The sequence below is a fragment of the Sphingomonas sp. CFBP 13728 genome (genome assembly GCF_014841895.1).
Classification (GTDB): domain Bacteria; phylum Pseudomonadota; class Alphaproteobacteria; order Sphingomonadales; family Sphingomonadaceae; genus Sphingomonas.
This window is the reverse complement of record NZ_JACYUS010000001.1, coordinates 1656037-1771379: the sequence shown is the minus strand read 5'-3', so window position 1 is coordinate 1771379 and position 115343 is coordinate 1656037. Positions and strand designations below refer to the sequence as shown.

The window sequence follows — 115343 nt, the reverse complement described above, 5'->3', positions numbered from 1 at the left end:
CATCGCGACTCGCGATGCGAACTTTCGAATCAACTGTTCAGTCACGGTGGAATTATCCACGTGCACGCTCCGCATCAAAGGCAGGAGCACTGGTTTCTCGCTCTCCCCTTCATAAGGATAGCGCGTTGCGGACGTGCTCACCTTATCCCAGGATTGAGCCGAATGGTAAAACCCATGTTAAACTATATGACGGCGTCTCGCATCGATGCGCGGGCCGAAAGGCCTCGTGCCGCGAGTCAGGCGCGTGGCATCATTCGCCTGGTTCGCGGGGGTCTTCGACCGTGACGACGACGGTCAACAGGGTCGAATCTCGTGCATCGCGGACCGACACGCTGAAGCGGTTGCCTGCGCTGACGATCCCGGGATGATCACGCAGGTAATCGCCGGCGAAAATAATCGCCTGGACGCGCGCTTCGTCGTCGTTCGCGAGGTCCGTGCCCTCGTTGTCGCCATCGTGCGTATGGTTGTCGGTATCGAAGAAGTATCTGGGCATGCTCGACTTCCTCTACCGTTACGCAAGCCCGATCCTAACAGGCTGGAAATTGCACCGCTTTCACCAAAATCAGGTTTGGCACCAGCGGCATACTCGACTTGAACTGCCTCAGGGGCGTAGGACGTTGCAAACAAATAGAGGATCCGCTGCATGAAACTGGCCAGCCTGAAGCATCCCGATGCCACCCGCGGGCGAGACGGCAAGCTCGTCGTCGTTTCCAACGACCTCGCCTGGTATGCCGATGCGAGCCATATCGCGCCGACGCTGCAGGCGGCGCTCGACGACTGGGACCGATTGTCGCTGGACCTCAAGAACCTGGCGACCGATCTCGAGCATGAGATGATCCCGATGCGGCGCTTCCACGAGCATGACGCCGAGTCGCCCTTGCCGCGTGCGTATCAATGGGCGGATGGCTCGGCATACGTGAACCACGTCGCCCTCGTGCGACAGGCGCGGGCGGCGGACATGCCGGACAGTTTCTGGCACGACCCGCTGATGTACCAGGGCGGCTCAGACGGATTTCTGGGCCCACGCGATCCGATCCCGCTCGCCGACGAGTCCTGGGGTTGCGATATGGAGGGCGAGGTCGTCGTCGTTACCGGCGACGTCCCGCTCGGCGCGAGTCGCGACGAGGCGCTGGCGGCGATCCTGCTGGTTGGGCTCACCAACGACGTGTCCTTGCGCAACCTGATCCCCGGCGAACTCGGCAAGGGCTTCGGCTTTTTCCAGTCGAAGCCGGCCAGCGCATTCTCGCCGGTCTTCGTCACCCCTGACTCGCTCGGCGACTGGTGGAAGGACGGCAAGCTGCACCGCAAGCTGATGGTCGACCTCAACGGCCAGCCGCTCGGACGCGCCGAGGCCGGCGAGGACATGACGTTCGATTTCGGCACGCTCGTCGCCCACGCCGCCAAGACCCGGAAGCTCGGCGCGGGGACGATCGTCGGCTCGGGCACCGTCTCGAACCGCGGTGCCGATGGCGGCCCCGGCAAGTCGGTTGCGGAGGGTGGCGTCGGCTATTCCTGCCTCGCCGAAGTGCGGACGATCGAGACGATCCAGGGCGGCAAGCCCGTCACGCCTTTCCTCAAGCAGGGCGACGTCGTCCGGATATGGGCGGAGGACGACAAGCGCCATCCGATCTTCGGCGTGATCGAACAGACCGTCGGCGGCTGAATTCCTGCCGGGGGGGAGAAAAATCCGCGCGGCACATCGTGAATGCGCAACTCCCCCTCGCAATCTGCGTTGAAATTTAATAACAAGCCTCGGTAAGAGTGTTCCGCGGTCACAGCGGCCTCATGGAGATGGAATGACGATGGCAAGCGAGCATCCGCGCGCCAATTTGCAGCCACTTACGCTGCATATCCCCGAGCCGAAGTTCCGCCCCGGCGACGCGGTGGACTTCGCCGAAGTCGACGTGCCGCCCGCCGGCGAGGCGCGCCGCCCCGACACCGCGGACAAGGCGTCCGACTTCATCGATCTCGCCTATACGCTGGTCCGCGTCCTCGACGACGACGGCAACGCGGTCGGTCCTTGGGATCCCAAGCTTTCGCCCGACGTGATGCGCCGCATGCTGCGCAGCATGGCACTGCTCCGCGCGTTCGACGAGCGCATGTTCCGCGCCCAGCGGCAGGGAAAGACCAGCTTCTACATGAAGGCGCTCGGCGAGGAGGCGGTCGCGGTCGCGGCGGCCTATGCGCTCGATTACGAGGACATGTGCTTCCCCTCGTATCGTCAGCAGGGCCTGCTGATCGCACGGGGCTGGAGCCTCGTCGACATGATGAACCAGATCTATTCGAACACGGCGGACCGGCTTGGCGGCAAGCAGCTCCCGATCATGTATTCGGTCAAGGAAGCCGGCTTCTTCTCGATCTCCGGCAACCTCACCACGCAATATCCGCAAGCGGTCGGCTGGGCGATGGCGTCGGCGGCCAAGGGTGACACGCGGATCGCCGCGACGTGGTGCGGCGAGGGCTCTACCGCCGAGGGCGATTTCCACTCGGCGTGCACGTTTGCTGCGGTCTACCGTGCGCCGGTGATCTTCAACGTCGTCAACAACCAGTGGGCGATCTCCAGCTTCTCCGGGTTCGCCGGCGCCGAGGCGACGACGTTCGCGGCGCGCGCGGTCGGCTACGGCATCGCCGGGCTCCGGGTCGACGGCAACGATGCGCTGGCAGTCTACGCCGCGACCGAATGGGCCGCTGAACGCGCCCGGACCAACCAGGGCCCGACGCTGATCGAGCACTTCACCTACCGCGCGGAAGGTCACTCGACCTCCGACGATCCCGGCCAGTATCGCAGCGAGGGCGAACCCAACGCCTGGCCGCTCGGCGACCCGATCAAGCGCCTCAAGGACCATCTCATCGCGATCGGCGAATGGGACGAGGAGCGCCACGCCGCGCAGGACAAGGAACTCGCCGAGCAGGTCAAGGCCGCGCAGAAGGAAGCCGAGAAGAACGGCATCCTCGGCCACGGCCTGCACCAGCCGCTCGAGTCGCTGTTCGACGGCGTGTTCGAGGAACTGCCGTGGCATCTGAAGGAGCAGCGTCAGCAGATGCTCGACGAGGAAACGGCGTCAGGCCGCCCGTGGGATCGCAAGGCATGAGCGACATGATCGAAGCACCCGGGTCCGAGGCCACGGACGCCGAACCCACCACGCGCATGAACATGATCCAGGCGATCAACTCCGCCATGGACATCATGATGGAGCGCGACCCCGACGTGATCGTCATGGGCGAGGACGTCGGCTATTTCGGCGGCGTCTTCCGCGCGACCGCCGGACTCCAGGCCAAGCACGGCAAGACCCGCGTGTTCGACACCCCCATCACCGAATGCGGCATCATCGGCGTCGCTGTCGGGATGGGCGCGTACGGCCTGCGCCCCGTCCCCGAGATCCAGTTCGCGGATTACATCTACCCCGCGCTCGACCAGCTCGTCTCCGAAGCCGCGCGTCTGCGCTACCGCTCGGCGGGCGAGTTCACCTCGCCGATCACGGTCCGCTCGCCGTTCGGCGGCGGCATCTTCGGCGGCCAGACGCACAGCCAGTCGCCGGAGGGGCTGTTCACCCACATGTCTGGCATCAAGACGGTGATCCCGTCGACGCCCTACGATGCCAAGGGCCTGCTGATCGCCGCGATCGAGGACAATGATCCTACGCTCTTCTTCGAGCCCAAGCGCATCTACAACGGCCCGTTCGACGGCTATTGGGATCGCCCGTCGCAGAACTGGTCGAAGCATCCGGCCGGCGAAGTCCCCACCGGCTATTACAAGATCGAGCTCGGCAAGGCGAAGATCGTCCGCGCGGGCGAGGCGCTCACGATCCTCGCCTACGGCACGATGGTCCATGTCTGCGCGGCGGTCGTCGGCGAGGCCGGGATCGACGCCGAGATCGTCGACCTGCGGACGCTCGTGCCGCTCGACATCGAGACGATCGAGGCGTCGGTGAAGAAGACCGGTCGCTGCATGATCGTCCACGAGGCGACTCGCACGAGCGGGTTCGGCGCGGAGCTGTCGGCGATCGTCCAGGAACGCTGTTTCTACCATCTCGAGGCACCGATCGAGCGCGTGACCGGGTTCGACACGCCGTACCCGCACAGCCTCGAATGGGCGTATTTCCCGGGGCCGGTCCGCATCGGCGAAGCCCTGAAAAAGATCATGAAGGACGCATAATGGCCCGCTTCACCTTCAAACTGCCGGACATCGGCGAAGGCATCTCCGAGGCCGAGATCGTCGCATGGCACGTCGCCATCGGCGACCGCGTCGAGGAGGATTCCCCGATCGCCGACATGATGACCGACAAGGCCACAGTCGAGATGGAATCGCCGGTGACCGGCGTCGTCGTCGAACTCGCGGGCGAAGTCGGAGACCAGGTGTCGATCGGCGCTGCGCTGGTGGTTATCGAGACGGATGCGGTCGATGCCGCAGACGAAGTCGTCGCCGCGCCGCTGACGTCGGCCCAGGCCGAGACCGCCGAACAATACGAAGCCGAAAACCCCGGCGTCGAAGAGGTGGTCGAGACACCTCCCTCTCCCCTCCGGGGAGATGATCGGGGTGAGGGGCAGCCCCAGGCGCAAACGCCGGCAACTGCCCCGACCCCTCACCCTAGCCCTCTCCCCGCCGGGGAGAGGGAGCAGAAGGCGCACGCCGTCCCTGCGGCTGAGGCGGAGCAGAAAGCCCACGCCCTCGCATCCCCCGCAGTCCGCGCCCGCGCACGCGATCTCGGCATCGACCTCGCCTCGGTAAAGACCGACTCCGACCGAGTCCGCCACGCCGACCTCGACGCCTATCTCCGCTACGGCTCGGGCGAAGGCTATCATCCCCCGCACGCATCGCGCGCCCGCGAAGACCAACCCATCAAGGTCATCGGCATGCGTCGCCGCATCGCCGAGAACATGGCCGCGTCGAAGCGCGCGATCCCGCACTTCACCTATGTCGACGAGATCGACGTCACCGCTTTGGAAGCGATGCGCGCCGACCTAAACGCCAACCGCGGCGGTCGCCCCAAGCTGACGATGCTGCCGCTGATGATCGTCGCGATCTGCAAGACGATCCCCGACTTCCCGATGATGAACGCGCGCTACGACGACGAAGCGGGCGTGGTCACGCGCCACGGCGCCATCCATCTCGGCATGGCCGCGCAGACCGACGCGGGGCTCACCGTCCCCGTGATCCGCGACGCGCAGGACCGCAACGTCTGGCAGCTCGCCACCGAGATCACCCGCCTCGCCGAAGCCGCCCGCGCCGGCAAGCTCGCGCCCAGTGAAATGGGCGGCGGCACGATCACGGTGACCTCGCTCGGCCCGCTCGGCGGCATCGCCACGACCCCGGTAATCAACCGCCCCGAAGTCGCGATCATCGGCCCCAACAAGATCGTCGAACGCCCAATTTTCAAGGGCGACGATGTAGTACGCGCAAAACTGATGAACCTCTCGATCAGCTGCGACCACCGCGTCGTCGACGGCTGGGACGCAGCGAGCTTCGTGCAAGGCCTCAAGAAGTACCTCGAAACCCCCGTCCTGCTTTTCGCCGACTGAGCGAGCATGAAGGGCATGCACCGCGGCGACCTGACGATCGAGGGTAAGTTCGACGGCATGCTCGACGGCACCGCGATCGTCCCGGCCGGCGCCACCGCCGAGATCGCCGGGATGATCGACGGTACGCTGATCGTCGAACCCGGCGCGACGGTGCTCGTCAGCGGCATGATCGACGGCGACATCGTCGATCGCGGCGGTCAGATCACCATAACCGGCATGGTCAGCCGCCAACCGTCGCGCGCCTACGCCTTACCATGTGAAGTGCCAAAACAATCCTCCCCCGCCAGGGGGAGGTGGCAGGCAACGCCTGACGTAGGGGGCGGCAAGCGGGGCCCCTGCTTAGGATCCCCTCTACCCAGTCACCCCCGAGCCTTCTGCAAAGACCCCGCGATCCGCCGCGCAAGACTCCGCGGCGTAAACCGTATCCCCTCGGCCATCGCGAAGTTCAGCGCACCGGACACCTTCACCGCCCGGTTTGCCGCCAGCGCCGCCAACCCGTCGCGCACCACTGCCGCCGGATCACTCGCCAGTCGTTCGAACAGCGCGGTATCGCCAAGCCCCGCCACATCGGCGAACTCGGTCCGCGTCGGCCCGGGGCACAGCGCCGCCACACGCACGCCCTTGCCCTTCACCTCCTCGTGCAACGCTTCGGAAAAGCTCAGCACGAACGCCTTGCTCGCGTAATAGACCGCCATCCACGGCCCCGGCTGGAACGACGCGACCGAGGCGAGGTTGAGGATCCCGCCTGATCCACGCGCGATCATCTGCGGCAGCACGGCATGCGTCAGCGCCACCAAGGCACGACAATTGAGGTCGATCATGCCCAGTTGCAGCGCGCTACCCAGTTCCGCGAAATCGCCCCGCGCACCGAACCCGGCATTGTTGACGAGTATGTCGATCGGCAATGCGGCGGCTGCGATGGCAGCAATGAGCGTGTCCGGACCAGCCTGATCCGCAAGATCGGCGGCAAACACATGCACTGTGACGCCGTGCGCCGTACGCAGTTCGGCCGCCAGCGCCTCCAACCGATCGACCCGACGCGCGGTCAGGATCAGCGCCTTGCCCTCAGCCGCAAGCGCCCGCGCAAAGCCTTCGCCCAACCCCGCCGATGCGCCGGTGATCAATGCCGTCGTCATAGCCCGCATCCCTATCCGAGAAGTCCCGAACCTGCGCCGCCGCCGATGTCTTGGCAACTACACCCTCTCCCATCGGGGAGAGGGAAGGGGCCCGCGGCGTCTTCGCCGTGGGAAGGGTGAGGGCACGCCACGTTGGCGCCCGCGTCAGACGATCTCGAACAACCCCGCCGCGCCCATGCCCCCCGCGGTGCACATCGACACCACGACATAGCGCACCCCGCGCTTGCGCCCCTCGATCAGCGCATGCCCGACCAGCCGCGACCCCGTCATCCCGAACGGGTGCCCGACCGCGATCGCGCCGCCGTTGACGTTGTACTTCTCCGGATCGATCCCGAGGAAATCCCGACAATACAGGCACTGCGACGCGAACGCCTCGTTCAGCTCCCACAACCCGATGTCACCAACCGACAACTCCGCGCGCTCGAGCAGTTTCGGGATCGCGAAGATCGGCCCGATCCCCATTTCCGCCGGGCTGCACCCCGCCGCCTGGAACCCGCGATAGATGCCGAGGATGTCCTTGCCCTCGGCCTCCGCGGTCTTGCGGTCCATGAGCAACTGCGCAGAAGCCCCGTCCGACAACTGGCTCGCATTGCCCGCAGTCACGCTCGACCCCGGCCCCGAGAACTCGCCACCCGGCCAAACCGTCTTCAGCCCGCGCAGCCCCTCCAGCGTCGTCCCCGCCCGAATGCCCTCGTCCTGCGACAAGGTAACGCTCTCGATCCCGGCATGCGCGCCCTGCTTGTCGTACAGCGCCTTCTCGACCGTGATCGGCACGATCTCCTCGGCGAACGCTCCGCTCGCCAGCCCCGCGGCGGCACGCTGCTGGCTCATCGCGGCGTATTCGTCCTGCGCCTCGCGGCTGATGCCGTATTTCTCCGCGACGATCTCCGCGGTCTCGATCATCGGAATATACGCCGCCGGCTCCTTCGCCACGACGCTCGCATTGACGAAGCGCGGCGCGTCCTTCGTCACGGTATAGCTGATCGACTCCATCCCGCCCGCCAGCGCGACATCCGCCTCGTCGCACATGATCGTCCGCGCCGCGAGCGCTACCGCCGTCAGCCCTGACCCGCACTTCCGATCGAGCGTGAACGCCGGCACCGACTCCGGCAGCCCACCCGCAAAGATCGCCATCCGCCCGGCGTTCCCGCCCTGCGTACCCCATTGATTGCCGACGCCCCAGAATACCTCGTCGATCCGCGCCGGATCTACCCCTGCGCGCTCGACGACCGCGTTCATGACGTGCCCCGCCAGCACCGGCGCCTCGGTCGCATTGAACGCCCCCCGATACGCCTTGCCGATAGCGGTACGGGCGGTCGAGACGATGACGGCTTCACGCATGCTGGAACCTTTCGAGGATCGGGTATGCAGATGATCTAGGTGGTGGCACGATCGTTTGAAAGTGTTTTGACGCTATCCGGCACGCACGCGGGCGGATATCGAGACGGCTTCGAGGAGAATGCAATGACCGATCAGGCTCGCACAAACGGCGTCGACGTCACCCGCGACGGGCATGTCGCGATCGTCACGTTCGCGCGGCCGCCGTACAACTTCGCCGATCTCGCGCTGATCGAGGCAATCGGCGCTGCGTTCGCCGCCGCGGATGCCGACCGCGACGTCCGCGCGATCGTCCTGCAATCCGAGGGCAAGGTGTTCTGTGCGGGCGCGGACCTCGTCAACGCCAATCCGGTCGCCGCGGAGCGGACCGAGGGCGAGCGCAACCCGTTCTACGTCGCCGCCGCCAAGCTGTTCGCGGTCGAGACGCCGGTCGTCGCCGCGATCCAGGGTGCTGCGGTCGGGGCGGGGCTTGGCCTCGCGCTCGTCGCCGATTTCCGCGTGGCCTCGCCCGAGGCGAAGTTCGTCGCCAACTTCGTTCAGATCGGCTTCCACCCCGGCTTCGGTATCTCCGCGGTGCTGGAGCGCGTGATCGGTCGCCAGCGTGCACTGCTGATGAACCTGACAGGGCGCCGCATCCGGGCGGAGCAGGCTGAGGCCTGGGGTTTGGTGGACGCAGTCGTTCCGGCGGACCGGTTGCGCGCCGAAGCGCTGTCGCTCGCAAAGGAGATAGCAGCCGGCGCGCCGCTCGCGGTCGGCTCGACGCGAAAGACGATGCGCGGAGACCTGTTCGCTTTGGTCCAGTCGCAGACCGATCACGAACTCGCCGAACAAGCCTGGTTGCAGAAGACCAACGACTTCGCAGAGGGTGTACGCGCCGTCAGCGAACGCCGTCCCGGCAATTTCACCGCCACCTGACGTGTTCCCCCGCGAAGGCGGGGGCCCAGGCTGGGCTACCGCCTTCGCGGTAGAACACGCTTGAAGCGGGGCCGCCCCTCACTTCATCAAGACAAGCTCTTCCGCCATCGTCGGATGCAGCGCGACCGTCGCGTCGAAATCAGCTTTGGTCAGGCCGGCCTTCACCGCCACCGCAGCCGATTGCAAGATCTCCGGACAGTCCGGCCCGATCATGTGGATGCCGACCACCCGGTCGGTCTCGCCATCGCAGATCATCTTGTACAGCGACCGCTCGTTACGGCCCGCCAGCACGTTCTTCATCGGCCGGAAGTCGCTCGAATACACCCTGACCGACCCGAGTGCTTCCCGCGCCTGCGACTCGGTCATGCCGACGCCCGCCATCGGCGGATGGCTGAACACCGCGGCGGGCACGTTGGCATAATCCACGCGCGTCGGCTTGCCGCCGAAGAACGTGTCGGCGAACGCCTGCCCCTCGCGGATCGCGACCGGGGTCAGCTGGATGCGGTTGGTGACATCGCCGACCGCGAAGATCGAGTCGCAGCTCGACCGATTATCCTCGTCGACGATCACCGCGCCGGCCGCGTCCATCTCGACGCCCGCGGTATCGAGCCCCAAGCCCTTCGTATTAGGCAAACGGCCGGTAGCGAACATCACGAGATCGACGACGATCGGCTCATGCCCGCTCATCTTGACCGTCAGGCAGCCATCCGAGTCCTTCTCGATGCTCTCGAACGCCGCGTTGAACCGAAAATCGATTCCCTTGCTCATCGAGATCTGGAGCAGGCGGTCGCGGATCGACTCGTCATAGCCGCGCAGGATCACGTCGGTCCGATTGACCAGCGTCACGTGCGATCCGAACTGATGGAAAATCCCAGCGAACTCGTTGGCGATATAGCCCGCGCCGGCGATCAGCACGCGCTTCGGCACGTCGTCGAGATGGAAGACTTCGTTCGAGGTGATGCCGTGCTCGGCACCGGGGAACTCGGGCACCAGCGGATGCGCACCGACCGCGATCAGGATCTTGGCGGCGGTCTTCGTGGTGCCATCGGCAAGCGTGACTTCGTTCGGCCCGGAGACGACCGCACGCTGGTGGATGATGTCGACGTGGTTGTTCTGGAGCGTCGTCGTGTAGGCGCCGTTGATCCGGTCGACCTCCTCCATGACGTTGTCGCGCAGCGTCGGCCAGCTGAACGCGCAGTTGTCCGGCACTTGCCAGCCGAACCGCTTGGCGTCCTTCAAATCCTCGGCAAAATGCGCGCCGTAGATCAGCAGCTTCTTCGGTACGCAGCCGCGGATGACGCAGGTCCCACCGACCCGGTACTCCTCCGCGACCGCAACGCGCGCGCCATGCGCGGCGGCGACGCGCGACGCACGCGTCCCGCCCGAGCCTGCGCCGATGACGAACAGGTCATAGTCGAATTGGGTGTCGGTCGCGGATGTGGTCTCGGTCACGGGCAGTCCTCGTAGGTCGCGTGCCGCGGGGCGGCTTTGCATGCCATCTGGGGCAGGGGGCGCGACGCCACAACCCCGGCGCGGCGATCACGCTGATCGGCTCAGCCTATCGCTGCCCCGCCTTGCGCATCGGCATCGCGTCGATCGTCGCCTCCAGCGCGGCGGTGGGGAAGGGCTTGGCACTACGGAGTTTCTCGCCGCCGTCCTTTCCGATCAGGATCGCGGTGAAGCTGGTGGGGAGGTGGTATCTGCGGCGAAGCGCTGCGGCTGGGTCACTCGCGCCGCGGACTGTATCGCCGACAACTTCGACAATCGTGAGGTCGCGAGCGGCGGCGTGGGTCTTCCAAGCGGCCAGGATACGAAGTTGCTCGGCGAGCGCGGAGTCTTCAGCGGTCGAGGCGGAGACGATCAACACGCGCCGCTCCCACTTCATTTGCGTGACGGTAGGGGAGGCGGCAAGCGCGACGGCAAGGAATAAAGGCATGAGGATGTAACGCCTCAGCCTCTCCAGTTCTCCCGCGCCCTCTAGTTCTCCCGCGAAGGCGGGAGCCCAGGATCGCAAGCGCTGTGGATGGTATCCTGGGCCCCCGCCTCCGCGGGGGAACACGAAAGAGGTTTCCTCTCGGAATTACCCGAACGCGCGCTTGATCAGATCGTCGGTCGAGGGATCGAACGTCTGCCCGCCCTTCTCAGCAGCCTTCGCCATTTCCTTGCCCAGCTCGACCCCGAACTGGTCGAACGAGTTGATCCCCAGCAGCACCCCGTTCACGAACACCCGGTGCTCATAAAACGCGATCAACGCGCCCAGCGTCGGCGCATCCAGATCGTCGAGCAGCAACGTCGAAGACGGCCGATCGCCCGAATAGCTCCGCGCCGGATCCTCGACCTGCTTGCCCGCCATCAACGCCGCACCCTGTGCGAACGCGTTCAGCAACAGCGCCCGGTGATGCTCCTCGGGCAACGTATCGCCCGGCTCGATCACCGCGATGAACTCGACCGGCACCAGATGCGTACCCTGGTGGAGCAACTGGAACACCGCATGCTGCGCCTCGGTGCCGACGCCACCCCAGGTGATCGCCGCCGACGGCCGCCCGAGCGGCTGCCCGTCGACCGTCACCGACTTGCCGTTCGACTCCATCTCCAGCTGCTGGAGATAGCTCGGCAGCAACCGCAACCGCTCGTCATACGCGAACGGCGCGCGCGTCTCGGCATGGCGGATCTGCGTGTAATACAGGTCCGCGAACGCCGCGAGCGCCGGCGCGTTCTCGTGAAGTGCCGAAAGCCGGAAATGGCGATCCATCTCGGCCGCACCCTCGAGCAACTCCTCGAACCGGTCCCACCCCAGCGCGATCGCCGCTGGGAAACCGATCGTCGACCACAGCGAATACCGCCCGCCGACGCTCTCCGCGAACGGCAGGATGCGCGTCTCGTCGACGCCCCACTCCATCGCCTTCTCAGGCGACGCGGTCAGCGCGATCACGCGGCCATACGGATCCTCGACATTATGTTCAGTCATCCACTGCAGCACGCTTTCGGCGTTCATCAGCGTCTCGGTCGTGGTGAACGTCTTCGACGCGACCACCAGCAGCGTCGCCGCCGGATCGAACTTCGCGAACACGTCCTCCAGCGCGACGCCATCGACATTCGCCACGATCGCCACGTCGTACCTTTTGTCGTCACGCCCCAGCGCATCGACCAGCAACTGCGGCCCCAGCGCCGACCCGCCAATCCCGACATGCAGGATATGTCGGACCGGACCCAGCGCCTCCGCCTCGATCGCGTCGATCAGCGTCCGCATCCGCTGGTGGCTCGCCTGCGCGATCGCGACGCTCTCGGGCTTGCCCTCGCCGCGCTCGGCGGTGTGCTCGACCGCGCGGCCCTCGGTGACGTTGACGACCTCGCCCGAGAACAGCGCCTGGCGCTTGCCCGACAGGTCCTGCGCCTTCGCCATTTCCTCGAACGCGGTGACCATGTCCGTCGTCAGATGCGTCTTCGACCAGTCGAAGTGGATCCCCGCGACATCGAGGCTCAGCTTCGAGAGGCGCTCCGAGTCCGCCGCGAACAGGTCGGTCAGCTTGGTGGCGGGCAGGGCTTCGATCTTGGACCAGTCGGCGGTCATGCTACTTCTCCGGATAGACGTGCGCGCCGGTCATGCTGCAAGCGCGAGACCGCGACAACGCTCTTTCGGTGACACGTATCCCGCACACGCTTGACGATAGGCGCGGTCTGCGCAAACCCGCACACATGGCAAATGACGTGAAGACCAAACCCGTACGTTCCGAAACGAGCGAAACGTTCCGCTTCCTACTGAAGCTCGCGCTGGTCGTGCTGATCCTGCGCAGCTTCATCTTCGCGCCGTTCAGCATCCCGTCCGAATCGATGCTGCCCCGGCTGCTGATCGGCGACTATCTCTTCGTCTCGAAGTGGAACTACGGCTATTCGCGCTGGTCGCTCCCCGCCGGTATCCCGCTGATCCCCGGCCGCATCTTCGGCAGCACGCCCACGCGCGGCGACGTCGTCGTCTTCCGCGCACCCGAAGTGCTCGACCACGACGTCATCAAGCGCGTCATCGGCCTCCCCGGCGAGACCGTCCAGATGCGTCAGGGCACCGTTTACCTCAACGGCAAGGCAATCCCGAAGCAGCGCATCGCCGACTTCACGATCCCACTGACCGAGAACTTCAACGCCGAGAAATGCGGCGCGCCGTTCGTCGACGTTGTCGCAAACGTCCAGATCTGCCGCTACCCCCGCTTCCGGGAAACGCTTCCCGGCGGCCGCAGCTACGAAGTCCTCGACCAGGTCGAACTCCCCGACCGCGACGACACCGGGCTCTACACGATCCCGGCAGGCCACATCTTCGTGATGGGCGACAACCGCGACGACAGCGGCGACAGCCGGTTCCCCGCACCGCAGGGCATGGGCTACGTCCCGCTCGAGAACGTCGAGGGCAAGGCCGTCGTCAACTTCTTCTCGACCGACGGCAATGCCGAATGGCTGAAGCCGTGGACCTGGGTCAGTGCCGCACGCTGGAGCCGTATCGGGGAAGGCTTTTGAGCGACCTAGCCGGCTGGCTGAAGACGCTCTTTGGCCGCGCACCGACCAACCTCGCCCCCTATGAGCGCGCGCTGACGCACGGCAGCCAGGCCGCCGCGAACTACGAGCGACTCGAGTTCCTCGGCGACCGCGTCCTCGGCCTGATCATCGCCGAATGGCTCTACGAACTGTTCGCGACCGACCCCGAAGGCTCGTTGTCGAAACGCCTCAACGCGCTCGTCACCGGCCCGGTCTGCGCCGACGTCGCGCGCGAACTCGGCGTCCGCGCGCATCTCAAACTCGGCAAGCAGGCCCGCGACGACGGCGCCAGCGACAGCGACAACGTGCTCGGCGACGTGATGGAAGCGCTGATCGGCGCCTGGTACCAGGAAGCCGGCCTCGACGCCGCCCGCGCCTTCGTCCGCGGCGCCTGGGGCGACAGGGTGCAAGCCGGCGCAAAGGCCCCGCAACATCCCAAATCCGCGCTCCAGGAATGGGCCGCTGCCCACAACCGCAAGCCCCCCGAATACACCATCGTAGAACGCACCGGCCCCGGCCACGCCCCCAAATTCACGATGCTGGTGTCAGTCGGCAAACTCGCCGAAGCGACTGCGACGGGCTCCAGCAAACAGGAAGCCGAAACCGCGGCGGCCAAGGCATTGCTCGAGAAGCTCGGCTAAGAAGGTTTTGTTCGCGCAGAGGCGCAGAGGACGCGGAGATGGTGCGATCGGGGCAAGGTCGTGCCCGGCAAGACACCGATTATTCGGCGGCGTTTGGTTCAGCGAGTGCGCCCCTCATTCACTTCATCTCTGCGTCCTCTGCGTCCTCTGCGCCTCTGCGCGAACAAACTGTTTCTTCTCGGCCTGCGCCCGACGCGCCGGCGAGTGAGGCCGCAGTTTGGCGGGAATGACGCGAGGGCGTTTTGTCTGTATGACCGCCCCCGAATATCCCGATGCCGAAAAGAACCTAAGTGACCGAACCTACCACGCCTGAAATCTCCACCCCCAAGCATTGCGGCCTAGTCGCCATCGTCGGCGCGCCGAACGCGGGCAAGTCGACGCTCGTCAACGCGCTCGTCGGCCAGAAGGTCGCCATCGTCAGCCCCAAGGCGCAGACGACGCGCGCAAAACTGATGGGCGTCGCGATCGAGGGAGACACGCAGATCCTGCTCGTCGACACCCCCGGCATCTTCGAGCCCAAGCGCCGCTTCGACCGCGCGATGGTCGCCGCCGCCTGGGGTGGCGCGGAGGGCTCCGACATCATCGCACTGGTGGTCGACGCCAAGGGCGGGATCGGCGGCAAGGTCACCACAATCGTTGAGTCGCTGGTCGGCCGCACCGAGCCGATCTGGCTGATCCTCAACAAGGTCGATCTCGCCGACAAGACCAAGCTGCTGATCCACGCCGAGAAACTGAACGCGCTGCTCCCGTTCGCCGAGACGTTCTTCATCAGCGCCGGCAGCGGCGACGGCCTCGCCCACTTCAAGACGCAGCTCGCCAAGGCGATGCCAGAAGGCCCATGGCACTACCCCGAGGACCAGGTCTCCGACTCGACCGAACGCGCGCTGGCGTCCGAAGTGACCCGCGAGCAGCTCTATCTCCAGCTCCACGCCGAGCTGCCCTATGCGAGCACGATCGAGACCGAGCAGTATATCGAACGCCAGGACGGCAGCCTCGAAATCCACCAGCAGATCCTGGTCGAACGCCCGACGCAGCGCGCGATCGTGCTCGGCAAGGGCGGCGTCCGGATCAAGGAGATCGGCGCCCGCTCCCGCATCGAACTGTCCTCGATCACCGGCAAGCCCGTTCACCTGTACCTGCACGTAAAGGTCAAACCCGGCTGGGACGAAGACCGCGAAGTTTACCGCGACATGGGCCTCGACTGGGTCGACTGACCCCAACCGGGAGGATGTCCCCCGCGAAGGCGGGGGCCCAGACTGGACTCCCGCATTCGCGGGAGAACAAATCTTCTACCGTGAACGAAGCACGCTGAAAATCGCCAACCCACCACTACCCCGGCGAAAGGCCGAGCCGAATTGGTGGACGTTTGTGGTGCCAGGCAACGTCGGCCGTCGCAGGGGAACAAGCTAACTCTGCCAGATTGGCGATTTGAACTTCAATACCGAGAGCCGACGATCGCGATCGCCCGGTCAAAACTGCACCGACCTCGCACCCGCGCATATTATCGTCCCCATGCCCGCGCATCCGGACAAGGATCACACGATGCCGACCATGATCGATGTGACCTCAACGATCCGCTACGGTCGTCGCGTCGTCGGCTAGAGCGGCGGCGAGCCATGTCGGGATCACCGCGTCGCCGAGAGCTTCGACGCGACGATGCTCGACCATCAGGCCAAGCTCCGGGTAGGTCGTACGCGTACGGTTGCTCGGTTCGGTGAAGGGCGCCACGACCAGGCGGCGGTTGACCTTAGACCGGTGATGCATCCGCGCGGTGTTTTCCTGGCCGACGTAACACCCCTTGGTGAAACTGACGCCGTTCAGCTCGCGAGCGTTGCATTCGAGCCAGAGCGTTTCGCCGTTGCCGAGATCCGCGATGCCTTCAGGCACCCCGAGTGACAGGCGGTGCGCGTGCCACCCGGTCGCGGGCGCTGCTTCCGGGGCGAGCCAGCGATGGCCGAGGTCGGCAAGGCGAGGGTCTGGCACACCTTGGGAGCCGCCGAGCGACCAGTGGACCCTGAGTGCATCGGACTGGAACGTGATCGCGCGGCGCAGGCGGTAGAGCGACAGGCGCTTGGTCAGCGCTTCGGCTTGCGTAGCCTCGACGTCGATCAGCACGTCGCCGCCGTCCGCCCACAGGATGAAGTCGAACAGCGCCTTGCCCTGCGGCGACAGCAATGCCGCCCACGCCGGAGTGGCGGGGGTCAGCAACGTGGTGTCGGCGGTGACCAGCCCTTGCAGGAAGCCCCGCACGTCTTCGCCCGCGATGCGGATCACGCTGCGATCGGCGAGCATCGTTCCAGGAGTGTCCATGATCACCACCTAGTGCGCCTGGCGCGATTTCCAAGCAGGCGACGTCTGGCATCCGGCGGCCCGCGCCGATAGTAAGGCCGCATGACCGAGCGCCTCACGATCCGCCGCCCCGATGACTGGCACGTCCACCTGCGCGATGGCGCGATGCTGGAGACTGTGGCGCGCCATACCGCGCGGCAGTTCGCACGCGCGATCATCATGCCGAACCTGACCCCGCCCGTGACCTCGATCGAGGCCGCGAAGGCCTATCGCGAGCGGATCATGGCGGCCCTGGGGGAGGGCGCGAACTTCACGCCGTTGATGACGTGTTACCTCACCGACGGCACCGATCCGGCGGAGATCGAGCGCGGCCATGCAGAGGGCGTCTTCACAGCGTGCAAGCTGTACCCCGCGCATGCGACGACCAATTCGGCGCACGGCGTCACCGATATCCGCGCGCTGACCGGCGTGCTGGAAACGTTGCAGCGGATCGGCATGCCGCTGCTGATCCACGGCGAGGTAACCGACAAGTCGGTCGACATCTTCGACCGCGAGGCCGTCTTCGTCGAGCGCGTGCTGACGCCGCTGGTGCGCGACTATCCCGGCCTGAAGATCGTGCTGGAGCATATCACGACCGCCGAAGCCGCGGCGTTCGTGACCGAGGCGGATCATCCGATCGCCGCGACGATCACGCCGCAGCACCTGCTGATCAACCGCAACGCGCTGTTCGACGGGGGGCTTCGTCCGCACGCCTATTGTCTGCCGGTGCTGAAGCGCGAGACGCACCGACTGGCCGTGCGCCGCGCCGCGGTGTTGGGATCGCCGCGGTTCTTTCTCGGGACCGACAGCGCGCCGCATGTGGTGGGCGCCAAGGAATCCGGCTGCGGATGCGCGGGCATCTTCAACGCACCGTTCGCGCTGGAAGCGTATCTGCGCGTATTCGACGAGGAAGGTGCGCTCGACAAGTTCGAGGGGTTTGCCTCCGAGCACGGCGCGCGCTTCTACGGGCTGCCGCTGAACGAAGGCACCGTGACGCTGGTGCGCGGCGATGCCGAGGTCCCCGCGTCGGTCGGCGCGGGGGATACGGCGGTGGTGCCGTTTCTCGCGGGGACCAATGTCGGGTGGCGGTTCGAGGGGTAGGGGCATTCCCGAATATTCGTCAGGCTGACGAAACCTTTAGCCGGTCGAGCCACAACCGCGCTTCCTTCTGCTCGCCGACCGCGCTGGCGCTGACCGGACCGCGCGCGGCGAAGAAGTCGCGGTGGAGTGCGAAGGGTTCCAGCATCAGGCGGTCGCGCATCGAATCGATGTCGCTGCCCATCTCGGTGAGCGCGTCGATCGTCGGGGCGATCGCGGCGCGGACGCGGCGGTCCGCGGTGCGGTCGAACAGGCCCAGCGAACCGGACGCGGTCTTTTCGAGCGCCGCGATCAGCGTTTCGCGATATTCGGTTTCCAGGTCCTCGCGCTGGGCGTCGAGGCGGGCGAGACGGTCGGGTTTTGCCATTTTTCAGGCGTAGCGTGTGGGGTGGAGGCGTCAACTTGTGGGCGTGGCTTTAGCGTTGCGCCCTGAGCGGGTTCGTTGTCTGGGCGCGCGCCGTGGGCGAAGCCCACGTCGTCGGCCGGGCTGAAGCCCGCCGGCCGGGCTTGCTCGAATCAGCGGGGCGTGGCCCGCTGCCGCGCTTCGCCTAAAACGGCAGCCACCTCGATTTGTGCGTGATGTTCATATATCCGACGTTCACCCCTGCGCGCCAGCCGACGCCAAGACGGATCGGGATCAGGACGACGTTGCCGCGGCGGAGATAGGTCGCGGCGAAACCGCCGACGAGGTACAGCCGGCCTTCTACGGCCGGGAAGCGCTTGTAGAGTTCTTCGGTGTCGTAGAGGTTGTAGACCAGCACGAAAACCTTGTTCGCGTCGCCGCCGACGTCGAAGCCGACCGATGGCCCGGTCCAATAGACCGGCTGCTGGCCCTCGACCTTGTGGCTCATGATTCCCGAGCCGTAGCGGACGCCGAGGATGAATGCCCCGGACGCCTCGCGGCCGGCGATATAGGCGTTGGGCTGGCCCTGGTCCTTCAGGATGTTCTCGAGGATGCCGCCGAGCCCTGCTGCACCCTTGCCGAACACGCCTTCGCCCGCGGCGAGCAGGTCGTCGCGTTCATAGGTGTCGGCGGCCTGCATCGTCGCCTCGGCACGCGTTTCGGGACGCTGGGCGTTCGTCGCGGGTGGTGGCGCCGGTGTCGGTTCGGCAGGAACGTCCTGATCGGCGGGCCGCGACGGCTGTGTCGTCGCCTGCGGAACCGACTGGCCGGCGCGATATTGCGAAGGCTGCGCGGAAAGGTCGCCGTCGATCGCCTGGTTGGGATCGATCGTGCGGACCTGTGCCGCCGCGATACCCGGCGCACCGCCGCACAAGGTGGCTGCAAGGACGCCAAGGCCAAGCCAGAAGCTACGCATGATCAACTATTCCCCAGAACGCGAATGCGCCCGCTGCGGCTAGGTAACCAAGATGCGCCTTGCCGCGCAATGAACGAACCACCGGCCCGTGTCGATTTCGCGTCGGAATAGCGCATTACAGCCGTTGCCCCGCCGCCCGACCCTCGCTATAGCCCCGCATCTGCTGCAGCCGGAGACGTGGGTGAGTGGCTGAAACCAGCGGTTTGCTAAACCGCCGTACCGGGTTTACTGGTACCGAGGGTTCGAATCCCTCCGTCTCCGCCAATTTTCGTTAGAGTGATATTCCTTTAACCGCACGCGGTAATCCTCCGTGGGCTTGCAGCGCAGTCTCATTTTGTAACGGGAGCCGCCTGCGCGAGCGCTTCCAAACGCCGCTGTTGCCGAGCGCGTTGATATTTGACGTGGGCAACCGCGAAGCCGGGTTTCGTCGACCATACCTCCACTCACTTCGGATGGACGACGGGGGGCATCGTCTCGTACTGTGATGTCGACCGTGGCTACGGTGTGGCTGGCCGGCCGTCGTGACCGGCTGGCGAGTCAGGGGTTGAAGGATGCCGAGGACGATGGACGTTTCCGCCAAGTTTGCCGCGCCGAGCGAGGATCGCGCGCCGTACGTCGTCGCCGATCCCGCCTGAGCATCTCGGCATGAACCCGTTGACCGTCGATCGCCCGGACGAACACGCCCGCGCTCGTCCCGATTGCCATCAGGCGATCAGCATCCTCGACCTGTTCACGATCGGGATCGGACCGTCGAGTTCGCATACCGTCGGGCCAATGCGCGCGGCGTGGTTGTTCGCGGATCTGGTCGCGGACGAGAAGCCGGTGGCGGTGCGCGTCGACTTGTATGGTTCGCTGGCGCTGACCGGGCGCGGGCATGCGACCGACAGCGCAGTGATGCTGGGCTTGAGTGGCGCGCAGCCCGAGACGATCGATCCCGACCTGATCCCCGTGCGATTGGCGGCGATCAGGTCGAGCGGGCGACTGATGCTGGCGGAGCGGGTCGAGATCGGGTTCGAGGAGAGCCAGCATCTGCTGTTCCACGCGCAGACTTTCCTGCCGGGGCATCCCAATGCGGTGACGTTCACCGCGTCGTTCGGTGACGGGCGCAGCGTCGAGCGGACCTATTTCTCGATCGGCGGCGGCGCGATCGTCGAGGCGGGCTCGGGGCCGGTCAAGGCGAACATCCTGTTGCCGCGGCCTTTTTCGTCGGGGGCGGAACTGCTCGCGACCGGTGATGCGACGGGGATGACGATCGCCGACATCGTCCGTGAGAACGAGATTGCCTGGCGGCCGGAGAGCGAGACAGATGCGTTCCTAGAGGCTGTCCGTGGCGCGATGTTCGCCTCGATCGATCGTGGGTGTCGGCAGGGCGGTATCCTGCCGGGCGGGCTGAAGGTGCCGCGTCGGGCGAAGGCGCTGTTCGAGGGGTTGCAGGCACGCGATACCGCGGCGGATCCGTCCGCGGTGTTCGAGTGGGTGAGCCTGTATGCGCTTGCGGTGAACGAGGAGAATGCTGCGGGGGGCCGCGTCGTGACCGCGCCGACCAACGGCGCGGCGGGCGTGCTGCCGGCGGTGCTGCGCTTCTACGAGAATTTCACCAAGGACCCGACGGCGAAGGGCGCACACGACTTCCTGCTGACCGCGGCGGCGATCGGCTTTCTCTACAAGAAGCGCGCGTCGATCTCGGCGGCGGAGATGGGGTGCCAGGGCGAGGTTGGCGTCGCGTGCTCGATGGCGGCGGGCGCGCTGGTCGCGGCGCTCGGCGGGACCAACGAACAGATCGAGAATGCGGCCGAGATCGGCATGGAGCACAACCTCGGCCTCACCTGCGATCCGATCGGCGGGCTGGTCCAGATCCCGTGCATCGAGCGCAACACGATGGGTGCGATCAAGGCGATCAACGCCGCGTATCTGGCGCTGCGGGGGGACGGTCGCCATATCGTCAGCCTCGATGCGGTGATCGAGACGATGCGCCAGACCGGTGAGGACATGCGCTCGCAATATAAGGAGACGTCGCTTGGTGGCCTGGCCGTCAACGTCGTCGAATGCTGAAGGATTTCCCATGACTGCCCCGACGAACCCGCTTCTCGATACGCTGTCGCTGCCCCGTTTCGCCGAACTGTCACCCGACCAGATCGCGCCCGCGCTCGACGAGGCCATCGCGCGGCATGAGGCTATGGTCGAGGCGCTGACGGCCGCGCGGCCGACCGATTTCGCGGGCGCGTGGCTGCCATACGAGCGTGCGAATACCGAGATCGGCGCGATCTGGTCGGCGGTTTCGCACCTGCACGGTGTCGCGGACACGCCCGAGCTGCGTGCGGCGTATTCGGAGGGGCAGAAGCGGCTCGTCGAGAACGACATGAAGGTCGGCCAGAACCGCGATTTGTACGAGGTCTTCGTGGCGCTGAGCGTGTCGCCCGAATTTGCCGACTTGGCCGTCGAGGACCGGGTCGCGGTCGAGCAGGCGATCCGTGATTTCACGCTGTCGGGCGTGGCGCTGGAGCCCCAGGCGCGTGACCGGTTCAGCGAGATTTCGGTCGAGCTGTCGGGGTTGTCGAACGAGTTCGGCAGCGCGGTGCTGGATGCGACCGACGCGTGGTCGGAGCTGGTGACGGACGACGCCGATCTCGCGGGGATTTCGGACGCGGAAAAGGCGATGTTCGCAGATGCCGCCAAGGCGAAGGGGCAGGCGGGCTGGCTGGTCACGCTGCAACAGCCGAGCGTCAACGCGGTGCTGACCTTCGCCGAGAACCGTGAGTTGCGCGCGCGCATGTATCGCGCGTTCGCGACACGCGCGTCGGACCAGGGGCCGAACGCGGGCGAGTTCGACAACAGTGCGCGGATCGCGCGTATCCTCGAGCTGCGGCACGAAGGCGCCAAGCTGCTCGGCTTCACCGATCCGGTCGCGTGGTCGCTCGAGACCAAGATGGCGCCGAATGGTGCCGAGGTGATCGCGTTCCTGCGCGATCTGGCGCGGCGTGCGAAGCCGGCGGCTGAACGCGACTTGGCCGAGCTAAAGACGTTTGCTGCCGAGCAGCTCGGAATCGCCGATTTCGAGCCGTGGGATGCGGGCTTCGTGTCGAACCGGTTGCGGCAGGATCGCTATGCGGTCGATGCGCAGGTGGTGAAGGCGTATTTTCCCGTCGAGCGCGTGATGGAGGGGTGGCAGACGCTGATGCAGCGGCTGTTCGGCATCAAGCTGGTCGAGCGCGACGACGTGTCGCTGTATCACGAGGATGCGCGGTTCTTCGACGTGGTGGATGAGAGCGGGACGGTGTTCGCCGGGCTGTATCTCGACCTCCACGCGCGCACCGGGAAGCGTGGCGGCGCATGGATGGCGCAGGCGCGGCCGCGGTTGCACGACGGCAACACCGTGACGGTGCCGGTCGCGTATCTCGTCTGCAACTTCGCGCCGGATGGTGGCGAAACGCCGTCACTGCTGAGCCACAATGACGTGACGACGCTGCTGCACGAGACCGGCCACTGCATCCACCTGCTCTTTACCAAGGTGAACCGGCCGAGCATCGCTGGCACCAACGGGTTCGAGTGGGACGCGATCGAGCTGCCGAGCCAGCTGATGGAGGATTTTGCCTGGGACAAGGACGTGCTGACCGGCATGTCGGGGCACTACAAGACCGGTGAGAAGCTCCCCGCCGACCTGTTCGAGCGGATGGTGAAGGCGCGACATTTCCAGGCGGGAATGTTCATCCTGCGGCAGGTGGAGTTCGCGCTGTTCGATCTTCTGCTGCATCTCGGCACGATGGGCAGCGATCCGATCGAGGTGATCGAGGCGGTGCGCGACGAGGTGGCGGTGATCCGCCCGCCCGCATGGCACCGCTTCCCGCACGCGTTCAGCCACATTTTCGCGGGCGGTTATGCGTCGGGCTATTACAGTTATCTCTATGCCGAGTTGCTTGCCGCCGATGGATTCGAGGCGTTCGCCGAAGCTGGCTTGGTCGATCGCAAGACCGGCGACCGATTCCGCGAGGAAGTGCTCGCGCGCGGTGCGACACGGCCCGCGGCGGACAGCTTCCGCGCGTTCCGCGGGCGTGACCCCGAGCCGACCGCGATGCTGGTCCGTCACGGTCTGCAAGGGTGACGAAGCGCGTCGACCGGCGCTGGTTGTCGGAGGCGGTGCGGCGGATCGAGGCGGACTATAACCGGTCCGCCGACACGCATCTGATACGCGTCGACCTGCCGCGGTATCCCGGCATCGTGCTGTACCTGAAGGACGAGAGTTCGCACCCGACCGGCAGCCTAAAGCACCGGCTCGCGCGGTCGCTGTTCCTGTACGCGCTGTGCAACGAATGGATCGGGCCGGAGACGACGGTGATCGAATCCTCGTCCGGGTCGACCGCGGTGTCGGAGGCGTATTTCGCCAGGATGCTGGGGCTACGTTTCATCGCGGTGGTGCCTGCGACGACCGCCAAGCCCAAGCTCGACGCGATCCGCTTTCACGGCGGCGAGATCCACATGGTGGACGATCCGCGCACCGTCTACGCGGTCTCGCACCGGCTTGCGGCCGAAACCGGCGGGCATTATCTCGACCAGTTCACCTATGCCGAGCGCGCAACCGACTGGCGCGGCAACAACAACATCGCCGAGAGTATCTTCGCGCAGATGGCCGAGGAGGAGCATCCGTGCCCGTCCTGGATCGTCTGCGGTGCGGGGACGGGGGGCACGTCGGCGACGATCGGGCGCTTCATCCGCTATTGCCGCCACGACACGAAACTGTGCGTCGCGGACCCGGTCCACTCGGTGTTCCACCGCCATTTCGAGGACCGCTCGGTGGTCGCGTTGCCCGAAGGGTGCGCGTCGCGGATCGAGGGGATCGGACGGCCGCGGGTCGAGCCCAGCTTCGTGCCGAGCGTGATCGACCGGATGATCGCGGTCGAGGATGCCGACAGTATCGGCGCGATGCGTGCGCTGTCCGACCGGCTCGGCCGGCGCGTCGGCGGATCGACCGGGACCAACCTCTGGGCGTGCGCGCAGATCGTCGAGGAGATGGCGGCGGCGGGCGAGACGGGGAGCATCGTCACGCTGTTGTGCGATGGCGGCGACCGCTATGGCTGCACCTATTACGACGACGCATGGCTCGACGATCGCGGCGTCGCGTGGACCGGGGCAGCGGCGCGGATGACGCAATTTCTGGGCTGAGTAACCGATGACCACATGGCAGTTCTGGATCGATCGCGGCGGCACGTTCACCGACGTCGTCGCGCGGCAACCGGACGGACGGATCGTCACCGCCAAGCTGCTGTCGGAAGATCCCGAGCGCTATGATGATGCGGCGGTCGAGGCGATCCGGCGGCTGACGGATGGCGCGGACGTGCCGCTCGAACTGCGGATCGGGACGACGGTCGCGACCAACGCGCTGCTCGAGCGCAAGGGCGAGCCGACGTGTCTCGCGATCACCCGCGGGTTCGGCGATGCGCTGCTGATCGGCCACCAGGAACGGCCCGACATCTTCGCGCGCGACGTGAACCGCCCGCCGCCGCTGTTCGCGCATGTCGTGGAGATCGATGAGCGGGTCGGGGCGGACGGCGATGTGCTCCGTCCGCTCGACGTCGACGCGGCCCGCACGGGCTTGCAGGCAGCATTCGAGAGCGGGCTGCGCGCGGTCGCGGTTGTTCTGGTGCACGGCTATCGCTTCACCGCGCACGAGGAAGCGCTGGCGGCAATCGCAACCGAGATCGGCTTCACCCAAATCTCGGTCAGTCACCGCGTCGCGCCGCTCATAAAGCTGATCGGGCGCGGCGATACGACGGTCGTCGATGCGTATCTGTCGCCGGTCGTCGATCGTTATGTCGCGGGCCTGAGCGACGCGCTGGGGCAGGGCGCGCTGTTCATGCAGTCGTCGGGAGGACTGGTCGACGGCGCAGGCTTTCGCGGCAAGGACGCGATCCTGTCGGGGCCGGCGGGCGGGATCGTCGGCATGGCCGCGACCGCGCGCGAGGCCGGGTTCGAACAGATCATCGGTTTCGACATGGGCGGCACCTCGACCGATGTCTCGCACTACGCCGGCACGTACGAACGCGACACCGAAACGCTGATCGCCGGCGCCCGCATCCGCGCGCCGATGCTGCGGATCCACACGGTGGCGGCAGGCGGCGGCTCGATCTGTCGGTTCGATGGCGAGCGGTTGATCGTCGGCCCCGAGAGCGCAGGCGCGGTGCCGGGGCCGGCGTGTTACCGCCGCGGTGGGCCGCTGACGGTGACAGACTGCAACGTGATGCTCGGCAAGGTTCGCCCCGAATTCTTCCCGGCGCTGTTCGGATCGGCAGGCGACCAGCCGCTCGATGCCGAGGCGGTTACCGCCCGGTTCGCGGAATTGCCGCTCGATCCGCAGGTCGCCGCCGAAGGGTTCGTCGCGGTCGCGGTGGCGAACATGGCGAATGCGATCCGCACGATTTCCGTCGCGCGCGGGCATGACGTCACGCGCTACACGCTCGCCTGCTTCGGTGGAGCCGGAGGGCAGCATGCGTGCCTCGTCGCGGATGCGCTGGCGATGGACCGGGTGATGATCCACCCGCTGGCCGGCGTGCTGTCGGCATACGGAATGGGGCTGGCCGATCGCCGGGTTCTCCGCGAGGCGACCTCGGGTGCTGCGTTCGCTGACTATGTCCCGATCACGCAGGCGCTGGACGGTCTGGCGGAAGCAGCGCGCGACGCCCTGATGGCGCAGGGCGTCACGGCGGACGACGTCCGGATCGAGCGGCGCGTGCATCTGCGCCGAGGCCAGACCGACCACACCATCGAACTCGATCTCGACGAACCGGCCGCAATGATCGCCGCGTTCGACGCCGCGCATATCGTGCAGTTCGGCTTTGCCAGCGAAGCACCGCTGATCGCCGACCGTATCGTTGCCGAAGCCATCGCCGAGAGTCCGCCGATTGCCGCCGCGCTCGTCGCGTTCCCCGAAGAGCCAGCCGCGCCCCTGTCCGTCGCCCCCGTCTATATGGCCGGCGCATGGCACGACACGCCCGTCCTGGCGCGCGAAGGCCTACCCGCCGGCCACGCCATCGACGGACCCGCTCTGATCCTCGACAGCGTCTCGACCACCATCGTCGAGCCCGGCTGGCGCGCGCGCGTCGATCCGATCGGCAATCTGATCCTCGACCGGATCGCACCTCGCGTCGGCGCCAGCATCGGCACCGAATCCGACCCGGTTCGCCTCGCCATCTTCGCCGGTCTGTTCATGAGCATCGCCGAGGAGATGGGCGCCGCGCTCCAGCGCTCCGCCGCATCGGTCAACATCCGCGAACGGCTCGACTTCAGTTGTGCTCTGTTCGACGCGCACGGCAATCTCGTCGCCAACGCGCCGCACATCCCCGTCCATCTGGGCTCGATGGGCGAAAGCATCCGCACGATCATCGACGCGCGCGGCGGCGGCGCAGACGGCCGCGGTATCCGCCGAGGCGACGCCTATGCGCTCAACGCGCCGTATCGCGGCGGCACGCACCTCCCCGACATCACCGTCATCATACCGGTGTTCGCGGATGACGGCGATGCGCCCGTGTTCTTCGTAGCCGCTCGCGGCCATCACGCGGACGTCGGCGGGATCACCCCCGGATCGATGCCGCCCGAAAGCCGCTCGGTCGAGGAAGAAGGCGTGCTGCTCGACGACGTGCTGGTGGTCGACGAAGGGCGTTTCCTCGAAGCCGAACTCCGCGCTGTGTTCGCCAGCGGCCCCTATCCCGCCCGCAACATCGACCAGAACATCGCCGATCTCGCCGCGCAGTTAGCAGCCTGCACGCGCGGCGCGATTGGTCTCACACGACTCGCGAACGAGTACGGCACCGACGTCGTCGCGGCCTACATGGAGCACGTTCAGGCCAACGCCGACGCCGCCGTCCGCCGCCTGATCGCGACGCTCGACGACGGCACGTTCGCCTACGAGATGGACGATGGCGCCGTCGTCCGCGTAGCGGTCCGCGTCGATCGCGATGCCGCGACGATGGAGGTCGACTTCGCCGGCACCAGCGAGCAGCGCCCGACCAACTTCAACGCCCCCGTCTCGATCGTCCGCGCGGCGGTGCTCTACGTCGTCCGTGCGCTGATCGACGAGGCCGTCCCGCTTAACGACGGCTGCCTGCGCGGTGTCACGATCCGCGTCCCCGAAGGCTCGATGCTCAACCCGCGCTATCCGGCTGCGGTCGTCGCGGGCAACGTCGAAACGAGCCAGGTGGTCACCGACGCGCTGTTCGGCGCACTCGGCGCGATGGCCGCGAGCCAGGGGACGATGAACAACTTCACTTTCGGCAACGACACGCACCAATATTACGAGACGATTGCTGGCGGCGCAGGCGCGGGCCCCGGCTTCGACGGCGCCTCGGTGATCCAGACGCACATGACCAACAGCCGGCTGACCGACCCGGAAATCTTCGAAACGCGCTTTCCGGTATTGCTGGAAGAATTCGCGATCCGCCGCGGCTCTGGCGGCGCGGGCGCACACCACGGCGGCGACGGGGCAACGCGGCGCGTACGCTTCCTCGAAGACATGACCGCCTGCATCCTCGCCAACCGCCGCCGCGTACCACCGTTCGGGATGGCTGGCGGCGCAAGCGGAGGGCGGGGCTCGGCGACCGTCGAGCGCGCCGACGGCGGCGTCGAGCACCTTGGCTCCACCGCCAAGGTCGACATGCACGCCGACGACGTGTTCGTGATCGAGACGCCCGGCGGCGGCGGTTTCGGCGCGTAGAGCGTCAGCGAAGCCGTCATCGCTCCTGGGACGATCCCGCCTTCGACATCCGGATATTCATTTACCGGATTCGGATCGACCACCGGTTGTGCTCGGACCGGAGACACGGCACACCGCGATCCAATTCGTCGTATAATTCAGGTGAGGCCCATGACCGTTTCCCACTCCCGCCGCGTGCTCGTCCGATTGCTGGCGGGATCGGTCCTGGCGCTATCTGCTCCGATCGCGGCGCAGACGACCAACAACGCGCCCGGCGCGGCGGCGGCGCGGACCGAGGCCCCCAAGGCGCGGCCGTGGATGAACACCGCGCTGAGCGCCGATGCGCGTGTCGACCTGCTCCTCAAGGAGATGACGCTCGACGAGAAGCTGCAACTCACCTTCGGCTATTTCGCGACCACCGCCGACTGGCAGAAGACGCCGATCAAGAATTTCGTCTATCCCAAGGACGGCCTGCCCGCGTCCGCTGGGATCGTGCCGGGCATCCCGCGGCTTGGCATTCCGAACCAGTGGCAGACCGATGCCGGCGTCGGCGTTGCCAGCCAGCGCGGGCCGACGCCGCGGCTGCGCACCTCCCTGCCGTCGGGGATCGCGACCGCATCGACCTGGAACCCGGACCTCGCACAGGCGGGCGGTGCGATGATCGGCAACGAGGCGTTCCTGTCGGGCTTTAACGTCCAGCTCGCGGGTGGGATGAATCTCACGAGGGAGCCGCGGAACGGGCGCAATTTCGAATATGGCGGCGAGGATCCGTTCCTGGCCGGAATCATCACCGGGCACGAGATCAAGGGAATCCAGTCGCAGCACGTCGTCTCGACGATGAAGCACTACGCCTTCAACGGGCAGGAGACGAACCGCTTCACGATGGACCACAGGATCGGCGAACAGGCCGCGCGCCAGTCCGACCTGCTCGCGTTCGAGATCGCCAACGAGGTCGGCCAGCCGGGCTCCGTCATGTGCTCGTACAACCGCGTGAACGGCCATTATGCGTGCGAGAACGACTGGCTGCTCAACACCGTGCTGAAGCGCGACTGGGGTTTCAAGGGCTATGTCATGTCCGACTGGGGCGCAGTGCATTCGACCAGCGAGGCGGCCAATGCCGGGCTCGACCAGCAATCCGGGTGGGCGTTCGATCGCGCACCGTATTTCGCGGACGCGCTGCGCGAGGCGGTCAACAACGGTCATGTGACCGAAGCGCGCGCGACCGACATGGCACGCCGTATATTGTGGGGCATGGTGTCGGTCGGCGCGTTCGATACGGTAGTGAACGGCGATCAGGTGACCAAGATCGACTACGCCGCGCACGCCGCGGTGACGCGCGCGGATGCGGAGGAGGGCATCGTCCTCCTCAAGAACACCGCCGGGCTGCTGCCGATCGCCAAGTCGGCCAAGTCGATCCTGCTGATCGGCGCACATGCGGATGTCGGCGTGCTGTCGGGCGGCGGCTCGTCCCAGGTCTATTCGCACAATGCCCCGACCAATGGCCTGATCGTGGCGGACGAGTTCCCGAGCGGTTTCCCCGGCCCCAAGACGTATCACGCGTCGTCGCCGATGAAGGCACTGCAGGCGGCGACCGGCGCGACCGTGACCTATCTCGATGGCAAGGACGTCAAGGCGGCCGCTGCGGCGGCGCGGAAAGCGGATGTCGTCGTCGTGTTCGGCGAGCAGTGGACCGGCGAGTCGATCGACGCGCCCGACCTGAATCTGCCGGACGGCCAGAACGCGCTGATCGATGCGGTCGCGCGCGCGAACGCGAAGACGGTGGTCGTGCTCGAAACCGGCGGGCCGGTGGTGATGCCGTGGCTCGGCAAGGTCGGCGCAGTGCTGGAGGCGTGGTATCCCGGCACGGCGGGCGGCGAGGCGATCGCGCGCGTGCTGACCGGCGAGGTCAATCCGTCGGGGCATCTACCCGCGACCTTCCCCGCGTCGCTCGCGCAGACCCCGCGGCCCGTGCTGGAGGGCGATCCGAAGCTCGACCGCGATGCGCATCCGATGGGCAATTACGATATCGAGGGCGCGGCGGTCGGCTATAAATGGTTCGACAAGACCGGCGCCAAGCCGTTGTTTCCGTTCGGCTACGGACTTTCCTATACCAATTTCGCAATGAGCGGTCTGACGGCCGCGCCCGAGGGCAAGGGTATTAAGGCCGGCTTCTCGGTGAAGAACACCGGTACGGTGCAGGGCAAGGCGGTCGCGCAGGTCTATGTGTCGGGCGCAGGCTGGGAAGCGCCGAAGCGTCTGGGGGCGTTCAGCAAGGTCGATCTCGCGCCCGGCAGCGATCGATCGGTGTCGGTGACGATCGATCCGCGCCTGCTTGCGACGTTCGACACGACGACCGGCGGCTGGAAGATCGCGGGCGGCGACTACAAGGTGATGCTCGCCACCTCGGCCACCGACATCGTCCAGACGGTGACGGTGCGCGTGGCCGCGCAGACGCTCGATCGCAGCGGCAAGTGAGCCGCCGTTTCGCGCGACTGCTGCTCGCGCTGTGTGCGGCGATGTCGAGCACGCTCGCGGCGGCGCAGGACCAGCTCGTCGATCCCAACACCGTGCGCCCATCGCGCGAGGCCGGGCGGACCGCCAACGGCCTCGCGATGACGCCGCCGATGGGGTGGAACAGCTGGAACAAACACGGCTGCAAGGTCACCGAACAGGTGATCCGCGACACCGCCGACGCGATCGTCGCAAACGGCATGAAGGCGGCGGGATACGGCTATGTCGTGATCGACGATTGCTGGCACGGCGACCGTGACAAGGACGGCTTCATCACCGCCGACGCAACCAAGTTCCCGTCGGGGATCAAGGCGTTGGCGGACTACGTCCATGCGAAGGGCCTGAAGTTCGGGATCTACTCCGATGCCGGGCGAAAGACCTGCGGCGGGCGCCCCGGCAGCCAGGGACACGAGTACCAGGACGCGCTGACCTATGCGCGCTGGGGCGTCGATTACCTCAAATACGACTGGTGCTCGACCGGCGTGCGCAATGCGGAGGAGGCGTATGCGCTGATGTCCGACGCGATCCGCGCAACCGGTAGGCCGATGCTGCTCTCGATCTGCGAATGGGGCAACAACCGCCCGTGGGAATGGGGCGCGAAGATCGGCAACATGTGGCGTACCACCGGCGACATCCGCGATGCGTGGGCGGGGCCGGTGACCTATTCGCTCGGCATGATGGACATCGTCGACAAGAACGAGCCGCTTTATCCGTTCGCGGGGCCGGGCCACTGGAACGATCCGGACATGCTCGAGGTCGGCAATGGCGGGATGACCGACACCGAATATCGCGCGCATTTCAGCCTGTGGGCGATGATGGCGGCACCGCTGATCGCGGGCAACGACGTCGCGAAGATGGACGGCCCGACGCGCGCGATCCTGCTGAATGCGGACGTGATCGCGGTCGATCAGGATGCGCTCGGGATGCAGGGGCGGCGGGTCCGCGACGATGGCGATCACGAGGTCTGGGCGCGACCGTTGGCGGATGGAAGCCGGGCGGTGCTGTTGCTGAATCGGGGAACGACGCCGGCCGAGATCGCGGTAGCATGGCCGGAGATCGGCTACACGACGGCGATGGCATCGGACGTGCGCGATCTTTGGTCGGGGAGGACGCGGCGCCTGCGGGAGGGACGGTTCTCGGCGATGGTCCCGCCGCACGGCGTTGTGATGGTGAAGGTGACGCCGTCGGGTTCGAGAAACTAGGGAGGCGATTGCCTGACCCATCGACTTCCGTTCTTTCCCTTCGTTTTGAGTAGCCATCGAGTCGCTCCACCGGAGCGCCTGAAGACGGCGTATCGAAGGATGGTCGCTTGGAACCTTATACCTCGATACGATGCTGGCGCAGCGTCTCGGCATCTACTTGGCACGAACTGTAACAGGACAATGAATGGGAGGTGGAGATGTCCTCCCCCGACAGGGGGAGGTGGCTGGCTTTAGCCAGACGGAGGGGGAGGTAAGGAACAACCCCGGTTCCGTGTCCTCCCCCTCCGTCACCTTCGGCGCCACCTCCCCCTCGCGGGGGAGGATAGCCAAGTCTCAGCCCTTGGCCTTTATCACCGCGATCCGCTCGTCGACCCGGCGTTCCAGGATGGTCAGCGGCATCGCGCCTTCCTTCAGGATGTCGTGGAACTGCTTCAGGTCGAACGTGTCGCCCAATGCGGCCTTCGCCTTCACCCGCGCCCGCGTCCATGCCATGTGGCCGACCTTGTAGCTGCAAGCCTGACCTGCCTGCGTGCAATAGCGCTCGACCTCGCGCTGCGTCCGCGGTCGCGCAAAGCCGGTCGTCGCGACCATATAGTCGGTCGCCTTCTCGCGGCTCCAGCGTTTCGCGTGAATGCCGGTATCGACCACCAGACGCGTCGCGCGGAACAGGAACGACTGGAGATAGCCTGCGCGCTCCAGCGGCGATGCATACGCACCGAGCTCGTCGGCCAGCTGCTCCGCATACAGCGCCCAGCCCTCCGAATAGGCGGAGAAGAAGCCGATCTTCCGCAGCGTCGGAATGTCCTTCGATTCCTGCGCAAGGCTGATCTGGAGGTGATGCCCGGGCACGCCCTCATGATAGGTCAGCGACGGCAGCGTGTATTTCGGCCAGTCGCCGACGTCCTTCAGGTTGACGAAGTAGATTGCCGGGCGGCTGCCATCGAGCGAGGCACGGTTGTAATAGCCGTTCGACGCGCCGTCCTGGATCTCGACCGGCACCGCGCGGATTTCGAGCGGCTGTGTCGGCACTTCCGAGAACGCCTGGGGAAGCTTAGCGTACATCGCCTTGATGCCGTCGTTCAGCCCGGCGATCAGCTCGGTGCGCCCCTCCGCGGTGTTCGCGTAAAGCTGGTCCGGCGTCACGTTGAGCTTCGCCAGCCGCTCGCCGACCGTGCCGGTCGTGAAGCCCTGCGATTTCAGGATCGTGTCGAGCTGCGCGGTGATCTCGGCGACCTGAGCGAGGCCGATGCGGTGGACCTCGTCGGGGCTCATCGTCGTCGTGGTCGCCTGGTTGAGCGCCATCGCATAGATCGCGTCGCCGTTCGGCACGCGCCATATCCCGTCGCCGGGCTTGGTGGTCGGCTTCAACCGCTCGATCAGCGCGATCTGGCGGTCGAGCGCGGGATAGACCTTGCCGTCGACGATCTTCGAAGCGCGCGCCTGCCAGTCGCCGGCAAGACCCTTGGCCGCGGCGCGCTTGACCAATGACTGGACGATGCTCGACGTCGCGGCCGGCTGGCTCCGCAGTTTCCGCATCTGTCCCAGCGTCAGGTCGAGCGACCAGCCGGGTGCGAGCAGGCCGCGTGCCGCCTCGGCCTGCTGCATCGCGCTTTCCTGATCGAGCACCGTGCCGAACTGATCGAGCCGGGACAGATACGCCTCCGCATCCGGGGTAGCGTTGATCGTGTGTGCGGTGTTGAGGAAGTCGGGCACCTGGAAATAGGCGCCGCCCTGCTGGAAGATCCGGTAGGGGCGGATCGGGCTGTCCATGCCGAACTTCTCGGGCGCGGCGATCTGCGTGTTGAGCGAATAGCGGACGACTTCGAGGTTGAGCTTGGCCGCGGGCGACAGGCCTGCGCCGTCGTAGCGGGCCAGGCTGGCGAGCGCTGCCTTGGTCTCGCTCACGTCGCGTGCGCGCTTTTCCGGCGTGCGCGGCGAAAGCTGGCTCTTCAGGCCCGCGAGAGGCCCCTTGTCGAGACCCAGCGATGTCGCGAGTTCGGGCGACCGGGCGACGCTCGCCTGGAATATCCGCTCGAAATCGGCGTTGAGCGCGGTGTCGCCGCTCGACTGTGCGAAGGCCGACGACGGCAACAACGTGGTGGCAAGTGCGGCGACGCCGCCCGATGCGAGGAACTGGCGACGATCCATGACGAACTCTCCCGTGAACTTTCGCGCATCTAAGCCGATCGCCGCGCGGACCGCCAGCGCTTCGGGATCGGAATTTCGGCGCGTCTGCGACCGGAACCGGCGTGGAAGATGAGTCCGTTGCGAAACCGCCGGAACAAGCGCGGATATCGTCGGTTTGACCCGAGAGCCCGGCGGTGTCCTTACCCCCGAAGGATGCCGTCGGGTGTATGCGTAGGTGAGGTAGACGTGCGAAACGAGACATCCAGGCGTGAAGCCGGCGCACGATTGCACGATGTCGGCGAAACGCTGCGTTCAACTTGGCAGACGCCGACGGACACGATGATCACCGAAGACATCCCGACGCTGCTGACGCGCCTGTCTCAGGTGCCGAAGACGCGCAGGAAACCGTAATTCGACCGGCCCGGCGTGCAGCCGGACCGATCTTGCATCCCGACCTCAGCTGGTCGGTGATGCCTTCTTCGCAGAGTCCTTCATGGCCTCGATCAGCTTCTTCACTTCCTGGCTGCGGCCGCGTGGCATGATCAGGACGTCGTTGCCGCTCGCGACCACGATCAGGTCCTCGACCCCGACCATCGAGACGCGAACGCCGTCGCTGCGGACGAAGCAGTTCTTCGTGTCTATCGCGAGCACGTCGCCATCGCCGTGGCTGCGGTGCGCGTTGCCGTCGCTGTCCGTGTCGCTGATCGCGTGGAGTGCGTCCCAGCTGCCGACATCGTTCCAGCCCATCGCGACCGGCACGACCGCGACACGGTCGGCCTTTTCCATCACCGCGTAATCGATCGAGTCGTCGGGCGAGGCTGCGAAGGCGACCGCGTCGGGGTAGATGCGGGTTCCTTCGGTACGTGCCTTGTCCATCGCCTCCTGCGTGGCGGTCAGGATGCCAGGATCGAACTGCGCGAGGGCTTCGAGATAGGCGTCGGCGAGGAACAGGAATATGCCGCCGTTCCAGGCATGATCGCCACTGGCGAGCATCGACTGCGCCTTGTCGAGCGGGGGCTTCTCGACGAACCGCGCGACGCGGTTGACGCCGGGCTGGAGCTCGTCGCCGATCTGGATCCAGCCATAGCCGGTCTCGGGCGCGTCGGGTGCGATGCCGAACGTGACCAGCCACCCTTGCGTGACGAGCGGCATCGCTGCCTCGATCGCCGCGTGGAATGCCGCGACATCGCCGATAACGTGGTCCGACGGCATAACCAGTAACGCGTCGCCGCCCCCCCCCGCCGCAATAGCCGCAAGTGCGATGGCGGGCGCGGTGTTGCGACCGGTGGGCTCGAGGATCAGCGCCTGCGGTGTTGCGCCAGCTTCTGCAAGCTGCTGCTCGACCAGATCGGCGTGGCGCGCGTTGGCAACCACGATAGGCGCGGCAAATCGCTCGCCGAACGCCCGCCCTGCCGTTAGTTGCAGCATCGTCTCATCCGCCGTCAGCGCGAGCATCTGCTTGGGCATTTCAGGGCGGGACATCGGCCAAAGGCGCGTGCCCGATCCGCCTGACAAGATAACGGGAACGATTTTGCGTGCGGTCATGAATCCTCCGAGTGGCGCTGAGCTATAGCGGAGCGGCCACCGGTGCCAATCGCCGAATGTATCGATTGGATGCGCGGTCTTCAGGCTTTTTTCGTGTTTTCCTGCGAAACCAAGCGTTCAGGTGTCGGTAGCATTTACAAATAACCTGTCGGGAAGCGTTGCATGATACGGCTCTTCAAGCATTACGTGCCGCATACCGTGCTTCTGCTCGGGCTGGTCGACATGATCCTGCTGATCGTTTCGGCAGAGCTGGGCTGGGTCGTTCGCGCGCATCAGATCGGGATGCTGGTCGAGCCGATCGCCACCCGGATCGCGCAGTTGCTGACGTTTGCGATCGCGTTGCAGGTCTCGCTGGTCGCGGTCGGGGCGTACGGCGTCGCTTCGTTCCTGTCGCTCCGGTTCGCCGCCGCGCGTCTGGCCGTGGCGCTCGCGCTCGGCGTCATCTTCTTGTCGTTCATCTTTTTTCTGGTTCCCGCACTTACCTTCTGGCGATCGAACCTGCTGTACTCCACCATCATCGCGACCGTGCTGCTCGTCACCGTGCGGGCGTTGCTCGGGAAGACGCTTGGCGGCGAGACGTTCAAGCGTCGCATCATCGTGCTGGGCGCCGGCAAGCGGGCGGCGCAGATACTAGGATTGTCGGAACAGCCCGGCATCAATTTCGTCGTCGCGGCCTTCGTCTCCATGGGGGAGGCGGATGCCGTCGTTGCGACCGTCACGCCGCGCGCCGACATTCCGAACCTGGCGGCGTACATCGTCGATCAGAATGCCAGCGAAGTGGTCCTCGCGCTCGACGAGCGACGCAACGCCTTGCCGATGAAGGATCTGTTGCGGGTCCGCACGACCGGCGTCCAGGTCAGCGAAATTTCCAGCTTTCTCGAACGTGAAACGGGGCGCATCGACCTGAAGAGCGTCAATCCGTCCTGGCTGATCTTCTCCGACGGCTTCGCATCGAGTCGCATGCTGTCGAGCGTCTTCAAGCGTGCGTTCGACATCATCGCGAGCGGGCTGTTGCTGATCGTGACGCTGCCGATCATCTTGCTCACCGCAATCGCCATCAAACTCGAATCGAGGGGCCCGGCCTTCTACCGTCAGCGCCGGGTCGGGCTCTACAACGAGGGCTTCGACATCCTGAAGCTGCGTTCGATGCGGCAGGATGCCGAGGTCGCGGGGACGGCGGTCTGGGCGGCGGAGGACGATCCCCGCATCACCCGGGTCGGTCGTTTCATCCGTAAGGTCCGGATCGACGAACTGCCGCAGACCTGGACCGTGTTGAAGGGCGAGATGAGCTTCGTCGGGCCACGCCCCGAACGCCCGCAGTTCGTCGAGCAACTCGAGGATCAGCTCCCCTTCTATGCCGAGCGGCACATGGTGAAGCCCGGCATCACCGGTTGGGCGCAGATCAACTATCCGTATGGCGCGTCGATCGAGGATGCCCGGCACAAGCTGGAATACGACCTGTATTACGCGAAGAACTACTCGCCGTTCCTCGACATGCTGATCCTGTTGCAGACGTTGCGCGTGGTGCTGTGGCCGGTCGGCGCACGCTGAATACGGCATGATGGCGACGCTCATCCTTTGGAGCCATGCGCTTGCTGCCCTCGTGTTCGGGGGGCTGGGCGTGGCGCAACTTCGCGGCGGCGCAGGGCAATGGCCGCACGGCGCGTTCGTCACGGCCTTGTTCGCGACGAGCCTCTGGGCGTTGGCGGTGGCGGGGATCGATGCCGGCCATGTCGCGCCGCGCATCGCGGAAAGCGTCCGCAATATTGCGTGGCTCGGTTTCATGCTGGCGCTGGTCCGGCGGGATCGGGCCGGGAATTTCGCGCTGGGCACGGTCTATCTGCTGGTCGTCGCGATCGCGGTGATGAGTGCCTTGCTTGCAATAGCGGAAATGGCGCCGATTGACCGCGAGGCCGTGGTGGCGGTCGGCACCGCGCGGCTGGTCTTCCGCATGATGACCGCGGTCAGCGCACTCGTGCTGGTCCACCATCTCTACCAGGCGGCTCCGGCTTCGCGCGGTGGGATCAGGCTGGTCATGCTGGCGCTGGGGGCGATGTGGGGCGCTGATCTTGTGCTGCTCACGCTGTATTATTTTCAGGCCGACTGGGTGTCATGGCTGTCTGCGGTGCGCGGCATGGCGATGGTGGGCGTGGCAGCGGTGTTGATGATCGCGGTGCATCGCAGTGGAGACTGGACGCTCGCGCTGTCGCGGCCGGTGACGATACGGGCGCTCACCGCGATCGGAATCGTGCTGTACGTGGGCATCGTCGCGCTCGCGACCAGCCTCGCCGGTAGCTATGCCGGGCCTTATTCCCGCATTGCACAGACCGCGATCGTGTTCGGCGCGACCACGACCCTCATGACGATGCTGTCGACGCCGTGGTTGCGCGCGTGGACCAAGGTGAAGATCGCCAAGCACCTGTTCCGTCATCGCTATGATTACCGTGCCGAATGGCAGCGTTTCACCGATACGCTGGGCATGTCGGGCACGCAGTTCGATGGTCATCCCGAACCACTCGGAACACGGGTCGTGAAGGCAGTGGCAGATCTGACCGATTCGCCCGGCGGGCTGTTGCTGGTGCCCGATGGCGCATCGCTTGAGGTAAGCACGACGTGGAACTGGCGCGACACGACCGAGAGCGGCGGCGAAGCGTTGGCGCGCTATCTCGGCGATGGCGCGCGTATCATCGAACTCGATCCGGTTCGCACGGGAGATGCACTCCACGAAGAACAGGCTAGCGTTCCGACGTGGCTGTCCGACTGTCGCGACGCCTGGGCGATCGTGCCGCTGCTGCACGGCGGGAACCTGGTCGGTGCGATCGTTCTTGCTCGCCCGCCGGTCGACCGTGCGCTCGACTGGGAGGATTTCGATCTGCTCCGCGTCGCCGGGCGGCAGGCGGCGAGTTATCTGGCGGAGGATCGCGCGCATACCGCGCTGGCGGACGCGGCGCGCTTTGACGAGTTCAATCGCCGCTTCGCGTTCATCCTGCACGACATCAAGAACCTCGTCAGCCAGCTGACACTGGTCGCACGCAATGCCGAACGCCACGCCGACAATCCCGATTTCCGCGTCGACATGATCGCCACTCTCAAGGACTCCTCCGATCGCATGAATGCGCTGCTCGCCCGCCTGTCGCAGCATAATGCCGCGCCCAGCGAACCGCTCCAGCCGGTCGATGTCGGTGCGCTGGTCGAACGCATCGTAGCCGCGCGGAAGAGCCAGCATCCGATCGCGGCACGGGTCGTACCGGCGCTCGCGCTTGGCCATGCGACGCGGCTCGAACAGGTGCTGGGCCACCTCGTCCAGAACGGCATCGAGGCAAGCGGCGTCGACGATCCGATCATGCTGTCGATCGACGCGCAAGGCGACCGCGTGAGGATCGATGTGGTCGACCAGGGCTGCGGCATGACGCCGGGGTTCGTGCGCGACCAGCTCTTCCGTCCGTTCGTTTCGTCCAAGCCGACCGGGTTCGGCATCGGTGCGTTCGAGGCGCGACAACTCGTCCAGGCGATGGGCGGTACGCTGGAGGTCACGAGTCGTGAGGGGCAGGGAACGCGGTTCCGTATCCTGCTGCCCGCCGCGACCGCGATGGAGGCGGCGGCATGAGCGGGGCCACAACCGACAGGGGCCGGCCCGTCCTGTTGATCGTCGAGGACGATGCCGGGCTACAGCGGCAGCTTCGCTGGGCTTATGAAGGGTATCAGATCGTCGTCGCGAGCGATCGCACGCAGGCGCTGGACGCGGTGCGCGCGCATGAGCCGGCGGTCGTGACGCTCGATCTCGGCCTGCCGCCCGACCCCGACGGCGTGAGCGAGGGCTTTGCGACGCTGCGCGACATCCTGGCGATGAAGCCCGACACCAAGGTGATCGTCGCATCCGGGCACGGTGCCCGCGAAAGCGCGTTGCAGGCGATCGCCGATGGTGCCTGGGATTTCTACGCCAAGCCGATCGACATCGACGCGCTGGGCATGATCGTCGGCCGCGCCTTCCACGTCCATGCGCTCGAAGCTGAAAACCGCCGGCTTGCAGCACGCGTCGAGGCAGGCGGGTTCGGTGGTCTCATCAGCGCCTCGCCCGAAATGGCGGTGGTTACGCGGACGCTGGAGCGGGTCGCCCCCGCGAACGTGTCGGTGATGCTGCTCGGTGCCAGCGGCACCGGCAAGGAATTGCTCGCACGGGGACTGCACGACGCATCGCCGCGATCGCGGGGAAGTTTCGTCGCGATCAACTGCGCGGCGATCCCGGAAACCCTGCTCGAAAGCGAATTGTTCGGACACGAGAAGGGCGCGTTCACCGGCGCGATCAAGACCGTCCAGGGCAAGATCGAACAGGCGGCCGGCGGCACGCTGTTCCTCGACGAGATCGGCGACGTGCCTTTCGCGCTGCAGGTCAAGCTGTTGCGGTTCCTCCAGGAGCGGGTGATCGAGCGCGTCGGCGGACGCAAGGCGATCCCCGTCGACACGCGGATCGTGTGTGCGACTCATCAGAATGTCGACGCGATGGTCGCCGACGGCCGCCTCCGCGAAGACCTGTATTACCGGCTTGCGGAGATCGTCGTGCGAATTCCCCGGCTGGCCGACCGGACCGGCGACGCGGTATTGCTCGCACGCCACTTCGTGACGCGCTACGCCGTGGCCATGAACCCCGTCGTCACCGGCCTTGCTCCCGACGCGCGCGCTGCGATCGATGGCTGGGGCTGGCCGGGCAACGTCCGCGAACTGGAGAACCGGATCAAGCGCGCGGTGATCATGGCGGACGGCAAGCTGGTCACCGCGACCGATCTTGACCTCGACGGCAAGGCGGAGGAGGCTGCCGCGCTGAACCTGCGCGCCGCCCGCGAACTTGCCGATCGCAAGGCCATTCGCCAAGCGCTGGTCCGCGCCGACGGCAACATTTCCGGCGCGTCCCGTCTGCTCGGAATCAGCCGGCCGACGCTGTACGATCTGCTCAAGAGCTATGATCTTCATGTCTGAGGCCGTGTCTGGATCGGGCGCTCGGGCAAGCCGCTATCCGCTGCTGCGTCGCAAGCGGCGGCGGCGCGTGAAGTTGCCCGCCATCCTGACGGGCAATCGCGCAAGGATCCTCGCGATCGCCCTGCTGAGCCTGGCGCTCGTCGCCGTCGCGATCGGTCTGGCTCTGCGTCCGCCACCGCCCAATGCGCGCCGGTTGCTCATCGACAGCCTGAACACGCTGAATGCCGGGAATTACAGCGCTGCCCGGACCAACGCGCAGCACGCGATTGCCGCCGAACCCAGGCTTGCTCTCGCGCATGCCGTGCTTGCCCGCGCCTATCTCGAGCTCGGTGACGGGCTGGCCGCGGAAGCAGAACTGGCGCGGGCGACGGATGCCGGGCTGTCCGTCGATCGCCTTCATCAGCTGTTGGGGCATGCACGGCTGCTGCAAGGCGATGCCGACGGCGCACTCGACGAAGCCGCCGAGGCGCTGCCGCGCTATGCCGGTTATGCCGCAAGGATTCAGGCGCGTGCGCTCGCGTCGCAAGGCGATGGCGTCCAGGCGCAGGCGGTGCTTCGCGCGCTGCTCGATCGCGCGCCGAACGATGCGGCGGCATGGACCGATCTCGGGCGCATCCGGCTGACCGCCGGCGATGTCGGCGGCGCGTCGGTTGCAGCGTCGCGTGCTGCGACGCTCGCCCCGCGCGAGCCTGCCGCGCTGACCTTGCAAGGCGAGGTCGTCCGTAGCCGTTACGGTCTGGTCGCCGCGCTGCCATGGTTCACGGCGGCGTTGCGGAGCGATGCTTATTATCACCCCGCCCTGATCGAATACGCCGCGACGCTGGGCGAACTGGGTCGCAACGCCGAGATGCTGGGCGCCACCCGCGATGCGCTGCTGGCGCGACCGGGCAGTCCACAGGCGCTGTATCTTCAGGCGGTGCTCGCCGCGCGTGCCGGCCGGACCACATTGGCGCGCACATTGCTGCAACGGACCGGGGGCGCGATTGCGGGCCTGCCGGGTTCGCTCCTGCTGTCGGGCAGTCTGGACTATGCGGAGGGCAAGCCGGAGCAAGCTGTCGCCGCATGGCGGCGGCTGGTCGCGGTGCAGCCCTTGAACGTCACCGCACGGCAATTGCTCGGCGCCGCATTGCTCCGTTCGGGCAACCCCCGCGAGGCGCTCGATGCGTTGCGACCGATCGGACTGCGTGCCGACGCGGACAGTTATTCGCTGACCCTGATCGCGCGCGGGTTCGAAGCGGTCGGCGATCAGGCGTCCGCTGCGCAGTACCTCGATCGGGCAGCGACGGGGCCGATCGCGCCGGCTGCGACATTTGTCACCGACGATGCGGTCGGTGCGCTGATGGCGGACGCCGACGGCGCGGTCGGCGACCCGACCTATGTGTTGGGCGTGATTCGCGGTCTGGTCACGCGTGGCGACTTTGGCGAGGCCGTAGCGCGCGCGCGGGCGCTGGCCGTATCGACGCCTGGCGCGCCCGCGGCGCAACTGGCGCTAGGGGATTCACTGGCCGCCGGGGGACGCTACGGCGAAGCGGCCGGCGCGTACGCCCGCGCGGCCGACCTGTCGTTCGACGAACCAACCATGCTGCGTCTGGTCGACGCGCTCGGCCGTGCCGGGCGGGCGGAAGATGCAAGCGCGGCACTCGCGCTGTATCTGTCACAGAATCCGCAAAGCCTGGCGGGACTGCGGCTGCTCGGACATTGGCAGGTCGCGTCCGGCGACTGGGACGCTGCGATCGAAACGCTGGAAGGGGTACGGCGCCGCGTCGGCAATCGTGACGGCGGCGTGCTGGTCGACCTCGCGCTGGCTTATGCCGGCAGCGACGACGGCGCGATCGCGGTGCGATACGGGCGAGCCGCCTACGGACTGTCGCCGATGAACGCGGCGGCGGCGGATGCTTATGGGGTCGCCCTGGCCTCAGACGGCAATCTCGACGGCGCACGGCAATTGCTGGTCAAGGCGACTCGACTGGCACCCGGCAATGCCGCGATCACGGATCATCTTCGCCAGCTCCGCTGAACGCTTGCCTGACGGGCATCGCGACGCCAGAAGCCGCGTATGACCGATCCTCTAGACCGCATCGCCGCCGCACTGGAGCGCCTGTCTCCACCGCCACCGCCCGCCGCCGATCCGCTGGCGCATCCCGCGTATGTCTGGCGCGGTAATGCGCTCCAGCCGGCGCGTGCGTTCGCGCCGTTGCCGCTTGCCATGCTGATCGGGGTCGAACGGCAGAAGACATCGCTGGTCGCCAACCTGCGCCATCTTGCCGACCGGCACGCGGCGCAGGATGTCTTGCTCTGGGGTGCACGCGGCACCGGCAAGTCCGCGCTCGTCAAGAGCGCCGTGGCATCCTTGCAGGCCGAAGGCGGCGATATCGCGCTGGTCGAAGTCTCCGAGCTTGCAGGACTCCCGGCGCTGTTCGCCTCATTGGGGCCGGTCGATCGCGCCTTCGTGCTGTTTGTCGACGATCTGGGATTCGACGTCCCGGCCGAGGCGCGGACGTTGCGATCGATGCTGGAGGGTGGGGCGGAACCGCGGCCAGCCAACGTCCGGCTGGTGGTAACGGCCAATCGTCGCCACCTGGCACCACGCGACATCGCCGAGCAGGAGAGCGCAATCAATCCCCGGGATTCGGTCGACGACCATCTTGCGCTGGCAGACCGATTCGGTCTCAGCCTTGGTTTTCATGCGCTGGATCAAGAGGGGTATCTCGCGATCGTCGCGGCGTATGCGAAGGCGAACGATCTGTCGTTCGAGCCTGGCGATGCGATCTGCTGGGCGACACGTCGAGGAAGTCGATCGGGTCGGGTAGCGTGGCAGTTCATCGTCGATCTGGCAGGCAATGCGGGAAAGCCGCTCTAGCCAGGATTTGAACCGGTAACGTTATGAACGTACCGGGAAACGAGTGGGCCGACGCGGTTGGCGTCGGCCCGAAACGCTTAGTTGCTGTCCGAATCGTCATCCTTGACGATTGCGACAACACCGATGGCAACAACGCCAGCAGCGATCAGAGCAGCGATGATGCCGCCGCCAGCTGCTTCGCTCTTGCCCTTTGCAACCGTGCCAGCGCGAACGTTCGCGACCGACAGGCTTGCAGGTGCTGCGGTTGCTGCAACCGAGGTGGACAGCATTGCGACAGCAAGTGCGCTGCCGGTAAGGGCCTTGAGCTTCATAAAAATCTCCAAAAACAAGTCGTGGCAATATGATGCAACGCAATATTTGTCAATGCGTTCCAACCGGTTTTGAACCCGGCTAAACGTTAGTACAAATATCAAGCCGTACCGTCGACTTGCTCCGCAAGTTCCAACCAGCGCAATTCCGCTGCTTCCTTTTCCGCACGTGCCTTTTCGATCGCGGCCGTCAATTTCGCGAACGTCGCATGGTCGCGCATGTAGAGATCGGGCTTTGCGAGCTTGACCGCATCGGCCGCCATCTGCGCGTCGAGTTCCTCGATTCGCTTGGGCAGCAGCTCGTAATCGCGCTGGTCCTTGTAGGTCAGTTTCGCGCGCGGTGCCGAAACGGCCGGGGCAGTGGCCGCGACCTTCTTCGACGCACGCTTGCCCGTGGTCGTCGAGACACGACGCTTTTCCCAATCCTCGTAGCCGCCCGCGACCACGTCGACCGTACCCGAGCCGTCGAGACCCAGCGTGATCGTCACGGTCCGGTCGAGGAAGTCGCGGTCATGGCTGACGATCAGCACGGTGCCGTCGTAATCGCCGATTACCTCCTGCAACAGGTCGAGCGTCTCGAGATCGAGATCGTTGGTCGGCTCGTCGAGCACCAACAAGTTCGACGGCTTGGCGAATTCGCGCGCCAATAAGAGTCGCGAGCGCTCACCACCCGACAGCGAGCCGATCTTCGCATCGACCATGTTCGGGTCGAACAGGAAGTCCTTCAAATACCCGTGGATGTGCTTCCGAACGCCGAGCACATCGATCCATTCGCCGCCGTCGACGACGACTTCGCGGACCGTCTTCTCGGGCGCCATCAGGCTGCGCTGCTGGTCGATCACCACTGCATCGAGGGTTTGGGCCAGCTTGATCGAGCCGCTGTCGGGCTGGATCTCGCCGGTGAGCAGCTTCAGCAAGGTCGACTTGCCTGCGCCGTTGCGGCCGACGATGCCTATGCGGTCGCCTCTGGTGACCCTCAACGTCAAGTCGCCGATGATCGTGCGGTCGCCGTATACCTTGGTGACGTTCTTCGCGTCGATCACGACCTTCGACTTGGTGTCGTCGCTGGCGGTCGTCAGGTTCGCCGAGCCCTGCGGCCCGATCATCGAGGCGCGTTCGGCGCGCATCTCGTGCAGCTTGGTGAGACGGCCCTGGTTGCGCTTGCGACGGCCGGTGACGCCGCGGAGCAGCCAATGCTCCTCCAGCTTGAGGCGCGCATCGAGCTTCTCAGCCTGGCGCTGTTCCTCGGCATAGACCTGCTCGGTCCAGGCCTCGAACCCGCCGAAGCCGATCTCCGCACGCCGGATCGCGCCGCGATCGAGCCACAGCGTCTGCTTGGTGAGGCGAGTCAGGAAGGTACGGTCATGGCTGATGACGACGAACGCGCCGCGGAAGCGCTTGAGCCAATCCTCGATCCATTCGATCGCACCGATATCGAGATGGTTGGTCGGCTCGTCGAGCAGCAGCACGTCGGGGTCCTGCGACAGCGCCCGGACGATCGCCGCGCGGCGCCGCTCGCCGCCCGACGCGGACGCCGCCTCGCGCGATAGGTCGATGCCGAGCTGATCGGCGATCGAATCCGCCTCGTAGTTCACCGGCGCATCGTCGCCCGCCATTACATAGTCTCGCAGCGTCGCGAAGCCGCGCAGATCGGGCTCCTGCTCGAGGATGACGACGCGCGTGCCGGGGACGATCGTCCTGCGTCCCTCGTCCGCCTGGACGCTGCCGCCGAGCAATTTGAGCAAGGTCGTCTTGCCGGCGCCGTTGCGGCCGATCAGCGCGAGCCGGTCGCGCGGTCCGATATGGATGTCGAGATTGCGAAAGAGCCATCCCGAGCCCTGGACGAGTCCGAGGCCTTCGAATGCTAAGATTGGTGCTGCCATGTTCGCGCCACGTAGGGGTGCGAAGTGATGCAGGCAAGTTACACCGCGCGGGCTTCGTGCTGTCGGCGGCCTGTCGCGATCATTCACAGGCTGTTCAATGCGGGAGGCCTATGCCACCGCCATGAAGATGCTGCTTTTCCTTGCAACCCTGGCCACTGCGCCGTTTCTGATGGGTGCCGCCCCCATGCTGGCGGGCGAACCTCCGCAGCGCCGCAGCGACCAGATGTCGGCGTTGCAGGCGCGCAAGACCGGAGCACCGTCTTTGCGCGAGATCGAGTCGCGCGTGATCCCGACGATGCGGGGCGCGCAGTATCTCGGCTCGGACTATGATTCGGGCAGCGCCATTTACACGCTGAAATTCCTGCGCGATGGAACCGTCATCTGGGTCGACGTCGATGGCCGTAACGGCCAGATCGTCGGCCGCACGGGTCGCTGAACACTGTAATCGAGAGGATTGTCATGCGCGTTCTGATCGTCGAGGACGAGCCGAATCTCGGCCAGCAATTGAAGAATACCCTGGAAGGGGCCGGCTATGCGATCGACCTCGCGGTCGATGGCGAGGAAGGGCATTTCCTAGGCTCGACCGAGAATTACGATGCGGTCGTGCTCGATCTCGGCCTGCCGGAGATCGACGGGCTGACGGTGCTCGATCGCTGGCGCAAGGAGGGCAAGACGATGCCCGTGCTGGTGCTGACCGCGCGCGACAGCTGGTCGGACAAGGTCGCGGGCCTCGATGCGGGCGCGGACGATTACGTCGCCAAGCCGTTCCAGAGCGAGGAGCTGATCGCGCGTTTGCGTGCGCTGATCCGTCGCGCGTCGGGCAACGCCTCGTCCGAGCTGACCGCGGGTGACATCCGCCTAGACACGCGCAGCGGCAAGGTGACGCGCGCCGGCGAGCCGGTGAAGCTGACCGCGCAGGAATACAAGCTGCTGAGCTACCTGCTCCATCACAAGGGCAAGGTAGTCAGCCGTACCGAGCTGATCGAGCATATCTACGACCAGGATTTCGATCGCGATTCGAACACGATCGAGGTGTTCGTGACGCGGATCCGCAAGAAGCTCGGCCAGGACGTGATCACGACGATCCGCGGGCTTGGTTACAGCCTCGAAGATCCGGACGCCTGATCGGCTGACTATGGACAGCGCGCCGGTCACAGACACGCCGATAGCGGACGGGCCGATCCGCGTGCCAGCTGCGGTCAAGGGATCGCTGTCGCGGCGGATGATCCTGATCGCGGCGGTGTGGATCGGCGTGCTTCTCAGCGGCGGCGGGTTCGCGCTCGACCGGGTACTGAGCCAGGCGGTGACGCGCAATTTCGACGACCAGCTCGAATATGTGCTGCGGTCGCTGCTCAATTCGTCCGAGATCGGTCCCGACGGCGAGGTGATCTTCTCGCGCGAGGCCGCGGCCGACCAGCGCTTCGTCGAGCCGTATTCGGGGCTGTACTGGCAAGTGTCGGGCAAGGGGCGCGAGGATTTCCCGTCGCGTTCGCTGTGGGATCGGCGCCTCGCGTTCGGCGGAACGCATGACGACCGCAACGCGCATTTCTACGACAGCACGCAGTTTCCCGACGAGAAGCTGCGCGTCGTCGAGCGGGACGCGGTGATTCCCGGGTCGAAGGTGCATTGGCGGTTCCAGGTGGCGCAGAGCCGCGACGGGCTCGACGCGCAGATCACGACGTTGCGGCGGACGCTCGTGCGCAGCTTCGCGCTGCTCGCGCTCGGGCTGATCGTGATGGCGGCGCTGCAGACGTTCTACGGGCTGTGGCCGCTGCGGCGGGTGCGCGAGGAAATCGCGCGGATGCGGGCGGGTCAGTCGAACCGCGTGTCGAGCGCGATGCCGGTCGAGGTCGCGCCGATGGTCGAGGAACTGAACGCGCTGATCGAGCATAACGAGCGACAGGCGGAGGAGGCGCGGCGGCATGCCGGCAACCTCGCGCATGCGCTGAAGACACCGCTGACGGTGATCATGAACGCGGCGACGGCGCAGTCGGACGATCTGGCCGACACGGTCATCCGCGAGGCGCGGACGATGCGGCGGCAGGTCGACCACCACCTCGCGAGAGCGCGGGCGGTCGGGCGGCGTGGGTCTGCGCATAGTCGTGCGGATGTTTGGCCGAGCCTTGAGTCGGTCGAGCGGGCTGTCGGCCGGCTGTACCGGCATGTCCGGATCGACGTGACCGGGCCGCGTGGGTTGCAGGTGCATGTCGAGCGGCAGGATCTCGATGAGATGCTCGGCAACCTGATCGAGAACGCGGCGAAATATGGTGGCGGCAGCGTGTTCGTGACGGTCGGCGCGCAGTCGGGCTTCGTCGAGTTTCTGGTCGAGGACGACGGGGTCGGTATTCCGGAGGAGGAGCGGGTGCGTATCTTCGATCGCGGCGTGCGGTTGGATACGGGGAAGCCGGGGACGGGGCTGGGGCTCGCGATCGTGCGCGACGTGGCGGAGATCTACGAGGGGACGGTTGCGCTCGAGGAGAGCGAGGACCTTGGTGGGTTGCTGGTCCGGTTGCGGTTGCCGGCTGCGAACTAAGCCGGCTTCAACTACGTTTTCGCTTACCTCTTTCAGTCATCCCCGCGTAGGCGGGGACCCATATCCTCAAACGGTCACGATCACGCCGCGAAGCCTGCCAGTATGGGTTCCCGCCTTCGCGGGAATGACGACGGGTTGCGGAAGCGGCAGGTTAGCCCCGCGACCGCGCCTGCCGGTACGTCCCCAGCACGCGCAGCCATTTCGAATGGAACCCCAGTTCCTCCAGCGCATGATCGAGGTTCGCGTCGCCCGGCTTCCCCACCACGTCCGCATAGAATTCCGTCGCGGAGAAGCTGCCGTTGCGCTGGTAGCTTTCCAGCTTGGTGATGTTCACGCCGTTGGTGGCGAACCCGCCGACCGCCTTGTACAGCGCGGCGGGAACGTTCCGCACTTCGAAGATCAGCGTGGTCATCCATTCGCCGCCAACCGGCTCCTGCGCCGCGGGAGGCTTGCCGCCGCGGGCCAGCACCACGAACCGTGTCGTGTTGTGATCGGCATCGGCGATATCGGTCGCGAGCAGTTCGAGGCCATACAGCCCCGCAGCGGCGGGCGGCGCAAGCGCGGCGATCGTCGGGTCGCCCAACTCCGCCACCACCGCCGCTGCGCCAGCCGTATCGGGATAGCTTACCGGCTCGATCCCGTGCGCTTTCAGCCAGTGCCGGCATTGGCCGAGTGCCTGCGGATGGCTCATCGCCTTGTGGATTCCGTCGCGCGGGCCGCACGCCATCAGCGCGTGGCGGATCGGCAGGAAATGCTCGCCAGTGATGACCAAGCCCGATTCGGGGAGCAGGAAATGGATGTCGGCGACGCGGCCGTGGAGCGAATTTTCGATCGGGATGATCGCGCAATCGGCGCGGCCGTCCTTCACCGCGTCGATCGCGTCGGAGAAATCGAAGCAGGGCAGGGGGAGTCCGTCGGGGAACGCCTCGACCGCGGCGACATGGCTGTTCGCGCCCGGCGCTCCCTGGAACGCGACCGCGCGCGCAGGGTCGGCGGCGGCGGCGGCGGTCATCCGCGCGACGATCGGGCGGGCGGGTGCTGCGAAGTTTTCCATGCGCTGGCCGAGTAGAGAGCCGCCGCCCACCAGACAAGCGCGGCTTGCGGTGCGCGCCTGCGTTTTCTATGGCTATCCCAAACAGAACAGGGCGGATGCACAAGATGGACAATCGGACCAATACGATCGCCGGCTGGGTGCTCGCAGGCTGTGGTGCGGCGCTCGGGCTGTCGATCGTCGGCGGGATGATGTTCCACGGCGAGCGCCCCGAGAAGATGGGCTATGCGATCGAGGGCGTCGTGGCCGAGGGCGGCGAGGGCGCCGCCGCCGACGTACCGATCGCCTCGCTGCTGCCGACCGCCGACGCCGCCAAGGGCGCCGAAGTGTTCAAGAAGTGCGCCGCCTGCCACACCATCAACCAGGGCGGCGCGAACGGCGTCGGCCCGAACCTGTACGGCACCGTCGGCGAGGAAATCGCCAAGGGCAAGAACGGCTTCGCCTTCTCGTCCGCGCTGGCCGGGATCGGCGGCAAGTGGGACTTCGACAAGATGAACGCGTGGCTCACCTCGCCGCGCAAGTTCGCGCCCGGGACGAAGATGACCTTCGCAGGTCTCGGTAGTGCGCAGGACCGCGCGAACGTGATCCTGTATCTCAACCAGCAGGGCTCGAACGTGCCGTTGCCGGCGGCCCCTGCGGCTGCCGCTGCGCCTGCGGCCGGCAAGGATGCTGCGGCGAAGGATCAGCCGGCGACGGCGAATGCGGCGGAGGCTGCGGCGACAGAGGGCGCGCCGACTGCGGACATCGCCAACACCGGGACGCCCGCCTCCGGCGCGCCGTCGGTCGATCCGGAAGCAGCCCGCAAGGGCGCCCGCTCGGAAAAGTAGGGCGACCAACTCCCTCTCCCCTCCGGGGAGAGGGTCGGGGTGAGGAGCCGTTCCAGGCGGAGCATTGCTTGGCTGCCCCTCACCCCAGCCCTCTCCCCGGAAGGGGGAGAGGGAGCAGAAGGGATTCCCCTCCCCGGTGGAAGCTCAGCCCTCAGCGGCTTCCTTCTCCGCCCGCTCACGGTAGAACGACTGCACCGCGTCCCAGGCCTCGTCCGCGGTCTCGACGTAGCGGAAGATCCCCAGGTCCTTCTCGCTGACGACGCCTTCCTCGACCAGCGCGTCGAAGTTCACGACCCGCTCCCAGAACTGGCGCCCGAACAGCAACACGGGAATCGGCTGGATCTTGCCCGTCTGGATCAGCGTCAGCAGCTCGAACAGTTCGTCGAACGTCCCGAACCCGCCCGGAAACGCCGCCAGCGCGCGGGCGTGGAGCAGGAAGTGCATTTTCCGCAGCGCGAAATAGTGGAACTGCACCGACAGCGACGGCGTGACGTACGGGTTCGGTGCCTGCTCGTGCGGCAAGACGATGTTCAGCCCGATCGACTCGGCGCCGACGTCGTCCGCGCCACGGTTGGCCGCTTCCATGATCGACGGGCCGCCGCCCGAACACACCACGAACTGCCGCCAGCCACGCTCGTCGCGCGGCAGGACGCTGACCTTGGCCGCCAGCTCGCGCGCGACGTCGTAATATTTCGACTTCTCGACCAGCCGCTCGGCGATCTTCTTCGACTTCTCATCCGTGGCGAGCTTCAGCAACGCTTGGGCCTTCGACGGCTCGGGAATGCGCGCGGAGCCGTAGAACACGAACGTCGAACCGATCTTCGCCTCGTCGAGGACGAGTTCGGTCTTCAGCAGTTCGAGCTGGAACCGCACCGGCCGCAGGTCTTCGCGCAACAGGAAGTCCATGTCCTGGAAGGCGAGCCGGTAATGCGGGTGCTGCGTCTGGGGTGTGGAAACGGAGTCGCGAGCGGACTCGGCATCCTGGCTGGCGTTCGGAAAAACGCGCGATGGTACTCGTGTATCGGTCATTCAGGCGCGATTAGAGGAAACGCGAGGGCAGGGCTAGAGTGGTGCGCTAGCGGCAGAAATTGGCGCGGTCGTCTTCGAGGTGGAGGTGGTTGCGGTGCGCGGCGTTGTAGTCGGGGCTGAGCACCGTGCCGAACCGCTTGCACGCCGACGCGCGGATCGTCTGAAGGAATTGCCGGACCTGCGGATCGGCCGAGTTCCAGTCGCTGAGCACGGTGATGCGCCGCCCGTCCTTCAGTACGAACCCGCCGACGTCGATCGCGTTGGCGATCGCGTGCCCCGACCGCCGGCCGGTATTTCGTGCCGAGCCGACGATGTTGCGGCACGCATAGCTCCCCATGCTGTCGATCCGCGCGAGTTCGCTGCCGAGCATCTGGTATGCGGCGGGCGCGACCGCGTTGCGCGTCCAGCCGATGAACGCGCGCGCCGCGCCGCAGCGGACCGCGGTAAGATTGGCCACGGGCACGCCGATATCGACGAGCTTCACCGTGCCGTTGAGCCCGCAACCCGGCCCCGTTTCACGGTCGGGCAGGACTTGGAACGAGACGTGGAGTTCGCGCAGGTCGGCGAGGCACTGCGCGGTCTCGCGATTGCTCGGGACGGAGAGATTGGGGCGAGTCTTGGTCGGTGCCGTGGGGCGATCGGCGCGTCCGCAGCCGGCTAAAGTCAGTGCGAGAGTCGTTACTACCACCCATTCCGTCATGCCGGGCCTGTTCCGGCATCCACTTATCGTCTTGTCCCCCATGCCTTAAGGCCGTGCGGTACCGTAAGCCCCGGAACAAGCCTGGGGTGACGGAGCGAGTTTGGCGCACGGTGGGGCGAGTCCCGTCGCCACGCGCTCGCAATCGAACGCGGTTGACACCCCCGCGAACGCCGCTAGGGCCGGCGACGGGCCACGCGGTCCCAACGCCGCGCGTGCTCTCTGTGAGGAGAGATACATGACTGATACGACCTACGCACCCGCTACAAATGCGCCTGCACTGCCCGCTACCAAGCCGGCACGTCCCTTTTTCAGCTCCGGTCCCTGCGCGAAACCTCCGGGTTGGTCCGCGGACAAGCTCGCCACCGATTCGCTCGGTCGCTCGCATCGCTCGAAGATCGGCAAGACCCGCCTCCAGTACAGCATCGACCTGATGCGCGAACTGCTGAAGCTCCCCGATACGCACCGCATCGGCATCGTCCCCGGCTCCGACACCGGCGCGTACGAGATGGCGATGTGGACGATGCTGGGCGCCAAGCCGGTCACCGCGCTGGCGTGGGAAAGCTTCGGCGAGGGCTGGGTCACGGATGCCGTGAAGCAGCTCAAGATCGACCCCACGGTGGTGCGCGCCGATTACGGCCAGATCCCCGATTTGGGCGCGGTCGACTGGTCGAACGACGTGCTGTTCACCTGGAACGGCACCACCAGCGGCGTGCGCGTGCCGAACGCAGACTGGATCCCGGACGACCGCGAGGGCCTCTCGTTCGCCGATGCGACCTCGGGTGTGTTTGCGTACGATATCGACTGGGCCAAGATCGATGTGGCCACCTTCTCGTGGCAGAAGGTGCTCGGCGGGGAGGGCGCACACGGCGTGCTGATCCTCGGGCCGCGTGCGGTCGAGCGGCTGGAGAGCTATACGCCTGCGTGGCCGCTGCCGAAGGTGTTCCGCCTCGTCTCGAAGGGCAAGCTCACCGAGGGCGTGTTCAAGGGCGAGACGATCAATACGCCGTCGATGCTGGCGGTCGAGGATGCGATCTTCAGCCTCGAATGGGCGAAGTCCCTTGGCGAGGACGGCTTGATCAAGCGTTCGGATGCGAATGCTGCGGCGTTGGACAAGATCGTCGCGGAGCGCGACTGGCTCGGGCATCTGGCGACCGATCCGGCGACGCGGTCGAAAACCAGCGTGTGCCTCACGGTCGAGGGTGCCGACGAGGCGCTGATCAAGGCGATGGCCTCGGCGCTCGAAAAGGCTGGCGCGGCGTATGACGTGGCGGGTTACCGCGACGCGCCTCCGGGCTTGCGTATCTGGTGCGGCGCGACCGTCGATACCGCCGATATCGAAGCGCTCGGCCCCTGGCTCGACTGGGCCTACGCGACCGCCAAGGCCGGCTGACCTTAAGCCCTCTCCCCCTCGGGGAGAGGGTTGGGTGAGGGGCTGCCACGCAGCGCTCCGCCCGGAACAGCCCCTCACCCCAGCCCTCTCCCCGACGGGGAGAGGGAGCGATTCACCGCATCGTCACCCGAATTCCCAGGAGCAATCCCATGCCAAAAGTCCTCATTTCCGACAAAATGGATCCCCGCGCCGCCCAGATCTTCCGCGAGCGCGGCGTCGAGGTCGACGAGATCACCGGCAAGACGCCCGCCGAACTGATCGCGATCATCGGCGAGTATGACGGCCTCGCGATCCGCAGCTCGACCAAGGTCACCAAGGAAATCCTAGAGCACGCCACCAACCTGAAGGTCGTCGGCCGCGCCGGGATCGGCGTCGATAACGTCGACATCCCCGCCGCGTCGGCCAAGGGCGTGGTCGTGATGAACACGCCGTTCGGCAACTCGATCACCACCGCCGAGCACGCGATCGCGCTGATGTTCGCGCTCGCCCGCCAGCTGCCCGAGGCCGACGCTTCGACGCAGGCCGGCAAGTGGGAAAAGAACCGCTTCATGGGTGTCGAGCTGACGTCGAAGACGCTCGGGCTGATCGGTGCGGGCAATATCGGCTCGATCGTCGCCGACCGTGCGCGCGGCCTCAAGATGAGGGTCGTCGCGTTCGATCCGTTCCTGACGCCCGAGCGCGCGATCGAGATCGGCGTCGAGAAGGTCACGCTCGACGAACTGCTCGCGCGCGCCGACTTCATCACGCTGCACACGCCGTTGACCGACCAGACGCGCAACATCCTCTCGGCCGAGGCGCTCGCCAAGACCAAGAAGGGTGTCCGCATCATCAACTGCGCGCGCGGCGGCCTGATCGACGAGGTCGCGTTGAAGGCGGCGCTCGATTCGGGGCAGGTCGGCGGCGCCGCGCTCGACGTGTTCGTCGAGGAGCCCGCCAAGGCATCGCCGCTGTTCAACACGCCGAACTTCGTCAGCACGCCGCATCTGGGCGCATCGACCACCGAGGCGCAGGTCAACGTCGCGATCCAGGTCGCAGAGCAGATGGCCGATTTCCTGATGTCGGGCGGCGTTACGAATGCGCTCAACATGCCGTCGTTGTCGGCCGAGGAAGCGCCGAAGCTGAAGCCGTACATGGCGCTGGCGGAGAAGCTGGGGTCGCTGGTCGGCCAGTTGACGACGGGTGCTGTGTCGCGGATTTCGGTGCATACCGAGGGCGCAGCGGCGGATCTGAACGCCAAGCCGATCGTGAGCGCGGTGCTGGCGGGGTATCTCCAAACGCAGACCGCGACGGTCAACATGGTCAACGCGCCTGTATTGGCGCGCGAGCGTGGTCTTGAGGTTCGCGAAGTGCGTACCGAGCGCGAAGCGGATTACCACACGCTGCTGCGCGTCGCGGTGAAAACCGAGGATGGCGAGCGGTCGGTTGCCGGCACGTTGTTTGGCGATTCGGCGCCGCGGTTGGTGGAACTGCTGGGGATCAAGATCGAGGCCGATCTGGCCGGGCCGATGCTGTATGTCGTCAACGAGGATGCGCCTGGGTTCATCGGTCGTTTGGGGACAGCGTTGGGCGAGGCTGGGGTGAATATCGGGACGTTCCATCTCGGGCGTCGTTCGGCTGGTGGCGAGGCTGTACTTCTCCTGTCGGTCGACGAAGCCGTGACGCCCGACCTGCTGACCAAGGTCCGCGCGCTGCCAGGCGTGAAGACCGCAATGGGCCTCAACTTCTAACCCTGCTACGCTCTTCTAAAGCCCTCTCCCCTCCGGGGAGAGGGTTGGGTGAGGGGCGGTTGGGAAGGGCATCGCTCGCGGCGCCCCTCACCCCGGCCCTCTCCCCGGAAGGGGGAGAGGGAGCAGTGAAGGTCGATGACCTACTTCTCGATCGCGCGAAGCGGATGCGGCGCGAGCCCACCCCGGCAGAGGCGAAACTCTGGCGCCACCTCCGTGACCGGCAGATCGCTAACACCAAATTCACCCGCCAGTTCGTCATCGGCCCCTACATCGCCGACTACTGCGCCCGCGACGCGAAACTCGTCATCGAGGTTGACGGCGATACGCATAGTGACCAAGCGCGCGACGCAAGCCGAACGGATTGGCTCCAAAGACAGGGATATCGCGTGATACGGTTCAGCAACGCCGACATCATGTCCGAGATGGACGGGGTCTGGCAGGTCATATCTGCAGCCCTCACAGCGGAGCTAGAGCAATGACCGCACTTCTCCCCGAAGGTTTCCGAGACCGCCTCCCGCCGTTCGCCGATTCGGCAGCGGCACTGGAAGCCCGCGTGCTCGAGGCAGCCCGTCTTCACGGCTATGAGCGCGTCGATCCGCCGCTCGCCGAATTCGCCGATGGGCTTGAGATGCGACTGAAAGCTGGCGGCCTGCACGACGCAGTGCGCTTCGTCGATCCGGTGTCGCAACGCACCCTTGCGATCCGCCCCGACATCACCGCACAGGTCGCGCGGATCGCCGCCACGCGGATGGGCCATCACCCGCGGCCGGTTCGGCTGAGCTATGCTGGCTCCGTGCTGAAACTGCGCGCGTCGCAGCTCGCGCCGGCGCGTGAGACTCGGCAGATCGGCTGCGAGTTGATCGGGCTTGATTCGGTTGCCGCCGCACAGGAACTCGTCGCGGTCGCGGTCGACATGATCGCCGCCGCTGACGTTACCGGCGCGTCGATCGACTTCACGCTGCCCGACTTGGTGCCGACGCTCGCCGCCGGACCTCTCCCCGTCGCGGATGATCTGGTCGCAACCTTGCGCGATCGGCTCGACGCGAAGGACGCCGGTGCCGTCGCCGCACTCGCACCCGCCTACCTCCCGCTGATCGAGGCCGCCGGGCCGTTCGACCAGGCGATGGAGCGCCTCCGCGCCTTCGACACCACCGGTGCGCTCGCCTCCCGCCTCGACGGCCTCGCGCGCATCGCCGAAGCGCTCGACGGCCGTGTCGCGCTCACGCTCGACCCGACCGAGCGGCACGGCTTCGAATACCAGACCTGGCTCGGCTTCTCGCTCTTCGCCGACGGTAGCGCGCGTGAAGTTGGTCGCGGGGGCACCTACACCGTCGTCCATGAAACCGGGGCCGAGGAAGCCGCTACGGGCTTCTCGCTGTTCGCCGACGCCTTGGTCGAGCGGGTCGCCACCGTCGACCGCCGCCGCCTCTTCCTCCCATACGGTACCCCCGCCACCGAAGGCGCCGCCATGCGCGCACAAGGCTGGGTCACGGTCGCGGCACTGGACGCTGGCGACACCCCCGAAGCACAAGTCTGCACGCATCTATGGGTGGCGGGCGAGCCCCGCGCGCTGTAGGCGCTGCGCGTAATCTCAGGAGATAGAGTTTGGCCAACGTAGCAGTCATCGGCGCGCAATGGGGCGACGAAGGCAAGGGCAAGATCGTCGACTGGCTCGCCGAGCGCGCCGACATGGTCGTGCGCTTCCAGGGCGGCCACAATGCCGGCCACACGCTGGTCGTCGGCGACAACGTGTACAAATTGTCGCTGTTGCCGTCGGGTATCGTCCGCGGGACGCCGTCGTTCATCGGCAACGGCGTCGTGCTCGATCCCTGGGCGCTGAAGGACGAGATCGCGCGATTGGGTGCTCAGGGCGTCGTCGCGACGCCAGAGACGCTGCGGATCGCCGACACCTGCGCGCTGATCCTGCCGTTCCACCGCGACCTCGACGGCCTGCGCGAAGACGCGAGCGGCGCCGGCAAGATTGGCACGACCCGCCGCGGCATCGGCCCTGCGTATGAGGACAAGGTCGGCCGTCGCGCGATCCGCGTCTGCGATCTCGCGCATCTCGACGATCTCGGGCCGCAGCTCGATCGCCTCACCGCGCATCATGACGCGCTGCGCGCCGGCTTTGGCGAGCCGCCGATCGATCGCGCGCGCTTGATCGCAGAATTGCGCGAGATCGCTGGCTTCGTGCTGCCGTTCGCCAAGCCTGTATGGCGCGATCTCAATGCCGCGCGCTCGGCCGGCAAGCGCATCCTGTTCGAGGGCGCGCAGGGCGTGCTGCTTGACGTCGACCACGGCACGTATCCGTTCGTCACTTCGTCTAACACCATCGCGGGCGCAGCGGCGGGCGGGTCGGGTCTCGGGCCATCCGCGGTTGGCTTCGTGCTCGGGATCGCAAAGGCATACACGACGCGCGTTGGTTCGGGTCCTTTCCCGACCGAGCTCGAGAACGAGACTGGCGAGCGCTTGGGCGTCCGTGGCCATGAGTTCGGGACGGTCACGGGGCGGAAGCGTCGCTGCGGCTGGTTCGATGCGGTGCTCGTGCGCCAGGCGGCGGCGGTCGGTGGTATCACCGGGATCGCGCTGACCAAGATCGACGTGCTCGACGGGTTCGAGACCGTGTCGATCTGCACTGGCTACAAGCTGCGCGGCGAGACGCTCGATTATTTTCCGGCGCATGCGGCGGACCAGGCGCTGGTCGAGCCGATCTACGAGACGATCGAAGGCTGGCAGGAGACGACTGCGGGTGCACGCAGCTGGGCCGACCTGCCCGCGCAGGCGATCAAGTACATCCGCCGGATCGAGGAGCTGATCCGCTGCCCGGTAACGCTGGTGTCGACCAGCCCGCAGCGTGCCGACACGATCCTCGTCCGCGATCCGTTCTCGGACTGAGCTGACACGAAAAAGCCGGGCGATCGCTCGCCCGGCTTTTCATTTACCGCAGTTGTGACAGATCAGCGCGGGGTGGTCGTGCTGGTCGTCCCGCCTGTGGTCGAACCCATCGTCCCAGTGGTCGTGCCACCCATCGTGCCGGTGGTGCCGCCCATGGTACCCGAAGTGCCGGTGGTACCACCCATCGTGTCGGCGCCCATCGTGCTGCCGGTCGTGCCCGACATCGTGCTGCCCGTCGTGCCGGTGCCGCTCATGGTGCCCGACGTCGTGCCACGCGTACGGCTGCGTGCCTTGGTGCCACGCTGCGTGCGGGTCGTCGTGGTCGAACGGGTGCTGGTCGAGGGGTTGGCCTGGTCCATCGTTCCGGTGGACATGCCGCCGGTCGTGCTGCCTGCGGTCGAACCGCCCATGGTGCTGCCGCTCATCGTGCCACCCGTGGTTCCGCCCATCGAGCCGCCGGTGCTCGTCTGCGCCAGTGCCACGCCCGGGATGATCAACGCTGCCGCTGCGATCGAAGCCAGAATACGCATTTCGCTCTCCTATGTTATTGAAGAGCAAGCGCTTAAGTCCTGCTTATGTTCCGACGTCAGCCGCACTGGCCCCGATGCAGCAGCGCTTGGTCGGCCAGCACGAGCGCCACCATCGCCTCGACCACGGGGACTCCGCGGATACCCACGCACGGGTCGTGACGCCCCTTGGTGGCGATCGTCGCGGCCTCGCCGGTCGGGCTGATCGTCTCGACCGGGGTGAGGATCGAGCTGGTCGGCTTGAACGCGACGCGCAAGGTGATCGGCTGTCCGGTCGCGATGCCTCCAGCGATGCCTCCAGCATGGTTGGCGAGGAACTCCGGGCCATCGACGCCCGGCCGCATCGGATCGGCATTCGCCTCGCCCGACAGCGCGGCGGCCGCGAACCCATCGCCGATCTCGATGCCTTTTACGGCGTTGATGCTCATGCAGGCGGAGGCGAGTTCGGAATCGAGCTTGGCGTAGAGCGGCGCGCCCCAGCCAGCCGGCACGCCGGTCGCCTCGCACGCGATCACCGCGCCGAGCGACGAGCCGGATTTCCGCGCGGCGTCGACGAGCGCTTCCCAACGGAGCGCGGCCTCGGCGTCGGGGCAGAAGAACGGGTTCTGGTCGATCTGCGCATCGTCGAAGTTCGCATGGTCGATCGCATCGCCACCGATCGCCTCGACCCAGGCGCGGACACGGACCTGCGGCACGACGAGCCGCGCGACTGCACCGGCCGCGACGCGTGCGGCGGTTTCGCGTGCCGACGAGCGCCCGCCGCCGCGATAGTCGCGAAACCCGTATTTCGCGTCATAGGCATAGTCGGCGTGGCCGGGGCGATAGGCCTTGGCGACGTCCGAATAATCCTTCGAACGCTGGTCGACATTCTCGATCATCAGGCTGATCGGTGTGCCCGTCGTGCGGCCTTCGAATACGCCCGAGAGGATGCGCACCGTATCCGGCTCGCGCCGCTGCGTGGTGAAGCGCGAGGTGCCGGGACGGCGCTTGTCGAGCCACGGCTGGATGTCGGTCTCGGTCAGCGGAATGCCAGGAGGGCACCCGTCGACGATCGCACCGAGCGCAGGCCCATGGGATTCGCCCCAGGTGGTGAAGCGGAACAGCCGTCCAAACGTATTAAAGCTCACTTGCCCCTCTCCCCAACGGGGAGAGGGAGGGGCCCGTGCGAAGCATGGGAGGGTGAGGGCACACACGTCAGCCCATCGAGGATCACGGCAAGCACGCCGTCCATCCGCTGCATCACGTCGTTGTTCCAGACACGGATCACACGATATCCCTTGGTCGCGAGGAAGGCGGTTCGATTGTCGTCGTACGCCGCTTCGTCGATGTGTTGGCTACCGTCTACCTCGACGACCAGCATGGCGTCCATGCAGAGAAAGTCGGCGATGAAGGGGCCGATCCAGACTTGGCGGCGAAACTTGAAGTTGCCGAGACGTCGACTCCGGAGACGGTACCAAAGCCGGTCCTCCGCTTCGGTCGCGTTCCGACGCAAACCTCGGGCTCGATCCAGTGGTTCGGTGCCGTCGTGTTGCCTCACCTTGCCCTCACCCTCCCATGCTTCGCATGGGCCCCTCCCTCTCCCCGGAGGGGGAGAGGGGTTACGCCAAAGCGATGTCGGGGGCGTCTTCGGCCTTCATGCCGATCACGTTGTAGCCGGCATCGACGTGGTGCGTCTCGCCGGTCACGCCCGAAGCAAGGTCGCTCAACAGGTACAGTCCCGCGCCGCCGACGTCGTCGATCGTCACGTTGCGCTTGAGCGGCGAGTTCAGCTCGTTCCACTTCAGGATCAGGCGGAAATCGCCGATGCCGCTTGCTGCCAGCGTCTTGATCGGGCCCGCCGAGATCGCATTCACGCGGATATTGTCGCGGCCTAGATCGACCGCGAGATACTGCACGCTCGTCTCCAGCGCCGCCTTCGCCACGCCCATCACGTTGTAATGCGGAATGACCTTCTCCGCGCCGTAATAGCTGAGCGTCAGCATCGCGCCGCCCTCGGTCATCATCTTGGCCGCGCGCTGCGCCACCGCGACGAACGAATACACCGAGATGTTCATCGTCATCAGGAAATTGTCGAGGCTGGTATCGACGAACCGACCGCGCAGCTCGTTCTTGTCCGAAAAACCGATCGCGTGGACGACGAAGTCGATCGTCGGCCATTCTTCCGCCAGCTTGTCGAAGGTCGCGTCGAGCGCACCCATGTCCGACACGTCGCAATCGAACAGCCGCGCCACGCCCAATTGCTCGGCGAGCGGGCGGACGCGCTTCTCCATCGTCTCGCCCTGGTAGCTGAACGCGAGCTCCGCGCCCGCCTCGGACAGCTTCTTGGCGATCCCCCAGGCCAGCGACTTGTCGTTCGCCAAGCCCATGATCAGCCCACGCTTGCCCGCCATCAAACCGTTCACGCCGTCCCCGCCTATACTTGCATATCCGTAGCAGGCTGCTCTAGCGTTGTTTCGGGTGGTTCCGCCAGTGCCGCGTTGAGATGCGCACCGAATACGAGGCCTAGCCCGATGACATAGAAAAATAACAGCATGATGACGACGCCCGCCAGGCTGCCATAGGTCAGGTCGTAGCCGCCAAGCCGGGACAGGATCACCGGCAGCAGCGCGGTCGCGCTGACCCACCAGGCGGTGGTGAACAGCGCGCCCGGCCATTTACGGCACTTCGAATAGCGATAGCGCGACGGCGTCACCGAATAGAACAGCAGGTACAGCGCGCCGAACATCAGCAGGCCAGGGATCAGCCGCGACAGACCGACCCACCCGGCCGCATCCTGTGCAAAGGGCAGGAGGCGATAGATGAATTGCTCGGCCGCGGTCAGGATACCCTGCACGAGGAACGAGAGCAGCGCGATCACCACCGACAGGATGATCACCGCGGACGAACCAAGCCGCGATTTCCAGAACGGCGCGGTCGCCTTGATCCCGTAGGCGCGGTGGAAGATGTCGCGGATCGTCTCGACGAAGCTGCCGACCGTCCACAGGCCTACGAGCGCACCAAGCCACAACAGCGACCCGGTCCGCGCGGCAAGCACGTCGGCGATTGGCTTGCGCAACAGGTCGCCGACGTTCGGTGGCAGGACGTTGAGGAACGACTCGACCGCGCGCACCGTCTCGACGCTCTGGCCAAAGATCGACAGGATCGCCGCCGCAACGATAAAGAACGGAAACACCGTCATCAGCGCGAGATAGGCGAGGTTCCCCGCGTGGATGAAGCCATCGTTGAAGACGCCGACGGCCGCGCGTTTGAAAACCTCGAACGCGTAACTGCCTGGCCTGACCTTCGCCATGCCACGAGTGAGACGGGCGCGCGTCGCACCATGATCGTGCGCGCGCGCTTCGGGCGTTAGGGTATTATCATTCACAACGGGTTCAGACGCCCATGGCCCCCCGCGGGTTCCCCGCCTCGCGCCCATCCCAGCTTTCGACGAACGCGGTCAGCGCCGCATCGCTGGCGGGAATGTCGATCATGAGGGTGACCAACTGGTCGCCCCGCGTGCCGCCCTTCTTGTGGAAACCCTTGCCCTTGAGGCGCAGCGTCTTGCCCGAGGTCGTGCCCTTGGGGATCGTCAGCATGACCGGCTTGTCGACCGTCGGTGCCTTGACCGACCCGCCCAGCACCGCCTCGGCAAGCGTGATCGGCAGGTCGAGGCGGACGTCGTCACCGTCGCGCGTGAAGAACTTGTGCGGCTGGACCTCGATAGTGAGGATCGCATCGCCCGCGCCGCCCGGACCCTGCTCGCCCTTGCCGGCAAGCTTCATCTGCGTGCCGCTCTCGACTCCGGCGGGTAGTTTCAGGTCGAGCGTCTTGCCGTCTGCGAGCGTCACGCGCTGCGGCTCCAGCGTCGCAGCCTCGACGAACGGGACTTGAAGACGGTACGCGGCATTCTCGCCCTTGGGCTGCGGGCGCCGACCGAAGCCGCCGGAGAACCCACCGCCGCCGCCACGCTGCGCGCCGCCGAACAGCCCTTCGAAGATATCGCTCATGTCGGCCCCGCCGGCGCCGCTTTCATAGCCCTCGCTGCGGAAGCCGCCGCCGGGCTGGGGTCGCCCGCCGCCGCCGCCAAAGCCGAACGGCGACGCCGGGTTGCCGTCGCCATCGATCTCGCCGCGATCGAACCGCGCGCGCTTGTCCTTGTCGTTCAGCAGGTCGTACGCGTTGGTGACCGTGCTGAACCGCTCCGACGCCTTCGGGTTGTCCTTGTTGCGATCGGGATGAAGCTCTTTCGCGAGCTTGCGGTACGCCTTCTTGATGTCGGCTTCGGTCGCGTCGCGCGCTACACCCAGAGTCTTGTACGGATCGGCCACTTACGTCCCCATTCTAACTTGCGCGTCTATGTGGGGCGGTGCGCAGCGCAACGCAATTGCGCGCGGGGTGTTTGGTTGCGCGAGAGGAACGATCATGACCAAACAACCGATGCAGGGCGTACCCAAGAACGACGACGGCGCGAAGCAGAAGGACGGCGTGAACGACGCGCCGGCCAAAGACAAGGGCGGCGTGAGTGGGGGCGGCTCGTATCCGAACCCGAACGACGAGAGGTAACGCCTTCATCCTCCCCTTGCAGGGGAGGATCGCATCTCTCCTATGCGGACTCCAACGGTGCGACGTCCACACTGACATCCATGTTCTGCGCCCCGGAACCGAGCACCACCCCATCCACCGGCGCGATCTCCGCGTAATCCCGCCCGACCGCCATCACGATGTGATCGCTCGCCATCCAGATCCCGTTGGTCGGATCGACCCCGACCCAGCCGCGCGCCGGCCCGCACCACAACAGCACCCAGGCATGCGTCGCATCCGCCCCGACCAGCCGCGGCTGGCCCTCGGGCGGGATCGTCCGGATATAGCCCGACGCATACGCCGCCGGCAGCCCTGCCGCGCGTAAGCCGGTGATCATGATCTGCGCGAAATCCTGACACACGCCCTTGCGCTGGAGGAACGCCTCATGCGGCGGCGTATCGACCAGCGTCGCGTCCGCATCGAATTCGAACTCGACCTGGATCCGGCGCGCGAGCGTGATCCCGGCCTCCAGCGCCCCCCGCGAAGGATCGAGGTCGACCGCACAATAGTCGGCGATCGCCTGGTCGAGCGGGATCAGCGGCGAGGGGTAGATGTAATTCGCCGGGCTCGCCGCGGAGAGGTCGGTGCTCGCCCGCGCCATCGCCGCGATGTCGCCCAGCGTCGGATCGCTGGCATCGGGCATGGGCACGAGGCGGTCCACCGTCATCCGCGACCGGCTCTCGATCGTCAGGTGGCGGACCGGACTGTCGACCACCAGCCGCGTGACGTTGGCAAGCCCAGCCTCCGCGCGCGCCGGACTGGTACGGCCAGCCGGATGCACCGACAGCGCGTAGCTATCGAGCCGCTGCCCCGGCCAGTCGATCGGCTTCAACCGCAGATTGCACCGCGCAAACTTCACGCTCGCGCCGTAATCGAACGTCGTAACGTGGCGAATGTCGTAGATCATGACCGCAAACCGATGCCCGTCGCTGAGAGGGACGCCCTCTTCTTGCCCCCTCTTCCCTCCGGGGAGAGGGCTGGGGTGAGGGGCTGTTCCAGACGCAGCACTGCTTGGCTGCCCCTCACCCCGACCCTCTCCCCGGAGGGGAGAGGGAGCAGGTTTGTCCCCCGAACGCCCACCCTCACGCCAACGTCAGCCCGCTAGTCCGCAACGGCTCCGCACCCTGCAGGAAATACCGCCGCGCCAGCGCATCAGACACTGCGCCGAGACGCCGCTCGATATCCCCCAGCGTCTCGGCATTCAGCTCCGCGGCCGTCGCGGTCATCACGATCGCCAGCAACCCGGTCGCTTGAGCCTGTTGCGGCTCCGCCATTTCATCGTCGCTCAGCACCGGCAACTCCGCCAACCGCGCCGCGATCCGCTCCGCCGAAAACGCCAACGACCGAGGATTGCCCGGATCGAGCGCCACCAGATCCATCACCGGCACCCGCGCGATCCCCGTCGGATAGCGCTGGCGATAACTGATCTGGCTATCGGCCAGGTCAAGCAGCACCGACAGATCGTCCGGCGACGCGCCCGGCATTCCGAACAACCGGATCGCGCGCGCCATCGCCATCGCTCGCTCGATCCGCCGCCCGAGATCGTGAAACCGCCACGCCGCCGTCCGCCCCATATGCTCCGCCGACAGCCCCGCGATCGCTGCGTAGCGCCGTTGCAGCGACCCTGCCCGCTCCAGCATTCCGCGATGCGTGGGGAAGGGCGCCTCAAGCAACCGCACCATGTCCGCCGACAACCGGTCGCGCGAGCCTTCGCCGATCTCGCGCGCGTGGCGGTTGAGCGTGAGGATCGACTGCCATCGCTCGTCCTCCATCGCGGTCCGCGCGAGCGCGGTCAGGTCGGCGCGGCGCAGCGATGGCGGGTGCGGCGCGCTGCCTGCCCCGACGATCAGCCCGACGAGCTTGCCGACCGTGGTAGGGGACAAGACAGCCCCCCCATCGACGTCGATCGAATTGCCGAGCATCACGCGGATCGCGCCGAGCAGCGCTTCGCCGCGCTCCAGATAGCGCCCGAGCCAATAGAAATTGTCCGCCACCCGGCTCGGCAACGTTCCCGGATTGCGCCGCACCTGGAGCGAGTCCGCGGCGGTCAGCAGCGATACCGGCGCGACCGGCTCGGCGCCATAGATGCACACATCGGCGGACCAGATGCCTTCGCCCATCACCGCCGCCCGCGCGTCGGGATGCTCGCCGATCCGCGCGAAGCCGCCGGGGAGGACGGTCCATTCGCCATCGCCGTTACGCGCCGCGAAGACACGCAGGGTGAAGGGGCGGGGGACGAGCGCATCGCCGACCACGACCGGCATCGTCGAGAGCTGGACCAGTTCCTGCCCGACATAATCCTGCGGCCGGTTCGCCATATCGGCGAGCAGGCGCGTTCGGTCTTCGCCGGTGATGTCGGCGCCCGCAGTCGGTGTACCAGTCATGCCTAGCGGACGCGAGTGGAACGCCGGCCCGATCAGCAGGCGATCGAAATTCGCCTCGACCTGCGCCCGCGCGCCGTCCTGCCCGCACCACCACGTCGCGATGTTGGGGAGCAGCAGGTCTTCGCCGAGCAACGACTTCGCGAGCTGTGGGAGGAACGCCGAGAACGCCGGCGCTTCCAGCACGGCCGAACCCGGCGCGTTCGACAGCACGACGTTGCCGGCGGCATAGGCGTCGATCAGCCCGGGCACGCCGATCTGCGAATGCGTGTCGAACGCCAGCGGATCGAGCAGCCGCGGGTCGAGCCGCCGCCACAGCGCATCGATCCGCTTGAGCCCACCAATCGTGCGGACATAGACCTTGTCCTCGAGCGCGGCGAGATCGGCGCCCTCGACCAGCAACAGCCCGAGATACCGCGCGAGATGCGCTTGCTCGGGATAGCTCGGGTTGAACCGGCCGGGCGTCAGCAGCCCGATCCGCGGGTCGGTCCGCTTGCACATCGCCGCGATCCCGGCGCGAAAGGCGGCAAAGAACGGCGCGTGGCGCTGGACGTTGAGCCGATCCTGCAACCCGCCGAGCGTGCGGCTGACCGCAATCCGGTTCTCCAGCGCATAGCCGGCGCCGGCGGGTGCGCGGAGGTGATCGGCGAGCACGCGCCACTCGCCGGTCGGCCCGCGCCCGAGATCGATCGCGATGAAATCAAGGTGGCGGCCGCCGGGCGGGTCGAGCCCGACCATCGGCCGCAGAAAGAACGGGCTGCCGGTGACCAGCGCGGCGGGGATGTGGCCGTCCGCGACTAGCTTGCCCGCGCCGTAGAGGTCGGCGATCACCGTCTCCATCAGCGTCGCGCGCTGGATCACGCCGCGCTCGATCCCCGCCCATTCGCCGGCTTCGATCAGCAGCGGGACGGGGGAAACGGGCCAGGGACGCTCATCGGGTTCGTCGGCGATGCGGAAGCCGGTGCCGATGTCGACCGCGTGCCGTTGGACGCGTTCGCGGATGTGGCCGAGGTCGTCCGAGGCGACCATCGCCAGCTCGGCGAACATCGCCGCCCAGGCGGGGTCGGCGTCCTTGCAGAGCACGTCGGCGCCGGTGCTGCGTGCGCAATAGTCGGCGATCCAGCGCTCGGCATGGATCATCGCGTCGAAAAGGGGCGCGGTGTGCGTCGCCGTGTCCAATGCCTCAAGCCCCCGAATACAGGCGGCGGTGTTTCACCTTTAGACGCGGCGGTGCAACATAAATTGTCGCCAAGGCCGCGCGTTACTCCTGTTCCCTCGCGAACGCGGGGGGGGGGGGGGCAGGAATCCCAAGCGTTACGTTCAGTTACCCTGGACCCCCGCATTCGCGAGGGAACAGCAAGGGAGAACCCGCCACCTTTATCGGCCACCACCCCGGCGAAGGCCGGGGCCCAGTTGGAAAGGCGGTCGTAACGGAGCGCTGCCCTTCGTTAGCACCGTTCCCCAACTGGGCCCCGGCCTCCGCCGGGGTGGTTATCAATTGGGGAAGGGGCCGCTCACAAATTCGGTAGCACCTGATCCGCCAGACCCCAACCTTCCAACGCCCTTGACCCAGCCCGCGCGATCAACTCAGTCCCATCCTTCACACCCCACCGCGCCGCAGTCTCGATATCCCGCAACTCGGTCCAAGACACCGGTGCCGCCACCGGCGCTCCAGCCCGCGCCCGCGCCGAATACGGCATCACCGCCGTCGCGCCGCGCTGGTTGCGGAGCCAGTCGATGAAGATCCGGCCCTTCCGCTTCGCCTTCGCCATCGTCGCGACGAACCGGTCGGGATCCGCCCCCGCCATCGCCCGCGCGAACCGATCCGCGAAGTCCTTCACCGCCGGCCATTCCGCCTCCGGAGTCAGCGGCACGACGACGTGCACGCCCTTGCCCCCCGACAGCATCGGGAAGCTGACCAGCCCCAGCTCCGCCAACTGGTTCTTCAGATGCTCGGCCGCCTTCTTCGTGTCGCCGAAGTCGAGGTCTTCGTCGGGATCGAGATCGAATATCAGCCGGTCCGGCTTCTCCAAGGCCGCATTCGACGATCCCCAGCCGTGGAACTCGATCGTCCCCATCTGCACGCACGCGACCAGCCCATCCGCGTCGTCGACATAGAGATAGTCTTCGGTCGATCCGTCCTTTTCGCGGATCGGCACCTGATGCACCGCCTCGCCGAAGCTTCCCGCGTCGTGTTTCTGGAAGAAGCACGCGCGTGATCGACCCTGGGGGCAGCGCACGAGGCTGATCGGGCGATTGCCCGCTACCGGGAGCATTATGCCCGAGACTGCGACGTAATAGTCGGCGAGATCGCCCTTGGTGACGTCCGACTTGTCGAAGATCACGCGGTCCCGGCTGCTGACCTTTATGCTGGTCGCGGGCGCCGCGGCTTCCTCCACATCGGGCAGCGGCGCGGGCGTCTCGGCGACGACGTCCTTCGCGGCCTTGTCCTCGCGCAGGCCGATGAAGCTCGAATGCCGCAGCACGCCGTCGGGCGTCACTTCGGCAAACGCGACCTCCGCGACCAGCTTCGGCGTCACCCACTTCGCACCGCGGACCGCCGCTTTGGGGGCCTCGACAGTCGGCGTCTTGCGGTCGAGCGCGTCGAGCTTGTCGCGGATCTCGTCCATCAACGCCTGGTCGAAGCCGGTGCCGACCTTCCCCGCGTACCGATAGCTTTTGCCCTCGCGCACGCCGAGCAGCAGCGATTTGAACCCACGCTTCTTGTCGGACGGCAGCCAGCCGACGATCACGAATTCCTGGCGGTGCGTGCATTTGACCTTGAGCCACGCCTTGGTCCGCTTGCCGGCATAGGGCGCGTCGGCGCGTTTCGAGACGATGCCTTCGAGGCCCTCGCGGCACATCGTCTCGAACAATTGCTCGCCCGCGCCGATGACGTGGTCGGAGTAGCGGAGGCGGTCCTCGTCCTCGGGGATCAGTGGCTGCAGCCGTGCCTTGCGGTCGAGGTTGGAGAGGCCGGTCAGGTCTTCGCCGTCGAGTGCGAGCAGGTCGAACGCGAAAAGCGTCATGGCGCCGCCGGCGGAGATCGCGTCCTTCAGCGTCGAGAAATCGGGGTGGCCGTCCTTGAACGCGACGATCTCGCCGTCGATCAGCGCGGATTTTACCGGGAGTTTCGCAGCGGCGTCGGCGATCGCGGCGAACTTGTCGGTCCAGTCGAGGCCGGTGCGGGTGAAGACCTTGGCCTTGCCGTTTGCGACGGAGATCAGCGCGCGGTAGCCGTCGTATTTCACTTCGTGGAGCCAGGCGGAGCCGGTGGGGACGGCGTCGACCAGCGTGCAGAGTTGGAGGTCCTGAAATTCCTCCCCGGCACGGGAAGGGGGACCGCCGCGACCTTTCGCGGGGGTGGAGGGGGGCTTGCCGCTGGCGAGACTTTTACGGCTGGTACGGCTGGCGGTACTCTTGCGGGCCGCCCCCTCCACCAGCTTCGCTGGTCCCCCTCCCCGTGCCGGGGAGGATTTGCCCTCCTCGATCTCCACCATCGTGCGGCCGGTCGAGACGCTGGTCAGCGCTTCTTCCACCAGCGTGTCCGTGCCGCCGGCCGCGGCATCGTTGATCTTCCGCAGCAGCCAGTTCTCGCGCTTCTCCTTCGCGCGGGGTTTCAGGCGGATCAGCAGCCATTCACCCTTCATCCGTTCGCCATCGAGGACGAAGTGGAGGTGGCCCTTGTCGAGGTCCTTCGCCGACTTGCCCTTGATCGGCGACCACGTCCCCCGGTCCCACAGCATCACCGTGCCGCCGCCATATTCGCCGGCGGGGATCGTGCCTTCGAAGGTGGCGTAGCTGAGCGGATGGTCCTCGGTGCGGACGGCGAGGCGCTTTTCGTTGGGGTCGAGGCTGGGACCGCGGGTGACCGCCCAGCTTTTGAGGACGCCGTCGATTTCGAGGCGGAAATCCCAGTGGAGGCGGGTGGCGTCATGCTTCTGCACCATGAAGCTGTTGCCGTTGCCGGGGGCTAGCGTACCCGCGGGCTCGGCGGTCCTGGTGAAGTTCCGCTTGGAATTGTAGAGGGCTAGGGGATCGTCGACCATCTACTCCCCTCCCGCAAGCGGGAGGGGCTGGGGGTGGGCTCGCGCCATCGCCAACCGCTCCGTTCGAGGAGAGCGCGAGCCCACCCCCGACCCCTCCCGCTCGCGGGAGGGGAGAAGAAGAGGGTTATGCACGTTTCTTTGCCGCGGCGGGCTTGGTTGCAGCGGCCTTCGCAGGCGCCTTCTTGGCCGGCGTCTTCTTCTCCGCAGCCTTGGCCGGCTCCTTCGCCGCCATCGACTTCTTCAACGCCGCCATCAGATCGACCACGTTCGAGCCGGTCTTTCCGCCCGTATCCTTGTCCTCGATGATCTTCTTCCCGTTCGACTTGCGCTTGCGTTCGATCAAGTCCTTCAGCGCATCGACATAGCGATCGTGAAACTCCTGCGGGTGGAAATCCCCACTCCGCTTCCCGATCAGCGCCTCCGCCAGTTCGAGCAGTTCTTCCGACGGCTTGTCATCGGGAATATCCCGAAAATAGCCCTGCGCCTTGTGCACCTCGTCGGCGTAGCGGAGTGTCTCCAATACCATGCCGCGCCCACATGGCTTCAGGCTGACGACGTATTCGCGCCCGCGCATCGCCAGCTGGCCGAGCCCGACCTTCTTGGTCCGCTTCAACGCCTCGCGCAGAACTATGAACGCCTCCTCCGCGAGATCGTCCGCCGGCACCACGAAATACGGCTTCTCGTAATAGAGCACATCGATCTCGCTCGCGTCGACGAACTGCGTAAGCTCCAGAGTCTTCTTCGACTCGAGCTTCACCGCATCGATCTCGTCCTGCTCCAACAGGACGTATTCGCCCTTCGAGACTTCATAGCCCTTCATGATCTCGTCGGCGTCGACCGGGCCGACGCCGGTGACGACCTTGTCGTAATGGATCGGCTGGCCCGAGGGCTCGTGGATCTGCTTGAACGACACCGCCGCGCCGGACTTGGTCGCGGAATAGATCTCGACCGGGATCGAGACGAGGGCCAGCCGGATCTGCCCTTGCCAATACGCGCGCGCTGCCACCTTGCGTGTTCCTTCGTTGCGGAAACGATTCGATTATCCATCAATCGTCGGCAGGGCAGAGTCGTTCCCTGATGCGGTTTCGCTCGGGCCGAAGTTTCGCTATGGCGCTGCCATGTCCGAAGATCCGATCGCGCTGTTCGACGCCTGGTACGCCGAGGCGCGCAAAACAGAAATCAACGACTCCAACGCGGTAGCACTCGCCACCGCGGATGCGGAGGGCCGGCCTTCGGTGCGCATGGTGCTGCTCAAGGGTCACGGCCCGGATGGTTTCGTGATCTACACCAATCGCGAAAGCCGCAAGGCAGGCGACCTCGCGGTGAACACCTATGCCGCGCTGCTCTTCCACTGGAAGTCGCTGCGCCGCCAGGTCCGGATCGAGGGTAGCGTGAGCCTGGTCAGCGACGCCGAGTCGGACGCCTATTTCGCATCGCGCGGTCGCGATTCACAGTTGGGCGCCTGGGCATCGGACCAGTCGCGACCGCTGGATTCGCGCGAGACGTTCGAGCATCGCTTCGCCGAAATGCAGGCGCGGTTCGAGGGCGGCGACGTGCCGCGCCCGCCGCATTGGGGTGGCTATCGGATCGCGCCCGACCGCATCGAACTGTGGCAGGACCGCGCGCATCGCCTTCACGAACGCCGGCTGTTCACGCGCGAGGGCGGCAACTGGAGCGAGGGGCTGCTGTTCCCATGACGCAGGACGAACGGCGCAGGGTCATACCTCTGGCAACCCGCGCGGCGCTCGCCAGCGTCGCGATGGCGTGTTTCCTGCTGCTGCTGAAGGGCTTTGCGGCATGGTCGACGGGATCGGTGGCGATGCTCGGCTCGCTCGCCGATACCGCGCTCGACCTGCTCGCGTCGCTGGTCACGCTGTACGGCGTGCGGCTGGCGGCGACGCCGGCGGATCACGATCACCGCTTCGGCCATGGCAAGGCGGAGGCATTGGCGGCGCTGTTCCAGGTCATGCTGATCACCGCGTCGGCGGCCGGCATCGCCTGGCGCGCGATCCTGGCGTTCGGCGATCCGCAGCCGACGACCGGGGCCGATTTCGGCATCGGTGTGTCGGTGATCGCGATCGCCGCGACGGTGGTCCTGCTATCCTATCAGCGTCGCATCATCCGCCAGACGGGTTCGATCGCGATCCTCGCGGACAACGTGCACTACCAGTCCGACGTGCTGCTCAACGGCTCGGTGATCGTCGCGCTGGTGCTCGATCAATATGTCGGGTGGAGCGGCGCGGATCCGATCTTCGGCATCGTCATCGCGCTGTGGCTCGCCTGGGGCGCGTTCCAGGCGTCGTCGAACGCGATCGACCAGCTGATGGACAAGGAATGGCCCGAGGATTTCCGCGCGCAATTCCTCGACGTCGCCGCGCGCCAGCCGGGCATTCGTGGCATCCACGATTTCCGGACGCGTCGATCTGGCAGCCACGACTTCGCGCAGTTCCACATGGAGGTCGCGCGCGACCTGACCGTGGCGAACGCGCACGACATCGTCGAGGCGGTCGAGCGCAATTTGCGCACCGCATTCCCCAAGGTCGAGGTGCTGATCCATCTCGATCCCGAGGGCCATGTCGACACCGACAATCCGCTGGTCGAGGCGGACGTGACGCCGCATTGGTTCGGCAAGCGGGTTTAAGCGTAAGGGTGAGGCTCCAGGCATGAGAATACCGTTCGCGCAGATCGATGCGTTTTCCGACGCGCCGTTCGGCGGCAACCAGGCGGCGGTGATGCCGCTGTCGGCGTGGCTCGACGACGCCGTGCTGCTCAACATCGCGCAGGAGAACAACCTGAGCGAGACGGCGTTCATCGTCGCGTCGGATGACGAGGGCGTGGATTTCGACCTGCGCTGGTTCACGCCGGGGGCGGAGGTTGCGCTGTGCGGGCACGCGACGCTGGCGAGCGGGCATTTCGTGCTGTCGTCGGACACCGCGCTCGACCGCGTGCGGTTCCGGACACGGCAGGCGGGGATGCTCGAGGTTGCGCGGGCCGACAGCGGGTACACGCTGGAGCTGCCGGCATGGGGACCGAGCCCAAAGGCGATCCCGGAGATCGTCGCCGCGCTGAACATTGCCGAGCCGGTCGAGACGTTGCGGCACGAGAAGGGCTATGCGCTTGTAATCGTCGACGACGAGGCCATCGTGCGCGACCTGAAGCCTGACTTCGCTGCGCTGGCTGCATTCCCGATCGTCGCGATCGTCGCCGCGCGGGGGGAGGCGACCGACATCGTCAGCCGCGTGTTCACGCCGTACTATGCGATCGATGAGGATCCGGTGACGGGCTCGGCGCATGCGGTGATGGTGCCGTATTGGGCGCCGACCTTGGGGAACAGCTTCACCGCCTATCAGGCGAGTGCGCGCGGCGGGAAGCTGACGTGTCTTCTTGAGGGCGACCGCGTGGTGCTCGGCGGATCGTGCGTGACGACGATCGAAGGCACGTTCCTGCTGCCCTGATGCCTTGGCACGCTTTAATAGCCACCGCCCCGGCGAAGGCCGAGGTCCAGTTGGTAAGGTCGCAGTAACACCGCGCAGCATCCGCCAACCCTGGTATCCCAACTGGGCCCCGGCCTTCGCCGGGGTGGTGGCTATTCCCGAAAACCGCCCTCCTGATTGAAGCGCGGGCCTACCGCTTCCGCCCCTTGGTCATCGGATCGGGCTTCTCCGGTTTCACCCAGCCCGGCGGCGGCGTCATCCGCTGCTGGCTGGTGCCTAGCCCCATCGCGCCGGGCTGTTGCCGCGTCAGGCCCGCGGTGTCCGCGACCTCGCCGCCGCCACGCAGAACGCTGATCTGATCACGCAACTTTCCCGCGGTCTCGAAATCCATCGCCGCGGCGGCGGCTTCCATCTGGCGACGTAGATCTTCGATATCCATGCCGCCTCAACGCGTCAGGCGGCTACGAGTGCCGCTTCGGTGTCCGCAATCCAGCCGCCGCCGAGCACGCGCTCGCCCGCATACAGCACCGCGGCCTGACCCGGCGCGACGCCGTATTCCGGCGCATCGAACACCACCCGGTCGCCGACCAGACGGGCAGGGACGGGTTTCGCCATCGACCGCACCTTCGCCGTCAGCGGTCCGGTGAAGTCGCCGCCCAGCCAGTTGATGTCGGTCATCCGCGCAGCCTCGACCGCGAGCGCGCGACGGGGGCCGACCACGACGCGCTTCGTCTCGGGCTCGACTCGCACGACGTAGAGCGGCTCGGGACTGCCACCGATCTCCAGCCCGCGGCGCTGGCCAACGGTAAAGTGGATCAGCCCGCGATGCTCGCCGAGCTTCGCGCCGCCAAGGTCGACGATATCCCCCGCCGTCTCCGCCGACTCGGGCCGCAGTTTCTTGACGAGTCCGGCATAGTCGCCATCGGGCACGAAGCAGATATCCTGGCTGTCCGGCTTGGCCGCGACTCCTAGCCCGAGTTCGGCCGCGATCTCGCGCACCCGCGCCTTGGGCAATCCGCCCAAAGGAAACCGCAGATAGTCGAGCTGCGTCTGCGTGGTCGCGAACAGGAAATAGCTCTGGTCCCGCGCCGGATCAGCACCGCGGTGAAGTTCCGCGCCATCTACGCCCTGAACTCGCCGAACATAATGTCCCGTGGCCAGGCAATCCGCGCCGAGATCGCGCGCGAGCTTCAGCAGGTCGGTGAACTTCGGCCCCATGTTGCACTGGACGCACGGGATCGGCGTGCGTCCCGCCAGATATTCGTCGGCGAACTTGTCGACGACCTGCTCGCGAAAGCTGGTCTCATGGTCGAACACGTAATGCGCGATCCCCAGCCGGTCGCACACCGCGCGCGCATCGCGGATATCGCGGCCCGCACAGCACGATCCGGCACGACCGACCGCTTCGCCGTGATCGTAGAGCTGCAGCGTCACGCCGATCGTCTCTGCGCCGGTAGCATGCGCCAGCGCCGCGACGACCGAGCTGTCGACGCCACCCGACATCGCCACGACGATGCGCTTTCCTGGCCCCGAACTGTTCATGTCGGGGCCGAGCTGAAAATCACATTGTTCCATCGTCGCCACATAGGCGCGACGGCGTGCGGTTGCAAAAAGATGCACCGATTAACGTCGATCAAGACGAACGGAGCGGAAAACACGACGGGTGATTGGAATAAAGCGACAGGTTCACGAAGTCTTTCGCGGAGTTTTACGGTCCCTTCACCCCCTCGCGATATACCTGACATCCCGAGAGTAAGCGCGAGTATCCCGTTGGACCTGAGTTTTCCCCGTTTCGATCGCGACGCAGAGGTCACCGTTCTTCCGGGTGACCTGGCCGTCCTGATCGTCGGTATCGCCGCCCGGCAGGCGGCGAGCCCGACTGCGGCGGTACAGGCCGGCTTTGCTCGTGCCGCGATCGATCCAAAGCTGTTCGCACCGCTTCATGGTGCGTTCAATGGCCCGATGGCAGCGGCCTTAACCCGGTGGAAGGACGAATGAAGATGCTGTTTACCGCGGCGTTTCAGCCGATCTTCAATCCCTGCGACTATGTGTCGTGTGTGCGTATCGAGAGGGGGCCCCCCGCCCCGACCAGAGGTTTCAAATGATCGAGAACCAGAAAATCCGTCCCGGCAAGGTGATCGGGCCGTTGGGCGAGCAGCTGACGATGGACACGCTGCCACCCCCCAGCACCACGCGCTGGGTGGTCCGGCGCAAGGCGGAGGTGGTTGCGGCGGTCAATGGTGGCCTGCTGAGCGTCGATGACGTCTGCACGCGGTACAATCTGACGGTCGAGGAATTCGCCAGCTGGCAGCGTGCGATCGATCGTTCGGGAATGCCCGGGCTCCGGGTCACGCGAATTCAGCACTATAAGTCGTTGTACGAGCGCCAACAAAAGTATTGAGCCGCAAAACTCAAAACGCGGGCGGAACAAAAAATGCCGCTCGCACGTCTTTCCGCCATCGCCCGGATACGGGTTCAACGGAGGGAAAATATCATGGGTCTCATTCTTTGGCTGATCATCGGCGGCGTCATCGGCTGGATTGCCAGCATGATCATGCGCACCGACGCACAGCAGGGTATTTTCCTCAACATCATCGTCGGCATCGTCGGCGCCTTCATCGGCGGCCTGATCCTGTCGGGTGGCTCGATCAACAACGCGCCGCTCACGCTGACCTCGTTCATCGTGTCGCTGCTGGGTGCGATCGTCCTGCTCGCGATCGTGAACCTCGTGCGTCGCGGTAGCGTCCGCTAAAAAGTTCGCATCGTCACGCGAAGAACAGGGCCGTCCGGGCAACCAGGCGGCCCTTTTTCGTGTGTGGAGATCAAGCGGCGATGAAATCCGCCCCCGCCAGGGGGAGGTGTCGCCGAAGGTGACGGAGGGGGAGGAGCGCGCACCAGCCGTTATCGCTTACCTCCCCCTCCGTCTGGCAAGTGCCAGCCGCCGCCCCCGGGCGGGGGAGGATCGTAGAGAGCGTCAGTTCAGCAGGAACCGCACCGAGAGCGTGACCGTCACGTCCTTCTCGCCGGGCGCGATCTGCGTGCTGTCCTTGGCCATCGACGCGCGGGCCATCATGAACATCGGCTGCGCCGGGCCGCCCGCATCCTGACCCGATTCGGCGATCGAGACAATCCGCGACACCCGCAGCCCCGCCGCCTTGGCATAGAGATCGGCGCGGCGCTTGGCCTGCGCGATCGCATCGGTCCGGGCTTCGTCGAGCGCCGACTCGGGCTTGTCGATCGACAGGTTCGGACCGTCGATCTGGTTCGCACCCTGCGCCACCAGCGCATCCAGGATCGTGCCGGACTTGGCGACGTCGCGGAAGCGGATCGAGACGGTGTTGGTCGCCTGATACCCGGTGATCACCGGCGGCTGGTTGTCGGCATAGCGATATTGCGGCGCGAGCTGGACCGACGAGGTTGCGATATCGCGCGGCGCGACGCCAGCACGCTTCAACGCCGCGAGCACCTTCGCCATCCGCTGCGCATTGTCGGTGAGCGCTGCCGCCGCCGTCGGGGACTGCGAGACGACGCCTGCGCGAATCGTTGCGAGATCGGGAACGCGCGTGGTGCGCCCCTCGGCGGTGACGTCCAGAACGGTCCCGGCGGCGGGGACCATCGGCTCGACGGTCGTCGGCGCGGCCTGCGCATGGGCAGCGACGGCGGGCAGGCCGATCGCCACGGTGGCGAGGGCGCTCAGGAACGATGCTGTCTTCATTGTTTCTCTCCGGTGGGACACGGCCTGCCTGTCGTCCTACACAGTTCAACGCAAGCTGAACGGCATTGCGGATAGATCGGAATCGAAGCATGTCTGCGCTCCGCACGAGCCAAAGGGCTTGAGCGCGGTGACTTATTCAGATAACACAGCTCGCAGGCGACGGTGCGGGTCGAGACAAGACCGGTCGAAATTGGGATTGTGACGCGCATGAACTACGAGACGAAGACTGTCGGGCAAATGGGCGACAGCGACGAACAGGTAGTGCTGCCCGATAATACCTCGCCCTCGCCCTCGCATCGCCGTCGCAACATCATCATCGCGGTCGTCCTCGTGCTGGCGATCGTCGCCGCGATCTTCGCGTTCAAGTCGGGCAAGAAGGAAGCTGTCGCGGGTCCCGCGGTCGAGCAGGTCCCGACCGTCTCGGTCGTGGTGCCGGGCCGCAAGACGATCGATCGCACGATTTCCGCCACCGGCACGATTGCCGCTCGTCGCGAAATGCCGGTCGGCGTCGCGGGCGAGGGCGGGATGATCACGCGCGTGCTGGTCGAGCCGGGTCAGTGGGTCGCGGCGGGGCAGGTGCTGGCGACGGTCGATCGCTCGGTCCAGACCGAGACCGCCGCCTCGCTCGCCGCGTCGGTCAGCGTTGCACGCTCCGACGAGACGATCGCGCAGGCCGAACTCGATCGCGCCCAGCAGCTCGTCGATCGCGGTTTCATCTCGAAGGCCGATCTCCAGCGCAAGGCCGCGACGCGTGACGCCGCCGCCGCGCGCGTGAAAGTGGCGCAGGCGACGCTCGGCGAGGCGCGTGCGCGCAATGGTCGGCTCGATATCCGTGCGCCTGCCGCCGGACTGGTCCTGACGCGCGGCGTCGAATCGGGTCAGGTCGTGGGCGCTGGCACCGGCGTGCTGTTCCGCATGGCGGCGGCAGGCCAGATGGAGATGCGCGCGCAGTTGAGCGAAGCCGATCTCGCCGGGCTTCATGCCGGTGCGCGTGCGACGGTCGTTCCCGTCGGGACGACTCAGGGCTTCCCCGGTCAGGTGTGGCAGGTTTCGCCGGTGATCGACCCGCAGAGCCGCCAGGGCATCGCGCGGATCGCGGTCGCCTACGACCCCGCGCTGCGGCCGGGCGGGTTCGCCGCCGCGACGATCCTGGGCGGCGCGACCCAAGCGCCGTTGCTGCCGGACTCCGCGCTGCAAAGCGACGAGAAGGGCAATTTCGTGTATGTCGTCGGCGCGGACGACAAGGTCGTCCGGCGCGACATCAAGATCGGCCAGGTCTCCGATGCCGGCGTGACGATCTTGAGCGGACTCGACGGGTCCGAACGCGTGGTGCTGTCCGCAGGCGGGTTCCTGGCGCCGGGCCAGAAGGTGAAGCCGGTCACGAAGAAAGCGAGCTGAGCTCATGAACTTTCGCAACATCTCGGCCTGGGCGATCCGCAACCCGGTGCCGCCGATCGTGCTGTTCATCGCGCTGACGCTGGCGGGCATCGTCAGCTTCATGCGGATGGACGTGAACAACGATCCGGACATCGATTTCCCGATCGCGATCGTCGTCATCAATCAGCCGGGTGCTGCGCCGACCGAACTCGAGACGCAGGTTACGCAGCGCGTCGAGGCCGCGGTGCGATCGATCCAGGGCATCGACGAGATCAACTCGACGGTCACCGAGGGCCAGTCGCAAACCGTGGTTCAGCTCAGCATCGGCACGCCGATCGACCGCGCCGTCACCGACGTCCGCGACGCGATCGCGCAGATCCGCAGCGACCTGCCCGAAGGCATCCTCGAGCCGCAGGTGTTCCGCGCGAACACCACCGACAACGATCTCGCGAGCTACTCGGTGATCGCCAAGGACATGACGATCGAGCAGCTCAGTTGGTACATCGACAACAATGTCGCGAAGGAACTGTTGTCGGTGCCCGGCATGGCCGCGGTCAACCGCAACGGCGGCGTCAGTCGCGAAATCCGGGTCATCCTCGATCCCCTGAAACTGCAAAGCCAGGGGCTCACCGCGAGCCAGGTCAACGCCCAGCTCCGCCAGGTCAACCTCAACGCGGCGGGCGGCCGTGCCGAGATCGCCGGGTCCGAACAGTCGGTCCGCGTACTCGGTAATGCGAAGGATGCGGCCGCGCTTGCGCAGACGCAGATCAACGTCGGCAACGGCCGCACCGTGCGCCTCGCCGACATCGCGCAGGTCCGCGATCTCTATGCCGAACAGCGTAGCCGCGCCGCGATCGACGGTCGCCAGACGATCAGCTTCGATTTCCAGCGCTCCAAGGGTTCGTCCGACGTCACCGTCTTCAACGAGGCGGTGAAAAAGCTCGCGGCGATGGAGAAGCGCAACCCGAACGTGCATTTCGTGCTGCGCTCGAACAGCGTCAAATACACCGAAATGCAGTATGAGAGCGCGATCCACGCGATGATCGAGGGCGCGGTGCTCGCGGTGATCGTGGTGTTCCTGTTCCTCCGCGACTGGCGTGCGACGGTGATCTCGTCGCTCGCGATCCCGCTGTCGGCGATTCCGGCCTTCTGGTTCATGGACCTGCTCGGCTTCAACCTGAACCAGATGACGCTGCTCGCGCTCAGCCTGGTCGCGGGCGTGCTGGTCGACGACGCGATCGTCGAGATCGAGAACATCGTCCGCCACATGCGGATGGGCAAGTCCGCCTATCAGGCCTCGATCGACGCTGCCGACGAGATCGGTCTCGCGGTGCTCGCGACGACGATGGCGATCGTCGCGGTGTTCCTGCCGGTCGGCCTGATGCCGGGTATCTCAGGCCAGTTCTTCAAGAATTTCGGCCTGACCGTGGTCGCGTCGGTGCTGATGAGCCTGGCGGTCGCGCGCCTCGTCACACCGATGCTGGCTGCGTATTTCCTCAAGTCCGCCGGCCCTGCCACGCACGGCGAGGGCATCCTGATGGATGGCTATATGGCCACGCTCAAATGGACGCTCGAGACCGGCAAGGCCAAGGCCTCGGCGGCGCGCGGTGGCATCCATCGGCTTACCAGCCGTTTCCGCGATCACCGTTTCTGGGTGCTCGGGCTCGGCGCGTTCGCCTTCCTGTTGACGATCGTGATGTTCGCGGTCCTGCCGATGACGTTCCAGCCCGCGCAGGACAACGACACCTCGATGGCGGTGATCGACATGGTGCCGGGCACGACGCTCGCGCAGACCGAGGCCGTGGTGACCAAGGTCGCGGCGCTGATTGGATCGCAGCCCGACGTCCAGTCGGTCTATGCGCGTAGCGGCGCCAACGGCTCGGTCAACGCCGGCCGCGTCACCGCGACGCTCAAGGACGACCGGAAAATGAAGAGCACGGAGTTCGAGCGTAATCTCGCACCCCAGCTCGCAGCGATCCCCGACGCGCGCGTCTCGTTCCGCTCGCAGAATGGCTGGGGCGGCAGCACGCGCGACATGAGCGTCACGCTCGGTGGCGACGATCCCAAGCTGCTCGATGCGACGGCACAGAAGATCGTCGCCGAGATGTCGCGCCTGCCGACGCTGGTCGCGCCGCGCGTCGCCGGCAACATGCAGCGCCCCGAAATCGTCATCAAGCCGCGCTTCGATCTTGCCGCGAACCTGGGCGTGACGACGCAGGCGCTATCGTCGGCGATCCGTATCGCGACCCTGGGCGATATCGATCAGAACTCGGCGCGCTTCTCGCTCTCCGATCGCCAGATCCCGATCCGCGTCGCGCTCGATCAGGGCGCGCGCAGCGAGCTGTCGACGATCCAGAACCTGCCGGTCTCCACCGCCTCGGGTGGCTCGGTACCGCTCAACCTCGTGGCGGAGATCACGCTCGGCTCCGGCCCGACCAAGATCGACCGCGTCAATCAACAGCGCCAGCTGACGATCGGTGCCGATCTCGCGCCTGGCGTCGTCTCGGGCGTCGCGCAGAAGCAGATCGACGCGCTGCCGACGATGGCGAACCTGCCGACCGGCGTGAACAAGCTCGTGCTAGGCCAGTCGAAGTTCCAGGCGGAGATGATCAACAACTTCATCCTGGCCGTGATCGCCGGCACGTTCCTGGTCTTCGCGGTGCTGGTGCTGCTGTACCGCCGCGCGCTGCCGCCGTTCGTCAACATGGGGTCGCTGTTGCTGGCCCCGCTCGGCGGACTGCTGGCGCTGTGGGCGACGGGCAATCCGGTGTCGATGCCGGTGTTCATCGGTATCCTCATGCTGCTCGGCATCGTCGCGAAGAACTCGATCCTGCTGATCGACTTCGCGCTGGAGGAGATGGGCAAGGGCGTCGACGTATGGACCGCGATGGTCGATGCCGGCCACAAGCGCGCACAGCCGATCGTGATGACCACGGTGGCGATGGTCGCGGGCATGATCCCGACCGCGCTCTCGATCGGCGGCGACGGATCGTGGCGCGCGCCGATGGGGATCGTCGTGATCGGCGGGCTCGTCCTGTCGACCATCCTGACGCTGTTGATCGTCCCCGCGGCGTTCAGCCTCGCGGTCGGGATCGAGCGGTATATCGGCCCACGCCTCGGCCGCAGCCTGCTCACCTATCGCCCCGGCGACGACGGCAGCGAAGTCATCGGTCTCGCCGGACCGTCGGGGCCACGGCTCGGACCGGCAACCCCCAAGTTCGGCGATGGCACACAGCCAGCCGAGTGACGCCATCGCGCCCCTCGTGTTGAGCGACGACACAGTGCCGCGCGCTGGCGGGGGGCTTCCGTGTGGCGCAGTGCGAAGCGGCCGCGCCCGAGCATCATGGTCGAGCGCGCGCGGGTCGAAGCCCGTATCGGCGGCGGTCGTGAACTATCCCCGCGCTGGGGGATTGTTTCGGGCATGACAGTTTCAATCCGCACGCGCCCGGCGAGCGAATCAACGCCGCCCGCCCTCGTCCGCATGCGGATCGTCGCGACCGGGCTGCTCGTGTTCATGGCCGCGACCTTCTTCGTCAGCCGCGCGCTCGTCCCCGTCCACCCCGCCTTCGCGTTCGTCCGTGCGTTCGCCGAGGCGGCGATGGTCGGCGGCCTCGCGGACTGGTTCGCGGTGACCGCGCTGTTCCGCCATCCGCTCGGCCTGCCGATCCCGCACACAGCCATCGTGCCGCGCAACAAGGACCGCATCGGCGATACGCTCGCCCAGTTCCTCCGCGCGAACTTCCTGATCCCCGTCGTCATCGCCAGGCGAACCCGCCGCCTCGACGTGGCGGGCGCGATCGCACGCTGGCTGACCGATCCGCCCGAGGGGGCAGGGGGGCGCTTTCGCCAGGGCGCGTCGAAGCTGGTCGCGCAGGTGTTGGAGGGTCTCGATCCGGCGCGGCTCGGCGGGATGGTCAAGGCCGGGATCGGCGCCCGCCTGCGCGCGACGGAGGTGTCGCCGATCCTCGGCCAGTTGCTGAAGGCCGCTATCGCCGAGCGCCGCCACGCGCCGCTGCTCGAAAGCGCGATCCGCTGGGCCGCGAAGACGCTGGCCGCGAACGATCACCTCGTCCGCGCGATGGTCCACGACAAGGCCGGCTCGATCCTGCGCTGGACTGGGCTCGATACGACCGTCGCGGACAAGCTCATCAGCGGCTTCGATCGGCTGCTTGCGGAGATGGCGGAGGACCCCGAACATCCGCTGCGCCTCAAGGCGGAGGAGGGGCTCGATCGGCTCGCCTGGGACCTGCAATATGACCGCCGGATGCGCGAGCGCGTCGAGACGATGAAGAACGATCTGCTCGACAATCCGGCGATGCAGCGCTGGCTCGACGGCCTGTGGGAGCAGGCACGCGGCGCGCTGCTGGCGATCGCGCGCGATCCCGAGCGGGCAATGGCCGGCAAGCTCGGCGACATCCTGCGCCAGCTCGGCGAGACGTTGCAGCACGATCCGCGCATGTCGCGGACGATCAACCGGTTCGTGCGGCGTGCGGCGGTCGGCGCGGCGGCGGATTACGGCGACGGCATCGTCAAGCTGGTGTCGGAAACGGTCCGCAGCTGGGACGCCGACACGATCACCCGCCGCCTGGAAAACGCCGTCGGCCGCGACCTGCAATATATTCGGGTGAACGGCACGATCGTCGGCGGACTGGTCGGGCTGGTGATCCACAGCGTCGATGTGCTGTTGTGATGGGGATCGTTTAGATCGCTCTCGGGGGGCGGGTTCCGAATATCGTCCGGTAGTTTGTGTTGTTAGTCTTGAGGTAGAGGTGATTAGCTTGCCTACGAAGGATCAAGACGCGGCATCGTTTCATGATATCGAATGTCTGGTTTGGGAGAGGTGAGCAGACCGGCCGCCCCCGGGCTTCGGCGGTTGCTTAGCAGACCTTCGTTCATGCGCCGCGCGTGACACCTGAATACAACTACATCATCAAGGCTCTGAAAGACTCGAAGCGATGAAGACGAGGCCGCAACGAACTCTCCGGGCCTCCGCTCGCGTTGCTATCCTGCTGACGCTGGCGACCACAACGACGGCTCAAACGGCGTTGCACAAATCAGGCAGCGACCCGAACCTGAGACGTCACTGGGACGCATCGTTCGACATAAGGCTGCCGAAGGGCGTCTCATCCGACGATCTTGGCGAGCGATGCTGGACCGAGTCGGCGCTCAACAGCTATGTGACGGAAGGCCGGTTCTGGATCGAAGAGATTTACGGACTGCCGTATGGCTATGCCGGAGATTACTGCCTGCGCGAGCAACTGACGAAGATTAACGCAGCCTTGAACGCCTCCTACGCGTCGCTGCTGCAATCGCTAGGTGACGCGGAGCGCAAAAAGGTTGTGGCTGCCGAACGCGCTTGGATCGTCCGCCGCAACAACGAGTGCAACGTGAAGGACGGCGTCAGCTACGTCATGCTCGGGTCGCTCGTGTGCCTCATGAACATGACCAGCGATCGCCTGAAGTGGATCAAGCATCATCGGTGACGGCGATGGTGAAGGGTGCGGGCAATTGCCGGAAAGCTGACCGTCGTGTCGTGGCAGCTTCGACCTGCGACCTGCCCGGCTTCGTCAGCGGCAACACCGCACAGGCCTATTCCGGTTAACGGATCAGTCCTGCGCGACGGACAAGACTTGTTGCCAGATCCGAATCGCATCCCGCCCCACTGGCGGTGGAGCGCCTCCACCACGCTCGGTATGATGGTGCGCCGGGGCTCGTCCGAGAACAGTCGGTTCGCACAGGCAGCGGTTTTTCTGCCTTGAAACGGGTCCTGAACGAACGTCCATTCCTGAGAAAGGTCGATATTGGCCTTAACGACCAAAACTGGGCGATAGTTACCGTCCGAGTTTGCTAATCGCGAATTCGTCTCGCCAACGGAGCTACCGCTCCCAATCCGGCATCGGCCAGCCCTTAGCCTTCGCCAGCAACCGCAAGGGCCCGTGCGCATTCACCGCGAAGGGTTCGTCGGCCCATTCGAAGGTCGGGGCGTCCGAAACATGGTCGGAATAGAAGCGGACGTGCGCGGTATCTCGCGCGATCCCTTCGCGTTTCATCCAGGTCTGGATCATCCGCAGTTTGGCGGGGCCGTAGCAATTCTCGCCTTCGATGCCGGCGAGCAGCACGCCGTCGCGGTCGCGCAGGCTCTCGGTGCCGATCACCGCGTCGAAGCCCAGTCGCCGGGCGATTGCCTCGACGTAGAAGCGGTATGACGCGGTCGCCATGACCAGCCGGTAGCCGGCGGCGCGGTCGGCCTCGATCTGCGCGCGGGCGCTGGTGAAGACGCCGTCGCGCATGACGCGGTCGGCAAAGGCTTCGGCCGCGCGGCGTTCTTCGGCGGGCGTCATGCGCTTGCCGAGCATCATCCGCTGCATCAGGTATTTGAGCCGGCCGCGGCTGATCAGCTTGCCGACATAGCCGAGCGCGGCGACTCCAGCGAACGGGACGAGCGCCAGCCGCCACGGCGCGCCGCCTTTCTTCGCGGTGTGGAGCAGGAACGGCGTCCAGGTCGGCGCGTGCGTGATTGTCTTGTCCATGTCGTAGATCGCGAGACGGACGGGCGGGGAGGCGGAAGGCATTTCGATCATCGTCGTCGCTTACGCCGCATTCATCTTGCCGATCCAGTCACTTTGCCGCAAAGGTACCCCCGATGAGCGCGATGGCCGATTTCCAGCAGGACGGTGCCGATACCGGCACGCTTCGCTTTACCGGCGATCTGTCGCTCGCAAAGATCGGCAATCTGCCCGATCGGCTCGAGGCGATCGACGCGGCTTCGGTAAAGCATGTCGACCTCAGCGGCGTCGACCGGATCGACACGATCGGCGCGTGGGTCGTCCACCGGTTCGCGGCGCGCAACGATGCGACGATCGACGGGCTCGACGAGAACGACCAGGCGTTGTTCGACCAGGTCGTCGCCTCCGATCAGCCGATCGCGGCGCGGCCTGCGAAGGTCGGCGCGGTCTCCCGCGTGGTCGGCGAGATCGGCGACGCGGTCGTGCTGTCGGGCAAGACGATGCTCGGCCTGCTCGGGTTTCTCGGCGCGACGACGATCGCGTTCGGCAGCGTCATCCGCCACCCGCGCCGCTTCCGGTTCAACGCCGTGGTCCAGCGGTTCGAGGTCGTCGGCGTCGCCGCGCTCGGCATCGTCGGGTTGATGAGCTTCCTGATTGGCATGGTCATCGCGCAACAGGGCGCGGTTCAGCTGCGGCAGTTCGGCGCGGAGGTGTTCACGATCAACCTTGTCGGCCGCCTGACGATCCGCGAACTCGGCCTGCTGATGACCGCGATCATGGTCGCGGGGCGCTCGGGCTCGGCGTTCGCGGCGCAGTTGGGCACGATGAAGCTCACCGAAGAGATCGACGCGATGCGGACGATCGGCGTGTCGCCGATGGAGGCACTGGTGCTGCCTCGCGTGCTCGCCGCGATCGTGATGATGCCGCTGCTCGGCTTCTACGCGTCGATCATCGCGATCATCGGCGGTGGGCTGCTCTGCTGGGTGCAGCTCGGCATTCCGCCGGTGACGTTCATCGCGCGCATCCGCGAAGTCGTGCCGATCACCGATCTGTATATCTCGCTGATCAAGGCACCGGTGTTCGGCGCGATCATCGCGATCGCGGGCTGTTTCCAGGGGATGCAGGTCGAATCGGACGCCGAGCAGGTCGGGCTGCGCACCACGTCGGCGGTCGTCCAGGGCATCTTCCTGGTGATCGTGCTCGACGCGTTCTTCGCGGTGTTCTTCACCTGGTTGGGTTGGGACTGATGCCCCGCAAGACGGACAACAAGACCGACGAATTCATCATCTCCGTGAAGGGGCTGAAGAACGCGTTCGGCGATTCTGTGGTGCACGAGGGGCTCGACCTCGACGTGCGGCGCGGCGAGATTCTCGGCGTGGTCGGCGGGTCGGGTACCGGCAAGTCGGTGCTGATGCGCTCGATCATCGGGCTGCAAACGCCGGTCGCGGGTGAGATCACGGTGTTCGGCGAGCCCAATATCGGCCGCGAGGAAACCGAGGCGACCGAGATCCGCAAGCGCTGGGGCGTGCTGTTCCAGGGCGGTGCGCTGTTCTCGACGCTGACGGTCGCCGAGAACGTCGAAGTGCCGTTGCGCGAATTCTATCCGGACCTGTCGCCGGCGCTGCTCGCGGAGATCGCGTCGTACAAGGTGGTGATGACGGGCTTGCCCGCCGACGCCGCGAACAAGTTTCCCGCCGAACTGTCGGGTGGCATGAAGAAGCGTGCCGGCTTGGCGCGTGCGCTGGCGCTCGATCCCGAGTTGCTGTTCCTCGACGAGCCGACTGCCGGTCTCGATCCGATCGGGGCGGCGGCATTCGACGGGCTGACGCAGTCGTTGCAGAAGACGCTCGGGCTGACGGTGTTCCTGATCACGCATGATCTCGATACGCTGTATGCGATCTGCGACCGGGTTGCGGTGCTGGCCGACAAGAAGGTCATCGCGGTCGGCACGATCGACGAGCTGATCGCGCTCGATCACCCGTGGATCGAGGAATATTTCAAGGGGCCACGCGGCCGTGCCGCGGTCGCGACGCAGGAGGCGCACGAGCGCGCCGACGAGCAAGCAGCCCAACATCCTACTGAAGTCCAGTCCAAGCAGTCCGCGCCGGACGACGCCGACGCGACATACGCCGAGAAAGAAGCAAGGACGCGCTGATGGAAACCCGTTCGAACCACGTCCTAGTCGGCGCCGTCGTGCTGATCCTGCTGGCCCTGCTGGCGCTGTTCACCGTGTGGATCGCGCGGATCGGCGGCAAGGAAGAGAAGGAATACGACATCTTCTTCCGGCAGTCGGTCGACGGGCTCGCGCGCGGCTCTGCCGTGGTGTTCTCCGGCGTCCCGTCGGGGCAGGTGAAGACGATCTCGCTGTGGAAGAACGATCCGCAGTTCGTCCGCGTCCGGATCAGCGTCAACGACGAGACGCCGGTGCTGCAGGGCACGACCGCGTCGATCTCGGGCGTCGGCTTCACCGGCGTGAGCCAGATCTCGCTCGATGGCGCGCGCAAGGGTGCGCCGGCGATCGGCTGCCCCGACACGAAGACGCCAACCGAATGTCCGTACGGCGTACCGGTGATCCCGACCAAGCTCGGCGGCCTGGGCGCGATTCTGAACTCGGCTCCGCAGTTGCTCGAGCGCCTGTCGACGTTGACCGAGCGCCTTACGGGCTTGCTGACCGACCGTAACCAGGCATCGATCGCGGGTATCCTCGAGAACACCAATCGCCTGACGGATGCGCTCGCGGATCGTGGGCCCGAGATTGCCGCGACGCTTGCGCAGACGCGGGTTGCGATCCAGCAGGCGGGCGATGCCGCGCAGCAGTTCGGCGTGCTCGCCAAGACCACCAACGGCGTGCTGTCGGAGGACGTGAAGCCGGCGATGGCGAACCTGAACAAGGCGATCACCTCCGCACAGCAGAGCGCGGAGACGTTGAACGCTGCGATCGGCGATGCACGACCAGGCTTGCAGGCCTTCTCCAAGACGACGATCCCCGAAGCCAACCGCTTGGTCCGCGATCTCCGCACGACCGCCGCGGCGCTGTCGTCGGTCGCCGAGAAGGTCGACCAGCAGGGTGCGAGTTCGCTGATTGGGCAGCAGAAGCTCCCGGATTACAAGGGTAAGTGAGGCACGCCATGAAGACACCGCTCATCCTGATCGCGATGCTGCCACTTGCCGGGTGCATCAGCTTCGGCGCGAAACCGCCCCCCACGTTGCTGACGCTGACGAGTGCATCGTCGGTGCCGGTCGGCCAGAACCAGGATTCGGCTACCGCGAAGTCGATCACGATCCAGGTTCCGGTCGTGCCGCAGTCGCTGGCGACCGCGCGCGTGCCCGTACAGGCGACGCCGACCTCGATCGCGTACGTCACCGACGCGCAGTGGGCCGAGCCCCCGGCGCGGCTGTTCTCACGGCTGGTATCGGATACGGTTGCGGCGCGCACCGGGCTGGTCGTGCTGTCGACGGCACAATCGGTCGGCGATCCGGGCGGGTTGCTCGGTGGCGAGCTGCGGTCGTTCGGTCTCGATGCTACGACGCGCGAGGCGGTCGTGACGTTCGATGCGTCGCTGACCCGCGTCGGCAAGACGACGGTCGAGAAGCATCGCTTCGAGGCACGCGTGCCGGTGTCGGCGATCGATGCGCCCTCGGCTGCGGCGGGGATCAACCAGGCGGCGAACCAGGTCGCGACGCAGGTGGCGGACTGGATCGGTCGGTGAACGCCCCTTCGTTCTGAACGCGGCGTCGGCCTGAGCGTTGACGCTCTCTGACAAGCAGAGCGACCATGCCACCGGGCGACAAGAGCGCGTATACCGACAAGCAGAAGCGCAAGGCCGCGCACATCGCGGACGGTTACGAGGAGCGCGGCGTTCCGGAGAAGGAAGCCGAGGCTCGGGCGTGGGCTGCGGTGAACAAGGATTCCGGCGGGGGTAATTTGTCCGGCTCGGGTCGCGGCAAGCCTGATACGCATGCTTCTTCGCATGAGGGCGGGAAGCAGGCGGCTGGGCGTAGTGCGGCGGCGAAATCTGCAGCTGCGAAGAAGGGTTGGGAGACTCGGCGGAAGAAGGCGGGGTAAGCCTGAGCATCATTGACGTGATCCGTCATCCTGACGAAAGTCAGGATCCAGGGTTACTTGTGGTGCGCTTCATGGCTCTGGATCCTGACTTTCGTCAGGATGACGGACGGTGTTTGGGTACGTGCTTGTTAGCGCTTCAGCGTCCGAGCGTGGCTTCCGCCTCGGCAAGGTGCAAACGTTCCACCATCTGGCCATTGAGGCGGATTGCACCCTTGTCGGCATTCTCCGGTTCCGCGAAAGCCGCCACGACCTTGCGCGCCCATGCCAATTCCTCCTCGCTAGGGCCAAAACCGGTGTTGGCCGCATCGATCTGGGACGGGTGGATCAGCGTTTTGCCGTCGAACCCGAGCGTCGCGCCTTGCGCGCACTCGGCGGTGAAGCGGGGCGGGTCGTCGAGGGCGTTGCAGACGCCGTCCAGCGCCACGATCCCGGCAGCACGGGCGGCCATGATCGTTGCGGTGAGAGCGGGGATCAACGGCATGCGATCGGCCCCGAGTCTGCATCGCATCTCCTTGGCGAGGTCGTTGGTGCCGACGACCAGCGCGGTGAGGCGCGTTTCGGCTGCTGCTGCGGATAGGGCGGGGAGGGCAAGGATTGCGGCGCAGGTCTCGATCATCGCCCAGATCGGCGGGCCGTCTTCGCCGAGCGATGCGCTGACCGCGACCAGGTCGGCGACCGACGAGACCTTCGGGACGAGCACCGCGGCGATGCCGGTCGCGCGGACCGCGGCGATGTCGTCGGCATACCAGGGGGTGTCGAGGCCATTGACCCTGACCACGAGTTCGCGCTCGCGGAAGCCGCCTTCGCGGACCGCCTCGATGACGCGGTCCCGTGCTGCGGCCTTCTCGTCGGGGGCGACGGCGTCTTCCAGGTCGAGAATGACGATGTCGCAATCGAGCGTCCGCGCCTTGGCGATCGCGCGGGCGTTCGAGGCGGGCATGTAGAGCGCGCTGCGGCGGCGTCTGATCGTCATGCTATCGGCCGTCGCGCATCAGGTGACGACGTCGGGGGCGGTGCGGCCGGTATGCTCCGCGATCCTCGCGATCGACTCCGCGGCGGCGACGATGCTGGCGAGCATCTCGCCCGTATCGCGATCGAGATCGCCGCCAACGGGTTCGTAGCGTTCGAGATACACGCGCAAGGTCGCGCCGGAGGTGCCGGTGCCCGACAGGCGGAACACGACGCGGCTGCCGCCCTCGAACAGGATGCGGACACCCTGGTTGCGGCTGATCGAGCCGTCGGTCGGGTCGGTATAGGCGAACTCGTCCGCGGTCTCGACGGTGAGGTCGCCGAATAGCTGGCCGGGGAGGGTGGCGAGGCTCGCGCGCAAGGCCGCCATCAACGCGTCGGCGCGCGGGGTCTCGACGCCTTCGTAATCGTGGCGGGCATAGTAGTTACGGCCGAACTTCGCCCAGTGATTGCGCGCGATCGCGTCGACGCTTTCACCGCGCACCGCGAGGATGTTGAGCCACAGGAGGACCGCCCACAGGCCGTCCTTCTCGCGGACATGGTCGGAGCCGGTACCGGCGCTTTCCTCGCCGCAGATCGTCGCCATGCCGGCGTCGAGCAGGTTGCCGAAGAACTTCCAGCCGGTCGGGGTCTCGTAGGCGGGGATGCCGAGCGCTTCGGCGACGCGGTCGGCGGCGGCGCTGGTCGGCATCGAGCGGGCGATGCCCTTGAGACCGCTTGCGTAACCGGGTGCGAGGTGCGCGTTGGCCGCCAGCATCGCGAGGCTGTCCGAGGGGGTGACGAAGCGGTGCTTGCCGATGATCAGGTTGCGGTCGCCGTCGCCGTCCGACGCTGCGCCGAAATCGGGCGCATTCGGCGCCATCATAGTCTCGTACAAGGCGTGTGCATGGACGAGGTTGGGGTCGGGGTGGTGGCCGCCGAAATCGGGAAGCGGCTCGCCATTGCGGACGGTGCCGGGCGCGAAGCCGAGGCGGCGTTCGAGGATCTCGGTCGCGTAGGGCCCGGTGACCGCGCTCATCGCGTCGAACGCCATCGTCAGGTTTGCGGCGCGAATCTCGTCGAAATCGAACAGCGTCTCCATGAGCGCTGCGTAATCCTCGACCGGATCGACGACCTCGACGGGCATATCGCCGACCGTGACTTCGCCGTCGGTGTCGAGGTCGATGTCGTCGGTGTCGACGGTCAGCCAGCGGTCGATCTCGAGCGTGCGCGCGTTGATCGCGTCGGTCACGGACTCAGGGGCGGGACCGCCGTTGGCGATGTTGTACTTGATCCCGAAATCCTCGTCGGGGCCGCCGGGGTTGTGGCTTGCCGAGAGGACGAGGCCGCCGATCGCGCCACGCTTGCGGATCATGTGGCTGGCGGCGGGTGTCGACAGGATGCCGCCGCGGCCGACGATCACGCGACCGAAGCCGTTCGCCGCCGCCATGCGGATCGCGACCTGGATGACTTCACGGTTGAGGAAACGGCCGTCGCCGCCGATCACCAGCGTCGCACCGGCCTTGTCCGCGACGACGTCGAACACGCTCTGGACGAAATTCTCGGCATAGTTCGGCTGCTGGAAGACCTTCACCTTCTTGCGCAGGCCCGAGGTGCCGGGCTTCTGGTCGGTGTAGGGCGTGGTCGAAACGGTGCGGATCATGCGGGCTCCAGGAGCTTGGCGTAAAGGTTTGCGTAGCGGCGGCCGCTCTCGTCCCATGAGAAGTCCGCGCGCATCGCGTTGCGCTGCAACATGGCCCAGCGATCGGGGCGTGCATAGAGGGCCAGCGTTCGGCGTAGCGCGTGGCTAAGCGCTTCTGGCGTGACACCGTCGTGCTGGACGCCTGTCGCGACGCCAGCGGCGATCGCGGCTTCGTTGGCGTCGATCACGGTGTCGGCGAGCCCACCGGTTCGCGCAACGACGGGAATGCAGCCGTAAGCGAGGCCGTAAAGTTGCGTCAGGCCGCAGGGTTCGAACCGCGACGGGATAAGGATCGCGTCGGCGCCGCCCTGGAGCAGGTGCGAGACGGGCTCGTCGTAGCCGATGCGGACGCCGATCCGGCCGGGGTGGCGTTCGGCAGCGGCGAGGAAGGCGAGTTCAAGCTCGGTGTCGCCCGAGCCGAGCAGCGCAAGACGGCCGCCGAGTGCGATGAGTTCGTCGAGCGCGCCGGCGAGGACGTCCATACCCTTTTGCCAGGTGAGGCGGCTGATGACGGTGAAGATCGGGCCGTCGCCGGCGTCGAGGCCGAACAGGGTTTCGATCGCGCGCTTGTTGGTGCGGCGGCGGGCGAGCGTGCGCGCGGTGTAGCGGGCGGGGAGGGATGCGTCGGTCTCCGGGTTCCAGACGGCGGGGTCGATGCCGTTGACGATCCCGGTGACGCGGCCGGCGCGGTCGTTGATGAGGCCTTCGAGGCCCATGCCGAATTCGCCGCGGCGGATCTCGGCGGCGTAGGTCGGGCTGACGGTGGTGATCGCGTCGGCGGCTTCGAGACCGGCTTTCAGGAAACCGACGCCGCCGTAATATTCGACGCCGTCGAGCGCGAAGGCTTTGTCGGGGAGCGCGAGGTCGGCGAAGATGTCGTGGCCGTAGCGGCCCTGGAACGCGATGTTGTGGATCGTGACGACCGTCTTGGCGGGGGCGCCGGGGCCGGGGGCGTAGCGGAGGTACGCGGGGGCCATCGCCGCCTGCCAGTCGTGCGCATGGAGGATGTCGAAGTCGTAGCCGGGGACCGTGCCTGAGGCGAAGTCGGCGGCGGCGCGGCTGAACGCGGCGAAGCGGCGCCAGTTGTCGGGCCAGTCTGCGCCGGTCGCGTCGCCGTACGGTCCGCCGCCTCGTGCGAACAATGCGGGGGCGTCGAGGACTAGTAGCGCGTGGTCGCCGATCTTCGTCTTGACGATACGGGCTTCGGTGCCGAGCAGGTCTGTGTAGCGGTGGACGACTTTCGCGCGTTTGGTGACGGCGGCGAGCGCGGGGTAGCCGGGGAGGAAGGTGGTCAGCGCGACGTTATGCGGCGCGAGCGCGGCCGGGAGCGCGCCGACGACGTCTGCGAGACCGCCGGTCTTTATGAGGGGGTAGGCTTCCGAGGCGACGGAGAGGACGCGCATCAAATCCTCCCCGGTAAGGGGAGGGGGACCGTTCGCCACTGGCGAATGGTGGAGGGGGCTCGCCTCCGACGTACCGCTTGTGGAAGCCCCCCTCCACCATGCGATGCATGGTCCCCCTCCCCGTGCCGGGGAGGATTTGCGTTGGTCATCACGCGATTAGCCGGTCGATCATAGATTTGGTCACCAGCACCACGCCGTTGTCGGTGCGGCGGAAGCGCTGCGCATCCAATTCTGCGTCCTCGCCGACCACCAGGCCGTCGGGAATTTCCACGCCGCGATCCACCACCACCTTCGACAGGCGCGCGCCGCGGCCGATCACGCAGTGCGGGAGGATCACCGCTTGATCCAGCATCGAGTAGCTGTGCGCGCGCGTGCCGGTAAAGATCAGGCTGCGGTGGATCGAGGAGCCGGAGATGATGCAATCACCGGAGACCAGCGAGGACACCGCCTCGCCGCGGCGGCCGTCGTCGGCGTGGACGAACTTGGCCGGCGGTGTGACTTCCGAATAGGTCCAGAGCGGCCAGCTGCGATCATAGAGGTCAAGCTTGGGCACGACGTCGGTGAGGTCGATGTTCGCCTCCCAATAGGCGTCGACCGTGCCGACGTCGCGCCAGTATGCGTCGACTTCGCTACCCGAGCGCACGCAGCTATCGGAGAAGCGGTGCGCGACCGCCTTGCCGTGCTTGACGAGGTACGGGATAATGTCCTTGCCGAAATCGCGCGAAGAACCGGGCGTCTCTGCATCGCGGCGCAGTTCGTCGAACAGCAATTTGGTGTGGAAGACGTAGATCCCCATCGACGCCAGCGCGATATCCGGGTTGCCGGGGATCGCGGGCGGATCGGCGGGCTTCTCGACGAACGCGGTGACGTTGTCGTGCTCGTCGACGGCCATCACGCCGAAGCCAACCGCCTCCATCCGCGGCACTTCGAGGCAGGCGATGGTGACGTCCGCGCCGGTCTCGCAATGCTGTTGCAGGATCAGCTCGTAATCCATCTTGTAGATGTGGTCGCCGGCCAGGATGACCATGTATTCGGGCGCGTGGCTCTCGATGATGTCGATGTTCTGGTACACGGCATCGGCAGTGCCCTCGTACCACTGGAACTCGCTGATGCGCTGCGACGCAGGCAGGATGTCGAAGCTCTCGTTGCGTTCCGAACGCAGGAAATTCCAGCCGCTCTGGAGATGGCGGATCAGCGAATGTGCCTTGTACTGCGTCGCGACGCCGATCCGGCGGATGCCCGAGTTGATCGCGTTGGACAGCGCGAAATCGATGATGCGCGCCTTGCCGCCGAAATACACCGCGGGTTTCGCACGTGTATCCGTCAGCTCCATCAGGCGACTGCCGCGGCCGCCGGCCAGCACATACGCCATCGCGTCGCGCGCCAATGGCTGTCCCCGCCGTTCCACCATGTCAGTCTCTCCCTAAATTCGGTTGTATAACGCCCTGTTACCCATGGCTTGTTCCGTCGTTGCGCTGGATCGGTCTTCGAACTCGATCAGCCTTCGTATTCGAGCATGATCGTCGCCAGCGGCGGCAGCGTGACCCAGGCCGCGCCGTCCTTCGCGACGACGCCACCGAGATTGCCGAGGCCGCTGCCCCAATAGTCGTGTGCATCGCTGTTGATGATCTCGCACCAGCGGCCGTCGTGCGGCAGCGGTACGCGATAGGGCGCGCGCGCGATCGGCGTCATGTTGGCGACGATCGCGATCGGCTTTGCGCCGGGGGCCTTGCGCAACCACGCGAACACCGAATTGGCGGCGTCGTCGGCGACCAGCCATTCAAAGCCCTCCGCCTCGCAGTCGCGCGCGTGCAGCGCCGGCTTCTCGCGGTAGACGGTGTTGAGGTCGCGGACGAGGTTGCGGATGCCCTCATGACTGCGGGCGTTGCGCAGATCCCAGTCGAGCGCGCGCGCTTCCGACCATTCGCGACGCTGCGCGAACTCCTGACCCATGAAGAGCAGCTTCTTGCCCGGATAGCCCCACATGAACGCGTAATAGGCGCGCAGGTTGGCAAATTGCTGCCAATCGTCGCCGGGCATTTTGGTGAGCAGCGAGCCCTTGCCGTGGACCACTTCGTCATGGCTCAAGGGCAGGACGAAATTCTCGCTAAAAGCGTAGACGAGGCCGAAATTGATCTCGCCGTGGTGGTGCTTCCGGTGCAGCGGATCGCGCGCCATGTACTGGAGCGTGTCGTGCATGAAGCCCATGTTCCACTTGAACCCGAACCCGAGCCCGCCGCTTTTGCCGTCGTCGCTGACGGGGGCTGAGACGCCCGGCCATGAGGTCGATTCCTCAGCGATCGTGAAGACGCCGGGGTGCTGGCCGTAGATCTCGCGGTTCATGTCGCGGAGGAACGCGACGGCCTCCCAGTTTTCGCGGCCGCCGTCTGCGTTGGGGATCCATTCGCCGCTTTTGCGCGAGTAATCGCGGTACAGCATCGACGCGACCGCATCCACGCGCAGGCCGTCGATGTGATAGCGCTCGGCCCAGAATAACGCGTTGTTGACGAGGAACGACGTCACTTCGCGGCGCCCGAAATTGTAGATCGCGGTGTTCCAGTCGGGGTGGAAGCCGAGCCGGGGATCCTCGTGTTCGTACAGCGCGGTACCGTCGAACTTGGCGAGGCCGAACGCGTCGGTCGGGAAATGCGCGGGCACCCAGTCGAGCAGCACGCCGATCCCGGCGAGATGCGCGCCATCGACGAACCGCGCGAAGCCATCGACGTCGCCGAAGCGGGCGGAGGGCGCGTAGAGGCCGGTGGTCTGGTAGCCCCAGCTCGGGTCGTACGGGTGTTCGCTGATTGGCAGGAATTCGATGTGCGTGAAGCCCATCTCGATCACGTACGGGATCAGGCGATCGGCGAGTGCGTCCCAGGTCAGGAACCAACCGTCGGCGTCGCGGTCCCAGGATCCGGCGTGGACCTCATAGATGCTGATCGGCACGCGGCGCGGATCGACCGACGACCAGTGTTTCCGATGATCGGTGTCGGCCCAGTCGTGCGCGAGCTTCCGCGTGATCGAGGCGTTGGCGGGGCGGAGTTCGGACGCGAACGCGAACGGGTCGGCCTTGAGCGGTTGTAGCTGGCCGTCGGGGCCAACGATCTCGAACTTGTACGCGCGGTATTCGGCGATGTCGGGGATGAAGATCTCCCACACGCCGACGTCCCCGCGCTTGCGCATCGTGTGGCGGCGGCCGTCCCAATCGTTGAAGTCGCCGACCACAGAGACGCGCTGCGCATTGGGGGCCCAGAGCGCGAAGTGGACGCCGTGCGCGCCTTCGTGCTCGATGAGGTGCGCGCCCATCTTGTCGTGGAGGCGGCGGTGCGTGCCCTCCGCCATGAGCAGGTCGTCGATCGGGCCGAGCACGGGGCCAAAGCTGTAGGGGTCGGTGACCCACCACGACGTGTCGCCCGCCTCCGCATGGTATTTGACGGGCTGTTGCGTGCCGTCGATCGGACCCTCGAACAGGCCGCGATCGTCGATGCGGGGCAGGGTGCCGAGCGCGGTGCCGTCGAGTGCGTGCGCCTCGGCCGTGTCCGCGCCGGGCAGCCAGACACGCGCGAACACGCCGGTCGGGCCGCTGTGGACGCCGAGCAGCGAGAACGGATCGTCGTGACGCCCCTCCAGCAGGGCAACGATGGCGCCTTCGGGTGGCTTCACATCACCGTCCAGATCTCGCGCGCGTATTCGCGGATCGTGCGGTCGGACGAGAACCAGCCGACGCGGGCGACGTTGCGGACCGTCGAGGCGACCCAGGCATCGCGGTCGTTCCAGCGCGTGTCGACCGCGCGCTGGGCAGTGGCATAGCTGTCGAAATCGGCGGCGAGCACGAACCAGTCGCCATCGTACAGCCCGCCCATCAAGCCGGCGTAGCGCGTCTTGTCGTCGGGCGAGAACACACCGGACGCGATCGCCGACACCGCCTGGCGGAGTTCGTTCGAGCCGTCGATCACGCTGCGCGGATCGTATCCGTTGGCGCGCTTCGCCTCGACCTCGTCCGCGGTCATGCCGAAGATGAAGATGTTGCCGTCGCCGACGCGGTCCTTGATCTCGATGTTCGCGCCGTCGAGCGTGCCGATCGTCAGCGCGCCGTTCATGGCGAACTTCATGTTGCCGGTGCCCGACGCCTCGAGTCCGGAGGTCGAGATCTGCTCGCTGAGGTCGGCGGCGGGGATGATCTTCTCCGCCAGCGACACGTTGTAATTGGGCAGGAACGCGACCTTGAGCAGGCCACCGACAGAAGGGTCCGCGTTAATCCGGCGGGCGACGTCGTTCGCCAGCTTGATGACGAGTTTGGCATTGTGATAGCTCGACGCCGCCTTGCCCGCGAACAGCTTGACCCTCGGGGTCCAGTCGCGCTCGGGATGGCTGCGGATCTGGTCGTAGAGCGCGACCGTCTCGATGATGTTGAGCAGCTGGCGCTTATACTCGTGGATGCGCTTGATCTGGACGTCGAACATCGCGTCGGGATCGACGCGAAGCCCCATCGTCTCCTTGATGTGATTAGCCAGTGCCACCTTGTTCGAACGCTTCACGCTCGAAAAGTGCTCCCTGAAACCGGAATCGTCCGCGAAAACATCCAGATCGACGAGCTTTTCGGCATCGTCGAGGAAGCCGTCGCCGATCGCATCGCGGATCAGCGCGGTAAGGCCGGGATTGCATTGCTGGAGCCAGCGGCGCGGCGTGATGCCGTTGGTCTTGTTGTTGATCCGCGTCGGATAGAGCTTGTGGAGATCGGCGAAGACCGTCTTCTTCATCAGCTGCGTGTGGAGCGCGGCGACGCCGTTGACGCTGTGCGAGCCGGCAAAGGCGAGGTTCGCCATCCGTACGCGCCGCTCGCCGCCTTCGTCGATCAGGCTGATCGCGGAGATCGCGCGGTCGTCGATGCCCTCAGTGCCGCGCGCCTCACGCAGCAGCTTGGCGTTGATCGCATACACGATCTGCATGTGCCGCGGGAGCAGGCGTTCGAACAGCGGCAATGGCCAGCTCTCCAGCGCCTCGGGCAACAGCGTGTGGTTGGTGTAGCCGAAGGTGGCGCGCGTGATCTTCCACGCCTCGTCGAACGCGAATTCGTGGTGGTCGATCAGCAGACGCATGAGTTCGGCGACCGATACAGCGGGGTGCGTGTCGTTGAGCTGGATCGCGGCCTTGTCGGGCAGCGTGCGGATGTCGCCGAAATACTGGATGTGGCGGCGGACGATGTCCTGGATCGACGCGGACGAGAAGAAATACTCCTGGCGGAGGCGGAGCTCCTGCCCGGCGGCGGTGGAGTCGTTGGGGTAGAGAACGCGCGTAAGCGTTTCGGCGCGCAACTGGTCGGCAAGCGCGCCGGTGAAATCGCCGGCGTTGAAACGGTCGAGCTTAATCGGATCGAACGCGCGGGCGGTCCACAGGCGGAGCGTGTTGACGTGCTTGCCGCGCCAGCCGACGACGGGGGTGTCGACTGCGGTCGCCTCGACCGCCTCGGATGGGCTCCAGTGGACTTGCCCGTTGTCGGCAGCCGTCACTTCGCCGCCGAAGCCGACGAAATAGGCGCTCTCGCGGCGCTCGAACTCCCAGGGGTTGCCGTGCGCGAGCCAGTTCTCGGGCATCTCGACCTGCCAGCCATCATCGATCCGCTGGCGGAACATGCCGTTCACGTAGCGGATGCCGTAGCCATAGGCGGGCAGCGCGAGGCTCGCCATGCTCTCCATGAAGCAGGCGGCGAGCCTGCCGAGGCCGCCATTGCCGAGCGCCGCGTCGGGCTCGATCTCTTCGAGTTCGGCGAGGTCGACGCCGTGGAGCTTCAGGGCCTGCGTGACCTCGTCGTTGCGCTGGAGGTTGGTCACCGCGTCGCGCAGCAGCCGGCCGATCAGGAATTCGAGGCTGAGATAATAGACGCGCTTCGCGCCGGCCGCGTGCGCCGCCTTGGTCGACGCCATCCAGCGCTCGACGATGTCGTTGCGGACGGTCAGGATCGTCGCGGCGAGCCAGTCGTGGGGGCGAGCGGCCTGCGCATCCTTGCCGATGCGATGGACGAGCGTGTCTAGGATCGAGTCGGCGAGATCTTGGGCGGGCTGCTGTACGGCGGGGTCTGAGGTCACGCGGCTTCCGAAATCGTTACGGTCGCCGTGATCCTAGCCGCCCGCGAGCCGATGTCACGCGGACTTCCTTCCCGTCGTGGAAAAGAAGACTGCCGATCAATGTTTTACGTTTGGGGCTTTGATTTGGGAGGACCCATCACCGCGCTGGGGCGGTGGTGGACAGGGTAGGGTTCGAACCTACGTAGGAGAAACTCCGGCAGATTTACAGTCTGCTGCCTTTAACCACTCGGCCACCTGTCCAGGCCGCTTTTGCAAGCGCCGCTCTTTCAAGCGAGGCGGCTCAATGGCGAAGCGCGCTCGGTGTGTCAACGCAGGTTTTGCGAAGTTTCGTGGTTCATAGTTGCCGCGGGAGCGGAATGCCGACAAGGACGCGGCATACACAGACACGATAGAGAGCGAATATGGCACGCAAGGGACACAGGCCGAGCAAGGCACCGGCAGGCCGCCCCCGCTTCTGGGGCAAGCACGCGGTGGGGGCGGCGCTCGCCAATCCGGAGCGCACGGTGCGCAAAATCCTCGGCACGCGCGAGGCGCTGGCCGGGTTCGACCTGCCCGCCGACGTGCCGGTGACCTATGCCGAGGCGATGGATCTGGCGCGGCTGGTGCCGGGCGATGCGCCGCACCAGGGCGTGGTGATCGAGGTCGAGCCGCTCGAGGACATGTGGCTCGCCGACCTGCTCGAGCACGGCAAGGACGACAATCGCCCGCTGGTGATCCTCGACGGGGTGACCGATCCGCATAACGTCGGCGCGATTCTGCGCTCGGCGGCGGCGTTCGACGCGCTGGGGATCATTACGCCGGATCGCAATGCGCCGCCGGAATCGGGGACGATCGCTCGGGCTGCGTCTGGGGCGCTGGAGTCGGTGCCTTGGATCCGGGTGGTGAACCTGGCGCGTGCTCTGGAGGAGATTGCGGCGGCGGGGTTCTGGCGGATCGGGCTTACGGGCCACGCTACGCAGACGCTGTCGGAAGCGATGGGCACGCAGCGGATCGCGATCGTGCTCGGCGCCGAGGGCGAGGGCATGCGGCAGAATACCGAGCAGCATTGCGACGAGCTGGCGAAACTGCCGATCTCGGAAAAGGTCGAGAGCCTCAACGTGTCGAATGCGGCGGCGATTGCGTTGTACGCGATAACGACGCGGTGACCTGAACTCCCTCGCCCCTACGGGGAGAGGGAAGGGGCCCGCCGCACTTGCGGTGGGAAGGGAGAGGGGAGTGAGGCTCGGGACTTGGATCCCAACAGCCCCTCTCCCTTCCGCCGCAAGCGCGCCTCCCTCCCTCTCCCCGGAGGGGCGAGGGAATCAGTCCTCCGCTGCGATCTTTACCTTCAGGCCATCCAGCCCGTCGGTCAGTTCGATCTGGCACGACAGGCGTGAAAACTCGTCCCGGTCGCTCGTCGAATCGAGCAGGTCGTCCTCGTCCGGACCCATCGGCTTCAGTTTGCCCGCAAAATCCGGGTCGACATGGACGTGGCAGGTGGCGCACGAGCAGCAGCCGCCGCACAGCGCCAGGATCTCGTCGATTCCGGCGTCGCGGATGACTTCCATCACCGAAAGGCCCGCCTCGCCGATGATCTCGCGTTCTTCCCCTTCGCGCGTCACGACGATAAGCTTGGGCATGTCATTCTCCGAAAAACTTCTGCGCGTTCATGCCGTTGCGCGCGCCAGGGATCAAGCATCATGGGCCTGAGCGCAGAGCAACTCGAAACCGCGATGGCGGCGTTGTGCGAAATCGAGCCGGCGTTCGCGGTCGCGGTCGGCAATGCCGGCCACCCCGCACCGCGGATCAGCGAGCGCGGTTTCGCGACGTTGCTGCGCACGATCGTCGGGCAGCAGGTGAGCGTCGCCTCTGCGGCTGCAGTGTGGAACAAGCTCGACGCGGTAGTCGGCGGCGCAGGGGATCCGGCGAAGATCGCCGCCGCCAGCGACGAATTGCTGAAGAGCGCAGGCCTGTCGCGCCAGAAGCTCGGCTACGCGCGCAGCCTCGCCGACGAGGTGACGAGTGGGCGGCTCGATCTCACCAACCTGCCCGAGGACGACGAGGAAGCGATCGCCGCGCTGGTCCGCGTGAAGGGGATCGGCCGCTGGTCGGCGGAGATCTACCTGCTGTTCGCGGAAGGGCGGGCCGACATCTGGCCGGCGGGTGACCTCGCGATTCAGATCGAGGTCGGGCGGATATTGGGCCACGAGACGCGGCCCAGCGAGAAACTGACGCGCGAGGTGGCGGAGGCCTGGCGCCCGCATCGAGGGGCGGCAGCGATCTTCGCGTGGCATCATTACCAGGCGGATATGAAGGTCATTTAAGGCGGGGACGGCCCGTGACTGCGGACGCGCTCCCTCGTACCGCGTTAACCCGATACTGTAGCCTCGGCCGTATTGCGGCGGAATCAGGAGTCGCGATCATGAAATTCATCGAGCTGAAGTCGCATGGCGGCAACTACTACGTCGTGGCGGCGAACGTCGCCTATCTGCGCAAGGACGAGAACGGGCAGACTAAAGTCGGACTCGTCGGCGGCGACTCGCTGCTGGTGGTGGGGAGCATGGAGGACGTCGCGGCAAAGCTGCTGGCAGGCTGACCCGAACGCCGCTGTCGGGGGGGCAGATGTCCCGACGACACGCTTGTTCCCCAAGCGCCCTTCCGGCAAAGCGACCGGCGATGCCAGCACCGACCTCAGCCTTCGCCAATTCGCTCGCCGAGAGCCACCGCACCGTCGTCGTCCCCGAAGGCGCGTCGTTCTGGCGGCGGCTGTTCGCGTTCGTGGGGCCGGGGTATCTCGTCGCCGTCGGCTATATGGACCCCGGCAACTGGGCGACCGATATCGCCGGCGGCTCCGCATTCGGTTACACGCTGCTGTCGGTCGTGCTGCTGTCGAACCTGATGGCGATGGTCTTGCAAGCCCTGTCCGCACGCCTCGGCATCGTGGCCGGGCTCGATCTTGCTCAAGCCTGCCGCGCGCATTATTCGAAGCCGGTCTCGGTCGCGCTCTGGTTCTTGTGCGAGATCGCGATCATCGCCTGCGACCTCGCCGAAGTGCTCGGCACGGCGATCGCGCTCAAGCTGCTGTTCGGCCTGCCACTCGTCTACGGCGTCGTCCTCACAGCGCTCGACGTGTTCCTGATCCTCGCGCTGCAACGCTTCGGGTTCCGCAAGCTCGAGGCGTTCGTCGTCGCCTTGCTCGTCATCATCGCCGGCTGCTTCATCTTCGAGCTGTTCCTGGCGCGGCCCGAATGGTCGGGCGTGCTCGGCGGGCTCGTCCCGACGACGCAGATCGTCACCAACCCGGCGATGCTCTACATCGCGATCGGCATCCTCGGCGCGACCGTGATGCCGCACAATTTGTATCTCCATTCGTCGATCGTCCAGACGCGCGCCTTTGCCAAGAACACCGCGGGCAAGCGCGACGCGATCACGATGGCGACGATCGACGGCACCGTGGCGCTAGGGCTGGCGTTCTTCATCAACGCGGCGATCCTGATCCTCGCGGCGGCGACCTTCCACGTCGCCGGCCGGACCGACGTCGCCGAGATCGATCAGGCGTACCAGCTGCTTGCACCGATGCTGGGGATGGGCGCGGCGAGCGTGTTGTTCGCGGTCGCGCTGCTGGCGTCGGGACAGAACTCGACGGTAACGGGCACGCTCGCCGGTCAGATCGTGATGGAGGGTTTCCTGAACCTGCGTATGCCGGTCTGGGCGCGGCGGCTGGTGACGCGGCTGCTGGCGATCGTGCCGGCGGTGTTCGTGGTCGGTGCTTCGGGTGATGCGGGGGCGACCAAATTGCTGGTGCTGAGCCAGGTCGTGCTCAGCCTGCAACTTCCGTTCGCCGTCGTGCCGCTCGTCAAGTTCACCGGCGACCGCACGATCATGGGCGACCTCGTGAGCCCGGCGTGGCTCAAGATCCTCGCCTGGGTGATCGCCGCAGTGATCATCGGGCTGAACGGCACTTTGCTCTACGGCATGCTGTAGATACGAAAACGGCGGCCGATCGCTCGGCCGCCGTTTCGTCGTGTCTAGCTTTGGCTGAAGCTCAACGGCACTTCACGTTGCCGCGGTCGACCGAACGGCCGAGCAGTGCGCCGCCACCGGCACCCGCCAGCGTACCGAGCGTGCCGCCACCGATCAGGTTCGCCAGCGCGCCGCCGCCGAGTGCACCGATCACCAGACCGGTGGTGCCGTCGTTGCGCTTGCAGTAGGCGCGCCCGTCGCGACCACGATAGATGCGGTCGTTGCGGCTAAGGCGGCGCTCGCGATACTTGCCGTCGCGGTAGCTGTTCGACGGATCCCAGTTGCGGTCGTCGCCACGCCAGTTGCGATCGTTGCCGCGGCGGTCGTTGTTGAAACGGCGATCGTCACGATCGCGACGGTCGTTGTTGTCGCGACGATCGTCGTAACGCTGTGCAGTCGCGGCGGTCGGCAGCATGGCCGGCGCTGCGACGGCGACCGACATCAACGCTGCGATAAGATGCTTCTTCATGGGATAATCTCCTGATGCGTGACACGGTAACCCGTGCCGCACCGGAAAAGTTCAAACGGCCAAGTTCAGACGCCAGTTCAGACTGTAGCCTTGTCCGCCATCGAGCAGTCGTGGCCGCTCCCCGTCTCGACCTGCAACGTCGCGTGGCCGATGCCGAATTTATCATGGAGCATCGTCCTGGCGTCGCTGAGGAACCGGTCGCCGGGGTGGCCGGCGGGCATCACTAGATGCGCGGTTAGGACGGGTTCGGTGGTGCTCATCGGCCAGATGTGGAGATCGTGGATCTCGGTGACGCCGGGCAGGCTGCACAACGCCTCGTCGACATGGTCGAACTCGATCCCGCGGGGGACGGCGGACAGCGACATCTCGACGGTCTCGCGGAGCAGGCCCCAGGTCTGCCAGAAGATCAGGATCGCGATGACGATGCTAACCGCGGGGTCGATCCAGGTCAGGCCGGTGCGCCAGATCACGAAGCCGGCGATCACCACGCCCGCGGACACCAGCGCGTCCGCGGCCATGTGGAGGTACGCGCCGCGGATATTGACGTCGCCCTTGCGACCGCGTGCGAACATCCAGGCCGTGAACGCGTTGACGGCGATGCCGATGCCCGCGACCATCGATACGGTCAGGCCGGCGGTCGGGGCAGGGTCCGAGAAGCGCTGCGACGCCTCCAGCACGATGGCGCCGAGCGCGACCAGCAACAGCAGTGCGTTGGCCAGCGCGGCGAGAATCGTCGAACCCTTCAGCCCGTAGGTGTAGCGCTTGGTCGGTGCCGTGCGTGCGAGCATCGTGCCGCCCCAGGCGACGACGAGGCCAAGCACGTCGCAGAGGTTGTGGCCGGCGTCGGCGAGCAGCGCGACCGAGTCGATGCGCAGGCCAACGATCGCTTCGACCGCGACGAAGACGATGTTGAGGCCGATGCCGATCGCGAACGCGCGGTCGAACGAGGCGGGGGCGTGGCTATGGCCGCCGTGCGCGTGACCGCCGCCGTGGCTGTGTGAGTGACCATGCGAATGGCCGTGGTCGTGCCCGTGATGATGTCCGCCCAAAGCCCGCGCTCCGCTAAATCCGGCCGCCGCCTAGCATCGACGTATCGTGAGATACTAGGACGCGAAGGAGCGAATTTCCCGCCACATTCGTCACCATAAACCCCGTCACCCCGGCGGAGGCCGGGGCCCACCGGCCCGCACACTCAATTCTCTCGAATGTGCGGAGCAGTGGATGCCGGAACGAGCCCGGCATGACGGGGGAAGCGCTCAGCCCTCGTTCGCGAGCGCCTTCAGCCGGTACAGCGCGTCCAGCGCATCCCGCGGGCTCATCGCGTCGATATCCAGTTTCGCCAAATCCTCGCGTAATACATCGCACGCGGCCTCCTCGACCTGCGCCGCCGCAGCGAACAACGGCAGGTCATCCAGCCCGGCGGCCAGCCCACCACTCTTCGCGCGTCCGGCCTCGAGCTTCGCCAGCACAGCCTTAGCGCGCGCGACCGTCACCGGCGACATCCCCGCCAGCCGCGCGACCGCGAGCCCATAGCTCCGATCCGCCGGGCCGTCGGCGAGTTCGTGGAGCAGCACCAGCTCCCCCTTCCATTCTCGCGCGCGGACATGATGCAACGACAGTGCCTCGCAGCGCTCCGCCAACCGCGTCAGTTCGTGATAATGCGTTGCGAACAGACACCTGCACCGGTTGTCCTCGTGGATCGCCTCGACCACCGCCCAGGCGATCGCGAGGCCGTCATAGGTCGAGGTACCGCGCCCGACCTCGTCGAGGATTACGAACGACCGCGGCGTCGCCTGCGCGAGGATTGCCGCGGTCTCGACCATCTCGACCATGAACGTCGACCGCCCGCGCGCGAGGTTGTCCGACGCACCGACGCGGCTGAACAGGCGATCGACCAGACCCAGCGTGGCCTTGGTCGCGGGCACGTACGATCCGGCCTGCGCGAGCACCGCGATCAGCGCGTTCTGGCGGAGGAAGGTCGATTTACCGCCCATGTTCGGGCCGGTGACGAGCCACAGTCGCGAGGCCTCCGACAGATTGCAGTCGTTGGCGACGAACCGGTCGCCCGACTTCGCCACCGCCGCCTCGACCACCGGATGCCGGCCGCCCTCGATCTCGAAACACGCGTGATCGACCAGCGAAGGCCGCGCCCAGGCGCCTTCCGCCGCGCGCTCCGCCAGCCCCGCCGCGACGTCCAGCCGTGCAAGCGCATCTGCGGTCGCCGCGATCGCCTCGCGCCCGGCGAGAGCCTGCGCGGTGAGTTCTTCCAGATGCGCCGCCTCCGCCGCGAGCGCGTGTGCGCCGGCCTGCGACACCTTCGCCGCGACTTCGTGCAGCGCAGGGGTATTGAACCGCACCACGCCCGCGAGCGTCTGGCGATGCGTGAAGCCGCTCTCGGGCTTCATCAACGGATCCGCCGCGCGCGCCGGCACTTCGACATGATAGCCGAGCACGCCATTATGCCGGATCTTTAGCGCCGTGACGCCGGTCACGGTCCGAAACTCGGCCTCCAGCGCGGCGATCGCCCGCCGCCCGCCAGCGCCTGCATCGCGCAGGTCGTCGAGCGCGGCGTCATAGCCCGCCGCGATATACCCGCCGTCCGATGCCTCGATCGGTGGCGACGGCACCAGCGCGCGCTTGAGCAGGTCGATCAGCGCGCCGTGCCCGCGCAATCTTGGCGCGATGTCCCGGAGCAGCACCGGCGGATCGACGATCGCGTCCATCCGCTCGCCGAGGCTCCACGCCCCGTCGAGCCCGTCGCGCAACTGCCCCAGATCGCGCGGACCACCACGCCCCGCCGCCAGCCGCCCGAGCGCGCGGCCGATGTCCGGCAGAGCGCGCAACGTCGAGCGTAACCGCTCGCGCGCCGCCTGGTCGTCATTGAACAGCCGCACCAGGTCGAGCCGCGCATCGATCGCCGCCTTGTCCATCAGCGGCGCGCCGAGATCCGCGCCAAGCAACCGCGCGCCAGCCCCCGTTACGGTCCGGTCGACCGCGTCGAGCAGGCTCCCTTTGCGCACGCCGCCGGTGGTGCAGGTCAGCTCCAGGCTCTCGCGGGTGGCGGCGTCGATCGCCATCGTCTCCGCCGCCCGCCCGATCCGCGGCGGGCGCAGGAAGGGCATCGCACCCTTCGCATTATGCTCCAGATACGCGACCAGGCCTCCGGCTGCGGCCAGCCCCGCGCGCCCGAACTGCCCGAACCCGTCGAGCGTCGCCACGCCGTACAGTCGCTTCAGCCGAGCCTCGCCCGCGCCGCTGTCGAAGTCGATCTTCGGGCGCAGGGTCGTTGCGGCCTCCTCGAAAGCGCTAGCTTCGGATGCAACAACTTCGGCCGCACCAAGCCGCGCGAGTTCCGCCTCGACCGCGTCGCCCGCAACCTCGACGATCTCGAACCGCCCGGTCGACACGTCCGCCGCGGCGATCGCCACCGACCCGCCCGCCTCGCCGATCGCCACGCACCAATTGTCCGAGCGTGCGTCGAGCAACGCTTCCTCGGTCAGCGTCCCCGCGGTCACCACGCGCACGATCGCGCGCGCGACGAGCGCCTTCGATCCCCCGCGCGCCTTCGCTTCCGCTGGGCTCTCGACCTGCTCGGCGATCGCCACCCGGTGCCCGGCCTTGATCAGGCGTTGTAGGTACACCGTCGCCGCATGCACCGGCACGCCACACATCGGGATCGGCTTGCCCTCATGTTCCCCACGCGCGGTCAGCGCGATGTCGAGCACCCCCGCCGCGATCCGCGCATCGTCCATGAACAGCTCGAAGAAATCGCCCATGCGGTAAAACAGCAAGCAATCCTGCGCCTCCGCCTTCAGGCCAAGATACTGCGTCATCATGGGGGTAGGGGCGGGGTGCGACATCGGCGTCGATCTAGCGGGAGTTTGCCGCCGCGTCATCCGGTGCCGTTCTCCTGCGAACGCAGGAGGCCAGGGTTCGAGGGGACAGTGCTGCTTATCCTGGGCTCCTGCGTTCGCAGGAGAACATGGGCGAAGTGTCCGGGGTGACGAAGCGGCATCGTCTGCGTAAAGACACAGGCCACAGAGAGAGGCCCCGCCCATGTCCGACGAAACGCTGCAATTCTCCGAACGCGAAGCCTTGCTCTTCCATTCGGAAGGTCGCCCGGGCAAGATCGAGATCATCGCGTCGAAGCCGATGGCGACGCAGCGCGATCTCGCGCTCGCCTATTCACCAGGCGTCGCGGTGCCGGTGCAGGCGATCTACGACGATCCAGCGACCGTCTACGACTACACCGCGAAGGGTAACCTCGTCGCGGTCATCTCGAACGGCACCGCGATCCTCGGCATGGGCAATCTCGGGCCGCTCGCCAGCAAGCCGGTGATGGAGGGCAAGGCGGTGCTCTTCAAGCGCTTCGCCGACGTCGACGCGATCGATATCGAGCTGAAGACCGAGGACGTGAACCGCTTCATCGACGCGGTCGAGCTGATGGAGCCGACGTTCGGCGGGATCAACCTCGAGGACATCAAGGCGCCCGAATGCTTCATCATCGAGCAGGCGTTGCGCGAGCGGATGAACATCCCCGTCTTCCATGACGACCAGCACGGCACCGCGATCATCACCGCCGCTGGCCTGATCAACGCGTGTTTGCTGACCGGGCGGAAGCTCTCCGAGGTCAAGATCGTCGTCAACGGCGCCGGCGCCGCGGCGATCGCCTGCACCGAACTCGTGAAAGCGATGGGCGTGCGCGGCGACAACGTCATCCTCTGCGACCGGAAAGGCGTGATCTACCAGGGGCGCGAGGGCGTCGACCAGTGGAAGTCCGCGCACGCCGCGATCACCGAGACGCGCACGCTGACCGAGGCGCTGGTCGGTGCCGACGTGTTCCTGGGGCTGTCCGCGGCAGGCTCGCTGACGCCGGAGATGGTCAAGGACATGGCCCCCGCGCCGATCATCTTCGCGATGGCCAACCCCGAGCCCGAAATCCGCCCCGAACTGGCGATGGCCGCGCGCCCCGATGCGATCGTTGCGACCGGCCGCTCGGATTATCCGAACCAGGTCAACAACGTGCTCGGCTTCCCGTTCATCTTCCGCGGTGCGCTCGACGTCCGCGCGACCGGCATCAACGACGCGATGAAGATCGCCGCCGCCAACGCGATCGCCGAACTCGCGCGCGAACGCGTGCCGGAGGAAGTCGCGGCGGCATACGGCGTCAGCCACAGCTTCGGCCCCGCGTACATCATCCCCGCGCCGTTCGACCCACGCCTGATGGAAGTCGTCCCCGTCGCGGTCGCCAAGGCGGCAATGGCGTCTGGCGTCGCGACCAAGCCGATCCTCGACATCGAAGCGTATCGCCATTCGCTCCGTGCGCGCCTGAACCCGACCACCTCGGTCCTGTCGATGGCCTACGAAGGCGCCCGCGCGCATCCCAAGCGCGTGATCTTCGCGGAGGGCGAGGAGGAAGTCGTCCTCCGCGCTGCGATCGCCTTCAAGGAAGGCGGCTACGGCACCCCGGTCCTCGTCGGCCGCGACGACGTCCCCGACCGTTTGCGCGCGCTCGGCGTCACCGATCCCGAGAGCTTCGAACTCCACAACAGCCGCGTCTCGCCGCTCGTCCCGCGGATGGTCGACTTCCTGTATTCGCGCCTCCAGCGTCGCGGATACCTGCGCCGCGATTGCGAGCGGATGGTCAACCAGGACCGCAACATCTTCGGCGCGCTGCTGCTCCAGCTCGGCGAAGGCGACGCGATGATCACCGGCATCACACGCACCTATGGCGAGACGATGCGCCAGATTTATCGCGTGATCGATCCGGCGGCGGGGAAGACGCCGTTCGGCATCCACCTGCTCGTCGGGCAGAGCCACACGGTGTTCATTGCCGACACCACGGTCAACGAGCGCCCGACCGCCGAGCAGTTGGCCGACTTTGCCGAGCAGACTGCGGCGGTCGCGCGGCGGATGGGGCATGAGCCTCGCGTGGCGTTCCTGAGCTATTCGAACTTCGGCAATCCAAAGGGGGAGTGGCTCGACAATATCCGTGATGCGGTGACGGTGCTCGACGGCCGGAAGGTCGGGTTCGAGTATGAGGGCGAGATGGCGCCGGATGTCGCGCTGAACCCGAAGCAGCTGGCGAACTATCCGTTTGCGCGGCTGTCCGGGCCGGCGAACGTGCTGATCATGCCGGGGCTTCAGTCGGCGCATATCTCGGCGAAGTTGTTGCGGGAACTGGGTGGGGATTCGGTGATCGGCCCGATGCTGATCGGCATGGAGAAGCCGGTCCAGGTCGCGCCGATGACGTCGACCGCAAGCGAACTGGTAACGCTGGCCGTTCTCGCTGCCGGCGGAATCGCCCGCTAACTAAACTCCCTCGCCCCTACGGGGAGAGGGAAGGGGCCCGCCGCACTTGCGGTGGGAAGGGAGAGGGGAGTGTGGCGCGGGACGGCTGATCCCAACGCCCCTCTCCCTTCCGCAGCCAAGCGGCTGCTCCCTCCCTCTCCCCGAAGGGGCGAGGGATTTAGCTCAGGCGTCGATGCTTGTGCCTAGCGACGCGTGGACGAGGCCGCCGTCTACCGTGATCGTCTCCCCGATCACATAATCCCCCGCGCGGCTGGCAAGATAGATCGCCGCGCCCGCCATATCTTCGTCCACACCCACGCGCTTCGCCGGAATCCCCTGCGCCACCGCATCCCCATGATCGCGCGCCGCCTTGTTCATGTCGCTCGCAAACGCCCCCGGCGCGATCGACGTCACGTTGATCGAATCCGTCACCAGCCGCGCCGCCATCCGCTTCGTCAGGTAGATCAGCGCCGACTTGGATGCGTGATAGCTGTACGTCTCCCACGGGTTCAGCCGCTGGCCGTCGATCGACGTGATGTTGATCACCTTCGCTGGTTTCTCGCGCGAGCCCGACGCCTTCAGCGCCGCATGCAGCGCCTGGGTGAGGAAGAACGGCGACTTCACGTTCAGGTCCATGACCTTGTCCCAGCCGACCTCCGAAAACTCCTCGAACGGCACGCCCCACGCCGCCCCCGCATTGTTGACGAGGATATCGAGCTGCGACTCATGCTCGGCGAACTGCGCGGCGAGCGCCTTGCACCCCGCCACCGTCGACACGTCCTGCGGCAACGCGATGCAGTTCGGCCCCAGTTCGGCGGCGGCCGCCTCGCACACATCGGCTTTCCGCGACGAGATATACACCTTGGCCCCCTGCGCGATGAAGCCGGCGGCGATCATCTTGCCGATCCCGCGGCTGCCGCCGGTGATCAGCGCGACGCGGCCGTCGAGCCGGAACAGGTTGGTCGTATCCATCACGCATCCTCCGAAAGTTTGCCCGCTTGGTATCGCCGAGCGCCGCGCGCCGCAAACCCGTTTTTCGAACCAGCCATCATTGACGAGTGCAAAGCCCGTACTATGCTCGCCAAAAGAGCGGGAGAGAGCGTGTGAGGTTTTCAGGCAAGCGAGCCGTCGTGACCGGCGGCGCGTCCGGCATCGGCCGAGCGACCGCACTGCGACTCGCCGACGAAGGCGCTACCGTCCTGATCGGCGACATCGACGAGGCCGGTGGCCGCGCGATCGCCGACGCCTCGGGCGGGCGGATCCTGTTCCAGCGTACCGACGTGCTCCAGGCGGCCGATATCGAGGCGCTGATGCAGACTGCCGACGACGCGGGTGGGCTCGACATCCTGTTCAACAACGCCGGCGCGGGCGGTTCGCGCGACCCGATCGGTGAGATTTCGCCGGAGGATTGGGACCGGACGCAGGCGCTGCTGCTGCGCTCGGTCGCGCTCGGCATCCGCTACGCAGCACCGCTGATGGCGAAACGCGGCGGCGGCGCGATCGTCAACACCTCTTCGGTGTCCGCGCTTGGTACCGGTTACGCGCCGACCGCCTATTCCACCGCCAAGGCCGGCGTCCTCCACCTCACCAAGCAGGCCGCTGCCGATCTCGCGCAGAACAAGATTCGCGTGAACGCGGTCGTGCCCGGCTTCATCGTCACCAACATCTTCACGCGCACGCTCGAACTCGACGCCGCTAAGACGTCGCAGGCGGACGCGATGATCGCGCACATCGCCGCCGACGCGCAGCCGATCCGCCGCCCCGGCACCAGCGAGGACATCGCCGCCGCGGTCGCGTTCCTTGCCAGCGAAGACGCGAGCTTCATCACCGGCACGCACATCCTCGTGGATGGCGGCATGACGATCGGCACGCGGCCAAGCTGGGACCCCGCGCAACCGTCGCTGTTCGCCATGCTCGATAAATTGAAGTGACCGCCGCGTCATGAGTGCACCCGCCCGCCGCCTTTCGACCGGCACGATGGCGAGCTACGGCTTCGGCGCGGTCGCGTACGGGGTGAAGGACGCCGGGTTCGGCACGTTCCTGCTGCTGTTCTACAATCAGGTCGTCGGGTTGCCGTCCGCCACCGTCGGCCTCGTCATCATGATGGCGTTGCTGATCGATGCGTTCGTCGATCCGGCGGTGGGCTTCTTCTCCGATCGCACGCGGACGAAATGGGGCCGGCGGCACCCGTGGATGTACGCGTCTGCGCTACCGATCATGATCGGCTGGCTGCTGCTGTGGAACCCGCCTGCGATAATGTCGGAGCCGCAGACGCTCGTCTGGTTGTTCGTCATGGCGGTGATCGTGCGCAGCGCGGTGAGTTGCTACGAGGTGCCGTCGGTCGCGCTGACGCCCGAGTTGACGTCGGGGTATGACGAGCGCACCCGGATCATGGCGTATCGCTATCTGTTTGGCTGGGTCGGCGGGTTGCTGATGCTGTTGTCGGCGTACCAGTATTTCCTCGCGCCGACCGCGGCGTTCCCGAACGGCCTGCTGAACCGGGCCGGTTACAGTGGCTTCGCGCTGGCGGGGGCGATCTTCATCGGCGTCGCGATCCTCGTCTCCGCGCTCGGCACGCATCACGAGATCAGGCATCTGCCGAACCCGCCGATCGCCAAGCAGACCTTGCGCGAATCCTTCGCCGAACTGCGCCAGACCGTGAAGAACCGCGCATTCGCGATCCTGATGGCGGCGGGTGTCTGCGCGTACACGATCCAGGGCATCAGCTATGCGATGTCGAACTACCTCTACACCTATGTGTGGGGCTTCAAGGGGCCGGTGTTCGTCTATTTGACGATCGCGTTGTTCTCGGGCGTGTTCCTCGCGTTCCTCGCCGCGCCCCGGCTCGGCAGGACGGCGAGCAAGCCCAAGGCAGCGCTGGGCGCGGTGTTGCTCGGCGCGGCACTCAACACGTCGCCCTATTGGCTACGGATGCTCGGCGTGTTTCCGGAGGTCGGCGAGTCCACGCTGCTGCCGATGCTGTTCGGGTTCTTCATCCTCGGCACCGCGTCGAACGTCACCGGGTTCATCCTCGGCGCGTCGATGATGGCCGACGTGGTCGAGGATTCGGAGGCGAAGACGGGCAGGCGCTCCGAAGGCGTGTTTTTCGCCGGCTCGTTCTTCGTCCAGAAATGCACGAGCGGGATCGGGATATTCTTCGCGGGCATGATCCTCGCGGTGGCGGGCTTCCCGGCTAAGGCCACGCCGGGTACGGTCCCGGTGGGAACGATCGATCGCCTCACGCTGATCTACGCCGGCCTCTACATCGCGCTGGCGTGCGTCTCGGCGTTCTTCTTCTCCCGCTTTCCGTTCGGCCGCGTCGAGCACGAGGCGCGGTTGGCGCGACTGGCAACGAACACAGTTCACGAGAGCTAGGAGCCACGGCTTCCGATGATCCTCCCGCCAGGGGGAGGTGGCTGGCCTTTGCCAGACGGAGGGGGAGGCATGCGAAACGTGCGTTCCGGATCCTCCCTCCGTCACCTTCGGCGACACCTCCCCCTTGTGGGGGAGGATCGCGAGGTCGCGCTAACCCCGCCCTTTCAGCAACGGGACCCGCGCGGTAGGACCGACGCTTGGCCTTCCCGATATCGAGGAACGGCGACATCGGAGTTCCCATGCGCATTCCCGCTCTAGCCACCGCCCTCGGTCTCGTCCTCGCATCCCCCGCCGTCGCACAGACGATTGCCCCGATCCTCACCACCCCCGACGCGCACGACCCGCACAGCTATGCCCGCCCCGCCGAGGCGCGCGTCACGCACGTCGCGCTCGATCTTGCCGCCGACTTCGACACGCACGTCATCCGCGGCATCGCCACGCTCGACATCCTCGCGGCCCCCGGTGCCAAAGAGGTCGTGCTCGACGACAACGGCCTGAAGATCGTCAACATCACTGACGCGAACGGCAAGCCGCTCCCCTACTCGGTCGGCGCGGTCGACAAGATCCACGGCGCGCCACTGACCGTCACGCTCAACGGCGCCAAGAAAATCCGCATCGCCTACGCCTCGTCGCCCGACGCAAAGGCGCTGCAATGGCTCACCCCTGCGCAGACCGCGGGCAAGAAGCAGCCGTTCCTGTTCAGCCAGGGCGAGGCGATCCTCAACCGCAGCTGGATCCCGACGCAGGACTCGCCCGGCATCCGCCAGACCTGGGAAGCGAAGATCGCCGTTCCCAAGCAACTCACCGCGGTGATGAGCGGACTCTCGACCGGCAAGCCGACCTGCGCTGCCGATCGCTGCACGTTCCAGTACAAGATGGACAAGCCCGTCGCGCCGTATCTGATCGCGCTCGCGGTCGGCGACATCGCGTTCAAGTCGACCGGCCCGCGCACCGGGATCTGGGCCGAACCCGCGACGCTCCCCAAGGCCGCGTACGAGTTCGGCGAGCTCGAGAAGTTCGTCGCCGCCGCGGAGGGGCTGTACGGTCCGTATCGCTGGGGCCGCTACGACGTGCTGGTCCTGCCGCCGTCGTTCCCGTTCGGCGGCATGGAGAACCCGACGCTCACTTTCGCCACGCCGACCGCGATAGCCGGCGACCGCAGCCTCGTCTCGCTGATCGCGCACGAACTCGCGCACAGCTGGTCGGGCAATCTCGTGACGAACGCGACGTGGGACGATTTCTGGCTCAACGAAGGCTTCACCAGCTATTTCGAGAACCGGATCATGGAGGCGCTCTACGGCAAGCGCCGCGCCGACATGGAGGCCGACCTCGCCTGGACCGACATGCTGGCCGCGGTAAAGGAGACCGGTGGCCCAACCGCAAAGGACACGCAACTCCACCTCGATCTCGACGCCGCGCGCGATCCCGACGACGGCATGACGCAGATCGCCTATGACAAGGGCGCGGCGTTCCTCCGCACGATCGAGAAACAGGTCGGCCGTGCGCGATGGGACGCCTATCTCCGCAGCTATTTCGACCGCCACGCCTTCCAGCCACAAACCAGCGCCAGCTTCCTCGCCGACCTCAAGTCGAAGCTGCTGACTCCCGCCGAAGCCAGGACGATCGGCGTCGATACGTGGGTCTACAGCCCCGGCATCCCCGCGAACGCGGTGCATGTGACGTCCGCCGCGTTCCCCGCGGTCGACGCGGCGGCCAAGGCGTATGCGGCAGGTGGTCCCGTGTCCGTCGTTCCCGGCAAGGCGACGACGCAGGAGATTACGCGCTTCATCACGCAGCTGCCGCGCAAACTCCCGGCCGAGCGGTTGAAGACGCTCGACACCGCGTTCGGCTGGAACACCACGGGGAATGCCGAGATCCGCTTCGCCTGGCTGCAACTCGCGCTCGCCAATCACTATGCGCCCGCCGACGCCTCGGCCGAGCAGTTCCTGACCTCGCAGGGCCGGCGCAAATTCGTCGCGCCGCTGTTCCAGCAGATGATGGACTCGGGCGACTGGGGCCACAAGCTGGCGATGGAGATCTACGGCAAGGCGCGGCCGGGCTATCACGCAGTCACACAGGTCACAGTGGACCGCATAACCGGTTGGAAACTCATGAACTGAGCTGCCTTGAGTGCCCATTTGGGGCGTTGGTCGGCGCGGTAACACGCTTCGTCGGATATGGTTCCCGCACGGGTTCCAATTAAATCGAACCTCCCGTAGCCAGAATGCGACAAACGGGTTTTGGCCGGGGGGTCTCGATGAATTTCAAGGCGTTAGCAGCGCGTTTTGCGCTGGTGGTATCGTGCGGCCTGATGACGGCCACACCGGCAGCAGCCCAGTTCTGGCAGTGCGTGACGTTCGCTCGCTCGGTGTCGGGCATCGAAATCCGCGGCAACGCCAACACCTGGTGGGGCCAGGCCGAAGGTCGCTACGAGCGTGGCCACACCCCGAAGGCCGGCTCGGTCCTCGCCTTCTCGCCGACCTCGCGGATGCGCGTCGGCCATGTCGCGATGGTCTCGAAGGTCGTCAGCGACCGCGAAGTCCTCCTTACGCATGCCAACTGGTCGCGCCCCGGCGCGATCGAGACCAACGTCCGCGCGGTCGACGTCTCGCCGGCCGGCGACTGGAGCATGGTCAAGGTCTGGTACGGCCCGCAGGGCGACCTCGGCACCTCGGCCTATCCGACCAAGGGCTTCATCTATTCGGGCCACGCGCCTGCTGGCGACACGCTTGATGCCCAGCCTTCGTACCAGATGGCGAGTGCTACCCACACCGTATCTGCAACGCAGCGGGCCAATGCTGCGCAGCTTGCGACGATCCAGCATGGACCGACCGATGCGCGTGGCATCTTTACGCTGGTAAACGAAGCGAACTGAGGTTCTTACCTCCGCGTGATGCCTGACGTTCGCGACAGTCCACGTTCTACACTCGAAGTCCCGCTGCCGATCACACTTCAACAGTTCAGCGCGCCGACCTTATCCTAACGACACCACCCCGGCGAAGGCCGGGGCCCAGTTGGAAAGGTCGCACTAACAGACCGCCACCTCCGTTAGCGACGTCCCCCAACTGGACCCCGGCCTTCGCCGGGGAGGTGCCATAAAGCTAATCACTGCTCTGCTTAGCTTCTTGTTCTCCCGCGAAGGCGGGAGCCCAGTCTGGACCCCCGCCTTCGCGGGGGAACACTCTATTCGCTCAGCAGCGGTCCGCGGCGGCCGCCTGACAGATGAACGCCCTCACGCAGGCTTAAACGTCAGAGCATCGCCGTTCATGCAATACCGCTTCCCCGTCGGCTTCGGCCCGTCGTCGAACACGTGGCCGAGATGCCCGCCGCACCGGCGACAATGGACCTCGGTCCGCCCCATCCCCATCGTCGAGTCCACCCGCGTCCGCACTGC

At 66.4% G+C, this 115343-nt stretch carries 98 protein-coding genes and 2 tRNA genes (2 of these 100 only partly in view); 56 read left to right on the top strand and 44 right to left on the bottom strand.

What is annotated here, in order from left to right; translation table 11 throughout:
- Together IFT67_RS07955 and IFT67_RS07950 are read right to left on the bottom strand one after the other, a co-directional pair.
- Window positions 1-3, bottom strand: the 5' portion of a protein-coding gene (locus tag IFT67_RS07955; protein ID WP_107963138.1) for a Crp/Fnr family transcriptional regulator. 675 nt of this gene lie to the left of the window's left edge; only the first 3 of its 678 coding nucleotides appear in the window; it begins with the start codon at window positions 1-3; its stop codon lies off the left edge, out of view.
- Window positions 4-250: 247 nt separating this feature from the next.
- A complete protein-coding gene (locus tag IFT67_RS07950; protein ID WP_192146056.1) occupies window positions 251-493 on the bottom strand; it encodes a DUF6894 family protein in 243 nt (80 codons plus the stop codon).
- A 150-nt stretch (window positions 494-643) separates the two neighbouring features.
- On the opposite strand from IFT67_RS07950, the gene IFT67_RS07945 reads away from it, so the two are divergent.
- The 4 genes from IFT67_RS07945 to IFT67_RS07930 all read left to right on the top strand — a co-directional run bounded on the left by IFT67_RS07945 (window position 644) and on the right by IFT67_RS07930 (window position 5520).
- Complete coding sequence (locus IFT67_RS07945; protein WP_192146054.1) at window positions 644-1663, top strand: fumarylacetoacetate hydrolase family protein; 1020 nt, start codon at window positions 644-646, stop codon at window positions 1661-1663.
- 139 nt (window positions 1664-1802) lie between these two features.
- Window positions 1803-3092: a thiamine pyrophosphate-dependent enzyme gene (locus IFT67_RS07940; protein ID WP_056490339.1), complete on the top strand. Its 1290-nt coding sequence runs from the start codon at window positions 1803-1805 to the stop codon at window positions 3090-3092.
- A 56-nt stretch (window positions 3093-3148) separates the two neighbouring features.
- Window positions 3149-4156: an alpha-ketoacid dehydrogenase subunit beta gene (locus tag IFT67_RS07935; protein ID WP_192146606.1), complete on the top strand. Its 1008-nt coding sequence runs from the start codon at window positions 3149-3151 to the stop codon at window positions 4154-4156.
- Entirely contained in the window at window positions 4156-5520 is a 1365-nt protein-coding gene (locus tag IFT67_RS07930; protein WP_192146052.1) for a dihydrolipoamide acetyltransferase family protein, read from the top strand. Before IFT67_RS07935 ends, IFT67_RS07930 begins: the two co-directional genes overlap by 1 nt.
- A gap of 359 nt (window positions 5521-5879) precedes the next feature.
- Here IFT67_RS07930 and IFT67_RS07925 read toward each other — a convergent pair whose 3' ends face one another.
- Both IFT67_RS07925 and IFT67_RS07920 read right to left on the bottom strand, forming a co-directional pair.
- The gene (locus tag IFT67_RS07925) at window positions 5880-6656 is read right to left on the bottom strand and encodes an SDR family NAD(P)-dependent oxidoreductase (protein WP_192146050.1); all 777 of its coding nucleotides are present in this window, start codon (window positions 6654-6656) and stop codon (window positions 5880-5882) included.
- A gap of 144 nt (window positions 6657-6800) precedes the next feature.
- Window positions 6801-7997 (bottom strand): thiolase family protein, encoded by a 1197-nt coding sequence (locus IFT67_RS07920; RefSeq protein ID WP_192146048.1) that lies wholly within the window; start codon window positions 7995-7997, stop codon window positions 6801-6803.
- 123 nt (window positions 7998-8120) lie between these two features.
- Between IFT67_RS07920 and IFT67_RS07915 the strand changes: the two genes are divergently transcribed.
- Window positions 8121-8909 carry an enoyl-CoA hydratase/isomerase family protein gene (locus IFT67_RS07915; RefSeq protein ID WP_192146046.1) on the top strand — a complete coding sequence of 263 codons (789 nt, stop codon included), beginning with the start codon at window positions 8121-8123 and terminating at the stop codon, window positions 8907-8909.
- A gap of 78 nt (window positions 8910-8987) precedes the next feature.
- Here IFT67_RS07915 and gorA read toward each other — a convergent pair whose 3' ends face one another.
- The 3 genes from gorA to pgi all read right to left on the bottom strand — a co-directional run bounded on the left by gorA (window position 8988) and on the right by pgi (window position 12480).
- Window positions 8988-10361, bottom strand: a complete 1374-nt coding sequence (gorA, locus tag IFT67_RS07910) for a glutathione-disulfide reductase (protein WP_342450582.1) — start codon at window positions 10359-10361, stop codon at window positions 8988-8990.
- 106 nt (window positions 10362-10467) lie between these two features.
- Window positions 10468-10845 carry a DUF4174 domain-containing protein gene (locus tag IFT67_RS07905; RefSeq protein WP_192146042.1) on the bottom strand — a complete coding sequence of 126 codons (378 nt, stop codon included), beginning with the start codon at window positions 10843-10845 and terminating at the stop codon, window positions 10468-10470.
- Between the two features lie 144 nt (window positions 10846-10989).
- Window positions 10990-12480, bottom strand: coding sequence for a glucose-6-phosphate isomerase (gene pgi, locus IFT67_RS07900; RefSeq protein WP_192146040.1), 1491 nt, complete (start codon window positions 12478-12480; stop codon window positions 10990-10992).
- Between the two features lie 125 nt (window positions 12481-12605).
- On the opposite strand from pgi, the gene lepB reads away from it, so the two are divergent.
- The 3 genes from lepB to era all read left to right on the top strand — a co-directional run bounded on the left by lepB (window position 12606) and on the right by era (window position 15288).
- Window positions 12606-13415, top strand: coding sequence for a signal peptidase I (gene lepB / locus IFT67_RS07895; protein WP_192146038.1), 810 nt, complete (start codon window positions 12606-12608; stop codon window positions 13413-13415).
- The gene (rnc, locus tag IFT67_RS07890) at window positions 13412-14074 is read left to right on the top strand and encodes a ribonuclease III (protein WP_107954640.1); all 663 of its coding nucleotides are present in this window, start codon (window positions 13412-13414) and stop codon (window positions 14072-14074) included. The genes lepB and rnc overlap by 4 nt, the downstream gene beginning before the upstream one ends.
- A gap of 290 nt (window positions 14075-14364) precedes the next feature.
- Window positions 14365-15288, top strand: coding sequence for a GTPase Era (gene era, locus IFT67_RS07885; protein WP_342450580.1), 924 nt, complete (start codon window positions 14365-14367; stop codon window positions 15286-15288).
- 352 nt (window positions 15289-15640) lie between these two features.
- Here era and ygfZ read toward each other — a convergent pair whose 3' ends face one another.
- Complete coding sequence (gene ygfZ, locus IFT67_RS07880; protein WP_244647200.1) at window positions 15641-16384, bottom strand: CAF17-like 4Fe-4S cluster assembly/insertion protein YgfZ; 744 nt, start codon at window positions 16382-16384, stop codon at window positions 15641-15643.
- A gap of 81 nt (window positions 16385-16465) precedes the next feature.
- Between ygfZ and pyrC the strand changes: the two genes are divergently transcribed.
- Window positions 16466-17503 carry a dihydroorotase gene (gene pyrC / locus IFT67_RS07875; protein WP_192146034.1) on the top strand — a complete coding sequence of 346 codons (1038 nt, stop codon included), beginning with the start codon at window positions 16466-16468 and terminating at the stop codon, window positions 17501-17503.
- 19 nt (window positions 17504-17522) lie between these two features.
- On the opposite strand, the gene IFT67_RS07870 is transcribed toward pyrC, so the two are convergent.
- Together IFT67_RS07870 and IFT67_RS07865 are read right to left on the bottom strand one after the other, a co-directional pair.
- Window positions 17523-17867, bottom strand: coding sequence for a hypothetical protein (locus tag IFT67_RS07870; RefSeq protein WP_192146032.1), 345 nt, complete (start codon window positions 17865-17867; stop codon window positions 17523-17525).
- 181 nt (window positions 17868-18048) lie between these two features.
- Window positions 18049-18819 carry a DUF1134 domain-containing protein gene (locus IFT67_RS07865; protein WP_192146030.1) on the bottom strand — a complete coding sequence of 257 codons (771 nt, stop codon included), beginning with the start codon at window positions 18817-18819 and terminating at the stop codon, window positions 18049-18051.
- Between the two features lie 171 nt (window positions 18820-18990).
- Here IFT67_RS07865 and IFT67_RS07860 point away from each other — a divergent pair.
- From IFT67_RS07860 to IFT67_RS07830, 7 genes are all read left to right on the top strand, one after another.
- A tRNA-Ser gene (locus IFT67_RS07860) sits at window positions 18991-19083 on the top strand.
- Window positions 19084-19464: 381 nt separating this feature from the next.
- On the top strand, window positions 19465-20871 hold the full coding sequence (locus IFT67_RS07855; RefSeq protein ID WP_192146028.1) for an L-serine ammonia-lyase: 1407 nt from the start codon (window positions 19465-19467) through the stop codon (window positions 20869-20871).
- Between the two features lie 10 nt (window positions 20872-20881).
- Window positions 20882-22918 (top strand): M3 family metallopeptidase, encoded by a 2037-nt coding sequence (locus IFT67_RS07850; protein ID WP_192146026.1) that lies wholly within the window; start codon window positions 20882-20884, stop codon window positions 22916-22918.
- Window positions 22915-23976 (top strand): pyridoxal-phosphate dependent enzyme, encoded by a 1062-nt coding sequence (locus IFT67_RS07845; RefSeq protein WP_192146024.1) that lies wholly within the window; start codon window positions 22915-22917, stop codon window positions 23974-23976. The genes IFT67_RS07850 and IFT67_RS07845 overlap by 4 nt, the downstream gene beginning before the upstream one ends.
- Window positions 23977-23983: 7 nt before the next feature.
- Complete coding sequence (locus tag IFT67_RS07840; RefSeq protein WP_192146022.1) at window positions 23984-27520, top strand: hydantoinase B/oxoprolinase family protein; 3537 nt, start codon at window positions 23984-23986, stop codon at window positions 27518-27520.
- 150 nt (window positions 27521-27670) lie between these two features.
- A complete protein-coding gene (locus tag IFT67_RS07835) occupies window positions 27671-29974 on the top strand; it encodes a glycoside hydrolase family 3 C-terminal domain-containing protein (protein ID WP_192146020.1) in 2304 nt (767 codons plus the stop codon).
- Entirely contained in the window at window positions 29971-31212 is a 1242-nt protein-coding gene (locus IFT67_RS07830; protein ID WP_342450579.1) for a glycoside hydrolase family 27 protein, read from the top strand. Before IFT67_RS07835 ends, IFT67_RS07830 begins: the two co-directional genes overlap by 4 nt.
- Window positions 31213-31545: 333 nt before the next feature.
- Here IFT67_RS07830 and IFT67_RS07825 read toward each other — a convergent pair whose 3' ends face one another.
- Together IFT67_RS07825 and IFT67_RS07815 are read right to left on the bottom strand one after the other, a co-directional pair.
- Window positions 31546-33360, bottom strand: a complete 1815-nt coding sequence (locus IFT67_RS07825) for a DUF885 domain-containing protein (RefSeq protein WP_192146018.1) — start codon at window positions 33358-33360, stop codon at window positions 31546-31548.
- Between the two features lie 435 nt (window positions 33361-33795).
- The gene (locus tag IFT67_RS07815) at window positions 33796-34884 is read right to left on the bottom strand and encodes a mannose-1-phosphate guanylyltransferase/mannose-6-phosphate isomerase (protein ID WP_192146014.1); all 1089 of its coding nucleotides are present in this window, start codon (window positions 34882-34884) and stop codon (window positions 33796-33798) included.
- A 162-nt stretch (window positions 34885-35046) separates the two neighbouring features.
- Between IFT67_RS07815 and IFT67_RS07810 the strand changes: the two genes are divergently transcribed.
- Genes IFT67_RS07810 through IFT67_RS07790 form a run of 5 tightly spaced genes read left to right on the top strand, consistent with a single transcriptional unit; the run spans window position 35047 to window position 42718 of the window.
- A complete protein-coding gene (locus tag IFT67_RS07810) occupies window positions 35047-36435 on the top strand; it encodes a TIGR03013 family XrtA/PEP-CTERM system glycosyltransferase (RefSeq protein WP_192146012.1) in 1389 nt (462 codons plus the stop codon).
- 7 nt (window positions 36436-36442) lie between these two features.
- A complete protein-coding gene (gene prsK / locus IFT67_RS07805) occupies window positions 36443-38491 on the top strand; it encodes an XrtA/PEP-CTERM system histidine kinase PrsK (protein ID WP_244647199.1) in 2049 nt (682 codons plus the stop codon).
- Entirely contained in the window at window positions 38488-39858 is a 1371-nt protein-coding gene (gene prsR / locus IFT67_RS07800; protein ID WP_192146010.1) for a PEP-CTERM-box response regulator transcription factor, read from the top strand. The genes prsK and prsR overlap by 4 nt, the downstream gene beginning before the upstream one ends.
- Window positions 39842-41875, top strand: coding sequence for a tetratricopeptide repeat protein (locus tag IFT67_RS07795; RefSeq protein ID WP_244647198.1), 2034 nt, complete (start codon window positions 39842-39844; stop codon window positions 41873-41875). The genes prsR and IFT67_RS07795 overlap by 17 nt, the downstream gene beginning before the upstream one ends.
- A 39-nt stretch (window positions 41876-41914) precedes the next feature.
- Window positions 41915-42718, top strand: a complete 804-nt coding sequence (locus IFT67_RS07790) for a DUF815 domain-containing protein (RefSeq protein ID WP_192146008.1) — start codon at window positions 41915-41917, stop codon at window positions 42716-42718.
- Window positions 42719-42795: 77 nt separating this feature from the next.
- On the opposite strand, the gene IFT67_RS07785 is transcribed toward IFT67_RS07790, so the two are convergent.
- Window positions 42796-43029 carry a hypothetical protein gene (locus tag IFT67_RS07785; RefSeq protein WP_107963882.1) on the bottom strand — a complete coding sequence of 78 codons (234 nt, stop codon included), beginning with the start codon at window positions 43027-43029 and terminating at the stop codon, window positions 42796-42798.
- Between the two features lie 98 nt (window positions 43030-43127).
- Window positions 43128-44909, bottom strand: coding sequence for an ABC-F family ATP-binding cassette domain-containing protein (locus tag IFT67_RS07780; protein WP_192146006.1), 1782 nt, complete (start codon window positions 44907-44909; stop codon window positions 43128-43130).
- Between the two features lie 121 nt (window positions 44910-45030).
- On the opposite strand from IFT67_RS07780, the gene IFT67_RS07775 reads away from it, so the two are divergent.
- From IFT67_RS07775 to IFT67_RS07765, 3 genes are read left to right on the top strand one after another with little or no spacing between them, the layout of a single operon-like run.
- The gene (locus tag IFT67_RS07775) at window positions 45031-45345 is read left to right on the top strand and encodes a hypothetical protein (protein WP_192146004.1); all 315 of its coding nucleotides are present in this window, start codon (window positions 45031-45033) and stop codon (window positions 45343-45345) included.
- A 23-nt stretch (window positions 45346-45368) separates the two neighbouring features.
- Window positions 45369-46034, top strand: coding sequence for a response regulator transcription factor (locus IFT67_RS07770; protein WP_056061146.1), 666 nt, complete (start codon window positions 45369-45371; stop codon window positions 46032-46034).
- A 10-nt stretch (window positions 46035-46044) separates the two neighbouring features.
- Window positions 46045-47442, top strand: coding sequence for a sensor histidine kinase (locus IFT67_RS07765; protein ID WP_446740797.1), 1398 nt, complete (start codon window positions 46045-46047; stop codon window positions 47440-47442).
- 151 nt (window positions 47443-47593) lie between these two features.
- On the opposite strand, the gene IFT67_RS07760 is transcribed toward IFT67_RS07765, so the two are convergent.
- Entirely contained in the window at window positions 47594-48496 is a 903-nt protein-coding gene (locus IFT67_RS07760) for a prephenate dehydratase (protein ID WP_192146002.1), read from the bottom strand.
- A 104-nt stretch (window positions 48497-48600) separates the two neighbouring features.
- On the opposite strand from IFT67_RS07760, the gene IFT67_RS07755 reads away from it, so the two are divergent.
- Window positions 48601-49320, top strand: coding sequence for a c-type cytochrome (locus tag IFT67_RS07755; protein ID WP_192146000.1), 720 nt, complete (start codon window positions 48601-48603; stop codon window positions 49318-49320).
- Window positions 49321-49464: 144 nt separating this feature from the next.
- Here the strand turns inward: IFT67_RS07755 and IFT67_RS07750 are convergent, their stop codons facing one another.
- Both IFT67_RS07750 and IFT67_RS07745 read right to left on the bottom strand, forming a co-directional pair.
- The gene (locus IFT67_RS07750; protein WP_056484830.1) at window positions 49465-50349 is read right to left on the bottom strand and encodes an LOG family protein; all 885 of its coding nucleotides are present in this window, start codon (window positions 50347-50349) and stop codon (window positions 49465-49467) included.
- Window positions 50350-50395: 46 nt separating this feature from the next.
- Window positions 50396-51049, bottom strand: a complete 654-nt coding sequence (locus IFT67_RS07745; protein WP_192145998.1) for an extensin family protein — start codon at window positions 51047-51049, stop codon at window positions 50396-50398.
- A gap of 235 nt (window positions 51050-51284) precedes the next feature.
- Between IFT67_RS07745 and IFT67_RS07740 the strand changes: the two genes are divergently transcribed.
- The 5 genes from IFT67_RS07740 to IFT67_RS07720 all read left to right on the top strand — a co-directional run bounded on the left by IFT67_RS07740 (window position 51285) and on the right by IFT67_RS07720 (window position 57061).
- Window positions 51285-52439: a phosphoserine transaminase gene (locus IFT67_RS07740; RefSeq protein ID WP_192145996.1), complete on the top strand. Its 1155-nt coding sequence runs from the start codon at window positions 51285-51287 to the stop codon at window positions 52437-52439.
- Window positions 52440-52588: 149 nt separating this feature from the next.
- Window positions 52589-54166, top strand: coding sequence for a phosphoglycerate dehydrogenase (gene serA, locus IFT67_RS07735; RefSeq protein ID WP_133029534.1), 1578 nt, complete (start codon window positions 52589-52591; stop codon window positions 54164-54166).
- Window positions 54167-54291: 125 nt separating this feature from the next.
- Window positions 54292-54645, top strand: coding sequence for an endonuclease domain-containing protein (locus IFT67_RS07730; protein ID WP_342450578.1), 354 nt, complete (start codon window positions 54292-54294; stop codon window positions 54643-54645).
- Window positions 54642-55742: an ATP phosphoribosyltransferase regulatory subunit gene (locus IFT67_RS07725; protein ID WP_192145994.1), complete on the top strand. Its 1101-nt coding sequence runs from the start codon at window positions 54642-54644 to the stop codon at window positions 55740-55742. Before IFT67_RS07730 ends, IFT67_RS07725 begins: the two co-directional genes overlap by 4 nt.
- Window positions 55743-55771: 29 nt before the next feature.
- A complete protein-coding gene (locus IFT67_RS07720; protein WP_192145992.1) occupies window positions 55772-57061 on the top strand; it encodes an adenylosuccinate synthase in 1290 nt (429 codons plus the stop codon).
- Window positions 57062-57123: 62 nt separating this feature from the next.
- On the opposite strand, the gene IFT67_RS07715 is transcribed toward IFT67_RS07720, so the two are convergent.
- From IFT67_RS07715 to IFT67_RS07690, 6 genes are all read right to left on the bottom strand, one after another.
- A complete protein-coding gene (locus tag IFT67_RS07715; protein WP_192145990.1) occupies window positions 57124-57591 on the bottom strand; it encodes a hypothetical protein in 468 nt (155 codons plus the stop codon).
- 56 nt (window positions 57592-57647) lie between these two features.
- The gene (aroC, locus tag IFT67_RS07710) at window positions 57648-58715 is read right to left on the bottom strand and encodes a chorismate synthase (protein WP_192145988.1); all 1068 of its coding nucleotides are present in this window, start codon (window positions 58713-58715) and stop codon (window positions 57648-57650) included.
- Complete coding sequence (locus tag IFT67_RS07705) at window positions 58712-59125, bottom strand: DUF559 domain-containing protein (protein ID WP_192145982.1); 414 nt, start codon at window positions 59123-59125, stop codon at window positions 58712-58714. Before IFT67_RS07705 ends, aroC begins: the two co-directional genes overlap by 4 nt.
- Before the next feature lie 61 nt (window positions 59126-59186).
- Window positions 59187-59990, bottom strand: coding sequence for an enoyl-ACP reductase FabI (gene fabI / locus IFT67_RS07700; RefSeq protein ID WP_107964572.1), 804 nt, complete (start codon window positions 59988-59990; stop codon window positions 59187-59189).
- A gap of 11 nt (window positions 59991-60001) precedes the next feature.
- Window positions 60002-60877 (bottom strand): YihY/virulence factor BrkB family protein, encoded by an 876-nt coding sequence (locus IFT67_RS07695; RefSeq protein WP_244655510.1) that lies wholly within the window; start codon window positions 60875-60877, stop codon window positions 60002-60004.
- Window positions 60878-60959: 82 nt separating this feature from the next.
- Window positions 60960-61895 (bottom strand): DnaJ C-terminal domain-containing protein, encoded by a 936-nt coding sequence (locus tag IFT67_RS07690; RefSeq protein ID WP_192145978.1) that lies wholly within the window; start codon window positions 61893-61895, stop codon window positions 60960-60962.
- 94 nt (window positions 61896-61989) lie between these two features.
- Between IFT67_RS07690 and IFT67_RS07685 the strand changes: the two genes are divergently transcribed.
- Window positions 61990-62130, top strand: a complete 141-nt coding sequence (locus tag IFT67_RS07685; protein ID WP_192145977.1) for a hypothetical protein — start codon at window positions 61990-61992, stop codon at window positions 62128-62130.
- 40 nt (window positions 62131-62170) lie between these two features.
- Here the strand turns inward: IFT67_RS07685 and IFT67_RS07680 are convergent, their stop codons facing one another.
- The 4 genes from IFT67_RS07680 to ku all read right to left on the bottom strand — a co-directional run bounded on the left by IFT67_RS07680 (window position 62171) and on the right by ku (window position 69584).
- Complete coding sequence (locus IFT67_RS07680) at window positions 62171-63055, bottom strand: transglutaminase family protein (RefSeq protein ID WP_192145975.1); 885 nt, start codon at window positions 63053-63055, stop codon at window positions 62171-62173.
- 175 nt (window positions 63056-63230) lie between these two features.
- Window positions 63231-65669 (bottom strand): circularly permuted type 2 ATP-grasp protein, encoded by a 2439-nt coding sequence (locus IFT67_RS07675; RefSeq protein WP_192146591.1) that lies wholly within the window; start codon window positions 65667-65669, stop codon window positions 63231-63233.
- Window positions 65670-66043: 374 nt separating this feature from the next.
- Window positions 66044-68578, bottom strand: coding sequence for a DNA ligase D (ligD, locus tag IFT67_RS07670; RefSeq protein WP_192145973.1), 2535 nt, complete (start codon window positions 68576-68578; stop codon window positions 66044-66046).
- 124 nt (window positions 68579-68702) lie between these two features.
- Entirely contained in the window at window positions 68703-69584 is an 882-nt protein-coding gene (gene ku / locus IFT67_RS07665) for a non-homologous end joining protein Ku (RefSeq protein WP_192145971.1), read from the bottom strand.
- A 112-nt stretch (window positions 69585-69696) separates the two neighbouring features.
- Here ku and pdxH point away from each other — a divergent pair, with 112 nt between their 5' ends.
- The 3 genes from pdxH to IFT67_RS07650 are packed head-to-tail and all read left to right on the top strand — an operon-like array spanning window position 69697 to window position 72033.
- Window positions 69697-70275, top strand: a complete 579-nt coding sequence (gene pdxH, locus IFT67_RS07660) for a pyridoxamine 5'-phosphate oxidase (protein ID WP_192145969.1) — start codon at window positions 69697-69699, stop codon at window positions 70273-70275.
- Complete coding sequence (locus IFT67_RS07655) at window positions 70272-71219, top strand: cation diffusion facilitator family transporter (protein WP_192145967.1); 948 nt, start codon at window positions 70272-70274, stop codon at window positions 71217-71219. The genes pdxH and IFT67_RS07655 overlap by 4 nt, the downstream gene beginning before the upstream one ends.
- Window positions 71220-71241: 22 nt before the next feature.
- Window positions 71242-72033, top strand: a complete 792-nt coding sequence (locus IFT67_RS07650) for a PhzF family protein (protein ID WP_192145965.1) — start codon at window positions 71242-71244, stop codon at window positions 72031-72033.
- A 169-nt stretch (window positions 72034-72202) separates the two neighbouring features.
- On the opposite strand, the gene IFT67_RS07645 is transcribed toward IFT67_RS07650, so the two are convergent.
- Window positions 72203-72451, bottom strand: a complete 249-nt coding sequence (locus tag IFT67_RS07645) for a UvrB/UvrC motif-containing protein (protein ID WP_192145963.1) — start codon at window positions 72449-72451, stop codon at window positions 72203-72205.
- Window positions 72452-72465: 14 nt separating this feature from the next.
- On the bottom strand, window positions 72466-73587 hold the full coding sequence (gene mnmA, locus IFT67_RS07640; RefSeq protein WP_192146589.1) for a tRNA 2-thiouridine(34) synthase MnmA: 1122 nt from the start codon (window positions 73585-73587) through the stop codon (window positions 72466-72468).
- 195 nt (window positions 73588-73782) lie between these two features.
- Between mnmA and IFT67_RS07635 the strand changes: the two genes are divergently transcribed.
- From IFT67_RS07635 to IFT67_RS07625, 3 genes are all read left to right on the top strand, one after another.
- The gene (locus IFT67_RS07635) at window positions 73783-74010 is read left to right on the top strand and encodes a hypothetical protein (RefSeq protein ID WP_107964583.1); all 228 of its coding nucleotides are present in this window, start codon (window positions 73783-73785) and stop codon (window positions 74008-74010) included.
- Between the two features lie 103 nt (window positions 74011-74113).
- Complete coding sequence (sciP, locus tag IFT67_RS07630; protein WP_107964584.1) at window positions 74114-74413, top strand: CtrA inhibitor SciP; 300 nt, start codon at window positions 74114-74116, stop codon at window positions 74411-74413.
- 93 nt (window positions 74414-74506) lie between these two features.
- The gene (locus IFT67_RS07625; RefSeq protein ID WP_056484797.1) at window positions 74507-74764 is read left to right on the top strand and encodes a GlsB/YeaQ/YmgE family stress response membrane protein; all 258 of its coding nucleotides are present in this window, start codon (window positions 74507-74509) and stop codon (window positions 74762-74764) included.
- A 222-nt stretch (window positions 74765-74986) separates the two neighbouring features.
- On the opposite strand, the gene IFT67_RS07620 is transcribed toward IFT67_RS07625, so the two are convergent.
- Window positions 74987-75727: an SIMPL domain-containing protein gene (locus IFT67_RS07620; RefSeq protein WP_192145961.1), complete on the bottom strand. Its 741-nt coding sequence runs from the start codon at window positions 75725-75727 to the stop codon at window positions 74987-74989.
- Between the two features lie 207 nt (window positions 75728-75934).
- Between IFT67_RS07620 and IFT67_RS07615 the strand changes: the two genes are divergently transcribed.
- The 5 genes from IFT67_RS07615 (at window position 75935) to IFT67_RS07595 (ending at window position 82706) form a co-directional block, all read left to right on the top strand.
- Complete coding sequence (locus IFT67_RS07615) at window positions 75935-77125, top strand: efflux RND transporter periplasmic adaptor subunit (RefSeq protein ID WP_192146587.1); 1191 nt, start codon at window positions 75935-75937, stop codon at window positions 77123-77125.
- 4 nt (window positions 77126-77129) lie between these two features.
- Entirely contained in the window at window positions 77130-80351 is a 3222-nt protein-coding gene (locus IFT67_RS07610) for an efflux RND transporter permease subunit (protein WP_192145959.1), read from the top strand.
- Window positions 80352-80525: 174 nt separating this feature from the next.
- On the top strand, window positions 80526-81794 hold the full coding sequence (locus IFT67_RS07605) for a DUF445 domain-containing protein (protein WP_244647196.1): 1269 nt from the start codon (window positions 80526-80528) through the stop codon (window positions 81792-81794).
- A 265-nt stretch (window positions 81795-82059) separates the two neighbouring features.
- Window positions 82060-82587: a lysozyme inhibitor LprI family protein gene (locus IFT67_RS07600; RefSeq protein ID WP_192145957.1), complete on the top strand. Its 528-nt coding sequence runs from the start codon at window positions 82060-82062 to the stop codon at window positions 82585-82587.
- Window positions 82566-82706, top strand: coding sequence for a hypothetical protein (locus tag IFT67_RS07595; RefSeq protein ID WP_192145955.1), 141 nt, complete (start codon window positions 82566-82568; stop codon window positions 82704-82706). Before IFT67_RS07600 ends, IFT67_RS07595 begins: the two co-directional genes overlap by 22 nt.
- A gap of 274 nt (window positions 82707-82980) precedes the next feature.
- Here the strand turns inward: IFT67_RS07595 and IFT67_RS07590 are convergent, their stop codons facing one another.
- Window positions 82981-83685, bottom strand: coding sequence for an HAD family hydrolase (locus tag IFT67_RS07590; protein WP_244647195.1), 705 nt, complete (start codon window positions 83683-83685; stop codon window positions 82981-82983).
- 62 nt (window positions 83686-83747) lie between these two features.
- Here IFT67_RS07590 and IFT67_RS07585 point away from each other — a divergent pair, with 62 nt between their 5' ends.
- From IFT67_RS07585 to IFT67_RS07565, 5 genes are all read left to right on the top strand, one after another.
- Window positions 83748-84857 (top strand): ABC transporter permease, encoded by a 1110-nt coding sequence (locus IFT67_RS07585; protein ID WP_192145953.1) that lies wholly within the window; start codon window positions 83748-83750, stop codon window positions 84855-84857.
- Window positions 84857-85765, top strand: a complete 909-nt coding sequence (locus IFT67_RS07580; RefSeq protein ID WP_192145951.1) for an ABC transporter ATP-binding protein — start codon at window positions 84857-84859, stop codon at window positions 85763-85765. Before IFT67_RS07585 ends, IFT67_RS07580 begins: the two co-directional genes overlap by 1 nt.
- Complete coding sequence (locus IFT67_RS07575) at window positions 85765-86730, top strand: MlaD family protein (RefSeq protein WP_056484780.1); 966 nt, start codon at window positions 85765-85767, stop codon at window positions 86728-86730. The genes IFT67_RS07580 and IFT67_RS07575 overlap by 1 nt, the downstream gene beginning before the upstream one ends.
- Window positions 86731-86738: 8 nt before the next feature.
- Window positions 86739-87320, top strand: a complete 582-nt coding sequence (locus IFT67_RS07570) for an ABC-type transport auxiliary lipoprotein family protein (RefSeq protein WP_056061054.1) — start codon at window positions 86739-86741, stop codon at window positions 87318-87320.
- A gap of 65 nt (window positions 87321-87385) precedes the next feature.
- Window positions 87386-87676 (top strand): plasmid stabilization protein, encoded by a 291-nt coding sequence (locus IFT67_RS07565; RefSeq protein WP_192145949.1) that lies wholly within the window; start codon window positions 87386-87388, stop codon window positions 87674-87676.
- A 136-nt stretch (window positions 87677-87812) separates the two neighbouring features.
- On the opposite strand, the gene IFT67_RS07560 is transcribed toward IFT67_RS07565, so the two are convergent.
- The 7 genes from IFT67_RS07560 to IFT67_RS07530 form a co-directional block, all read right to left on the bottom strand.
- Complete coding sequence (locus IFT67_RS07560) at window positions 87813-88649, bottom strand: HpcH/HpaI aldolase/citrate lyase family protein (RefSeq protein ID WP_192145947.1); 837 nt, start codon at window positions 88647-88649, stop codon at window positions 87813-87815.
- A gap of 18 nt (window positions 88650-88667) precedes the next feature.
- Window positions 88668-90287: an alpha-D-glucose phosphate-specific phosphoglucomutase gene (locus IFT67_RS07555; protein ID WP_192145945.1), complete on the bottom strand. Its 1620-nt coding sequence runs from the start codon at window positions 90285-90287 to the stop codon at window positions 88668-88670.
- Window positions 90284-91729 carry a glycogen synthase GlgA gene (glgA, locus tag IFT67_RS07550; protein ID WP_192145943.1) on the bottom strand — a complete coding sequence of 482 codons (1446 nt, stop codon included), beginning with the start codon at window positions 91727-91729 and terminating at the stop codon, window positions 90284-90286. The genes IFT67_RS07555 and glgA overlap by 4 nt, the downstream gene beginning before the upstream one ends.
- A gap of 148 nt (window positions 91730-91877) precedes the next feature.
- Window positions 91878-93137 (bottom strand): glucose-1-phosphate adenylyltransferase, encoded by a 1260-nt coding sequence (glgC, locus tag IFT67_RS07545; protein WP_446740808.1) that lies wholly within the window; start codon window positions 93135-93137, stop codon window positions 91878-91880.
- Window positions 93138-93226: 89 nt separating this feature from the next.
- On the bottom strand, window positions 93227-95389 hold the full coding sequence (gene glgB / locus IFT67_RS07540) for a 1,4-alpha-glucan branching protein GlgB (protein WP_192145939.1): 2163 nt from the start codon (window positions 95387-95389) through the stop codon (window positions 93227-93229).
- On the bottom strand, window positions 95386-97812 hold the full coding sequence (locus IFT67_RS07535) for a glycogen/starch/alpha-glucan family phosphorylase (RefSeq protein WP_192145937.1): 2427 nt from the start codon (window positions 97810-97812) through the stop codon (window positions 95386-95388). The genes glgB and IFT67_RS07535 overlap by 4 nt, the downstream gene beginning before the upstream one ends.
- A 153-nt stretch (window positions 97813-97965) precedes the next feature.
- A tRNA-Tyr gene (locus IFT67_RS07530) sits at window positions 97966-98052 on the bottom strand.
- A gap of 161 nt (window positions 98053-98213) precedes the next feature.
- Here IFT67_RS07530 and rlmB point away from each other — a divergent pair.
- Complete coding sequence (gene rlmB, locus IFT67_RS07525) at window positions 98214-98957, top strand: 23S rRNA (guanosine(2251)-2'-O)-methyltransferase RlmB (protein WP_056055070.1); 744 nt, start codon at window positions 98214-98216, stop codon at window positions 98955-98957.
- A gap of 156 nt (window positions 98958-99113) precedes the next feature.
- Here the strand turns inward: rlmB and IFT67_RS07520 are convergent, their stop codons facing one another.
- Entirely contained in the window at window positions 99114-99431 is a 318-nt protein-coding gene (locus IFT67_RS07520; RefSeq protein WP_192145935.1) for a 2Fe-2S iron-sulfur cluster-binding protein, read from the bottom strand.
- A 60-nt stretch (window positions 99432-99491) separates the two neighbouring features.
- On the opposite strand from IFT67_RS07520, the gene IFT67_RS07515 reads away from it, so the two are divergent.
- From IFT67_RS07515 to IFT67_RS07505, 3 genes are all read left to right on the top strand, one after another.
- Complete coding sequence (locus IFT67_RS07515; protein WP_192145933.1) at window positions 99492-100115, top strand: DNA-3-methyladenine glycosylase family protein; 624 nt, start codon at window positions 99492-99494, stop codon at window positions 100113-100115.
- A gap of 98 nt (window positions 100116-100213) precedes the next feature.
- A complete protein-coding gene (locus IFT67_RS07510) occupies window positions 100214-100387 on the top strand; it encodes a hypothetical protein (RefSeq protein ID WP_165911340.1) in 174 nt (57 codons plus the stop codon).
- Window positions 100388-100467: 80 nt separating this feature from the next.
- Window positions 100468-101775 (top strand): Nramp family divalent metal transporter, encoded by a 1308-nt coding sequence (locus IFT67_RS07505; RefSeq protein WP_192145931.1) that lies wholly within the window; start codon window positions 100468-100470, stop codon window positions 101773-101775.
- Window positions 101776-101836: 61 nt separating this feature from the next.
- On the opposite strand, the gene IFT67_RS07500 is transcribed toward IFT67_RS07505, so the two are convergent.
- The 3 genes from IFT67_RS07500 to mutS form a co-directional block, all read right to left on the bottom strand.
- Window positions 101837-102283, bottom strand: coding sequence for a hypothetical protein (locus IFT67_RS07500; protein WP_056061027.1), 447 nt, complete (start codon window positions 102281-102283; stop codon window positions 101837-101839).
- Between the two features lie 77 nt (window positions 102284-102360).
- Window positions 102361-103332 (bottom strand): cation diffusion facilitator family transporter, encoded by a 972-nt coding sequence (locus tag IFT67_RS07495; RefSeq protein WP_192145929.1) that lies wholly within the window; start codon window positions 103330-103332, stop codon window positions 102361-102363.
- A 207-nt stretch (window positions 103333-103539) separates the two neighbouring features.
- Complete coding sequence (mutS, locus tag IFT67_RS07490; protein WP_192146581.1) at window positions 103540-106119, bottom strand: DNA mismatch repair protein MutS; 2580 nt, start codon at window positions 106117-106119, stop codon at window positions 103540-103542.
- 220 nt (window positions 106120-106339) lie between these two features.
- On the opposite strand from mutS, the gene IFT67_RS07485 reads away from it, so the two are divergent.
- Window positions 106340-108595 carry an NADP-dependent malic enzyme gene (locus tag IFT67_RS07485; protein ID WP_060526371.1) on the top strand — a complete coding sequence of 752 codons (2256 nt, stop codon included), beginning with the start codon at window positions 106340-106342 and terminating at the stop codon, window positions 108593-108595.
- 162 nt (window positions 108596-108757) lie between these two features.
- Here the strand turns inward: IFT67_RS07485 and IFT67_RS07480 are convergent, their stop codons facing one another.
- Complete coding sequence (locus IFT67_RS07480) at window positions 108758-109546, bottom strand: SDR family NAD(P)-dependent oxidoreductase (protein ID WP_107963835.1); 789 nt, start codon at window positions 109544-109546, stop codon at window positions 108758-108760.
- A gap of 131 nt (window positions 109547-109677) precedes the next feature.
- On the opposite strand from IFT67_RS07480, the gene IFT67_RS07475 reads away from it, so the two are divergent.
- The 4 genes from IFT67_RS07475 (at window position 109678) to IFT67_RS07460 (ending at window position 114824) form a co-directional block, all read left to right on the top strand.
- Window positions 109678-110505, top strand: coding sequence for an SDR family oxidoreductase (locus IFT67_RS07475; RefSeq protein WP_192145927.1), 828 nt, complete (start codon window positions 109678-109680; stop codon window positions 110503-110505).
- Between the two features lie 10 nt (window positions 110506-110515).
- A complete protein-coding gene (locus IFT67_RS07470) occupies window positions 110516-111949 on the top strand; it encodes an MFS transporter (protein ID WP_244647194.1) in 1434 nt (477 codons plus the stop codon).
- 239 nt (window positions 111950-112188) lie between these two features.
- Window positions 112189-114069, top strand: coding sequence for a M1 family metallopeptidase (locus tag IFT67_RS07465; RefSeq protein WP_192145925.1), 1881 nt, complete (start codon window positions 112189-112191; stop codon window positions 114067-114069).
- A gap of 137 nt (window positions 114070-114206) precedes the next feature.
- Window positions 114207-114824 carry a CHAP domain-containing protein gene (locus IFT67_RS07460; RefSeq protein ID WP_192145923.1) on the top strand — a complete coding sequence of 206 codons (618 nt, stop codon included), beginning with the start codon at window positions 114207-114209 and terminating at the stop codon, window positions 114822-114824.
- Window positions 114825-115181: 357 nt separating this feature from the next.
- Here IFT67_RS07460 and msrB read toward each other — a convergent pair whose 3' ends face one another.
- A protein-coding gene (gene msrB, locus IFT67_RS07455) for a peptide-methionine (R)-S-oxide reductase MsrB (RefSeq protein WP_192145921.1) crosses the window boundary here: on the bottom strand, window positions 115182-115343 show its 3' portion. 339 nt of this gene lie beyond the right edge of the window; only the last 162 of its 501 coding nucleotides appear in the window; the start codon falls outside the window, past its right edge; its stop codon occupies window positions 115182-115184.

Bases quoted from the DNA above. Each gene is read 5' to 3' on its own strand.
- IFT67_RS07750 (WP_056484830.1), bottom strand. From the start codon at position 50,349: ATGACCGATACACGAGTACCATCGCGCGTTTTTCCGAACGCCAGCCAG.
- IFT67_RS07570 (WP_056061054.1), top strand. From the start codon at position 86,739: ATGAAGACACCGCTCATCCTGATCGCGATGCTGCCACTTGCCGGGTGC.
- ligD (WP_192145973.1), bottom strand. From the start codon at position 68,578: ATGGTCGACGATCCCCTAGCCCTCTACAATTCCAAGCGGAACTTCACC.
- IFT67_RS07815 (WP_192146014.1), bottom strand. From the start codon at position 34,884: ATGACCGCACGCAAAATCGTTCCCGTTATCTTGTCAGGCGGATCGGGC.
- IFT67_RS07850 (WP_192146026.1), top strand. From the start codon at position 20,882: ATGACTGCCCCGACGAACCCGCTTCTCGATACGCTGTCGCTGCCCCGT.
- IFT67_RS07655 (WP_192145967.1), top strand. From the start codon at position 70,272: ATGACGCAGGACGAACGGCGCAGGGTCATACCTCTGGCAACCCGCGCG.
- IFT67_RS07645 (WP_192145963.1), bottom strand. From the start codon at position 72,451: ATGGATATCGAAGATCTACGTCGCCAGATGGAAGCCGCCGCCGCGGCG.
- pgi (WP_192146040.1), bottom strand. From the start codon at position 12,480: ATGACCGCCGACTGGTCCAAGATCGAAGCCCTGCCCGCCACCAAGCTG.
- IFT67_RS07685 (WP_192145977.1), top strand. From the start codon at position 61,990: ATGACCAAACAACCGATGCAGGGCGTACCCAAGAACGACGACGGCGCG.
- pdxH (WP_192145969.1), top strand. From the start codon at position 69,697: ATGTCCGAAGATCCGATCGCGCTGTTCGACGCCTGGTACGCCGAGGCG.
- IFT67_RS07580 (WP_192145951.1), top strand. From the start codon at position 84,857: ATGCCCCGCAAGACGGACAACAAGACCGACGAATTCATCATCTCCGTG.
- IFT67_RS07915 (WP_192146046.1), top strand. From the start codon at position 8,121: ATGACCGATCAGGCTCGCACAAACGGCGTCGACGTCACCCGCGACGGG.
- IFT67_RS07615 (WP_192146587.1), top strand. From the start codon at position 75,935: ATGAACTACGAGACGAAGACTGTCGGGCAAATGGGCGACAGCGACGAA.
- IFT67_RS07835 (WP_192146020.1), top strand. From the start codon at position 27,671: ATGACCGTTTCCCACTCCCGCCGCGTGCTCGTCCGATTGCTGGCGGGA.
- IFT67_RS07610 (WP_192145959.1), top strand. From the start codon at position 77,130: ATGAACTTTCGCAACATCTCGGCCTGGGCGATCCGCAACCCGGTGCCG.
- IFT67_RS07515 (WP_192145933.1), top strand. From the start codon at position 99,492: ATGGGCCTGAGCGCAGAGCAACTCGAAACCGCGATGGCGGCGTTGTGC.
- IFT67_RS07790 (WP_192146008.1), top strand. From the start codon at position 41,915: ATGACCGATCCTCTAGACCGCATCGCCGCCGCACTGGAGCGCCTGTCT.
- IFT67_RS07460 (WP_192145923.1), top strand. From the start codon at position 114,207: ATGAATTTCAAGGCGTTAGCAGCGCGTTTTGCGCTGGTGGTATCGTGC.
- IFT67_RS07625 (WP_056484797.1), top strand. From the start codon at position 74,507: ATGGGTCTCATTCTTTGGCTGATCATCGGCGGCGTCATCGGCTGGATT.
- IFT67_RS07650 (WP_192145965.1), top strand. From the start codon at position 71,242: ATGAGAATACCGTTCGCGCAGATCGATGCGTTTTCCGACGCGCCGTTC.
- IFT67_RS07725 (WP_192145994.1), top strand. From the start codon at position 54,642: ATGACCGCACTTCTCCCCGAAGGTTTCCGAGACCGCCTCCCGCCGTTC.
- IFT67_RS07680 (WP_192145975.1), bottom strand. From the start codon at position 63,055: ATGATCTACGACATTCGCCACGTTACGACGTTCGATTACGGCGCGAGC.
- pyrC (WP_192146034.1), top strand. From the start codon at position 16,466: ATGACCGAGCGCCTCACGATCCGCCGCCCCGATGACTGGCACGTCCAC.
- IFT67_RS07465 (WP_192145925.1), top strand. From the start codon at position 112,189: ATGCGCATTCCCGCTCTAGCCACCGCCCTCGGTCTCGTCCTCGCATCC.
- IFT67_RS07775 (WP_192146004.1), top strand. From the start codon at position 45,031: ATGAAGATGCTGCTTTTCCTTGCAACCCTGGCCACTGCGCCGTTTCTG.
- IFT67_RS07520 (WP_192145935.1), bottom strand. From the start codon at position 99,431: ATGCCCAAGCTTATCGTCGTGACGCGCGAAGGGGAAGAACGCGAGATC.
- IFT67_RS07565 (WP_192145949.1), top strand. From the start codon at position 87,386: ATGCCACCGGGCGACAAGAGCGCGTATACCGACAAGCAGAAGCGCAAG.
- IFT67_RS07780 (WP_192146006.1), bottom strand. From the start codon at position 44,909: ATGGCAGCACCAATCTTAGCATTCGAAGGCCTCGGACTCGTCCAGGGC.
- IFT67_RS07825 (WP_192146018.1), bottom strand. From the start codon at position 33,360: ATGGATCGTCGCCAGTTCCTCGCATCGGGCGGCGTCGCCGCACTTGCC.
- IFT67_RS07760 (WP_192146002.1), bottom strand. From the start codon at position 48,496: ATGGAAAACTTCGCAGCACCCGCCCGCCCGATCGTCGCGCGGATGACC.
- prsK (WP_244647199.1), top strand. From the start codon at position 36,443: ATGATGGCGACGCTCATCCTTTGGAGCCATGCGCTTGCTGCCCTCGTG.
- IFT67_RS07510 (WP_165911340.1), top strand. From the start codon at position 100,214: ATGAAATTCATCGAGCTGAAGTCGCATGGCGGCAACTACTACGTCGTG.
- IFT67_RS07935 (WP_192146606.1), top strand. From the start codon at position 3,149: ATGAACATGATCCAGGCGATCAACTCCGCCATGGACATCATGATGGAG.
- IFT67_RS07925 (WP_192146050.1), bottom strand. From the start codon at position 6,656: ATGACGACGGCATTGATCACCGGCGCATCGGCGGGGTTGGGCGAAGGC.
- IFT67_RS07560 (WP_192145947.1), bottom strand. From the start codon at position 88,649: ATGACGATCAGACGCCGCCGCAGCGCGCTCTACATGCCCGCCTCGAAC.
- serA (WP_133029534.1), top strand. From the start codon at position 52,589: ATGCCAAAAGTCCTCATTTCCGACAAAATGGATCCCCGCGCCGCCCAG.
- IFT67_RS07485 (WP_060526371.1), top strand. From the start codon at position 106,340: ATGTCCGACGAAACGCTGCAATTCTCCGAACGCGAAGCCTTGCTCTTC.
- IFT67_RS07945 (WP_192146054.1), top strand. From the start codon at position 644: ATGAAACTGGCCAGCCTGAAGCATCCCGATGCCACCCGCGGGCGAGAC.
- IFT67_RS07810 (WP_192146012.1), top strand. From the start codon at position 35,047: ATGATACGGCTCTTCAAGCATTACGTGCCGCATACCGTGCTTCTGCTC.
- IFT67_RS07905 (WP_192146042.1), bottom strand. From the start codon at position 10,845: ATGCCTTTATTCCTTGCCGTCGCGCTTGCCGCCTCCCCTACCGTCACG.
- IFT67_RS07740 (WP_192145996.1), top strand. From the start codon at position 51,285: ATGACTGATACGACCTACGCACCCGCTACAAATGCGCCTGCACTGCCC.
- IFT67_RS07585 (WP_192145953.1), top strand. From the start codon at position 83,748: ATGAGCGCGATGGCCGATTTCCAGCAGGACGGTGCCGATACCGGCACG.
- IFT67_RS07555 (WP_192145945.1), bottom strand. From the start codon at position 90,287: ATGATCCGCACCGTTTCGACCACGCCCTACACCGACCAGAAGCCCGGC.
- IFT67_RS07480 (WP_107963835.1), bottom strand. From the start codon at position 109,546: ATGGATACGACCAACCTGTTCCGGCTCGACGGCCGCGTCGCGCTGATC.
- IFT67_RS07605 (WP_244647196.1), top strand. From the start codon at position 80,526: ATGACAGTTTCAATCCGCACGCGCCCGGCGAGCGAATCAACGCCGCCC.
- IFT67_RS07855 (WP_192146028.1), top strand. From the start codon at position 19,465: ATGAACCCGTTGACCGTCGATCGCCCGGACGAACACGCCCGCGCTCGT.
- rlmB (WP_056055070.1), top strand. From the start codon at position 98,214: ATGGCACGCAAGGGACACAGGCCGAGCAAGGCACCGGCAGGCCGCCCC.
- IFT67_RS07785 (WP_107963882.1), bottom strand. From the start codon at position 43,029: ATGAAGCTCAAGGCCCTTACCGGCAGCGCACTTGCTGTCGCAATGCTG.
- IFT67_RS07950 (WP_192146056.1), bottom strand. From the start codon at position 493: ATGCCCAGATACTTCTTCGATACCGACAACCATACGCACGATGGCGAC.
- IFT67_RS07590 (WP_244647195.1), bottom strand. From the start codon at position 83,685: ATGATCGAAATGCCTTCCGCCTCCCCGCCCGTCCGTCTCGCGATCTAC.
- lepB (WP_192146038.1), top strand. From the start codon at position 12,606: ATGGCAAATGACGTGAAGACCAAACCCGTACGTTCCGAAACGAGCGAA.
- ygfZ (WP_244647200.1), bottom strand. From the start codon at position 16,384: ATGGACACTCCTGGAACGATGCTCGCCGATCGCAGCGTGATCCGCATC.
- IFT67_RS07505 (WP_192145931.1), top strand. From the start codon at position 100,468: ATGCCAGCACCGACCTCAGCCTTCGCCAATTCGCTCGCCGAGAGCCAC.
- IFT67_RS07675 (WP_192146591.1), bottom strand. From the start codon at position 65,669: ATGATCCATGCCGAGCGCTGGATCGCCGACTATTGCGCACGCAGCACC.
- IFT67_RS07575 (WP_056484780.1), top strand. From the start codon at position 85,765: ATGGAAACCCGTTCGAACCACGTCCTAGTCGGCGCCGTCGTGCTGATC.
- IFT67_RS07870 (WP_192146032.1), bottom strand. From the start codon at position 17,867: ATGGCAAAACCCGACCGTCTCGCCCGCCTCGACGCCCAGCGCGAGGAC.
- IFT67_RS07500 (WP_056061027.1), bottom strand. From the start codon at position 102,283: ATGAAGAAGCATCTTATCGCAGCGTTGATGTCGGTCGCCGTCGCAGCG.
- IFT67_RS07745 (WP_192145998.1), bottom strand. From the start codon at position 51,049: ATGACGGAATGGGTGGTAGTAACGACTCTCGCACTGACTTTAGCCGGC.
- IFT67_RS07795 (WP_244647198.1), top strand. From the start codon at position 39,842: ATGATCTTCATGTCTGAGGCCGTGTCTGGATCGGGCGCTCGGGCAAGC.
- prsR (WP_192146010.1), top strand. From the start codon at position 38,488: ATGAGCGGGGCCACAACCGACAGGGGCCGGCCCGTCCTGTTGATCGTC.
- sciP (WP_107964584.1), top strand. From the start codon at position 74,114: ATGATCGAGAACCAGAAAATCCGTCCCGGCAAGGTGATCGGGCCGTTG.
- IFT67_RS07695 (WP_244655510.1), bottom strand. From the start codon at position 60,877: ATGGCGAAGGTCAGGCCAGGCAGTTACGCGTTCGAGGTTTTCAAACGC.
- IFT67_RS07715 (WP_192145990.1), bottom strand. From the start codon at position 57,591: ATGCGTATTCTGGCTTCGATCGCAGCGGCAGCGTTGATCATCCCGGGC.
- IFT67_RS07840 (WP_192146022.1), top strand. From the start codon at position 23,984: ATGACCACATGGCAGTTCTGGATCGATCGCGGCGGCACGTTCACCGAC.
- IFT67_RS07620 (WP_192145961.1), bottom strand. From the start codon at position 75,727: ATGAAGACAGCATCGTTCCTGAGCGCCCTCGCCACCGTGGCGATCGGC.
- IFT67_RS07470 (WP_244647194.1), top strand. From the start codon at position 110,516: ATGAGTGCACCCGCCCGCCGCCTTTCGACCGGCACGATGGCGAGCTAC.
- IFT67_RS07600 (WP_192145957.1), top strand. From the start codon at position 82,060: ATGAAGACGAGGCCGCAACGAACTCTCCGGGCCTCCGCTCGCGTTGCT.
- mnmA (WP_192146589.1), bottom strand. From the start codon at position 73,587: ATGGAACAATGTGATTTTCAGCTCGGCCCCGACATGAACAGTTCGGGG.
- IFT67_RS07765 (WP_446740797.1), top strand. From the start codon at position 46,045: ATGGACAGCGCGCCGGTCACAGACACGCCGATAGCGGACGGGCCGATC.
- mutS (WP_192146581.1), bottom strand. From the start codon at position 106,119: ATGATGACGCAGTATCTTGGCCTGAAGGCGGAGGCGCAGGATTGCTTG.
- IFT67_RS07770 (WP_056061146.1), top strand. From the start codon at position 45,369: ATGCGCGTTCTGATCGTCGAGGACGAGCCGAATCTCGGCCAGCAATTG.
- IFT67_RS07920 (WP_192146048.1), bottom strand. From the start codon at position 7,997: ATGCGTGAAGCCGTCATCGTCTCGACCGCCCGTACCGCTATCGGCAAG.
- IFT67_RS07865 (WP_192146030.1), bottom strand. From the start codon at position 18,819: ATGCGTAGCTTCTGGCTTGGCCTTGGCGTCCTTGCAGCCACCTTGTGC.
- glgA (WP_192145943.1), bottom strand. From the start codon at position 91,729: ATGCGCGTCCTCTCCGTCGCCTCGGAAGCCTACCCCCTCATAAAGACC.
- IFT67_RS07755 (WP_192146000.1), top strand. From the start codon at position 48,601: ATGGACAATCGGACCAATACGATCGCCGGCTGGGTGCTCGCAGGCTGT.
- IFT67_RS07930 (WP_192146052.1), top strand. From the start codon at position 4,156: ATGGCCCGCTTCACCTTCAAACTGCCGGACATCGGCGAAGGCATCTCC.
- IFT67_RS07940 (WP_056490339.1), top strand. From the start codon at position 1,803: ATGGCAAGCGAGCATCCGCGCGCCAATTTGCAGCCACTTACGCTGCAT.